We start from the raw sequence: 115,343 nt of genomic DNA on the forward strand, positions 1-115,343 counted from the left end.
GCAGCTTATAGATGGAGTGCTGCCTTTAGTGGTCTTGCTGGTTTTCAAGTTTCTGATAGTATGCTTATAGGTATTGCTTATGATAGAGAGACTACAGATTTAGGAGATACCACATTTAATGATGGAAGTTTTGAAGTTTTCCTTAGATTTGAACTCTTTAACGAATATGATAGATTATTAACCCCTAGATTCTTCTAAAAGAAAATAGCGTATAATTATTATTAAAAATATAGATAATGAAGCTTCACATTTATATACTAACGACTTTATTTTTACTAGCTGGGTCACTTACTTTTGCTCAAGAAGGAAAAGTTTCTAGAGCAGATAAAAAGTTTGATCAATATGCTTATGTAGATGCACGTAAGATTTACCTTGATGTAGTAGAAAAAGGATATGAATCTGCAGATTTATTTCAAAAACTTGCTGATTCTTATTATTTTAATGGAGAATACACAAATGCAGAAGTATGGTATAAAAGGCTCGTAGATACTTACGGAGAAGAAGTTCAGCCGGAATACTATTTTAGATATGCACAAACATTAAGAGCATTAAAAAACTATGATCTGGCAGATACCATGATGACTAGATTTAATGACCTTAATGGAACAGATACAAGAGCAACTCTTTTTAAAGAATCTCCAGATTATTTGAGAGAAATATCCGAATATAAGAAAAGCAAATATGTTCTTGAAGACATTAGAAGTATTAACTCAAGATATTCTGATTTTGCTCCTACAGAATTTGAAGGAAAATTAATTTTTGCATCTTCTAGAGATTCAGGAGCAGGAATTAAGCGTATTCATAAATGGAATAATCAACCTTTCCTTGATTTATATGAATCAAAAATAGGAGAAGAAAGTGGTTCTTTTTCAAAACCATCAAAATTCAGTAAAGTATTAAATTCAAAGTTTCACGAAAGTACAACTGCGTATTCAAAAGATGGTAGTACGGTATATTTTACACGTAACAACTATACAAAAGGGAGTTATAAAAAAGATAAGAACGGAACCAATAAACTTAAGATTTATAAATCAACTAGAGAAGAAGGTAAAGGGTGGACAGAAGCCGTAGAGATGCCATTTAATAGTGATGAGTATTCTACAGCACACCCTGCATTAAATGCAGATAACACAAAATTATACTTTGCATCAGATATGGAAGGAACTTTTGGATTGTCTGATATATGGGTTGTAGATATTAATGAAGACGGAACTTATGGAACTCCTGTTAATTTAGGAAAACCTATTAATACAGAAGGAAGAGAAACCTTTCCATTTATGAGTAAAAATGGAAATTTATATTTTGCTTCAGACGGACATCCAGGACTAGGAGGACTTGATGTGTATGTAACAAGCCCGCAGTTAGGAAGTGATGAACAAGAAATTGTTAATATAGGAAAGCCTGTAAATAGCTCTTTTGACGATTTTACATTTATAGTAAATGATGAAACCAAACTCGGTTATTTTGCATCCAACCGTAAAAGAGGAATGGGAAGCGATGATATTTATCGCTTTGTGCAAGAAATAATTCCTTGCGAAATCGTGTTAGATGGAAGAGTACTAGATAAAGAAACAGGTACACCTATTAGTGGAGCTATGGTTCAGTTGATGGACAGTTCAAATGAAATTATAAGCTCTACAGTTACAGCAACCGACGGGGCATATAATTTTGATACAGCAACCTGTGAAGAACAATATATTGTTCGTGCAACTAAAGAAAAATTTACTGGAGATGAAGTTCTTTTTTCTACACCAGATATTTCAGAAACAATCACAAACGATTTAAGAATTGAACTTATAGAAAAGCCTATCGAAGTAGGAGATGATTTAACTCTTTTATTAGACCTTAATCCTATTTACTTTGATTTTGATAGATTTAATATTCGTCCAGACGCGGCATTAGAACTTGAAAAAGTAATTTCTGTGATGAAACAATACCCTAATATGGTAATAGACGCGAGATCTCATACCGATAGTCGCGGTATAGATAGCTATAACTTAAGTCTATCTGATAAGAGAGCTAAGTCTACAGTAGAGTACATTATAAATCAAGGAATTGATAGCAACAGGATCTCTGGCGCTGGATATGGAGAAACACAACTGGTAAATGATTGTGGTAATGATTCAAAATGTTCAGAAGAAGATCACCAACTTAACAGAAGATCAGAATTTATTGTGATTAAAAAATAATACCATAACACTAATAGCAGAAGAGCCTTTCAGAAATGAAGGGCTTTTTTTTTGGTACGCTTTCGCGAAAGCGTATACAACATTACGACCACGTAAAAAGAACATCCCCAAATTCGAAAAGCTTATAAATAAATAAGAAGAGAAATACCATCGTAACAATAAACTTCATAAAGGTAGAGGCTATAAACCCAAGAAAAGAGCCTATAGCAGCCTTAAAAGCTGTTTTAGAGTCACTCTGATTAAAGACAAGCTCCCCAATAAGTGCTCCGACAAATGGACCTATGAGAATTCCAAAAGGGATAGGAGAAAAAATCCCTACAAATAAACCAATCATCGTCCCTATTGCACCTGCTCTACTACCACCAAAACGCTTTGTACCTATAGATGGAATGATGTAATCAAGCACAAAAATAAGAATGGCTACAAATAAAGTGATGCCTAAAAAAACATAATTCATTGGCACTGCTTTTGTGAGATGTAATACTAAAAGCCCTAACCAACTAACAGGAGGACCTGGTAAAACAGGAATAAAGCTTCCTACAACCCCTAAAAGAATGAGCAGTAAACCTACAAAAACAAGCAATAAATCCATTTTTAAAATATGTGATTACAGCACATATGACGATAAAAATAGTGCTTTGTTACAAAGTTTTAAACTAAAAAATTAGTTTAAACTAAGAATTTAGTTATATTTGTAACGTACTCATTTATAAAAAAAGGATAGAACACGAGTTCTTGTACTAATTAATTGATATTCAAAAATCATGAAACAACTCACAAAAGCCGAAGAAGATATTATGCAAATCCTCTGGAATCTTGAAGAAGGAAACGTTGCTGCAATTATAGAAGAGTTGCCAGAACCAAAACCAGCGTATAATACAGTTTCTACGATTGTTAGAATTCTTGAAAATAAAGAGTTTGTCGACTACCGTAAAGAGGGTAGAGGACATATATATTTTCCTAAGGTTAAGAAAACAGACTACAGTAATCAGACACTTAATAAACTGATGAATGGCTATTTTCAAGGATCATTTAAAAGTATGGTGTCTTTTTTTATGAAGAATAATGATATCAATATGTCAGAGATGGAAGAGATTATGAAGGAGATAAATAAAGAAGATAAAAAATGATACACTATATAGTACAAATGGTCGTGTTTCAATTACTATTCTTAGTAATTTATGATGTGTTCTTAAAGAAAGAGACGTTCTTTAATTGGAATAGAGCTTACCTTTTAATAACACCTATTATAAGTTTTGTACTTCCGTTTATTAAAATAAATGCAATACGAGAAACCATTCCTTCAGAATATATAATCGCATTACCAGAAGTTCTTATAGGAAATACAATCTCAGAATCAGTACTAGAACAGAGGGCTCTTCGAGAGGTTGTTATTTCTGGAGCAGAAATAGCCCCTGCAATACCTTGGATGACCATTATATGGCTTTCGGGAGTTGGGATAAGTATAGCGTTATTTGTGTATAAAATAGTAAAAATACAACGCTTAAAACGTGCAGGTAACAGCCATCATAAAGATGGAGTTAGTCTAGTTACATTGCCAAACACAGATACTGCATTCTCTTTTTTTAATACTATTTTTTTAGGAGAAACCCTCTCAGAAAGACAAAGGGAAAATATCTTATTGCATGAGAGCATTCATGTAAAAGAACGACATTCTTTGGATATGCTCTTTTTTGAAATACTCCGCATTGTATGTTGGTTTAATCCACTGGTGTATGTATATCAAAATAAAATGATGATGCTTCAAGAATACACAGCAGATGCAAAAGTGGTTTCCCAAAAAGATAAAAAAGAATACTATCAAGGATTGCTTTCGCATGTATTTCAAATAGAAAATATCTCATTTGTCAATCCATTTTTCAATCATTCAATAATTAAAAAACGAATCGTTATGTTACAAAAAACAAAATCAAAACAAATTTTAAAAGTAAAATACTTATTTCTTTTACCAGCGCTTTTTTCAATATTGGTATACACAGCATGTACAGATGCAAGTGCAAAAGGAACGGGATATAATACTTCTGATAGCGAAATAATTCAGAATATAGAAATCCTCAAGAATTCTATAGCAAAACAAGGAGAGTTGTCTGAAGAAGAAGAACGAGCTCTTAAGGTGTTAACCGCTGTGACTAGCAACGATAAGGACATTTTAAAAGATGGTACATATGATGATGTGTTAAATGATCTAGATATTCCGTTTGGTGTGGTAGATCAAGTACCAACTTTTAAAGAATGCTCTGGCTCTAAAGAAGAAATAAAGAAATGTACAACACAAAAGATGTCGGAGTATGTAGGCAAAGAATTTAATGCGAACCTTCCTAAAGAACTAGGACTTACTGGTGTAAAGAGAGTTGTTGCGGTCTTTAAAATAGATGTTACAGGAAATATTGTAGATGTTCGTGCTCGTGGAGGTCACCCAAAACTAGAGGAAGAAGCCATTAGAGTTATGAAGACATTGCCGCAAATGATCCCAGGAAAACACGAAGGAAAACTAGTAAGTGTATTATATAACCTCCCTATAACTTTCAAAGTAGAGAAATAGTAAATAGTTCAAGAGCAGAAAAAAGATAATAAAGAGAAATGAAGATCATACTATTCATTACAGCATTTTTGAGCATACATTTTTATGCCACGGCTCAGTTTTCTCAAAATGAGGAGAAACAAATAGTCGTAGGTGCTGTAGACTCTCTATTTTCAGAAATACTCAATGAGCAACGAGAGCTTTGGGTGCATCTACCAGAAAAAATAGAAGATGGTAAAAAGTATCCTGTGATATATGTGCTAGACGCACCCGATCATTTTTATGCAGTAACAGGTATTTTAAAACTCCTAGAACGATGGAACTTACCTAAATCTATTGTTGTAGGGATTCCAAATACAGACAGAAATAGAGATTTCACGCCTACAAACGTTCCATTTCAACGGGGGCATAAGTCAGAAACCTCTGGAGGCGCGCCTAATTTTATAAAATTTATTGAGAATGAATTAAAACCTTATGTAAAAAGCAAGTACCCTACTGACACGATGAGTACAGTGATAGGGCATTCTACTGGAGGTCTTTTTGTTCTGTACGCATATATGCATCACCCAGAAGTATTTGATAATTATTTAGCGATTGATCCAAGCCTTTGGTGGGATAAAGAAAAACTGGTAAATCAGTCTAAAGAGATATTCAATAGATCAACTCGTCAAAACAAATCGCTGTATGTTGCGGTAGCTAATAGCACGGGTATAGATACAACTAAGGTGCGAAGACTCAAATCTGAACCAACAGAAATGCTAAGAGCAAACCTTCATTTCCATGATATATTGGTAAAAAATAAGGGGCAGTTAGATTTTACTTGGGATTATCAAGGGGATGAAGACCATGGAAGTGTAGTGCTTCCTGGAATGTATAATGGTTTGAGATCTTTGTTTTTATGGTATCCGTTCCCAGAAAGGTGGAGATTTAATACACCAAAAGCATACTCAGCAAAACAATTAACAGAACCTTTTTATGTTCATTTTGAAGAGTTGAGTAAACGTTTTAAACGAGAAGTAAAACCCGAATGGCAATTTATAAATGATGTTGGCTTTTTTATACTAACGTCACATAAATTACCTAAGAAAGCACAAGCTTATTTAGAAATGAATCTGAAGTACTATCCTGACGAATCAAGAAGTTATGTTGCGATGGGAGATTACTACACAAAGCAAAAGAAGAAGGATGAAGCTATTGAATATTTTGAAAAGGCAATTAAAATAGATGGCAATAAAGAGGCTCAAACAAAATTGAATGTATTAAAAGAAGGTAAATAAAAATGAACGGATACACATTTTAAAAAAAAGAATGTTATGGAAAGATATGTTATAGAAGTGCTATGCTTTCAAGCTATATTCTTAGTAGGGTATATCTTGTTTTTGAAAAAGGAAACCTTTTTTCTTTACAATCGGTTGTATTTAATTAGTACACCATTACTAGCAATAGGACTTCCGTTTTTAAAAATAGAAGTGTTACAAACAATACTTCCAGTACAAAGTTTTGTAGAATTACTTCCAGAAGTTGTTTTAGGAACACCATTAGAAAATACTATAGAAACTGCTGGAGTTGCTTCTAGCGGGTTTACACTAAGTTGGCAATTGATCTATTTTATAGGAATAGGAATAAGCCTTCTTGTTTTTGGGTATAAAATCATTCAATTTATTCGCTTATTTAAATATAGAAAACAAGGAGAACGAGTGATCACACTTCCAGATACAAACGTAGCGTTCACTTTTTTGAGATATATTTTTTTAGGAGATAAATTAGATACGCTTTCGCGAAAGCAAATCCTGACACACGAATATGTTCACGTAAAACAGAAACATACTTGGGATCTATTACTTTTTGAAGTACTACGCGTCGTTTTGTGGTTTAACCCATTTATCTACCTATATCAAAGAGAAGTAAGCTTAATACACGAATATCTTGCCGATGAATATGCCGTAGGACATACTTCAAAACAACAATATTATGAAGAATTGTTGAATACCGCTTTTGGCACCAAACAGTTTTCATTCATCAATACATTTTTCAATCATTCCATCATTAAAAAACGAATCGTTATGTTACAAAAAACAAAATCAAAACAAATTTCAAAAATCAAATATGCAATCATTCTTCCGCTCGTATTATCGATGCTTATCTATGTATCTTGTAGCGAAGATACTGGTATTAAGGCCGATGAATCAAGTGAAATACCGCTTAGCGAACTTTTAATAGAAGTTCCAAAAGATCAAATTACAGAAGAAGAGTATACTAAATACGTAGATGCTTTAAAAGAACATTATCTTCAAAAAGGAGATGATTTAAGCTCTGAAGATTTAGAAGAATTTGCAGAAAAAGTACAATCTTTGAGAAGTAAACTTGTCTCTAATGCTTTTAATAGAAACTCAGAAAAAACAGAGATAGAAAGCTTAGACGGAGCAGATATTCCTTTTTCTGTGATAGATCAAGTCCCTACGTTTCCAGAATGTTCTGGTACAAATCAACAACTTAAGGAATGTATGACTTTAAATGTGTCAAAACACGTAAATAGAGAATTTGATGTATCCTTAGCAGGGAAGTTAGGACTTACAGGAATCAACAGGATTTTTGTAGCTTTCAAAATAGATAAACAAGGAAATGTTGTAAATATTAGAACTCGCGCACCACATCCAGATTTAGAAACAGAAGCAACTAGAGTGATACAGGCATTACCTAAAATGCAACCAGGAGAACAAAACGGAAAGCCTGTAGGTGTACTATATAGTCTACCTATTACTTTTAAAATCGAAAGTTAATATATGAGAAAATACCTTATACTTATTTTTTTAAATAGCATCATTTTTAAAGCCGAAGCTCAGTCTTCGGCTTTGACTGTTGCAGACAGTTTATACGCTGTTGGTAACTATACAAAAGCAATCCAACAATATCAATTAGTACCTGATCAAAATGCAAAAATAGCATTACAAATTGCACGTTCTTATAAAGGTTTAGGTAATAAAAAAGCTGCGCTAGAAGCATATAAGAATTCGTTAATCCAAGATTCAGAACAAGCTGTTGCAGCTACAGAATATGGAAGACTCCTTATTACAAGGAGAGAATTTGCCATAGCCGATTCTATTTTTGAAACATTGACAAATAAATACGCAGATAACCCAGAGTATTTCTATCAGCGCGGTCGTGCTTTAAAACAGTTAGAAAAAAAGAAAGATACCGCTAGAGAAAAGAAAGAAATGTTCAAAAGCGAGGAAGCTTTTTCAAAAGCGGTGCAACTGGACTCTACACATATAAAAGCATTATATCAATTAGGATTGCATCACTTAACTCATAGAGATTATCCTATTGTAGAGAAAATCTGTCTTAAAGCTTTTGAGAGTGACCCAGATAATGCAGAAATGGTGAATATTCATGCGCAAAACTATTATCTAAGAGGATACTATTTTGAAGCGATTATTTGGTTTGAAAAATTAATAGATTTAGGACAGTCTACCCCACATATTCATAACAGTTTAGGTGCTAGTTATCGTAAAAAAAACATGCACCAAAAAGCCATTGATCAATATGAAATCTTATTAGGACTAGATGATGAAGATTATGGAATTCATCATATACTCGCCGAGCTATATGGAAAAATAGGAGATATAGAAAAAGCAGAGTACCACGCAAAACAAGCATTATACTTTAAAGATTTACCGCTAGATGATATATACTATACATTAGGAAAAGCATATCAGTTTAATAAAAAATTTGAAAAAGCAATTAAGCAATATAATCTCGTTCTTAAAGTAGATCCTAAAAACATAGAATTAAATCATAAAATCGCCGTATGTGCTGATAATTATTATGAGGATAAGAAAGAAGTCGTTAAGCTATATGAACGTTTTATTGAAAAATTTAAAGAAGGAAAAGACTATAGAACTAAATTTTATATCTCTATAGCAGAAAAACGTTTAAAAATTCTAAAAGAAGAACTGTTTTTAAAAGAAGGAGAAGATTAATAAACAGATATAATACCATCTTGATTATAGTGTCAAAACAGTATCATAGATACCTTTAGGAGAACAACATATAAAATTGTAAATTTCATCCAAGAAATTAAACTGTATGAACCTCCGTGTTATTCTTGTAGCTTGTTGTATACTACTAGCATCTTGCTCAGGATGGGAGACTAAAAAAATAACGACAGAAGATTTTTTTAATGAGCAATGGAATACCATAGATATTACAGAAGTAGATGTCTATCCTAGCTTTACGCAATGTGATTCTTTATCAGAAAGAATGGCCTTAAAACGCTGTTTTGAAGAACATATAACAAACGCTCTGTATACAGAACTCAGTCATCATTCTATTATCGTCCAAGAAGCGGTAGATGATACTGTATGGATAGATTATATTGTAAACGAGAAAGGAAAGTTTTGCTTAGATAGTATTCATATCACACCATTAGTGCGCAAAGAAATTCCAAAATTACCCTTATGGATTCATGATGCAACACAAGCATTACCGATCTCTTATCCTGCTACAAAAAGAGGAATACCTGTAAAGACAAAATGTAAGATCCCTGTGATTTTAAAGGTGAGCGAGTAGAATTCAATTACAATACAAACTTATACCCTATACTAAGATCTACAGGAAACTCTCCATTGTCATCTATGACAAAAGAAAATGCATCATTATAATTTAGAGAGAGGTACCCTTTTCCTATCTTAATATCTGCTCCTAGACCAAAAATAAGTGGTCCTTGAAAACTAGATCCTGAATCTTCTTCAAACGCAATAAAATCACTACCTATAACTTCTTCTGTTCTTTTTGAGATTGTATAGGTTGCGAGTTTTGTATTGAGATATATTTGATACGCAGGAGATTTTATAAATTTAAAACGATGATTGATAGAAAACTGTGATGCGCTATAATCAAAATCATCACTAGATAGTGTCTGTTTATACTGAAGAACAATGGCATGACTAGGCAATGCCGTTGGATCGTAGAGTTCAAAATCAACCCCAAATTGACCATTAGAAGTATTATCAGGATTATCTACAAATACACTATTTGTAATGCCTCCAAAAACGCCTAATCGATACTCTATTTCTGTAAGGAAGCTATTTTCTTTATAATTAGGGTCGGTCTTTTTATTATAGGCGTTAAAGAAGCGGCGCAAGCTAGATAATGTTAGTTTGACCTTCTCTGTGTTTACATCGCTATCAGAGGTGAGTTCTTGTAATTGTTTTTTGTATTCTTCTTGATATTGATTGCTTTCTTTGGTATTGGTAAGCTCAATAATCGTATTTCCCTTTTTAGCAAAATAGCGATATTCTTGATTAAAAACATTCCATAATAAAGTCATAGGTCCTTGTACATCGGTACGTAGTTCGTATGAGTTATTATTAATAGTATAAGTATCTGTTTGCGCGATAGCCGTTGTGAGACATAGGAAAAGTCCACAAAAGAGTGTAATGAGGGGTTTCATAAAAAAAGATTTGGATTTTAAAGGTAACAAAAAAACTTATCTCTTAAAATAGCCATCTTTCTATATATACCGCTTTCTTAATAAAACTAAAACAGTGATAGTGCTTGTAAAAGAGCCTTAGAAAACAAATCGATAGCCTACGGTTGCATCAACAGGGAATTCGTCTCTATTGTTTATAATGAAAGAATAAACATCATTATAATTTAATGATACATACCCTTTCCCGAGTTTAATATCTGTCCCAAAACCAAAAATAAAAGGACTTTGTAGATTAGTAATTGTTTCTAGTCCAAAATCAATAAAACCAGGTTCTATAAATGTTCTAGTAAAAATAGTATAGGTTACAAGTTTTGTGTTTAAATATACCTGAAACTTAGATTTCTTTATAAATTTAAAACGATGATTAATAGATAATTGATAATCATCCTCGCCAAAACCATTACTACGGAATGTTTGTTTATACTGCAAAGCAATTCCATGACTTGGTAATGCTATTTTATCATAAAGTTCGAAGTCAATAACCAATTGAGGTTTTATCCTATTTTGTAAATCTGTCCTAAAAATGCTGTTTGTAATTCCTCCAAAAATTCCTAAACGATATTCTATATTACTTCGCAGTTTTTTTTCTATATACTGAGGGTCTACCTGTTTATTATAGGCATTAAAGAATCTTCTAAGGTTTGACAATGTTAATCGTACTCTGTCAATACGATCTTTATCCATATTTGCATTAGCAGTAAGCGCTAGTAGTTGTGCCTTGTATTCTTCTTGATATTGATTATTTGTTTTTGTATTTGTAAGTGCTATAATAGTAGTTCCTTTTTTTGCAAAATAATAGTATTCTTGATCAATGATATTCCACAGTAAAGTGATTGTTCCTTCTACTGCTATTTTTAATTCATAAGATTGGTTATTTATAACATATGAGTTAGTCTGAGCAAGTATACTTTTAAAGCAAAATAAGAATAGAAATAATGATAAAGTAATGTGTTTCATATAAATATTGTCGCATTTAATTATATAAGATCATTACTATAACGAAAAATGGAATGCAATAGTCTTTCTAAATAAAATAGAAGACATAATCTTGTAGACTATTTTTATCTCTTAAAATACCTTCCTTTCCAAATAAACCCTCCCTTTAAAGAAGCGATGGCAATATAAGTGCTTATAAAAGGATAACAGATAGCACATATAGGGTACCATACGAGAAGTTTCAGTTTATTAAAAAATTGAGCAGATTGAGCTATTAAAACGCCATCTACTAGAACTTTGATAAGAAGGATTATGATGTATAATGGAAATGTTTCTGAGTCCGCTTTCGCGAAAGCAAAAACAACCCCAACCATCATAGCAAGATTTGTAAGTAATACTAGAAGTCCAATCCCTTTTGTAAATACATCTGTATACCCCGTAGCTTTTGAAGCCCAACGTTTCCGTTGTCTTATAAAAGAGCCCCAATCTTTATGAAGTGTAGTCGTAATGATTGCTTCTTGAGATTTGAGATAGTGTACTTGATCTGGATAAGCTGCATTGAATTTTTCTAATATAAAATGATCATCTCCACTAGCAATATGTGCGTTTCCATCAAATCCCCCTAGCTCTGTAAATGTAGTTTTATCATATACAAGATGCGCTCCGTTACATAAGAAAGGATGTCGTATTCCATAACTTCCTATGGTTGCTCCCATAAGACTAAGTGTGTCAATATGCTCAAATGCGTTTAAAAAAGAAGAAGCATGTTGAGGTAAAGTCACTGGACCTGCAATAAATTTGGTATCGTTTGTTTGTATAAAAACATCAAGAGTAGTAAGCCACAAAGTTGGAACACTACAATCTGCATCTGTGGTTACAATCCATGCATGTTTTGCAAGACCAATAGCTGTCTGAATAGCATCCTTTTTGGGGGATGTAGAAATGCGTATACTATCTATGATTTTGATATTCTGAAGTTGATGTTTTTTTATAAAAGATGTAATAACCGTAACCGAATCATCTTGAGAACTATCGTTTATAAGGAGTACTTCATACAATGTTGTAGGATATGAGCAATGACGTAAACTCTCTAATAATACAGGAAGATGTGCTTCTTCATTTCTAAAAGGAATGATAATAGAAAACTCGTTTTTGTGTGTAACCTTTGTAGCTGTAAAAGACGATACTTTTTTAAAACCATGGGAGAGGATAAGAATGAAGATCACATAACTTATAATGGTGCTATAAAGTAGAATGAGCAAGATCATGAGGATATTGGTTTTTGAGAAGAAACCGAAGTATCTGTCATAATAAAATAACTTCCAGGAAGAATTGGAAGGGCTACATTAAAAAACCACATAAGAGCAGTAATGGTTACCATTGTTAATTCTGGCACTTCTACCCATGAAAATAAAGCAACAGCAACACCAGTTTTAATAACTACATCAAAAAGTTGTAGCATAGGAACTAATGAACTCACAAAGTACATGGTCGCGATAAGACTCATTCCTAAGAGATATGAGATTTCAACATCAAATAATAAGAGTAAAAAATAAAACTGATGTGCAAATAGAAAATATCTCACAAATGAATAGATAAATGCCTTTCGTTTTATGAGTGTATGAATGGTCTTTGTAAATGCCTTAATACGTTGCCAAGAATATCCTTTTATTTTCCATGATATTTTTTGAAACATCTTTTGAAGTAACCATAACACGATAATGCATACCGTAGTAATTGTAAAATAATATCCTACGTAGGTAGGGAATAGAAATGCAATTCCGATCCCAATCCCAATGATTCCAAATAGTGTGGTAGCTACCATTTGGTACAAGTTGCCTAATAGATTTAAGAAAAGAATATGTTTGCGTTGATGTGGTGGGAAGAATAATGCTTTGGCTCCATATTCTCCGATTTTTGCAGGTGTAATGAGAGACATTACATGTGCTTTAAGAACTTGTTTTGTGCTTTCTTTTAATGTAATCAGGTCACAATGGCTAGAAAGTGTTTTCCATTTTAAGATTTCAAATATCCAATTTAAAATAGATAATAATAGTAATATTGCAATATTGATATATGACGATAATGATATATTATATGATTTAAAATTTTCAAAGAATATATCTATATCTGATGCAATCCGTTTCCAAATAAAAAAGAAAACCCCTGCCAAAATCAAAATTTTAGCACCAAAGACTAAGAATTGTGTAGCTTTGTGAGATACGGTTTGCATAACAAACAAAGTAACGAATAAAAGATAAAATTCCTTTTGAAAGAAGAAAGAATCATATTAGGTATTGATCCCGGAACAACCATTATGGGATTTGGTCTTATTAAAGTAGTAGGAAAGAAGATGGAATTTTTACAACTCAATGAGTTGTTACTTATGAAGTATAAAGATCCGTACATTAAACTCAAACTCATTTTTGAACGTACCGTCGAACTGATAGATACCTATCATCCCGATGAAATTGCTATTGAGGCACCTTTCTTTGGAAAAAACGTGCAAAGTATGCTCAAACTAGGAAGAGCACAAGGGGTAGCGATGGCTGCTGGATTAAGTAGAGAAGTTCCTATTACAGAATATCTTCCTAAAAAAATTAAAATGGCAATTACAGGAAATGGTAATGCCTCAAAAGAGCAAGTAGCAAAAATGCTACAATCCTTATTAAAGATTAAAGAACTTCCTAAAAACTTAGATAGTACTGATGGACTTGCCGCAGCAGTCTGTCATTTTTATAACTCTGGAAAGATAACATCTGGAAAAAGCTATACAGGGTGGGAAGCCTTTGTAAAGCAAAATGAGAAGCGAGTGAAGAAGTGATACTATTATGAGGATTATATATATACTAATTACCGTATTTTTTTTTATTTCTTGTGATAGTTTTCTAAAAGAGAAAGTTCTATATGAAAAGTATGACAATGCAATTTATATAGAGGATTGGGATGAAGCTATTCGTATACTTGATATTGTAATTGATAGAGAAACTAGTGATGCAAACACTTATTTTTTAAGAGCACAAGCAAGAATAAACCAACAATCAAAAGATTTTTCAGATATTATAAAAGATCTTACTTTTTATCTAGAAAAAGTAGATGACAGGCGCGCTTTACTTATTAGAGCACAATCCTATTTTCAAAATAGTCAATATAAAGAAGCAATACAGGATATAGATACATTGATTGCGTCTCAAGGTGAAAAATCATTGTTATTACGATGGAAAGCAAATAGCGCTTATGCGGCTAAAAATTTTCAAGTAGCTGAGGAGTATTATAGAGTTCTCTTAAGAAAACCTGCGACTCATATAGAGTTGAGAGAAATATATAAAAGAGTTGTTCTGTGTGAATATTTTAATGATAATTTTGAAGGGGCCTCTTGGGATGTGGCATTTATGGAATCTAGAGGCTATGAAAGAGATTCTGTTTTTGAAAGACAAGTAATAAAAAAGGAATTGTCTTTTGATGAAACTACTACTTTTAATGTGCCTAATTTAAGTCTTGATGAGATAGAAAATGAATTAAGTATTTATTGCCCAGAAATTGATATGAAGTGGCATAGTGGATTTTTCCATACACAATTAGAATCTGAATTATTTAGAGAAAACCCAATAAAAGATTTAACAAGTTTACTTTCAAAACGTTTGGACGTAAAACGATTAAGTTTACGAGACACTGGTATAAAAGAATTACCAAAAGAAATTCATCAATTTATACACTTAGAAGAACTTGATTTATCTAGAAATCGATTTTCAAATGTTGAAAGTTTAATAACTGATTTGAGTAGACTTCCTAATTTAAAGATGCTTATTTTAGATTATACAAATCTTCGGAAGTTTCCTCAAAATATAGCACTATTACAAAATCTAGAGGTATTATCTGTTGAAGCTAGTGGTATAAAAGAATTGCCAGAATCTTTAGGAGGATTAATACATCTCAAATATTTAAGTGTTAGGCACAATAGTAGATTAATAGATCTACCAGCAACTATTGGTAATCTTAAATGTATGGAAATAATAGATGTTTCAGGTAGTGGGATATCTAGACTCCGTAATGAATTAGCAGATTGTACTTCCTTAAAAAGTATTGTAGGTAATGCTTCTAGAATAAAATCATTACCAGAAGATATTGGTAAACTACAAAATCTAGTATATATAAATTTAGGAGCAAACGAAATAATAGAAGTTCCAGAATCTATAGGGGAGCTATTAAATCTGAAGAGCTTATCTTTAGGGAGTAATGATATTTCTCAGTTACCACCGTCATTTAAAAAACTTGAAAATTTGACTTTTTGTAGTTTAGAGTATAATAGATTTAAAGAATTCCCAGAAGAAGTTTTAAGTCTCCGTAAATTACAGACATTATGGTTACACAATAATAGTTTTAAAAACATACCTGCCGAGGTAGCTTCTATAAAATCATTAACACATTTATTAGTAGATCACCAAGTGATTACAGACGAGAATATAGAAAAAATAAAGAACGTCAATCCAAATCTTTATGTTATAAAGGAAGATACGCGTAAGTATGTAAAAGGAAGGAAAAGAAAGCAATAATATATGTCTAACGTCTATATTTATATCCTAGTTTTGTAAATAAACAAGTCATTTTTACAACTCTGGAAAGAGCTATACAGAATGGGAGGCCTTTGTAAAGCAAAATGAGAAGCGAGTGAAGAAGTAATCTTATGGCACAAGACGCTAAAAGTATCGTATGTAAAAACTGTAAAACTCAAATTTCAGGTAATTTCTGTATGCATTGCGGACAAAGCATAAAGGTTACAAAAATTACAGTGAGAGATACGCTTCAGGATTTTGTAAATAGTATCTTTTCTGTAAATGCCCCATTGCTAATTACTTTCAAGTTATTATTTCTCAATCCAGGAAAACTTTTTCGTGAGTTTTTAGATGGAAAGCGAAAAACATATTATAAACCTGTTCCTTTTTTTATACTAGCAACCATTTTATTGGTACTTATACGATCGGTTATAAACTATGATCCATTTCAAGAAGTAACGAGTAATGGTATTGACAACCCTAGTTTTGAACGTATCATTACTACGGCTAAGTTTATGTCAAAAAACATCAATAATTTTTTATTGTTGTTTGTCTTGACGTTGAGCTTAACATTAAAGTTGTTTTTTAGAAAATCATATACTCTTGCAGAATATCTAGCTATCTCCTTTTATATTGTAGGAATCTATACTTTATTTGCAACCATAAGTCTTTTTTTGACCAAGTTTATATCAAACAAATTGCAGTATTTTTCATTTATAATCATGGTCATTTATTTGATATATGCGTGTAATTCTCTCTTTCTAAAAAAGAGAGTAATCGTGACTCTAAAGACATTAATTATGTACTCTCTAGCGATGTTTCTATATATAATCTTAGGATTTGGGTTATCATTTTTAATCCTCTCACTTAAAAACTAAATGTCTAGTATTTACATTCATATCCCATTTTGCAAGCAAGCATGTCATTACTGCGATTTTCATTTTTCTACGTCTATGGGGAAGAAAGATGCTATGATACAGTCGCTCATACATGAGATGACACTCCGTAAAGAGGAGTTTAAAAACCAAACAGTAGATTGTATTTATTTTGGAGGCGGAACCCCTTCGGTATTAGAGTCTGATGAGATCAACCTTCTTATAAAAACGGTATATGAACATTATGATGTGAGTTCTGATCCAGAAATCACCTTAGAAGCAAATCCAGATGACCTCTCCGAAGCAAAAATTAAAGCACTAAGTGAGTCGGCTATAAATAGATTAAGTATTGGAGTACAATCTTTTTTTGAAGAAGATTTAAAACTGATGAATCGAGCACATAATGCGCAGGAGGCGGTAGATTGTATTACGCTTTCGCGAAAGCGTTTTCCTAACAGTTCCCTAGATCTCATATACGGAATCCCAGGAATGAGTAACGATAGGTGGATGGAGAATATAGAAAAAGCACTTGCATTAAACGTGCCTCATATCTCTGCTTATGCCCTGACCGTAGAGCCAAAAACAGCATTGGAAAACTTCATTAAAAAAGGAATCATCCCTCCCGTAAAAGATGAGGTTGCTCAAGAACATCATGCCATCCTTATTGATAAAATGGAAGCTACTGGATATGATAATTATGAGTTTAGTAATTTTGGGAAACCTGGTTTTTATTCTAGAAATAATACCGCTTATTGGGAAGGCAAAACCTATATAGGTATCGGCCCTGGTGCACATAGTTATAACGGAAAGCGACGAGCTTGGAATGTGAGTAATAATCCAAAGTACATAAAAGCCATTGCAGATAATCAATTACCTCAAGAGGAAGAAGAACTTACGCATACAGATCGCTACAATGAGCATGTGATGACACGTTTACGTACCCAACAAGGGATCTCACTTAAAAAAGTAGAAACCCTTTTTGGACAAAAGATGTGTATCTATTTATTACAACAAGCACAAATCCATATAGACAATCATTTCTTATTTAAAGATAGAGACCGATTGTATATTACAAAAAAAGGAAAGTTCTTAAGTGATGGTATTGCAAGTGACCTCTTTCTATTAAATTTGACGTAGTTGTAATTTAAGAATAGAAAGTATCATCAAAACAAATGTAACTTTCTTTATCTTTAAAGACATATAGACGGACATACACAAAACCAACACTGTGAAAGCAACCATCACTCATAAGAATCAGACATTCTCTGTAGATTTATTACGACCTATTGACATCTCTATTCCGTTAAAAGATGGAGAAAACCCACTAGCTTGGTATATAGATAAACCCACAATATCGCCTGTGCGATCAGAAGATTGGGTAGGCAAAGTAAGTGAAGGAGGAGATGTGAATTTTAATACCATTACCTTTAATCCCCATGCACATGGTACACACACAGAATGTGCAGGACATATCACAGAAAAGGTGCATAGTATCAATGAGCATCTTACACAATTCTTTTTTATGACTGAGATCGTTACAGTAGCTTCAGAAAGAAGAGGAGAAGACAGTGTCATCTCCAAAAAACAATTGCAATATGACTTAAACGGGAAAACTCCTGAAGCATTAGTGATCCGTACACTTCCAAATACTCAAGATAAAAAAACAAAAAATTGGTCCCATACCAATTGGACCTATATAGAAGAAAGTGCAATGGTATTTTTGCGTAATTGTGGTGTAAAACATCTTTTGATAGATCTGCCAAGTGTAGATAGAGAAAAAGATGAAGGAGAATTAAAAGCCCATAAAGCTTTTTGGGATGTAGACGGTACCATCCGAATGGACGCCACTATTACAGAAATGATTTATGTGCCTCATCAAATAGAAGATGGAACCTATTTACTTAATCTACAGATTGCATCTTTTGATAATGATGCCACACCGAGTAAACCAGTATTATATAAAATAGAATCTTAAAAAAGAAATTTGACATACATAGATACCAAGCCATATATAGGAAGACGTATAGCTGCAGGGGTTATAGACTATACTATTATTTATGCATTTACTTCAGTAATATCTCTATTACTACTTGCGAATTTTAGGCAAAGCATTCCTTATATCCTAGAGGAGGCACCCATTATTATTCTCGTGATTGTTTGGCTACTTATAACGGTCGGTATAGAAATAAGCGTAGGAGCAACTATAGGTAATCTTATTCTTGGTCTTAAGGCAATCCCGATGAATGGACAGTATAGGAAATTAACTTTTATAGAATCGTTAAAGAGACATATAATGGACCCTGTAGATATGATTTTCTTTGGGTTAGTAGGAGTTATCGTGATTAAAAATACCGAGAAGAATCAGAGAATAGGAGATTTATGGGCAAAAACTATTGTGATAAAATAAAAAACAAACTGTCATGAAAATACCAATCATAACAGGAATCATTGATAGAAGAATTCTTATAAACTATCAAGTAGAAAAAGAAGCACTAGAACGATATCTCCCAGAACCCTTTATGCCTAAATTAATACACGGAAAAGGAATGGCAGGTATTTGTCTTATCAGACTTAAAGAAATTAGACCCAAAGGATTTCCAAAAATGCTAGGAATATCTTCAGAAAATGGAGCACACAGGATCGCAGTACAATGGTATGAAGATGGTGTGTTAAAAGAAGGAGTATATATTCCAAGAAGAGACACTTCATCAAAACTTAATGCAATGGTAGGAGGGCGCGTTTTTCCTGGAGTACATCACTTAGCAGATTTTACCATAAAAGAAGAAAGCGATACGTACGAAGTTGCATTTGTAAGCGATGATCATACATCTTTATCTATAAAAGCAAATGAAACAAATCATTGGAATGATGAGAGTGTTTTTGAAAACCTCCAAGAAGCTTCAGATTTTTTTGAAAAAGGAGCTGTAGGATATTCTCCAGATGGTAATTTTTATGACGGACTAGAACTAAAGACCTACCATTGGAAAGTATCCCCTCTTAATGTAATAGCTGTTAACTCAAGTTTTTTTGGTAATACCGATATTTTCCCAAAAGGATCAGTCACTTTTGATAACGCATTATTAATGAAAGATATTGATCATGAATGGATAGGTTTACAGAGAATTAAACCCTCTTAGAGTTGATACTCTTTTCATAGACTGCACATTAGATTATGGCTTAAAATCACTCATCTAGGAGATTTATAAAAGAGTGGTGCCAGTACTTTTTTTAATTCTCTCTCTTTGGGGGGGATGTCCAAAGGACAGAGGGGGAATTTAGTATATTTACAGTATGGAGTTTTTATTTTTAGGACTTGCGATAGGAGCCGTAATCGCTTATTTCTTATATGGACGTTTTGCTAGAAGAGGAAGCAAAGCAAATGCGCATTCGCAATCTATGGTACTTATGGAACGCATACGGTCTGTGTGTAAGTTTATTACCGTCGAAGGTGATTTTGCAGAGATATATCATTATGAAAGTTTAAAAGATAAGTGGATTAAAAAATTACTTGGTACTAAGAAAGCATTGATCCTCATTGATGCAAAAGCGCACATAGGTTTTGATCTTACCAAAGTGAAAATGGAAGCAAATGTAGAAACTAAGACGATTAAACTCTATGATTTTCCGCAACCAGAATTACTTTCTATAGAAACCGATTTCAAGTTTTATGATAAGAAAGAAGGATGGGCAAACCCTTTAACAAGTACTGATCTTACTGATATTAATAAAGAAGCAAAGCAACATATCGTCGATAAAATCCCAAATAGTGGTTTGTATAAAACGGCATCTCAACAAGCATTAGATACCATTATACTTATTCAAAAATTGGTAGAAACCATCGGATGGCAACTAGATTATGATGCCTTAAAAATAGGGGAGGCAGAAGAACCCAAAAAACTCAATCTCTAGTGATACATATTATCCTTGGAAATACAGGCGCAGGCAAAACAACCTATGGGCTTTCTTTAAAAGAGAAAAAACAAGGCGTTATTTTCTCTATTGATCATTGGAACAAAATGCTTTTTCTAGATGATAAAACCCCAGAAGATGGGGTAGATTGGTTTTTGGAACGTATTGAGCGGTCGGATAAGATGATTCAGTCGTTGGTTATACAGCTTGCCGAGGTCGGTACTCCTGCGATTCTAGATTTGGGATTTGCAAAAAAGGAACGGAGGGAACGTTTTTACGCTTTCGCGAAAGCGCATAATATACCTTTACAATTACATTTCTTAGATATCCCATCCGAGATACGTAAGCAACGTGTTGTACAACGCAATCAGGAACAAGGAGTGACCTTCCAGTTTGAAGTATCCGAAACGGACTTTGATTTTATGGAAACTTGGTTTGAAAAACCCACCCTAAACGAATTAGAGTATGCAACAATTATCACTCAATAAAATAAAGCAATACCTACTTGGTATAGCATTGTGTTATGCAACTGTTGTGACAAGTCAGGATTTTGAGAAAGTAGATGCAACGGTGTCATTTTATCCAAATAGCTTTATAACAGATCAAGCCCTAGCAACACAAATTAAAAAAGACTTTACAGACCCTAAAGAACAATTGAGAGCAGGATATTCTTGGCTTATTAATAATGTAGCCTATGATCCACAAGAATATTACACCTATAAGTTTCAATATCGTATTCTTGAAGAACGCAATGAGAAAATGGCCGAAACTCGAGAAGGCATTATAAATAGAACCGTACAAAATGGTATTGCTGTATGTGAAGGATATGCGCTCACCTTAGAACGAGTTTGTGAATTATTAGGTATTAATGCCTATGTAGTACGTGGAGATACAAAAACACAACCTTCTGATATAGGACGTCCTTTTGATAAAAATCATATGTGGCTGGTGGCGATCATTGATAAGAAACCCATGTTGTTAGACCCTACTTGGGGAGCAGGACGTTATAATGGTACGTTTATTAAATCCCCTTCTTATGCATATTTTGACACCCCAGCATCTCAGTTTTTAAAAAGTCACTATCCAGAAATATTTGATGATGCTTATGTGTTTTTTGATCTTTCAAAAGAAGAATTTAGTAAACAACCCTTGCTTATAAGCGAGCAACTTACCATAGATGCCATACATCCGAAACAAGGAATCTTAAAATCAAAAATGTTGTCTAAAGGAATTGTATTTTCGCTTCCTGGAATAAAGGCAGAAAAAATAACGTATACTCTTGATACACCTGAGAAAATCTCAGCAGATTTTCAAAAAGAGGGACATGGAATTCAGTGTACGATAACTGCAAAAACAAAAGCGCAATCGCTTGTTATTTATGCAGATGATATACCCATAATTGCTTATAAAATTAAGAAGTAATAAGATGCACATAGAAGAATTTAGAAACTACTGTATTGCAAAAAAAGGAGTGACCGAAGAGTTTCCTTTTGATGAAAAAACCCTTGTGTTTAAAGTAATGGGAAAGATGTTTGCATTAAGTGGCTTAGAACGCATCCCCGCACAAGTTAATTTAAAGTGTGATCCAGAACGTTCTGCTACTTTACGAGAAGAATATGACGGGACTATTACCGGAGCTTTTCATATGAGTAAATTACATTGGAATTCAGTGATTTTACAGGAAGTACCTCCTCAATTAATTACCGAACTTATAGATCATTCTTATGATCTTGTTGTGAGTAAAATGACAAAAAAATTGCGTACAGAACTAGAAAATCTTTAATACAAACCTCTTAGCTTGTCAAAAGAGTATTATATAAATGCCTATCCTTTAATGAACAACCCATCTCAATTTTATAAAGATCAAAAATCAAAACATCAAGAAGCACTTGCCATAATTAAAAGGCAACTTAATGTATCAAGTACCATACGATTACTGTTGTTTTTTGGAATAGTAGGAAGTGTATATGTTACGTTTGGTTTATGGAAGGTAATGACAGGAGTGCTCCTTACAGAGATTGCCGTATTTGTCTTTTTTGTAGTACGTCACGGCAAGCTTGTATATAAAAGAGACCTTCTAAAAGCATTGGTTTCTATAAACGAAACAGAATTAAAAGTACTTGATCGTGATTTTTATGACTTACCTTCTGGCGAAGAATATCATGATCCAATTCATTTTTATAGTCAAGATATAGATCTTTTTGGGAGAGGTTCTTTTTTCCAATATATGAATAGAACAGCTCTAGAAAGCGGTTCGGATGTACTCGCAAATATTGTGAAGGCAAATGAAATTACGGACATCCCAGCAAAACAAAAAGCAATAGAGGAAATAAGCACCTTTCCAGAATGGAGACAACAGTTTTCTGCAATCGCATCTTTAGTAAAAACAGAAATGCCAGCAACCTCTGTAATTCAATGGTTACAAGAATATAAATCTTTTATTCCTAGAGGAACAAAAATGGGGTCATGGATTTTTTCTGGGATATCACTAGCAACATTAGCACTGTATTTTTTGGGATTTATACATGGAGGTATAGTTATAGGATGGTTTGTAATAGGACTTGCGATCGTAGGACGATTTTTAAAAAAAATCAACATGCTTTCTGCACATATAGGAAAGATACAAAGTACTTTTGATCAGTATCATAAGTTATTAGCAAAAATAGAAGAGCAAACATTTGAGAGTGATTTGCTTAAAGAAAAGAGAAATTATATTATCAATACTTCTCAAAAAGCATCTGGAGTATTACATGCGTTTTCAAAACATCTTGATGCGCTAGACCAGCGTAATAATGTATTGGTAGGAATTATAGCCAATGGGTTTTTTATAAGAGATCTAGCAATTGTATCCCAAGTAGAAACCTGGATAAAACAACATAAAGACGATGTTGCTATTTGGTTTGAAGTGATTGCCTTTTTTGATGCATATAATAGTTTAGGGAATTATGACTTTAACCATCCTTTACATCACTATCCAGAAATCACAGATACCCAAGTAACACTTAAGGCAACACAAGCAGCACACCCATTATTAGATCCTGCAAAGGCTATTCTTAATGATATAACGATACATAAAGAACAGTTTTTTATCATTACAGGAGCAAATATGGCAGGGAAAAGTACATTCTTACGTACCGTTGCTTTGCAAATAGTTATGGGAAATATAGGATTACCTGTATATGCAGTAAAAACAGAATACTCACCTATCAAGCTTATTACCAGTATGCGTACAACGGATAGCTTAACAGATGATGAAAGTTACTTTTTTAGCGAACTCAAACGTCTCAAGTTTATCGTAGATGAGATTAAGAATGATCGTTATTTTATTATCCTAGATGAGATTTTAAAAGGAACCAATAGTACAGATAAAGCCATAGGGTCCCGCAAATTTGTAGATAAACTAGTCCACTCAAAATCTACTGGAATTATTGCAACTCATGATTTGAGTTTATGCGAAGCCTCACAGGACTTAACACAAGTACAGAACTATTTCTTTGATGCACGTATAGAGGATGACGAACTCTATTTTGACTACACCTTTAAGGAAGGGATTTGCCAGAATATGAATGCCAGTTTCTTATTAAAGAAAATGGAAATTGTAGATTGATAATGTATTATGTATGGGACTTGATATTGTAGAACTTATTGTTGAGATAGAAAGCACTTTTGATATCTCCATTCCAGATGAAGAAGCAGAGCATATCGCTACTGTAGGACAACTGATAGATTACGTAGATGCACGCCAAAAACCTAATGGTAAAATAGAAAAACAAGAAGTCGAGAAGCATATCATACACCTTATAAGTACATTAATAGATATTCCTGTAGACGAAATAGAATTACACCATTCATTTACAAATGATTTGGGAATGGATTAAAAAACAGATGGATGAGGTGATGTACGCTTTCGCATAAATTGATTCTGCCTCCTCAGTATTAAAACTCCATAACTTTCAGTACTTTTAAAGAACAATCAAAAAACCAATTCATATGAAATTAGGAGCCTTTTCTAGTAGTCTAAGTGTAAAAGATATTAATGCCTCAAAAGCATTTTATGAAAATCTTGGATTTGAAGTGTTTGCAGGAGATATGGAACATAAATATCTCATCATGAAAAATGGCAATGCACTCATTGGACTTTTTGAAGGAATGTTTGAAGATAATATCCTGACCTTTAATCCTGGATGGGATGAAAGTGCAAACCCACTGGATGCTTTTGATGATGTGAGAACGATTCAGAAAGATCTTAAAGAAAAAGGAGTTGCTCTAGAGCGAGAAGCAGATGAGACTACATCGGGTCCAGCAAGTATTGTGCTTATGGATCCAGACGGAAATGCCATACTTATTGATCAACATGTATAAAAAAATAGCATATTGGATAGTTTAACACAAATAGTACTTGGAGCTGCTGTAGGAGAAGCAGTTTTAGGAAAGAAAGTTGGTAATAAAGCCATGCTATGGGGAGCTATTGCAGGAACAATACCTGATTTAGACACGTTTGCTCGTCTTCTTACAGATACAATTACAGCGACAGAAATGCATCGTGGTTTCAGTCATTCTATTATTTTTTCTTTCCTTATGGCGCCTATCTTAGGGAGGTGTGTCCATCAAATTAAAAAGCGACCCGATGTCGGTTGGCAAGGATGGAGCAAGCTTTTTTTCTGGGGACTATTTACACATCCCATTCTAGATGCATTTACCACATGGGGAACACAATTATTTTGGCCATTTGATGTTCGACTTGCGTTTAATAACATTTTTGTGATAGATCCATTATATACAATGCCGTTTTTAATATGCCTTATCATTGCAGCGTTTAAAAAGAAGGGTTCGCTTTCGCGAAAGCGTATAAATAACCTTGGGATCTATCTAAGTACGGGATATATAATACTTACGTTGTTTTTAAAATGGGGAGCACATACAAGAATTACAGAAGCCTTAGAAGAACAGAATATTGCCTATACAAAAATGTCTACACGTCCAGCACCTATGAATAGCATTTTGTGGAATGCAAATGTAGATGCAGGAGACCGGTATCTGGTAGGAGATTATTCTTTTTTTGATTCAAAACCCATCACTTTTACATCCTATCCTAAGAAGAGAGAGCTATCAGAACAACTAGGAGGAACAGATGAGGTACAACGCCTTATTAAGATCTCAGAAGGGTGGTATATTCTAGAGCAAGAAGATGAACAATGGATTTATAACGACTTGCGTTTTGGATTGATTGCTATAGATCCAGAACATCCGCAATTTGTGTTTAGATATGTTCTTGAAGAAAAGAATGGAAAGATAACAGCAACAGAAGATCGTCCGGAAATGGGAAGTCTGCAGGCAATGGTTAAAATTCTTTGGGAACGTATTAAGGGAAATTAATTCTTTAAAAAACAAAAAGAGAGCTGCCTTTTCAGACAGCCCCCTAAAATCAAAAATTAATCTTTGGTTTTTTATAATAAGAGGTTTCTCTTATTAGTTTCTTGGTGATCCAATTTGAGTACCGATGACACTTGCATCTGGTTGTGTAATTACTGGACAGTTAATGATTGCTCCAGTTGCAGTTAATAGATCAGATAATGAATTTGCTAATGGACTTGCGTTTGCATTTCCTCTGAAAGGAATTAAAGTACCATCATCTAAAAGATCATTAATTTGACCAAAACTTGTTAAAATCACACGATCTTCTGCTTGAACTGTAAACTCAGTAATATGTGCATCCCACATTGGTGCATAGCGTGTATCACTTGGATCAATTGGGAATGTATTTGTAGGGTCATTTACTTGACGCTCACTTATAGAAGCTGAATTTAAACCTTGGAATCCTAGAGGATTATTAGCATCTGGTGTAACACCATTTGCAGTAGGGCTGAAAGGTAACATAGAACCTCCTGGGAATAATCCGAATTGAGGTAAGTTATTTAATCTTGGAGCATATACACCTAGTTCGATTGTTGCAGGTCCTGGATCAGAAGTATCTGTTACGATATGGAAGTAGTATGGACTACCATCATGCCATCCGTCTAAAAGTTGCATAACAACTGATGCTTGACTTCTATCTAAGTTTGGATTGTTTTGATCATCTTCATCTGCTTGACTGTTCCCGTTTGGATTAGGAATTCTATCATGTATCCCTGTACTATTTGCTACCAATTGAGCATTAATTACAATGTTAGTACCTGGTAATACAACATATGATGACCAATTGGCATCTGCTACCGCTCCAGGAGTGACTGAGGCAGGAGGGAATCCAAATAATAAATCTTGTCCACCTCCAGGAGTTAAAGATCTTGTTGGAGAAAAATCTACAGATCCTTCAAAAATAAGCCTTCCATCATCAGTCCATTGAGAGTTTTGCTCTCCACCAGAACCAATTGATTCTGCCATTCTAGGAGCATAAATAACACCTAGTTCTCTGGCCAAATCGCTATCAGAAGCTTCGGTAATTACATAGTATCCTTCTCTACGTTCTCCACTAGGTAATGTTTCCCAACCTTGAAACATTGGAAACCTAGCTGTAGGACCAGCTGGCACTACGTTTCTGTCTGTACGGTAATCAATACCTAAAATACTAGGTAAAAATACATTTTGTGCATCTGTAAATGAAAGGATAGGATTGTCTGCATCATATGGAGTACCTCCATCAGCTTCAATACTATTTAATAATAAACTAGCTGCACTTGGAGTTTCGGCTTGAGGGTTGTCGTCTCCTCCTGAAGGGTTATTATCGTCATCAGAATTACAGCTTGCAAATAAAATTGCTCCAGCTGCCATCATGGTATATATTAATTTTTTCATGGGTTTTTTTTTAAATGAGTAGTTTTTGTTTTAATCTTTTTGTTTCATTCAGCTTGTTTGAAAAAAATAAGCGCTTATTTTTTTAGACACTCATTTAGACTTAGAGAGTTCTTGTTACTTTCTGATGTTTTTAAGAATTTGTAAGAAAAAGGAAGTTTTTCACAGTTTTTTTATTCATATTTTTTTAAACAAAAAAATCGATAAACCGAGTGATAGTCTAAGGATTTTAGATGTACTGTTTTCTGTAAAAAAATAAATGTTAAAAAATCAATTAGGGCAATAATGACTATTTTAAAAAAAAAAAAGTGTTATGTTTATGACATAAAACACTCATTTTTAGCGTTATAGTAGTATAAGGAAAATCTATAGTATACGTGACTTTAATAAGGTAATCATATTTATTATAAAATGTAAAATAAAATAGATAGAAGAAATAGAAGAATTTTTATACTATTATAAAGATGATTTGTAAGCTCTCGGACTCATCTTTTTATAGAGTTTAAATTTTCGATTAAAATGTGATAAAGTTTGAAAACCCGAAAGTTCGGCAATGTCTGCAATAGGAAGTGTTGTATTCTCCTTTAATAGTTTACTGGCATGGGAGATACGTAATTCAGTAAGAAACTGAAAATACGTTTTATTAGTTCGTTTTTTAAAATACTTGCAAAAACCATTTGTACTCATCGCTGCAATATGTGCAATTTCTTCTAATTGTATAGGTTTAGAAAAATTCTGTAAGGAGAATTCAAAAATGCGATGCAATTTCTTACCATCTGCTTCAGATATTTTTTTATCATATATAAAAGAGGAAATAGGCGTATAGTTACAGTTTTTGAGCAATGCTATAAGTTGTAAGAAATAGGATAAACGAATAAGCCCTTCGCTTTGAGATATTATTTTAAAAATAGTCGTTAACTCTGTCGTTGTAGTGGTTTTAAAACCCGCTTTCGCGAAAGCATAAAAATCCCCAACTCCTTTACCCTCTTCTAGACCAAGAAAAGAATCGCCAAATGATTGTGGACTAAAAAAAAGGGTGTGCATTAATGCATCTGTATACTCATTACGAAATACATGAGGTTGTTGCCCTCCAATCACAAAAACATCTCCTTTTTGAAAATGATGTATTGTATCTGCTATAAGTAAAGTGCCTTTGCCTTCTTGTATGATACTAATTTGGAGTTCTTCATGCTGGTGTAACTGCCCATAAAATTGCCCAGAATCTACCTGAAAAACAATAGCTGTATTGCTAGGTTTGGGAATTTTAAATGGTAACACTTTCATATTGTAAAGATACTTTATTGTATCTAAAATGCTAATCATAAATAGATATTGGATAAAATAAGCACAGTATTGGATAAAAGAGTCACTATTTGTATAAAAGATGTATCTTAATTTTAACCCTAAAATAGAGCACCTATTTTTAAATTTATAAATGAACGATTAATATTTAATACTCATGTCAATACATTGGGAAGGAGTGATGCCAGCCGTCACTACAAAATTTACAGCAAACGATTCTTTAGATCTAGATATGTTTGGAGTTAATATACATGCACAATTAGAAGCTGGAGTACACGGAATTGTATTAGGAGGTACTTTGGGAGAAGCAAGTACATTAAGCGATGCAGAAAAGAGCACCTTAACGCAAGAAACAGTACAACTAGTAAAAGGTAGCGTTCCTGTGCTTATTAATATTGCAGAGCAAACTACAAAAGGAGCTATTGCAGCAGCGCACAAAGCCGAAGAAGATGGAGCAACAGCATTGATGATGCTACCTCCTATGCGATATAAAGCTGGAGATCAAGAAGTGGTAGAATATTTTGGAGCAGTAGCTCGTAATACGTCTCTACCTATTATGGTATATAATAATCCAGTAGATTATAAGATAGAAGTAACACTAGATATGTTTGACCAGATATTAAAACATGATAATATAGAAGCGGTCAAGGAGTCTACAAGAGATATTTCAAATGTGACACGTATTAAAAATGCTTTTGGAGATCGATTAAAGATTATGACAGGTGTAGATACCCTTGCATTAGAATCTTTATTGATGGGAGCAAATGGATGGATTGCTGGACTTGTAGATGCATTTCCTGCAGAAACAGTTGCTATTTATGAATTACAGAAAGCGGGTCGTATTCAAGAAGCTATTGAAATATATCGTTGGTTTATGCCCTTGCTAGAGTTAGATATAAACCCGAAATTAGTGCAAAATATAAAACTTGCCGAAGTTCATACAGGAATCGGAACAGAACACGTAAGAGCACCACGATTACCATTATCTGGAGAAGAGCGTACTCACGTATTAAGTGTTATTAAAAAAGGACTTGAAACAAGACCGACATTACCTGATTATAAGAATTTATAGGCATATGTTTTTATTCTTTTTGGTAAAAAAGAAAACCCGAAAATGGAAATACAATAATGTATGTTAGAAATTAGACCTTCATGTGAGCATTGTGATAAAGCGCTTCCTTATGATGCGACTGATGCCATGATTTGTACATTTGAATGTACGTATTGTACAGATTGTGTAGAAAACATATTAAAAGAAGTGTGCCCTAATTGCGGAGGTGGTTTTGAAAAAAGACCTATACGCCCTTCGTCATTGCTAGAGAAATATCCAGTATCTACAAAACGAGTTTTTAAACCTGTAGATGTTCAAAAACACCTACAGAAGATTAAAGGGAAAAGTTAAAAAACAGTATGTTAGGATTAAGAACAACTATATATAAAGTAGGAGATTTACAAGTTGCTAAAGATTGGTATGCAAAAGCATTCCAAATAGCTCCTTATTTTGATGAATCATTTTATGTAGGTTTTTCTATAAAAGGATATGAATTAGGATTACAACAAGAAGAACATCCTACTACGGATAAACCAGAAAATGTGGTGAGTTATTGGGGAGTATTAGATATTAAAGACACATACGCTCATTTTATTCAGGTAGGAGCTACAATGCTTGAAGCTCCTTATAATGTAGGAGGCGAACTTATGGTTGCAACGGTAAAGGACCCATGGGGTAATTGTATTGGATTGATATACAATCCAGAATTTAAATTAGAAGAATAAGTAAGAGTATATGATCACAGGAAAAAACTATATAGGAAATACATTAAGTGCAAAAGGAGCAACCACGTATCAAACGTGTAATCCAAAAACAAATCAACCTAACGAAGTACATTTTACAGAGGCAACTTCAGAAGAGATTGATCAAGCAGTACACATGGCTTCGCAAGCCTTTACTCCTTTTCAAAATTGTTCTGGTGCAAAAAGATCTCAATTTTTAAATGCTATTGCAGATGAGATTGAAGCATTGGGAGATACACTAGTTCAAACGTATATATCAGAAACAGGATTGCCAGAAGGAAGAGCAAAAGGTGAACGAGGGCGAACTGTAGGACAACTCCGCATGTTTGCAGAGTATATAACAACCGATGAGTGGCGCAATCCTAAGATCTCTGGAGAAAGTAAGGAATTGAGACAATATTTAATTCCGTTAGGGCCTGTGGTTGTTTTTGGAGCGAGTAACTTCCCATTAGCATATGCTACTGCAGGAGGTGATACCGCAAGTGCACTTGCAGCCGGTTGTCCAGTAATTGTAAAGTCGCATCCTATGCATGCAGGAACAGGAGAATTAGTAGGAAGTGCCATACAGAAAGCAGCTCAGAAAACAGGAATGCCAGAAGGTGTATTTTCAAATTTGAATAGCTCAGGGATTGAAGTAGGAGTGCAACTAGTAAATCATCCTGACGTAAAAGCGGTAGGATTTACAGGAAGTATACGAGGAGGACGTGCCTTATATGATCTTGCAGCACAAAGAAAAGAGCCTATTCCAGTTTTTGCAGAAATGGGAAGTGTAAACCCTGTTATCATTACAAATAATGCACTTAAAGAACAAGGAGAAACTATTGCACAAACGTATGCAGATTCTATTACCTTAGGAGTAGGACAATTTTGTACAAACCCAGGATTAATTTTAGGGATTAAAAGTGAAGAGCTTTCTTCTTTTGTAGAAGATTTAGGAAAGAAAACAGCAGCTATAGATGCATATTGCATGTTACATCCAGCGATTCATAGTGCCTATGAGCAAAAAGGAGAAGCCATTATTAATGAGCCAGAAACGACTGTAGTTGCAGCACACCAAGGAGATAGAGATGAAAATTATGCACAAGCAAAAATTGTAACAGTTTCTGGAGATGCATTTTTAAAGAATTCAAAACTACATCAAGAGGTTTTTGGTCCTTTTTCTATGGTCGTACAATGTGATGATGAAGCACAATTATTACAAATCATAGGAGGATTAGAAGGACAATTAACAGGAACCATCATAGCACAGGAAGAAGACTATAAAGATCTTTCACCCCTTGTAGAAAGACTGCAAAACCGTGTAGGACGCATTGTATTTAATGGTGTTCCTACTGGGGTTGCAGTAGCAGATGCGATGACACATGGAGGTCCATATCCAGCTTCTTCAGATAGTCGCTTTACTGCGGTAGGAAGTCAAGCGATAAAAAGATGGGTACGCCCATTTAGTTATCAAGATTTTCCAGAAGAACTGTTGCCAGAAATATTGAAAAGTTAATGACTCCCAAACTTTCCTCCTAATAAGGAGGATTGAAGGAAGTATTTTAAGATACATTTCTAATGAATTAAAAAATTGTAAGAAGATGAAAAAAGTATACTCCTTTCTATTTGTACTTTATTTTTGCTTTGGCGCCTATGCTCAAGAATCAAATAAGGAACTAGAGCAAATTATCAATGAGGTGGCAGATCATAAAAGTTATGATGGCAAGGAGTATCCTATGGGATTATTTTCTAAAGATTATTTTAAGAAAGAGGCCGCTTTCGCGAAAGCGCAATTAGAAAAACTCGCTACGTTATCCAATGACAAGCTTTCTGAAACCGATGCGATCTCTCTAGCATTATTACGTTTTAAGCTACAAGAAACAGTAGATTATTATGCCTATGAAAGCTACCTAAATCCATTATTGTCGGACTCTGGATTCCATAGTAGTTGGAATTATATGGTACGACCTATCGCAAATTATGCGCAAGCAAAATCATATCTAAATAGGCTTAATGCCTTGCCAGATGTGGTAGATCAATATGTGCCCTTATTAAAAGAAGGATTAAAAAAAGGAGTGTCACAACCTAGAGTTATTTTTAATGGATATGAGAGTACCTATGACTCACAAATCGTAGACACATACGAGGATAGTTTCTATTATAGCCCATTTAAAAACTTGCCAAATTCACTATCCCAAACTCAGAAAGATTCTGTACTCTCTGCAGCTAAGAATGCTATAGAAAAAAACGTAATTCCATCTTTTAAGCGTGTCAAAACATTTTTTGAAGAAGAATATTTTCCTAAAACAAGAACGGCTATTGGTGTTTCAGAAACCCCTAATGGAAAGGCATATTATCAGAATAGAATCAAGTATTATACAACTTTAGATCTCACAGCAGATGAGATTCATCAAACGGGATTGAAAGAAGTAGCTCGTATCAAATCTGAGATGGAGAAGATCATTGCTGAGGTGAATTTTAAAGGATCTTTTGCCGATTTTTTACAATTCCTTCGTACCGATGAACAGTTTTATGCAAAGACACCTAATGAGTTACTGATGATCGCAAGAGATATGGCAAAACGTGCCGATGCGCAATTACCACGCTTTTTTAAAACGCTTCCGCGAAAACCATACGGAGTGGCTCCCGTACCAGATGCGATTGCACCTAAATATACCACAGGACGTTATGTAGGAAGTGCAAAAGGAAGCACAGATCCAGGATATTACTGGGTAAATACGTATGACTTACCAAGTAGGCCTTTATACGTATTACCTTCTTTAACGGTACATGAGGCGGTGCCTGGGCATCATTTACAAGGGAGTTTAAATCAAGAACTGGGAGATGAGATTCCTCAGTTTAGAAAAAATATGTACCTCTCTGCTTTTGGAGAAGGTTGGGGATTATACTGTGAATTTCTAGCCGAAGAAATGGGGATGTATACTACACCTTATGAACGTTTTGGAAAACTTACCTATGAGATGTGGCGCGCATGTAGATTGGTTGTGGATACAGGAATTCATGCTAAAGGATGGACACGAGAACAAGTCGTAACCTATATGTCTGAAAATACAGCACTTTCTATACATGAGATTAATACAGAAACCGATCGGTATATCTCTTGGCCTGGACAAGCACTATCCTATAAAATAGGCGAAATCAAAATAAGAGAACTCCGTACAGAAGCAGAAACTGCTTTAGGAAATACGTTTGATATTCGTGAGTTTCACGAAGTGATTCTTGCACAAGGAACTGTGACATTAGAGATTTTGGAAAAGCGAGTGAAGGAGTGGATTGAGGAATCTAAAAGGTAGGATATGTCTGATTTTAAACGAGGTGTTTTTGGAGATTTTCTATATACATTATCAAATAAAAACTATAAAACATTACGTTTGTCTAGTATGGTATTAGACCATATGATTATGACATTTGTTATACTCATTCCAAGCTTTATTTTAATGTTTTTCTCAATTAAACTAGAGTATAGATTTGAATTTTTTTTATGGCCTATAATATTATTTATATACATGAATAAAGATTTTGTAAAAGGGCAAAGTATCAGCAAAAGAATATTAGGTTACAAAATTGTAAAATTGAATACTCAAAAAGAAGCTTCTATGCTTCAGTGCTATTTTAGAAATATTACTATTCCACTTATATGGCCTGTAGAAGTTGTCATATCATATTTTAGTACCACTCGAAGAATTGGAGATTATATCTCAGGAACAGAGGTTGTCAAATCTGATAAAAGACCTTGGGAATCTATATTTTCAGATATGAAAGAATTAAGGCCTACTATTCATATAATAGTACTTATAGCGGCTGGATTAATTTATGGATATATAATAAATAAATTTGTATGAAACACAAATTCACCTGTATTGACGCACATACTTGTGGGAATCCGGTTCGATTGGTCGCTCATGGAGGGCCTGAACTTATTGGGAAAACGATGAGCGAGAAACGCCAACACTTCCTTAAAGAATATGATTGGATCCGTAAAGGACTTATGTTTGAACCACGAGGTCACGATATGATGAGTGGGAGCATATTATACCCACCACATGATTCAGAAAATGATGTTGCTGTATTATTTATAGAGACTTCAGGATGTTTACCTATGTGTGGTCATGGAACCATTGGGACAATTACTATCGCATTAGAACAAGGATTAATTAAACCTAAAACAACTGGTAAAATTAATATGGAAGCTCCAGCAGGATTAGTTAAGATTGATTACCAGCAAACGGGAAATAAGGTAGACTGGGTAAAACTGACAAATGTTCCTTCTTATTTAGCAGCAGAAAATCTTACCATCGATTGTCCAGAATTAGGAGAGATTACTTTTGATGTTGCTTATGGAGGGAATTATTATGCGATTGTAGACCCGCAAAAAAACTTCTCTGGAGTACATGATTTTACAGCAAGTCAAATCATACAATACAGTCAGGTAGTAAGAGAACGTATCAATGCAAAATATCCAGATCAATTTATTCATCCAGAGAATAATACCATACGTGATGTTACACATATGCTTTGGACAGGAAATCCAATAGATCCAAAATCTTCAGGAAGAAATGCTGTTTTTTATGGAGATAAAGCAATTGATCGTAGTCCATGTGGGACAGGAACATCGGCTAGACTAGCACAACTATATGCAAAAGGAAGATTACAAATAGGAGAGGCGTTTATTCATGAGAGTTTTATAGGATCTACTTTTGTTGGTCGTGTAGAAAAAGAAGTCATGATAGGATCTCACAAAGCTATTATTCCAAGTATTCAAGGATGGGCACGTATTTACGGACATAACACCATTACTATAGATGAAGATGATCCATATGCATTTGGGTTTAGTGTAATCTAATCTTTATTATAATATGTATTTATGAGTACTCCTAATGAAGCAAATCGATGTCCTTGAGAAGTCTTAGGACTCATATTTACACTTCCTATAGTTAGATCATTAAGAACATCTTGTAGTTCAGAATAACCAAGATATTTATACGCCATGAGAATAGACTCCATAGGGAAATTATCTTCATTTAACTTTTCATTACCTAATGATCTAGAATATTTTCCGCCAAGACGTTGCCTTTTAATGATATGATTAATCGCTTTGTACATGGAGTGACGTACTACTTCTTTTTTAGGATGGTCGTCTGGCATGATTCTATATAAATTAACTAGCCCTCGAGTAATGATGCCATGGTAATGTATAAGTTGATTATGTGCATCATCCCACATTCCATTCTCAAGTTGAAATGCATGTATTCTTTCAAAATAGTCTAATGATTTTTTTAGATATTCTTCGTTATATTTTGGTGCTACAGCATTATATTCTGCAAGCGCCCATATAGCAAACCCATTAAAGTTTGCATTTACACTCGGGGATATATTTTTAACTAAATAATCACATAGTTTTTTGGCACTTTCTAAATATTTTTCAGCGTGCTTGTTTTGTAAGCGATATCCTGTTAACAGGGCAACGGCAGCAATGCTTCCTTCATACATAACAGACCCTTGATCAAAGGTAGCAGTATTACAATCGGAAAGACGATGTAATCCAAAACTGCCATTTTCTTCTTGGTCTCTAAGTAAGAAATCTAGTGCTGCTTCTGCTCGTTCTACATATACCTTATTTGGAATTACTTCATTTGCATTTAAGTACCCAATTACTGCATTTGCAGATAATCGTACCCAAGGACATCCATAGGGGTTTTTCCAAGTTCCAGGAGGTAATGTATCCTGACCATTACTGTAGTTTTTTTCCATAATCTTATGGAATGTTTCAAATCTTGATTGAAGACTTTGCAAAGATTTTCTAGATGTTACAGCATATTGTAAAGACGCAAACGAATCAATAGAAACTTCAGGATGGTACCATTCTGAATTGTTTTTTTTTAAGTGCATACTATCAAACCAAGCTTCCCCAGAATTACCAGAATATTCTATAATATACTCCATGTAATTATATCCATCAGGGACTGTTGTTATTATCGTTTTTTTGGACCAAATAGTATCTTTAGACCAGTTAGAGCTACTTTTAGAAGTATTTCCTTCCCCATCATAAAAAAGTAAGGCTATACGTACTCCTTTACCATTAATCTCTTGGGTCTTTATTTGTGCACTTAATTCATACGTCTCTTTTGGAATTACTGGAATACGATTAGATGCACTTCCATCGGCAGTGTATGGACCATAATAATACGCTGTATTTTGAATTCCAGATGTATTCATAAACTTAGCAGATGTTTTTCCATAAGGGAAAACAATACTGGAATCTCTTTCAGTAGTAGATATGGTATATGCATCTCCTAAACGAGGACGCCAAAAATCGGGTTTGTTGTTAGGTTGAACAACATCTGTCTCAAATCCAGAGTTGGTGATTAAATTTTCCTTCTTTATAGATATATTGTCAAACCAAAAACGTCCTTTTCCTTGAAAATCAACACGATATGTCATGTGTGTTGCATTTTCAGGCACGATAATAGCATTAATCCTTACTCTAGACCATTTTGTTTTATTAGCATATCTGGAATTTTTTGTAGATATAAGTGTTCCTTTAGCATCATAAAATAATACAGAAATTCTAGAACCTTTACCTTTAAATCTTTTACTAACTCTTGAATAACCTGAGACTGTATAGGTATCATTAGGATGTACGCTAATCATTTTTTTTTGATCACTTGCACCTGTCTCATTATTAAAATAATAAGCTATGTCGTGTTTTGATGTTCCTTTATAAGTTAGAGCCCCAGATCCGAGATACGTATATTTAGGATCTATTTCTATAGTAGAAAAACTCGGAGTTAGATTATTTTTTTGAAATCTATTTTTAGCTTTATGTATAATTGAAATACTATCTACTTCAAAACTAGATGTTATAAATGTAGAGGCATTTTTTGTTATTAACGTAAGAGAAAAATCATCTACCCAAGCGGTACCATTACCACGATAGAAAATACCTGCAGCGATTTGAGACACATTATGGGTGATTTTTGTGGATAATGTTACTTTTTTCCAACGACCTTCATCAGTAATAATAGATGTTTGAGGTTCATTTTCATCAAAACCCACAGTTTTACCTTTTCTATCTTTAAAAGAAAATTGACCATAAAGCCCTCTATTTAAACCAGATTTAAAATCTTTTGAAGTTTTAAAATAGAAACTTAGTTCATACTCTTGGCCTTCCACTACAGGAATATAATTGAGTGTCTTTCCATCTACCTCTCTATTTCCATAAAAATAGAGTGTCTTTATACCCTTTTTTGTATAATTAAACTTGGCAGATTGTTTGCCAATATAGGCTTCTGTAGTATCTATATGTTGGTATAAAGTGTCTTTATAGACATAGTTAGCAAGCCTTCCCGTACTATTTGTTTTTTCAAAACTACCGTTAGGTAAGAGTTGAGAAAAACAAACTGCAGGTAATATAATGATAATCAGATATATGTATTTTTTAAACACTGCTGCTACTCTTTTAAATTATTAAATGGGTTCTTTTTTTTAAAATGATTACTACCAATTAATACTCATAAAATTCACTTTAAAAATTAAATCTCAAGTTACCTCTATTCTGCTTTATTAATTGTAATAGTTTGATTATTTTTAATAGAGTAAAGTTAAATAAAATTGAAAAGAAATATTATCATCATAGGTGGCGGGGTCATAGGATTATCTTGTGCCTATTTCCTTCACAAGTCAGGACATAAAGTAACAGTAATAGACCAATCTAAAATGGATGGCGGTGCGTCATACGTCAATGCAGGATATCTTGCACCTAGTCATTTAATTCCTTTATCAGCACCTGGTGTGATGAAGCAAGGAATTAAATGGATGCTGGATAGTAAGAGTCCATTATATATTAAACCTCGATTAAATTCGGAGTTGATAAAATGGAGTTGGGCTTTTAATAAATCGTGTACCTCACAACACGTACAACGTGTGATCCCTGCAATGCGAGAAATTGCAGTTATGGGGCGTGATTTATATGGTCAAATTAAACAAGAAGAAGGATTTGATTTTCAGTTAGAGAAGAAAGGGCTATTGATGCTTTGTCAGACAGAGAAAACCCTTCACCACGAAGGAGAATTGGTCGAAATTGCTCAGAAAGAAGGATTAGAAGCTCGTATGCTTTCTATTGATGAGGTAAAAAAAATGATGCCAGATGCTCCTTTGGATATTATAGGAGCCACTTATTTTGAATGTGATCATCATACAACGCCTGGAGCCTTTATGAATGAGTTGAAAACCTATTTGGTTAATGAAGGCGTTGTGATTCGGCAGGAAGAAAAAGTGATTGATTTTGGTGTTGAAAAAAATAATATCACTTTCGTGAAAACTGATAAAGAGAAACTCAAAGCAGATGAATATGTTCTAGCAGCAGGATCTTGGGCGAGTATGCTTTCGCGAAAGCTAAACATTAACCTTTTGCTACAAGCAGGAAAAGGATATAGAGTTCAAACAACAACGCCCACAGGAATTACCTATCCATCTATTCTAGCCGAAGCGAAAATTGCAGTTACCCCTATGAATGGATTTACACGTTTTGCAGGAACTATGGAAATTGCAGGAATTAATAATCACATAAATACACACCGGGTAGATGCAATAGCAAATGGAGTACAACGGTATTTTCCAGAAGTCACCGTTACTCCTGAAGAAAAAGCGCAAGCGGCTAGTGGTCTTCGCCCTGTATCTCCAGATGGGATGCCATACATTGGGAAGAGTTCAAAGTGTAAAAACTTAACGATTGCAACCGGACATGCAATGATGGGATGGACTCTAGGACCTTCTACAGGAAAGCTCGTGCAAGAAGTGATTGATAATGTACAGCCTAGTGTAGAGATGACGTTATTTCATCCTGACAGAAAGTTTTAAAACACCTAATGATCATAATGACAGATATCACTATTCTTACGTGTAAAGCATTTTCCCAACCAGAAGAAATAACCCCTGATATAGCTACAATTCTTTATGAACGTAGTTTGTTGCAAGATGCATTAGAAAGACGAGGATATAAGGTGGCATGTACTTATTGGGATGACTCAAATTATGATTGGTCACAAACAAAGGCAATTATTTTTAGGACTATTTGGGACTATTTTGAACGTTATGATGAATTCTCTGTATGGTTAGATACTGTAAAAGATCAAACAAAACTTATAAACCCAGAGGCATTAATACGTTGGAATGTAGATAAGCATTACCTAGCCGATCTTGAAGCAAAAGGAATTGCAATTGTTCCTACAGCCTATGTAGATACTGGCGTATATCGCTCTATTGATACTGTCTGTAAAGAAAAAGGATGGACAGATGTGGTGATTAAACCTGCTATTGCAGGAACTGCTTTTCACACTCATAAAGTGATGGAGGTAAAGCGAGATTCTTTTGAAACATTATTTAAGAAGTTAGTAAGTGAGCGTGATATGCTCGTGCAACCTTTTCAAGAAACAATTACTAGTTTAGGAGAAGCATCGCTTATGATTCTTAATGGAAAATATACACACTCCATTCTTAAGAAAGCAAAAACAGGCGATTATCGAGTGCAAGGTAATTTTGGAGGAACGGTACACGATTATACACCAACTCCTGAAGAGATCGCTTTTGCAGAAAAAGTGTTTAGCACATGTGATCCTATGCCAGCATACGGACGTGCAGATATTATTTGGGATACAGATGGGGCTATTTTATTGGGCGAATTAGAAATTATAGAACCAGAATTATGGATTCGTAATTGCCCAGAAGCGGCAGAAGATTTTGCAGATGGAGTTATAGAATACTTAAACTAGGGTAATTAATTCTAAGTAAAGTAGTTAAGATTTTAAAGGGGATTAAATTCTTTATGCGAAGCAATAAAGCTTTGTTTGTACAGGCTGACAGCTCAAAATTACCACTCGTCGACACTTAACTACCATCCGTCGACACTAAAGATGTGATTTATCTAAAAAACAACCCTGACCACCTAGTATTATAGATATTTACATGAATATCTAAAAACTACAATTACACTTTGGGGACACAATCACTGCGCATTCTCTTGATAGAAGATGATACTATCGAGGTAATGAAGCTCAAAAGAGCGATCACAAAACTAGAGATGAATCATGACCTTATTGAGGCAGAAGATGGGGAGAAGGCACTAGAGATTTTAAAAACAATAGAGGCATTGCCAGATATTATTTTTTTAGATCTTAATATGCCAAAAATTAACGGCATAGAATTTTTGAAAATTGTAAAGGAAGATGCTGTATTAAGATATCTTCCAACAGTGATTTTAACAACATCAAATAATAGAAAAGATGTGTTAGAGTGCTATAAACATGGAGTTGCTGGATATATTATAAAACCGCTTAGCTATGAAGAGTATACCAAAAAAATTGGAATTGCTTTGTCGTATTGGAGTGAAAACGAATTAATAAAAGCATAATTAATAGTTAATGAAAGGAATTGTTTTTACAGAGTTTTTAGATCTAGTCGAACAAAAGTTCGGGCTAGAAATGGTAGATACTATTATTAATGAGTCAGACTTACCATCAAATGGAATCTATACATCTATAGGAACATATAATTTTTCTGAAATGCTTAGTCTTTTGACAAATCTAAGTAAGCGTACATCCCTTTCTATAGATGACCTACTTTTGGTATATGCCGAGCATTTTTTTGGAGTTGTTGGGAGAAGCTACCCTGGTTTTCTAGAACAATATAATGACCCTATTGAAATGATATCTTCTATAGAGAGTCATATTCATGTAGAAGTTCGCAAAATTTACCCTGATGCAGAGCTTCCTGTGTTTATTGTTGAAGAGAAAACAGAAAATTCTCTTGTTATGATTTATAAATCTAGCAGAGCAATGTATAGTTTTGGTAGAGGATTAATGAATAAAACTTTTGAGCATTTTAATGCAAAAGCAACTATCTTAGTAGAAAAGCTGAAAGAAGACGGTACCGAAGTCAAATTCAGTATTATACGAGATGAGTGAAGATAAGATTAAGATGTACGAGCGTGCCATTGCACGTGAAAAAGCAGCTAGAAAACAAGCTGAAGAAATTCTTGAAGAAAAGTCAAGAGAGTTATACCTACTGACACAGGAATTAAAAACGTCCAATGAAAAACTAGAACAACTTGTTTCAGAAACTACATCTGAATTAAAAGGGGTTTTTGATAATATCCTAGATTCTTATCTAGTGATGGATCTTAGTGGGAATGTTTTAAAGATGAACGATGCTGCTGTAGATTTTTTTGGATACGACATCAAGAAAGAAAGATTAAATGTTGCTTCATTAATCTATTATGAAGACATAAAATATGCTATGAATTCCTTTGCAGAGTTAACTGAAAAAGGATTTTTCACAGATTATAAAGCTCGAATATATACAAAACATAAAGAAGTTAAGTGGGTTCATATAAATGCAAGTATTATTTATAATGCAGATAATAAGCCTATTGCAGCCCAAGGAATCGTAAGAGATATTACAGAAGCCGAAAAAACAGCAGAAACCATACGAGAGCAACAATTTAAACTCGCTGCAATCGTAGATTATTCTAGTCTAGGAATTATCCTTACACAAGAGGGTAAAATTATTCAAACAAATAAAGCGGCACAAGATCTATTACAGTATACAGAAGAAGAATTTTTACAAATGCAAGTTAAAGATGTCTCTTTAAAAGAAGACTATCCTGAATCTGTGCATTTTATGGAACAAATGAATAGCAACAAGATAGATCATTTTATAATTAAAAAAAGATATCTCAAAAAAGACCGTACTACTATTTGGGCAAAAACAAATGTAGCTGCAGTTAGACTTGCAGATAAAACAATACGATATCAAGTAGCATTAATAGAGGATATTACAGAATCATTAAAAAATGAAGAAGATAGAAATAGACTTCTTGTTGAGTTAGAAAAGAGTAATGATGAACTAGAAGAATATGCCCATATTGTTTCCCATGATTTAAAATCTCCGCTTCGAAGTATTAATGCTCTTGTAAACTGGATCAAGGAAGATAATGAAGGTAATTTAAATCAAGATACATTAGAAAATCTAGGAATGATAGACATTACTCTAGAAAAAATGGAGCAATTAATTTCTGATGTTCTTGAATATGCCAGTATTAATAATGGTGATAAAAAGAATGAAAAAGTAAACATAAATGATGTCATTGATGATATAGAAAAATTACTCCATTTTCCAGAGCACATTGCATTAACAGTTAAGAATAAACTTCCAATACTTCATGCCGATCGCGTACGTATACAACAACTTTTTCAAAATCTAATCAGTAATGCTATACGATATATAGATAAAGAAAAAGGATATATAGAAATAGATGTTAAGGAGAAGAATAGTTATTATGAGTTTTCTGTAAAAGATAACGGAATTGGGATTGCCGATGAATTTCACGAGAAGATTTTTAAAATATTCCAGTCACTACATAAAAACAAAGAATCTACAGGTATTGGACTATCCATTGTAAAAAAGATTGTAGATTTATATCACGGTACTATTTGGTTAGAGAGCACAAAAGGAATAGGGACAACGTTTTATTTTACAATCAAAAAGTGAGAAAAGATGGAGCAACCTAATTTGAATTATATAAAAGAACTTGCTGCTGGAGATGTCACTTTTGAACAAAAACTCATACAGATAGTAAAAACAGAACTACCTGATGAAATTGCGACCTATGAGTTAAATATAAGTAATAACGCTTTTGCAAAAGCGGCCGAAAATGTACACAAACTTAAACATAAACTAGGAATCGTAGGTTTAGTCGAGGGATATGATCTTGCCATCTCTTTTGAAGAAGAACTCAAACTTGGAAAAAACGATTTAAAAGAACAATTTGACATCGTACTTTTATCTGTAGTACATTTTATAAATGATTTATAATCTGTAAATTGCCTAAACAAACATAAAAACCTCAAATGTTGAATTGTATAATTGTTGATGATGAAACTGCAGCGAGAACCATTGTGTCACATCTATGTAATCAAGTAGATTCTCTTCAGGTAATGGATGAATTCCCTAATGCGATGCAGGCTATAAAGTTCTTAAATAAGAATGATGTAGATCTTATATTTCTAGATATTCATATGCCTGACTTTACAGGTTTTGATTTTATAGATACTCTTAAAGATCCACCAAAAATAGTACTTACAACATCTGATAAGAATTTTGCGATCGAAGCTTTTGAGTACGATTGCATTATAGATTATCTCGTAAAACCTATAACGTTGCCTCGCTTTTTAAAGGCAGTACAAAAAGTAGAAAACGCTGCTACAGCGCCAACTTCAATAACAGCCGCCGCAACTCCATCAGGACAAGCAGATACCGTTTCTGAAAAAGAAATGTATGTTAATATAGATAGGAGATTGATCAAGATTGAATTTGAAAAAGTATATCTTATAGAAGCAAAGGGAGACTATATACTTATCAAAACAGAAGATAAAAATTATACCGTACATTCTACACTTAAGAAAATAGAAGAGAAACTTCCTGTCTCTCTTTTTCTAAAAGTACACCGTTCTTTTATTATTAATATTACTAAGATTGTAGATATAGAAGATAATAGTGTACTTATAGCACGTGATGTTATTCCAATAAGTAGGTCTAATCGTCCCGAACTTATGAAACGACTCAATCTTCTATAATACGATTCTAACGTTTTTTGCTTTCGCGAAACTACCTCGTCGGCAGACAGGAACATACATCTCTCCATAGACAATTCATCGACTTAGACATACCATAAGTCTACACTTTCTGTTTGTTTATCGAATTATAAAAAATAGAAGCCATAGAGCTTGTAATTTTGATGTATATAATAGATGCATTAGAAGGCGAGCACTACATGCATTATTAGGCCTATAACTTGATGAAAATTATACGAATAGGTTAAACAATTGAACTGGCTTATAGATCGATAGATATTAAGGGAAGCATAAGCACCACTAAGTTTCCTGTCTTGAAGATTAGAGTCAGTTCTTATTTATGTTATTCCCAATAGATTACTTCAACAAAAAATAAAAACCCAATACGGTAGCAAGACAGTAGGGTATGTAGCGCCACAACTTGTTGTAGGGATATATACCTATACTATTGTAGATGATACTCAAAGGCGATTTCATGGGCGCTTTCTGATTAAATAAATGAGATGAATTTTTGAATTTGGGTTTTTATGAAAAGGCTCTCACAGATTTGTGAGGGCTTTTTTTATGATTCTTTTTTTGCTTTCGCGAAAGCGTACCTATCTCAAAATTAACTCGTCGATATTAAAATACCATTCGTCTATAGTTAGTGCCACCTATAACGAATTTTATAAAATAAGGAGCCTCTCCAAACTACATTTGGGGTATACAAAACAGAATAACCATGAAAAAAATATTACTTACAGTCATTGCTTTTGTAACAATGACATTACAAGCACAAGACATCCCTTTTAATTGCGATTATAGTGCATACTTATTTCAATACAATGATGTATATGCGATAGATTTAGCTTCAGGAAACTCATATCTAGCAGCCTCAGATATTACAGAAGGAAATATCAATGCGGCTGGATATAATCCAACAGACGGATATATATGGGGATCATTATCATCACCTTCAAAATCAATAGTACGTATAGGAAAAAACTTTACAACCACTACTTTTTATGTATATGAATTATCAAGCGGGAATAGATATATAGGAGATGTAAGTATAGATGGGGTTTATTATTTAAAATCAGGAGGAACAACCTATTATAAAATAGATGTGCATCCAGAATCTGCAAATTATGGTGGATATATCTCAACCGAAAGTTTGTCTCAAGGAATGAGTATTCATGATTGGGCTTTTAATGCAGTAGATGGTAATTTATACACAGTAGAAAAGAATACGAACATATTATATAGAATTGACCCAACAAATGGAGATGTACAATCTCTTGGCGAAGTGCCTATACTGTCGGGTTTAAATTATACCTATGGGGCTGTGTATTTTGACGCTTCGGGACGTTTTTATGTGTCTGCAAATCAAACAGGAACTATCTATGTAATTCAAAGTGTACAAGATCTTGATGGGACAAATGCTATGGATTCAAACCTATTTGCTTTCGGACCTTCAAGTGCTAGTAATGATGGCGCACGTTGTCCAACGGCTCCTGTATTACAAGAAATTTGTGATAACGGAATAGATGACGATGGAGATGGACTGGTAGATTGTGAAGATCCTTCTTGTTCTGGATATGGTAATTGTGAAGAAATTACAGTTCCTGTTTCAGGAGCTAATGAAGGAGGTCTAGAAAGTAATAACAGACTCTCAGATGCAATTAATAAACGTAATTACAATCGTGCAAAAACAAGTTATAGATTTAATAGAGCACTAGCTCAACGTGTTGAGAAAACAGCAGACTACGGAGAGAGAAATGCAGATAACAATATACAGTTAGAAGATTTTATACCCCTTGAAGTAATTTCTGAAGAGTATGTTGTTGAGTCTACGCCAGCAGATCTTATCAATATCACCAATGCAACAGAGGTATATTCTGTAGACTATATAAAAGATGAAACATCAGTAGCATCTATCCTTGCTTTAAAAACTGAAGATGGTGTATATGAGCATACAAAGTATATCTGTGACCGTTTATTAGGAGCCGAGTTAATCTCTGTCTCTACCATAGATATTAATGAGCAACCATTTATAAAATCACTTATAAAAAATGTAGATGGTACAGTAGAATTTGTCTTAAGCCTTTCGGCGAAAGCTATATCAAATGACACCGAATTTGCAATAGAAAGCCATTGGAACCTAGATCAATATGAAGACAATGCGAGCTATTATAATTTCCAGATCTGGTCAAACTCAATAGATGATTTATATCTGTTAGGAGAAGAAGTATTGAATCTTTTAAATATAGAAAAACCAATTTCATCATATAACAATTCAACACCTCCTACTGTTTTTGTGAGAAAAGGTGCCTATGTGAATGGAGCGTTGGACTTACAAATTATAAATACTAATGTAACAGAAGCAATAACTTTTGATGCTGGAATACGAGTTACAGAAACAAGTGAGATAGAGACGATGACCTCTACGATTAATTTACAAGGAAACTATATTACAGATATTACTGTAGATACTGGAAACTTATTTGATATAGGGTTTAGAATTGGTGATGGTGTAGCGACTCCAGATGATCTATTTATGTCTGATGGACCATGGGGAATAGATGATAGTCAGCCTAGTACTACGATACAAGAATATATAGTTTCTCCTAACGCAGAAGCCTTTGAAACGGATGTACTACCTATAGAAAGAAATGTACATCTAGAAGCAACAACCAGTACATATGTTGCAGCATACAGAGCATTAACCCCTCGATTTAAATCAGTAGATGTAACAGCTTATAACAGCTTTGCACTAGAAGCTAGAGGAACAGGAAGTTTAGAAATCACGTTTGTAAAACAGAGTATAGAAGCTTGGGAAGATCAATATAGAGCAACAATTAGTTTAACAGATGCATTTCAAAATTTTGTAATCCCTGTAAATGATGTTGTACTAGATGATGTAGTAACCATAGTTTTTACAATGATTTCTGAAAATGGACAGGTAGCAACTAAAGAAATGGATATACAGCAAATACGTTTTTCAAATGAAACAACACTAGCTACAGATACTTTTAATACAGAAGTTACAAGTCTTAAAAATTATCCAAACCCTTTTACACAACAAACAACAATACAACTACCGCAAACTTCAAATAGCATACATATTATAGTATATGATATGCTAGGAAGAGTGGTAGATCAACAAGAAATAAATACCCAATCGAGTAGTCAAACAGTAACTTACAATGCACCTCAATTACGTACAGGTATATATATCTATACAATTACGGATGAGGATCAAAAGCAATATAATGGACGATTTATAATAAAATAGTGAATAGTAGTTTTTAAGTTGATTTTTTATGGTGAGAAGTCTCCGCAGAGTAGTGTCTGTGGGGACTTTTTTTATTACTTCTATTCTTTTGTCTGAATTCTTTCTCCATCCCTAAAATTCTAATTTCATGAACAGTTTCATATGCCGCAGTAGTTCGCATAATATCTATTTCTTGTTGGTTAAGTTTTCCTGACATATACACACTGTAAAACATAGTTTTGCAGTGTACTTGCCTTTTAAAAAACATTGTTAGATTTTGCGGGTTTAATAGACAATTCTTCGGTCTTAGTAAAACGAGGGCATTCTTTATTAGATCTAGCTCTTAATAGAGTTGAGTTAATTCCTATGGTAAGATTGATATTTACAGTCTTACCAACTGACATTAATAAAGTAATGATGTCATTTATGTGTGTTGATTGTAAATTAAACTTTATTAATTGATTTATTGCTCTGTTTAAATCTTCCAAACTAGTGATTTGTGAATTCTGTAATCATACACATGTTTTATTATTTACAATAAGCAATTAAGAATAATAAATTACCATGTTCAAAACTTTGAAGTAGGCTTTTGCCAGCTCTTGCATTTGATTGTGCTTTGCTTTTTCCAAGAATAGGGATTACGTCATTAGATAAGTTATATACTAAATGAGTATCCATTATAGCTTTTGAAAAACCTTTGTTCCATATAATATTTTCAATCTTAACAGTTACTTGGATTATTGAATCTGAAGGAAAACTATGACTGTTTTTTAAAATAAGTTTAGTGTTAGTTTTTTTGCTTAATTCTTCTAGCGACTCTTTAAAAATACTTTTGTAGTTAAGTTTTTTTCCTTTTGATAGAGAAAAATAATCATTCTTAAATGTTCCTTCTGATTCAATTCTCACAAAGTTACTTGATTCATCCCAAACAAAATGTATAGCCTTATCACAATTTGACTTAGGAATCAGTGTATTCATTTTTCTATTGGAAGAACATCCAATAATTACAAAACAAGTAAATAGAGATAAAAAAAAAGCATTCTTTTTCATAGATTAAATCATTGGGTTTTTTTAAATATTACATAGTAGTCTTGTGTATGAAACGTAGCGTGTAAAATGCATTATTTTTTTGAATTAACACAGCGTCAATTTTTTATATTTTGTTTTTAACGTTACCACTCTATCATACTTATTCCTTGAATTCCAAATTGCAATGCCATAATCAGAAACGTAAATATAATTCCGATTATTAATGCAAAAATAATTTGTACTATTTTCAATTCAGTTTTTAGAGTTTTGTCATCTGAGATTACTTTGGTTCCTGCAAGATAATCTCCAATTCTACATTCGGGTGAGAAAAGTAAAAAAATCACTTCTATTGGCCAAAACACTAATGTTATATTTCTAATAACTGACTTTATCGGATTTGCTATTTCTCCTGTCTTATTGTTAACTATTACAAGTCCAAGAATTCTTTTGGCTGGACTTTTTCCTTTAATTACATTTTTATTAAAATAGATAGAGAAAATCATTAACCCAAAAAATATTGGGATAATCACAAACCATTCAGGTAAATCAGAATTAGAAGGATTTCCGACTATTAAGTACCCAATTCCTATAAGAATAAACATAATTATTACAATCCCAAAAGTCATAATGAAATGGTCTAAAAGCATTGATGCTATTCTAATTCCTATATTTTTGTTTTTTTCAGGTGTCACTTTTTAGCTTGTTGTCAACTATCGTATAAAGTTACTTTTTCTATTTTAAGTTTTTTAAGAATAGAGGATATTTATACTTAAGTAAAAAGAAATTGTAATAAATCAAAACACGCTATAATTCAAAATTTTTGAATTATAGCGTGTTAAGTACTAAATTGGCAAGTAGTATATCTGGAGTTTTGACTTATTCTCCAATCTTAAACAATGGCTTGTCTAATACTTGCCATCTCAATTTTACACCCACTTCTGTAAATTCGAAACCAGCAGCCGTTTCTGAAGCGATGGTACTATATTTTCCATACCCACCTACTTGGAAACGTTCAGAGATGTTATATGTAAAGGTTGCTTCTGCTCTAAAAAGACTCGTCGCACTATTGTTTTCTATAAACTGATATCCTCCAGCAACATTTGCACTATATGACCAGTTCCCTTTGTTCCCTTGAAGATCTATAAAGGCTTCTAATGCCTGGTATTTAGAAGGACTAAAATATAAGGTAGGAACTTGATTCTTGAATCCTAAATATTGATAATTAATTCCTCCTTTTATCGCTGGACGTTTTGTAAATGTATAGTATAAAGATGTAAATAATAAGTTACGCGTATTTCCATCAGTTTGTGTGGTGTAGGTATATCCGGTATACCAACCCAGATTGATGTTTGTTCCCATATTGTAATTAAGAGAGTAGTTATTCATAAAGATTTTCTCATCAATAAGAGACGCATTAAAGTTTTGTAACTCTCTGCTATATCCTACTTTTAAGTATTGTAATGGTAATGGCCTAGAAGTTAAAAATAAAGATCCATTTACATCGGTATACTCATTTGACGGGGCATTAGCTTTTACAAAACCAAGAGTGCTTTCTAACCAAGTGTTATTGAGTACACGATAGTGAGCACCTATAGCAATATTTGTGTTGTACGCCATTTCTTGACTCACCATATTTTCTGTAGTTCTGTATCCATACTGAAGGATTGTTTTAAAACGTTCAGAAAAAGGAATGGTTGCAGTTGCAGTGACAGTGTATGCTTCGTTATTTCCATTATCTGCCGTATAGGCTGCATTTGTGTTTACGACTGGAGAAAGTGTATTCTCAATAATATTTATTAACCCTTTGGCATCTTTTTGATTCGGATAATACTCTAATGTCTTTTGGGCGTACGTATATGCCTTTGTAAGATTTCCTTGTGCTCTGTATGCATTTGCAATCCCAAGATTCCCATCAAAAGATGTAGCATCTTTTAAAAGAATCGTTTTATAAGCAGCAATACTTTTTTTGAAATTACCTGTATATAGGCCATAGGTGGCAAGTAAGCTTGATACGTTATTGTTTTCTGGATATGCTACTGATAATTTGTTGATCTCTTGTTGTGCTTGTGCGTATTTGCCATTCCATAATAAGGCTTGAATATAACGCTCCTTAGCTATAAATATCTTTGTGCTATCTACAGTGTTTCTAGAAGCAATTACAGCATTTTTTGCTAACTCTAAAGCCTCTTTTTCTTTATGGTTGTTATGAGCAACAAGCGCTTGTCCTGTGTAAGAACCAATCGTGTCTGTCATTGTTTTGTATACCTCTTGTGCTTTTGGGTAGTTCTTCTGTAAAAGGTAATTGTTTGCTAATACGTTTTGAGTGTCTTGGTCTTTAGGGAAATCAACTAGGTTTTCTTCTAGAAGCATTACTGCGGGATCATATACTTCTTCTTGCATTAAGACAGATGCTTTCCCAAGACGCATATATTTACGAGAGACAAGTGCATTACCATTATCTGGTTGTACACTTAATGCCTTATTTACATACTGTAAAGCTTCATCATATGCTTTAAGGTTAGAGAGTGTATTTGCATACCCTAATAAAGCAGCAAAGCTATCCGATTGTTGTGTGATCAATGTTTTGTAAAATGTACGGGCTTCTTGGTAGTCTTTATTCCATAATAAAGATTCGGCATAATTTAAAGCCACTTCAAAATCGGTAGGGTAGTCAGATTTTAAAGTTGTAAATAATGCTTTTGCGGCTGTCGTTTTTCCGTTGAGACCCAAAGCACGACCATAACATAAACGTGCTGTTTTATTAGTAGGATACTCTTTTACAATAACTGTAAAAAAAACTTCAGCTTTTTTGTATTGACCCGTTTCTAAATAGGTAAACCCAGTTTGCATTTCTTGTGCCTGGCTATACATTCCTATAAATAGTAGTGTTATGGTAAGTAATGATCTCATGGTGATTGTTTTACAGTAGCAAGGTACGTGTGAGTAGGGATGATACAATCTATAGATAACTACCATTCATCGAAGGTAAATGGCATCTCACGGCTAGTTACTCGGAGCGCACATCAAGTAGAGCGTGATGTGTCACTATAATGGACAAATTATAAGAGTATTATTGTTGTTTTTTTGATGTTTCTGTTATACGCTTTCGCGAAAGCGCACTCCTTATGAATACAATTTTGGTTATAAAGTTGATTTCTTACCACTGGACTATAGCTAGTGCCCACTCGTCGAAAAACAACAGCATACCCACACTTCATATCCCATATTTGTACCAGAATTAAAACACAGACACTATGGAATTTACAGTAATTACAAACCGAACTCATCTTAAACTTGTACACAAGACAACACATGATAAAGAAAGTCAAGATGTGTTACATATAGTCTATAGACGTACAGAAACACCAGTTTACTACCTATCTAGATAAAATAAATAACGTTTAAACATACACTACTATGACACTTACTATCAAAGAAATTAACAGGGTACATTATATCAAAGGAGTATATCAAAAAGATCAATTAAAAACGATTAAATGTTACATCCTAGATAAATTACAAAACGGAAATTCTGTGATGGTCAATCTAAGCGAACTTCAAGATGAGCGTCACGAGATTGTATATATGTTACAACGACTTAAAATGATATTGACCAATAGAAGACAATTGCAGTATTACACTATTGCTGCTTAAACCTACGCAATTTACACTACCATAAAAACAGCTTCCATGCAAACACTAACCAGACATTTTAAAACTCGTATTACGCCAGAGCAGTTTTTTATGATAAGTGTCTTTCTTGTCAATGGCGGAAACTATTTGTACAACTTAGTACTAGGACGTTTATTAGGTCCCAAGGCTTTTGCAGACGCAGCAATACTTATTACATTATTACTGGTGTTATCTTTTATAGCAATGACGTTTCAGCTTGCAGTAGCAAAATTTACAGTTATTTTTGAATCTGCTATATTACATCGTTTTATCAGAATGTGTTATACATATGCTGTTTCTTTTGGTCTTGCCTTAGGTGCAGGAATCGTAGGGTTTGCAAAAGAATTGCAAACTATTTTTCAAACAGAATCTTATGTGATGTTTGTTATTTTTGGAATAGCAGTTCCTGTTTATTTTATTATGAGTGTGCGTAGAGGAGAGTTGCAAGGAAGTAAAGACTTTACTCGCTTATCTATTACGTATCAATTAGAAATGTTCAGTAGGTTGGCCATTACTTTTTTATTACTTATTACATTTCAAATTACTTCTTCTGTAGCAGTATCTATAGGTATTGGAATTTCATTTCTTGCAGGTGTTTTTCCGTTTAAAAAGAAAGGCAATACGATATATCCAAGGATCCAGTTATCTGCAAAGGATAAAAAAGCAATCTTACATTTCTTTATACTTACCGGATGTTATGAGCTTACTCAGATTATTTGTAATAACAGTGACATTTTACTGGTAAAGCATTATTTCCCATCTAGTGTTGCAGGGCTTTATGCCTCATTAGCTTTAATAGGACGTGTTGTTTACTTTGTGACTTGGATGTTTGTCATGTTATTATTGCCTACTGTGGTAGACAAAAAGAAAAAAGGAGAAGACACAAAACCAGTACTTCTTAAATACACAGGATATATTATTCTTCTAGCAAGTGCCATTGTAGGATTTACATTTTTATTCCCTGTGTTTTCTGTGCAATTATTATTTGGAGAGGCGTATACATCTATAGCTCCTTTACTAGGTTGGTATGCACTGGCAACATCCTTTTTTGCAGTGTCTAATATTTTTGCATACTATTTTCTGTCACTAGATCACTATAAACCTATACTTATAGCTGCTTTTATGGGAATCATGCAAATAGTTCTTATCGTTCTTTTTCACGATACTTTATTTCAAGTTGTGTATATGCAAGTCATAGCAATGGCATTATTACTCGTATTTCAAGTAAGCTATTTCTTCTTAAAAAAGAGTATGCTGTAAGTATTTAGAAGCCTATTATTCTACTACTTGAACACCTTTCCAAAAAGCAACGTGATTTTTGATGCCTTTTGCTAGTTCGCTTACTTCTGGATAGAACCAAGCAGCATTTGCATTTTCTTTTCCGTTTACCTCTAATGTATAGTAATGCGCTTGTCCTTTCCATGGGCATACAGAGTGGAGATCACTAGAGGTGTAAAATTCTTTTTTGATACTATCGTGTGGGAAGTAATGATTCCCTTCGATAACTACGGTATTATTACTTTCGGCAATAACAGTGTCGTTCCAGATTGCTTTCATATTGTTTATATTTTAAGTACGTCTATTTTTTTTCGAATAGATAGTTTTTATAATATCCTTTACTGTCTATAAATTGATCTACAATTTGTAATCCTGCTTCACTTGCTAGCCAACTCACAATAGCATCGTCATATTTCTGACTAATTTCTGTATGTATGGTTTCCCATGCCTTGAAGTTTACTTCTAGTTCAAGCGCATTGATATATACTTGTTGCTCTTTTTTACTTACAAGGTAACTTTTTGCAGTTCCTGTTTCTGGATCGTATACTTCCCAATGTAAAAATTGGTCTACATCAAAGTTAGCGTCCATCTCATGATTAATCCTATGTAATACATTTTTATTAAAAGCAGCTGTGATACCTTCTTTATCATTATAGGCATCTAGAATTGTTTGCGGATTTTTCTTTTGATCAAACCCCATAAATAAAAGGTCGTTGGCGTTCATCCCTTTTCGGATATTTGCTAAAAACTCTATAGCCATAGGATGTAATAAATTACCAATGTTTGATCCTAAGACCATAATCACTTTTTTACGAGTATTATAATGTACTAGATCATCCAATACTTCAAAATATGTTCCTTGTTGAGGTTTGATGTCTATTCCAGGAATTTCTTCTTCTACACTCTTTTTTAAACCATCGAGTACATTCTGACTAATGTCAATAGGAAGATATGTAAAATCAATATTTTCTTGCGTTAGATAGTTTAATAACACCTTTGTTTTCTTCCCATCTCCTGCACCCAACTCAATAAGATCAAATCCATTACTTCCTTTAAAATAATTACTTATAGCTTCTTTTTGAGAAGATATGATCTCGTGTTCACTATTGGTGAGATAATAAGTAGGCATTGCCATTATATCTTGAAAAAGTGCATCTCCTTTTTTATCATAAAAGTATTTTGATGATAACGTTTTAGGAAAAGAAGTTAACCCTTGAGTGACGTCTTTTGCAAAAGTAGATGTAAATGTGATTGTTTTTGTAGTCATAATATAATGGTCGTAATTGGGTGTTTTTTCTTTCAGTTATTTTACAAGGCGTAGCCCTGTAAATTGCCAGCGTAATCCTGTTTGAAAGAAGTTGCGATATGTTGAACGGGTATGATTATTTGAGGTTGCCACAGAACCACCTCGGAGCACTTTTTGATTTACCATAAATTTACCGTTATATTCTCCTAAAGCACCAGGTTCTTTTGCATATCCAGGATAGGGTAGATAGGCACTTTCTGTCCATTCCCATCGTTGTCCCCAATTAAATTGTGTTTGAGCTATTTCCCACTCAAATTCTGTAGGTAATCGCATATTTTTCCATTGAGCATAGGCAAAAGCTTCATAATAGGAAATATGAACTAGAGGCGCTTCTAGATCTATTTTCTGTAAGCCTTTAAAAGAGTAATGATACCAATTATCATTAATAAAATGCCAATATAAAGGTGCCTGTATTTTTTGTGTTTGTACCCAGTCCCAACCTTCGGCATGCCATAATAAGGTTTTCTTATAACCATCTGCTTCTATAAAGGCTATAAATTCTCCATTAGTAACTAGTTTATTTGAAATCTCAAAGTCATGAAGGTACACTTTATGTCTGCCTAGTTCATTATCATAACAAAAATCATTGCCTTGATGTCCTATTTCATAAATACCTTCAGGAATTGCTATCCAATCTTGTGTATGATTTTCGGTAGTACTTTCAGAAAAATTCCCATCATATGCAGGCATTAGAGGATTATTTCCTAAAATGTATTTAATATCTGTAATAAGGAGTTCTTGATGTTGTTTCTCATGATGGATACCTATGGTCATCAATTTTACGATCTCATCATTGGTAGTTTCTTCGAGGAGTTCTATGAGTGCTTGGGTTACATAATTGCGATATGCATATACTTGTGTAACGGTAGGTCTTGATAAATTTCCTCGATCTGTGCGTACTACTCGTTTTCCTATGCTTTCATAATAGCTATTAAAAACAAAGGCAAAATCGTCACTAAAAATAGTGTATCCCGGTTTGTGATGTTTTAAAATAAATTCTTCAAAAAACCAAGTAGTATGTCCTAAGTGCCATTTTGGAGGTGATACGTCTACAATAGGTTGTACAACATAGTCTTCGGTTTGTAATGGAGCGCAGATAGTTTCTGTGTGTGCTCGCGTTTCTTTAAAAAAATCGAGTAGTGTTTTGGTCGTTATCATAGCAAAAAGAGTGACTTTGTGGGTCACTCTCAAAGTTACTAATTTTATACGCTTTCGCGAAAACGGACCCGCGTTAATACATCGTTAAAAGTCTCTTGAGGTAATAATAGAAAATATGAATCTAATCTTTAAATTTTAAAAAAGAAGAGATTATATCTTACAAATATAGATTCACCTCATATTAATTTAGAAGAAATACAATGGGTAATGCATATGCAACACCTACATTTTTACCTTTCTGTTGTCCAGGTATCATTTTAGGAAGTTTTTTAAGCATGTTAATTATTTTCCCTTCTATTTCTTTACTAGAATCGAGTGTTCTAATATTTGTAATACGCCCTTTTTTGTTTATCGTAAAAAACACAGAGATTTTATGTTTTCCTGCACTGAGATTTTTTGATATTCCTGAAGAATCAAAGTTCTCTGCTACAAATGCAGATATATTTTTAGACATGCATTTTCTAAGGACTTCATTATCTTTCCCAGTACATCCAGGATATATAGGGACTTTTTCTATAATTGCAAAAGGAATAGGAGCCTTTTCCAAAACAGTGTCGTCACTTATTTCTATAATCTCTATTTCTTGATCTTGTGCAAATAAAGTACTTGTAGAAAAAAGTAAAAACACAGAAATAAATAAATACTTCATCTTTTAAAAAGTAAAAGGAAGTTTGTATTTACGTACTTCTGGTGTACCTCCAGAATGTCCAGGTTTTACATCTGGCATAGACATAATTTTACGTTTAATTTCTGCCTGTAATGCTTTAGATCCACCTTCCATTTTTTTAACTTCTGGGCGTCCTTTTGTATTAATAACCATATCTACAACGACACGGGTTCCTTTTTTATGTCCTGCAGGAAACTTAAATCCACGTATGACGTGATTGGCAAGTTTCTGTCTAAAACAGTTATTCTTTTTGTTTATAGAACCATCACATCCTGGCCAAGTAGGAGGCACTTCATTAATGGTTAATGTAGTAGATCGTGTCATAGATACACCTTCTTGTGCAAAAGAGACAGTACTTGCTAATACGAAAAGAACTAGAATTAATTTCTTCATTTTTTGGGTTGATTTTTTTAGTTTTTGTATTGTTAAACGGCGACTGCACCTTTGATATGCGGGTGTGGATCGTAGTTTTCTAATATGAAGTCATCAAATTTGAAGCCAAAAATGTCTTTTACCTCAGAATTGATTTTTAAAGTGGGTAAAGTACGGAATTCTCTAGACAATTGTAGCTCTACTTGTTCCAAGTGATTACTATAGATATGAGCGTCTCCAAAAGTGTGTATAAAATCCCCTGCTTCATACCCACAAACTTGTGCCATCATCATCGTAAGTAATGCATAGCTAGCAATATTAAAAGGAACGCCTAAAAAGATATCGGCACTTCTTTGGTACAGTTGGCAACTTAGTTTTCCATCTGCTACATAAAACTGAAAGAAGGCATGACACGGAGGAAGGGCAGCCTTGCCATTAGCGACATTTTCTGAAAATGATTTTGAAGTATCAGGAAGTACGCCAGGATTCCATGCGCTTACGAGCATACGGCGACTATTAGGATTGTTTTTAAGAGTCTCTATAATTTCTGCAATTTGGTCAATTTCTTCACCATTCCAACTACGCCATTGGTGGCCGTATACAGGTCCTAGATCTCCATTTTCATCTGCCCAATCGTTCCAGATGCGTACACCATTTTCTTGCAGGTATTTTATATTGGTATCTCCATTAAGGAACCATAACAGTTCATAAATGATAGATTTTAAATGTAGTTTTTTTGTAGTGACCATAGGAAAACCTTCTGAGAGGTCAAAACGCATTTGATGTCCAAACACACTCTTTGTTCCTGTACCTGTACGGTCTCCTTTTTCATTTCCGTTTTCTAGTACGTGTCGTATAAGGTCGTGATATTGCTTCATGATAATTGCCCGTGTATGCGGGTATCTTTATTCATTCTCGTAAAACGGGAACTTAGTTTATGATTTTATATGCTTATTATACGCTTTCGCGAAAGCAAAAAATAACTTCTTCAAAAAGTGCTCTAAAATAGAAACACCTTCCGAGTTTTACAACGAAAGGTGTCTGTAGTTATTATAGAGTTGTTAACCAGATATGATTAATTATCTTTTATTAATTAACATTCTAAATTAGTTGTAAGTTGGGTACAATCAGTTTGATTGGATTTTTGGCAAGGGCCTCCTTCATCATTACTAATACCAGTACATAAGGGACGAACTTTAGATGCCTCGCCACAATTGAAACTTCCACCCATAATAGAAGTAGGGTTTGCTAGCTTTGATATGACTAATTTGTTTAGGCTAAGGGTTTTTTTAATTTTTTTCATAAGTAATTATATGTTTATTAATCTTGGCGAAATCTACTCTTTATTTTTTTTTAAACAGGAAGGATTTAGTATAAAGTAAGCGGAATTCTTAGAATTTCGACTATATAATTTCTTCTTTTTTGAGGTTTCTAATGTAAAAGGAAGGCCTAATGCCTGTCTTCTTTTTAAAAGCTGTAGCAAATGATTCTGATGTGTTAAAACCTGCTTCCTCACTAATTGTTTTGATTGTATATTTTTGTAACGTGGTATTATCTTTTAATTCTTTTAAAATATAATCAATCCTAAGATTATTAATATAATTAACAAACGATTTGTCTTTATAGGCACTTATAACTCTAGGTAAGTATTTTGTATTTGTCGTGCACTTTTTTGCAAGAACGGCTAGTGTGATATCTTTTTGTAAGAACCCTTTTTTTCCCTCAAATAAATCTAATTTATTTAAAATTGTTGTAATCGTTGTCTCATCGATACCGTCTAGAAGTGGTTTTGGGGTACTAGATATGCTATGATCGAGAATACTTTTTGTTTCTTGATTGTCTAATTCTGAAATAATAGTATTAAATCGTTTTTTATGTTTCCTATGTTTTTTGTGTTGTAGGATAAACAGTAAAATGAGAAGTAAAATAAAGATGATTAAGTAAATGGTTCTTATAGTAAGAACCGTTGTTTTATCCTTTAAGTTTTTAATTATAATTTCTTTGCTTTTTAATAGTTGAGGTGTATCATATTCTGAATGCAGTTTGTTTACTGTGCGGATCTTTCTTAATGATATAATACTATCAAATCGTATTAGTTTATTTAATGTATTAAGTTGTGCCTTAAGATCACCTTGTTTTTTATAATCTGCAATAAGAAATTCATAAGCTTCTCTAGTTTCTGGGAGAATCATATTTGTAGATAACGAATCTACAGTATGAAAATAGTCTCTTGTTTTATCTATATCTTGATTTGATAGTTGATGTATCTTTCCAAGATAAAATTGAGATAGGATATAGTACTTTTGATTGCTAGGATAATTAAGATCAATCTCATTATTTCCTTTGTGTAGTAATTGTTTACTTTCTTTAAAATTACCAATATTATATAAGTTGATTCCTTGATTTATCGTTGCTATATTTATATAATATGGATTTTTTTTATAGCCTTTTTCCTTAGCATAATTATAGTAATATGATGCCGAATCATGCTTTTTAGTATATCGCATTGATTCAGCTAAACCTACTAAAATATCAGTAAAAGTAATGGAGTCTTTAACTTCTTTAGAGTTTTCGTAGTAAAGGCATTTTTTGTATAATTCTTCGGCTTCTTCATGTTTACCAATAGCTCCTTTTAATTCGGCGATATGATATTGAGTAATAAATTCGTGATTTATATACCGAATTTGTCTTGTGATATTTAATACTTTCAGATATTCTTCGAGTGCTTTTTCGTACTCAAAATGAGTGTAGTAATATAGTCCGAGTGTATAGTGAGGCAATATAGTATATGCAGTATCGGCATCTTTACTTTCTACTATAGATCTTTTGATGAGATCGAGTTTGCGATCTTTATCTGCTTCGTAATATGCTAACTGAACTAATATATACGACTTATTTGCTTTATTATCCTCAGTGATGGCTTTTTCTAAAGATGCATTTAAGTAGATTAAGGATGAGATTGTATCTGTGTAATTGGTTCGAAACTTGTCAAATAAGTAACTATATGTTTTGTTTTTAAGAGAGTCAGGAGTCACAAATTCTTCTTGTGCAACGATAGTCTGCGTGATAAATAGAATACATAGAATATGAATATATCTTCGTCTATATCTCAATAAATACATCATTAACACGCTGTTTTTTTGAAAAATAATCAATTTATTTTAAAAGATGGTAAAGGTTTAGTCCGAACATAGGATGATATATGTATTTCCCTTTGTAAATATATAATAAACAGAATTTTATGGTTTATTTTTCTTTTTTCGAATTCTGAGAATGTCGACTTTAAATTCTAAGAATCTCGATTGCCTTCTCTTGTTTTGCCCTTTAAAAAACCCAACTTTTGAACTGTCCAAAACGGATAACATTTAATTAATCTTTTAAAACAATAATCATGAAAAATTTCAAGTATTTAATTTTAACATCAGCGTTTGCTTTCTTTTTAAGTTGTAGTACAGATGAGAACTCTGACGAATCTTCTTTTGAAACAGAAAATATAGAGGTGATCTCTACAACAATAGATAATGACTCTGGAGATAATCAAGCTTCAAAAAACACATTGCGTTATGGTGATATTACGTACCAAAGTAATACAGATGGTACTGTAACAAAAACACAACCTGGACAAAAAACATATACTATCATTAATGAAAGCTCAAAAAAGGCTTCTTTAGAGATTCGAAGAGAGAAAGGAAGTAATGCAATAGAAGAATATGTAATCACAAACCCTACTACCAAAGAGTTTGTAAAGTTAATAAATGTAAAAGAACAGAATGGTTATTACACATTTGATATGGTAAATAACCTAGGAATTACAGCAGAGAACATAACTTTTGATGGAGATTTACAACAATTAGAACAAAGAGCATTCCCTTGCCCTTGGTGTATTGTTTTAGTTATTGTAGATGCAGCGGTAGAGCTTCTTACTGATAGTCCACTTGAAGAGTGTACAGCCGCTATGAATGCGTTAAACTGTGGTGATAATTCAAATCCTTTTATGAACTTCAGCGAAGGAGGATGGTTCTCAGGAGCAACGTGTAGTGTAGGGTGTAATTAAATCACCTTATTAATACCTTGGAAAGGTAAGATGTATAAGAATCTTGCCTTTTCAAGTATACCATTTTAATACTCCTATGATATACTATAACAAGAGTATTGATTAGTAGTTGTTTCACCTTCTCTTTTTGCTTAAATCTCCAAAAGATAAACAGACTTCATTTTTAAAACAAGACTAAAAATTCTTCTTTCTAGCATTGTTAAGTGAGGACTTAAAAAGAAGATACATATTGGTTTATATAACTATAAAATACATCGTTGTGTCTAAAAGAAATAGAAGACAGACAGATGTTGTGAGTGTCTTTAAATGTTCACAATTAATTAATTTATAAAATTTAATTTATGAAAAAACAAATTTTAAAACTAGGAAGAATTCTGAGTAATGCAGAACAAAAATTGGTTATTGGAGGAGGATCTCTGTTTGGTGTTGGAAGTGGAGTAGAGTTTTGCTCAACCGAAGGGACTTTTCAAGTATGCCAAACAAATAGTGACTGTTGCGGATCAGAAATTTGTCAAGCGTCTACTATTTGGCTAGACAATAATGGCAATTATAATGTTAGTGGTCTTGGTGTTAGTCAAGGGACACAATTACGTTGTGTTGCTTAATAAAATTAACGGGCTACATAGTAGCCCGTTTTTATTGTATTCATTTTTTAAAGGTGTATGTATACGCATTCGCAAATTCAACTTTTAATTCTTAAAACCTCAATTCCATTCTCTTTTTTTAGCTTAAAAAAATCAATTTTTTGAAGCCTCCAAGACAAGTGACACTTTATTAATTTATATAAAACAATAATTATGAAAATTTTCAGATATTTATTTTTAGCATCAGCATTTATTTTCTTTTTTAGCTGTAGTACAGATGAGAACTCTAATGAAACTTCTTTTGAAACAGAAAATATAGAAGTAATCTCTACCACAATAGATAACGGTTCTATAGAGAATCAAACTTCAAAAAACACATTGCGTTACGGAGATGTTACATACAAAAATAATACTGATGGTACAGTAACAAGAACACAACCAGGAAAGAAAACATATACAATCATTAATGAAAGTTCAAAAAAATCTTCTTTAGAAATTCGTAGAGAAAAAGGAAATAATGCAATACAAGAGTATGTAATCACAAACGATATTACAAAAGAGTTTGTAAAATTAGTCAATGTAAAAAAATACGATGGGTTCTATACTTTCGATATGGTGAATAATCTAGGAATTACTGCAGAAAATATAGTTTTTGGAGGTGATCTTGCGCAATTAGAACAAAGATGTCCTCCTTGTGTTATACTTATTATTGCAGTTGTTGTAGGAGCAGTAGTAGAGCTTCTTTCTGATAGTCCGCTAGAAGAGTGTACAGCAGCAATGAATTTATTAAACTGCAGTGGTGATTCAAATCCTTTTATGAACTTTGATGAAGGAGGGTGGTTCTCAGGAGCTTCTTGTAGTGTAGGATGTAATTAATTACCTCATTAGTATAGAAAGATAATAAGATGATTTGAAAAGGTAAGGGTCGTACACATCTTGTCTTTTCAATCATATTATTATACATTTTTTATAAAGTAATCGCATAAGATTATTGATTCATAGGAACATTAAGTTTAGATAACTACAAAAAAATAAAGATGGATACTATATTAAAATGCACAAGAGTGATTCCATTAGTTTTATTGTATATATACTATTGTTTTATAAAGGAGACTTCTCTGGCATCTACTTTAAAACTAGGAACTCTGATTTTAATTATACTGATTTCTTTGAATATTTTCGTTTATGTAAAACATCATACTTATAAAAATAAACGATCAAAATATATAGGATTTATTATTGCATTTTTAATTATGTATGTAACATTAATATTCTTTATTAGTATTTTTGAAAACTGGAGTTAACAACTAGATTTTATTCTTTATAAGAATAAAAACATATCTTTTTTATGATTTTATAAAAAGAGTATGAGATAAGCTTAGTAGTCGTGATGCGATACTAAGCTTTTTTTGCTTTCGCGAAAGCGGACAAACACTACAACCCATCTGATTCAAGATTTATAGCAGTAATTGATTTTAAACTCACTGTCAGAGCTTTATATCTTAAAAGGAATCCTTATTTTTAGGTCACCCAACTGATTTTAAAATATATGACGAATTCCTCCTCACGATATAATATATATCTAGTGCGTACTTATATGCTTATTATTTTCTTTTTAAGCACACAATTTCAAATGCTTGCTCAGGAAGGAGAAATTATAGATAACGTACAAGAAAAAACAAGGAATGAGCTCGTTAGTGGCATCATAGAAGTGTCGCCAGACGAGGCAACTATATATGAGGATGAGTTATTAAGGCGTCTCCAAGGTAATATAGAAAAGGCAGACTTGTATTATGAATTAGGGCGTGCTTTTCTAAAACAAGGAGATAATAAAAGATCTACATCTTATATTAAAAAAGGAATCCCATATGCGCAATCTGCAAAGGAGGCAAAAAAACTCATTAATTTATATATTTTATTAGGTAATTCAGAGTTGGGTGCTTGGCATAATCAAGAAGCTCTTGATGCGTATTATAAAGTGTTAGAGATTGCGCAAACTAAAAAAGAAATAGAACATACTGTTATTGCCATTGTAAATCCTAACATTGCTATCGTTAGACGTAGGATGAAGCAATTTGATGAAGCACTAGATGCCTGTAATGAAGCCCTGGCTATTATAGATGACACACGTTATAAAAATAAAAAAGATCATGTTAATCTTTTAACTATTACCTCAGAAGTACACTTAGATTTACAACAATATGATATTGCTTTAAAATATGTAGATCAAGGGCTCTCTATGAGTAATACATTAGACTATAAAGCGGGACTTATAGATTTGTACACAAAAAAAGGAGCTGTTTCTTTTTATAAAGAAAATTATGAAGATGCCTTGCTTTATCTTAGAACTGCGGATAGGATTTATAAAGAGAGTACTGTAAAGAGTAAAACATTTACGATTAATATCAATTACTTTATTGCGAGTTGTTATGCTGCACAAAAAGAATATGAAAAAGCCATTGATCAATTAAAACAGATTACAGGCATAAGCGATAATGATGAACGCAAAAATTATAGACGATTAATAGACGCATACGAATTAATAGGAGCTTCTTATGACACATTGGGAGATGATAAAAATTCTTCCTATTGGTATCGTAAGTATGGAGAGTTATATAAGAAATATCAAAAAGATAAAGATAAAGTAGTAAATAAAATTTATAAGAAGGATACTGGACTCTTAGGAGAGCAAATAGCAAAAGAAAAAAGAAATGCTATCTATTTTTTATCCCTTCTTATTGTTGTTTCTGGAATTTGTGTTCTTATTTTATACACATATAAGAAAAAACAACGTACGAGTAAACAATCTTTTGATAAGTTACTTAAGAAAGTAAATCAATTAGAAATGTCTTCTAAAAAATCTTCAAAACCTAAAGAGAAACCTCGAGAAGTGATTATTGGTGATCAAAAAGTGACAGATGTTCTTAAAGGACTTAAACGTTTAGAACAACAAGAATTCTTTTTAAATACAGATTGTAGTTTACGATCTATGGCCAAGAAAGTAAAAACAAATGCAACCTACCTTTCTAAGATTATAAATACACATAAGGGACTCAGCTATAATGATTACATTAATAGTTTGCGTATTGATTATGCCGTGAATCGATTAAAAAATGATAAGAAATTTCGTTCCTTTTCTATTAAATCTATTGCTACAGAGCTAGGTTATAAGAGTGATTACTCATTTGCTAAGCATTTTAAATCTAAGACAGGAATTAATCCTTCATATTATATCAAAAGAATAGAAGAGATTTAATGTCAGTATATTAGCATTAATTTTTCTACAACTATAGAGCCCTATTTTAAACAATTTAGGGATTGTGTATTATGTTTCTATATAGATTGCGGTTACATTTAAGGAATGCTTAAAATCAATATTTTATAGTTTTTTAGTATTTCTAATTATCAATTTTGTTATAAAAATACATTCACATGAAGAAACAAGTAAAGAAAGGGATAAGCCTTAATAAGCTTACGATTGCAAGAATACAGACAAGCAAAATGCAAATTATTAATGGAGGAGATTGTATCCCTACAGATGGGACCAATTGGTATGAACATAGTGATAATGTGTCAGACATTCACTGTCCTACAAGTGATCTCCCATAGAAAGAACTCCCCCAAGGTTATACATGGAAAAGCTATCAATTCTGATAGCTTTTTTTATACCCTATTTTGTTTAATATGAGGAAGTTTTTTTTGTAAGAACTTGATTTTCAATCTATTTTTAAAAAGAAATCAAGCAATATATTGGTTTTAAGGGAATGCTGAAAACCTTTAATAGAGTAAGCCTTTATTTAACTCATTTATATCATGAAGAAGTCACTAAAAGAATTAACACTTAACAAAGAAGTAATCAGTAACCTAGATTTAGACAAAATTGATGGTGGTGGTGGTACACATTGTTGTCCAACAGATGGAGCTTTGAATAGTTGCCCACCTCCAGGAGTATATTGCTACTAAGAATCTGATAATTTATATATAATGTATATCTAGTTTAGAGGGTCTATACATTATTAATACCAAAGGGCTATCTACATAGATAGCCCTTTATTATTATAAATGTTTAATAATTGAGCACCTTATTTTGTTTGATATGAGGTGGTAGTTATTGTAAGAGCCTGTCTTATAGGCTATTTTTAGAGAGTAAATCATTAATACTATTTATTGATTTTAAGGGGATACCGAAAACCTTTTAATAGAGTAGGTCTTTATTTAACTTATTTATATCATGAAGAAGTCACTAAAAGAATTAACACTTAACAAAGAAGTAATTAGCAACTTAGATCTAGACAAAATTGAAGGTGGTGGTGAATCACACTGTTGTCCAACAGGGCCTGCTATGAGTTGTCCACGTGCAGGAGAGCAATGCTGGTAATAGTATAGTATACATTTAATTGTATATATAGTATAAAAGCTGTCTTACATCGTAAGACAGCTTTTTTATATGTATATTTCCTTTAAAATTATGAATATTATGCGAGAGCAAAAATTAAAAGATAAATTAGATGAGATTAACCTTGAACTTCAAAATAACGGAGAACTTGGTACTACAGATATAGGAGTATTATCAGGAAGTGCAGGTCTAGCACTTTTTCATTTTTATTATAATGAATATAACCCTAATGAGACAAGTGAGGATACTGGAAGCACTATAATAATGTCTATTATAAATAGTATTAATGAAGGATATAATTTTCATACGTTTTGCGGAGGGATTGCAGGAGCAGCTTGGACTATAGAACTCCTTAATGAACTTGATTTTATAGAAGTAGATACCGATGCTCTTTTAGGAGTACTTGATGATTATTTGAGGCACATCGGAAATTTAAATGAAGAAGAAAATTTTTATGACTTTTTACATGGACTTATAGGAGTAGGATATTACTTTTTAAAGAGATATAAGAATACAAGATCAGAAGCGCTTAAAGAAAAGTATAAAGAGATGTTACTCGAGATGATCTCAAAATTAGAAAGAACAGCAAAGAAAAGTGATCGAGGTCTTTATTGGGAATCATATCTTATAAGAGAAGAAGGATTGAGAGGTTGCAATCTAAGTCTCTCACATGGTCAAGCAAGTATTATAAATTTCTTGTCAAGACTAGCAGAAGAAGCTGCTTTTTCAGAAAAGACAACACCACTTTTAAAGCAAACAGTGCAGCATGTCTTAAGCTATAAAAAGGAACAGACAAACACTTCTTTTTTCCCAGATTGGATTACAAACGAAAATAAAGAGAGTCAAGGCAGTAGACTTGCTTGGTGCTATGGAGACTTAGGAGTTGCTATTTCTTTATGGAGAGCTAGTATTGTTACAAAAGATGAGAAGACAAAAAACATGGCGATTCAATTGTTAGAACATACTGCTACACGTAGAGATATAAAGGAAACTAGAATTGTAGATGGAGGATTGTGTCATGGTGCTTTTGGGGTCATGCATGTCTTTGATTATATGTATAAAGAAACTGGTATTCAGGTATTTAAAGAGGCAGCAGATTATTGGATTGATTACGGGCTTACATTAGATCACCATAAAGATGGATCTGCTGGATATATGAAATGGAGAGGAGGAGATACTCCCACCTATGAAAAAGAAAATAGTCTTCTTGAAGGAATTGCTGGCATCGGTCTAGCCATATTATCATATCTCAATCCAGAAAAAACCGATTGGAATCAATGTTTGATGATAGGGTAATTTGTTTTTCGCTTTCGCGAAAATGCATATAGGTATAAAAAAAAGAAGGATTCATTTATAAATGAATCCTTCTTTTTTTTATCAACTTTTGTAAAAGCGAAAAGCAGATGTAAATATATTCCTACCCTTGATTACAAAATGCTGTTACCTGAACAGCCGAAGTTTGTACACAGGTATTTGGGTTTAAAGGATTTTCAGTAGTGAATTTAGGATCTGGATCCGTATTTGGAAGACATTCTGGAATTAATGTATTAGGTTGGCCACCTCCTGTTTCTATCCCACCTGTTTCATCACCAGTACCTCCTCTTAGCATTTTCATAGTAGTAAGGTTTGCAATTTTAAATTTTTTTAAATTTATTTTCTTTTTCATTCTGTATAACTTAAGTTAATATTGTTATCAATGATCTAAAACTAATAAGAGTTATTTGGTTTTAAAAAAAAAGAATATTAATATTCATGAATGTTGGTAAAGATTAGATGTATTACATTGTTTTTCAGGCATCTGATTTTTCTAAGTTTTTTATAAAATAAGATGGTTTGATACCCGTTTCTTTATAAAATGCTTTAGAAAAGGACTCCGTATTATTAAACCCAAACTCAGCTGCGATTGCTTTTAAGGTATATTTTCTATAAATCGTATCACTTTTTAAAGAGCCTACAGAATGTTCAATTCTAAGCATATTAATATATTGAGAAAAAGACATTTTCTTAAAATGATTCACAGTCTTAGATAGATAGTTTGGATTTGTTCCTATCGTTTTTGCAAGAAGACTAATAGATATTTTAGAGTTTAAATAATCTTTCTCTTTTTCAAAATTTTCTAATTCAGATAAGATTTTTGCAATGACTTCTTCAGGGATACTTAATTCCGATTTTTTAAGAAAAATTTCATCTTTAGTTGTTTTTATATCAGTTAAAGCACTTCCTTTTTTATTAATTAATTCCTCAAAACGTTTTTTATAAAGTTTTCGTTTTTTATTAAGGTAAAATAAAATGATAAGAATACTAGCTATGATAATAAGTAGGCAATACGCAAAAATAGTAGTTCGTTTTTTTTTTGCTTCAATGGAGTCAATGTTTTTTTGATTATTTGCTAATATTACAGGGATATCATAATCATATACAATCTTTTTATTAAGATACAACTCATTAGTATGTAACATACTAATGAGATCTATTATTTTCTCTTGATAAATTATTTGTTTTTCTAAATTGTTTTGATTCTTATAATAAGAGATTAAGAGGGCATAACTTTCATGAACTTTTGGTCTTGTATCATTATTCTCTTGAAAAAGAGAATCTATTTTTTCTAATAACTGTATCGCCTTTTCATCTTCCTGTAATCTAAAATAATTTTTTGCTAAGTAATAATAAGTAACAGATAGATTTGCCTGATCATCACTGGACTCATAATAAGGATGTACTTTATGTAAACTATCTAGAGACCTATTGTATTCACCTTTGTTAAAAAGAGTTTCTGCCGTATTTAATACAAAATCATTGTATTTGTCTATGTTTTTTAACCGCAAAGATTCTTTAATACCAAAATCATTATAATAAGAAACAGAATCATATTTGTTTAATTTACTATAAATAGATGCTATAGAAAAAACGACTTCCAGATAATCTATAGGTAATAAAGTGTTTGTGTCTTTAGAGGTAGTATATTTAAAATTTTCTTTATAAAGAATAAGAGCTTGTTCATAATCGCCAATTTCTTTCTTAAGTAATCCTAAACTCTGCTTTGTACGAACAATAATATCTTGGTTATAATTCCTATTTGCATATTCGTTTGCCTTAATAAAATAATCTGTTGCTTTTATAAAATTTCTCTGATTAAAAAAATATACTCCTTTAGCATAATATGAATTTGCAGGGTGTAATATATTACTGAATTGATCTTTTAAGGCAATAATGCTATCGTGATATTGTAGCTTCTTTTCATCTTTTAGCCTTAATCCCATATAGTAATAGGAATCAATAAGAATTTCTAGGTTGTTTTCCTTTTTTGCTTTATGTATAGCTCTTTCAAGGATAGAAACATCAGGGCTTTTAGTAGAGATATCATAAAGCTCCTGTGCTGTTTTGTTTTTTAAGGTATCAATAGGTTTTATTTTATTTTGACTTAAGGCATTATTGCTAATACATAAAAATAGAATACAAGTAAAAAGATGAGTCAATAACTTCATAATAATTAATAGGGAGTTATTTTTTAGTTATAAAAAAGATAAAAGTAAGTATCCTTTGCGAATTTATTAAACCTACAAGATATCTTTTTATGCTATGTGTATTCCGATCAAAATTTACTGAAGGATTAGCTGTATTGTATACATTGATAGTGATTTATAAATCAGAAATCAATGATGAAAAGCAATGTCAAAATTCATGAAAAACGAATTCAAAATTCATGAAAACCGTTATACGTGAATTGTGAAGGTTAAAAATGCAATTCATATTTGTAGTGTTCGAACAATAAAATCAATTTAATTTATAAAATTTTAATTATGAAAAGAATATTTCAAATAGCAATATTAGCTTTAATAGGATTTGTATCCTGTAGTGAAGAACAAGAAGAATTACTTGTAGTAGATGAAACCGCAAATATAGACGTGATTACTAATGAAGAAGCAATAGGAGCCTTAGATAAAGAAAAGTATAAAACTACTATTGTAAGCGATGTAAATGTAATCAATGATTTAAAAAAGAGTTTTGGTACATTTTCTAAAGGAAGAAGTACATCAGATGAATATAATTGGTCAGAAGTTTCTGAAATAACTTCAGAAGATTCAGAAGTTGTTTCATACTCTGTTCCTAGTATTAATGATTCCAATTCGTTTTTAGGGTTATATGAAAATGGAGAGGGTTTTGCAGGTGTGAAATTGATAGTTGAAAATGAAAGTGAAGATGTAGGCGTTATGAACTATTATGATGCTAATGACAACTTAATTATTTCTATAATTGCAGATAATACTACACAACAAGTTAGTTATGAAATTCCAACAGATAAATCAACTTTTGATAATTGTGGTGATGATACAGCTACTTGCGTAACTTCACTATATGAAGATCAAGGCTGGGCTTCTGTAGCATTAATTGTTCTTTCATTTGCAGGACCAGAAATACCACTAGCAGCGATAGCTTCTTGTGCACTCGCTCATTGTATAGTTCATTAATTCATATAAATTTTAAAAAAATATAGATTATGAGATCTTTTTTTAAAATACTACCTCTTTTGATTATGATAACTTTTATTTTCTCTTGTTCTAAAGACGAAAATACAGACGAATTATTGGTTGAACAAAGCGTAGTTACAGAAACCCAAAATGAAGAGTTAACTCAGATTTTAGAAGAAAAGTTTGCGATTTCTATGAAAGATTTAGGAAATGAAAACTTTGAATTACTATACTCAGATGGTAGGAAATTAAAAGTTGAAAAAGTAGAAGAGCAGTATCAAATGTCTGGTAATAGAATTAATAATAAGATAGTAACTATTACTATAAATGTAACTGATTATGGAGAGTTAAAATCTTTAGAGTTTATGGATACAGTGTCTGAAACATCTCTTTCAAAACAAGAATTTGTTCAAATAGTCAATGATTATTCAAATACCATATATGCAGGGCAGAGATTTCCATGCCCAAGCATTGCAAGTGAAGATAGTTTTGAAGATTGTTTTGTTAGCGAGTGGAATGCATTATGTGATACTCTACCTGGATGTATATTCAGAAATACAAACCCAGGTACAGCAGCTGCAGCTATAGCTGCATACTGCGCATTATGTTAATCTTTAAATATATAATACGATGAAAAAAAAAGAAAAATCTATTGATCTAAAAAAGATGACCATTTCAAAAATACAACCTGATCATCTAAAAACACTCCAAGGAGGAGAAATCGCACCTTCAATTGAGCCATTGAAAGATTATTTAATTTCTTGGCTTATAGCTTGTGGTTGATAAGTAATTCTTCTAATTATTAATTGATGAGACCCATTTTCTTTATTATTAAAGGGAATGGGTTTTTTGTTGAATTCTGCAGATAAGTAAAAACGATCTATTAGATAATTGCTTTTGTATACGCTTTCGCGAAAGCGTATATACCATATCCTGATATAATAATTGTATTTAAAAACATGTGATACACATCACCTTAATGGTTTTTTCTAATAAAACCATAACATCATATTGTTTTAATCTATTGATTTTTATATGTTTTATAAACTAGACGTATGGGTAGGAATTAATCCATCTTATCGTATCAAGAATGTAGAAAATTTAAAAGGAAATACTACCTTAAAATTGATGAAAAGGGTACTGTATTTTGTTTAAAATTAGGCACCCTAATTTTGATTGTACTACAGACTTGATGTATATTTCAAATTATATTTACAAGAGGGGCTAAAAAACCTTAAAAAAGGAAGAATAAACAAAAATGAAATGAATAAAGGCGAATTGTAAATAGTTGTGGTTAAATAAAAAAACAATTAGCTTAGATCGATATATTCTAGTATATTGGTAATTAACTTTTTGAAACGAAATTAATATAAAATAATAGCGCATTATAGAATGCAATACACCCATTTTCCTAAATACGTTCTAAGGACTCCATTACTTCCTCTTTCTTTTTTTCTTGAGCTTACCCAAGAGTTAGTATTAACACAAGAAACACTTAAAGAAGCCTGCCAAGAAAATCACATTAAAGAAGCTCTTTTCCTTGCGTCTCCATCATTATATACTGCTTTTGAAAAATGGCTAGACGGAAACCTTACAAATGCTAATGATCGTGAGCGTATGACACACTCCATCCTCAAATATTTGAGTAGGATGTCATCTCGTTGTACTCCTTTTGGATTATTTGCAGGAACAGCCGTAGGTACTTTTGATGATAAAACAACGATCGTATTAAAAAACACAAATCAAAATGGACGTCATACACGTCTTGATATGAACTACTTAGTCGCGTTGTCTCAAGATATTGTAAAAGATGAAAACATAAGAAAACAACTTCATTTTTACCCCAATACTAGTATTTATAGAGCAGGAGAACAGTTAAGATATGTAGAGTACCATTATGAGAATAGTCGTAGGATGCATCATATTGTTGGAGTACAACATTCTGAATACTTACAAAAGGTATTAGATCGTGCAAATACTGGAGCAACGCTAGAAATACTCTCGCAATGCTTAGTAGATGATGAGATTACATTAGAAGTAGCTGCTGGTTTTATAGAAGAACTTGTGAATAGTCAGCTATTGGTGAGTGAACTAGAACCTTCTGTATCGGGACCAGAATTTACAGATCAAATTATCCCAATTCTAAAACAACAAAAAGGAACAAACAAACTTGTAGAAAAGTTAGAAAATACACAAACAAGTATAGAAAAACTAGATACTAAAATAGGAAATCTACCAAGTGATTATATAGATATCAGTACCTCTTTAGAAACCTTAAATACAGGGTTTGAATTAAAGTATTTATTTCAAACAGATATGTCTTTGACACCTCAAGAAAATATCTTGAATAAGCAAGTGATTTTTAAGGTGAGACGTGCGATGCGATTACTCAATAAGATTACACCATTACCACAAGAAACATACTTGTCACAATTTAAATCGGCATTTCAAGAGCGTTATGAAGATAGGGAAGTCCCATTATCACAAGCCTTAGATGTCGAGTTAGGAATAGGATTTATTCAAAATAAAGACTCTGGTGATGTAAGTGCTTTGGTAGATGATATTATACTTCCTGGGAAACGATCAAATTTTGCCTCAAGAGATCTTAAATTGAATACAGTACATGACATTTTACATAAGAAATTATTAAAATCTTTAAAAGAAGACCAGCAAATAATAACGCTTCTTGATGCAGATTTTGAAGATTTTGAAGAAAATTGGAATGATCTCCCAGATACCATATCTACGATGGTTGAGGTGATTAAAGTAGATGGAGAAGAACACGTAATTATGTCAAGCGCTGGCGGATCGAGCGCCGCAAATTTATTAGGACGCTTTTGCCATAGTGACTCAGATATTCATGAATATGTAAAAGAAATTGTAGCAGTAGAAAAACAATGTAATGCAAATAAATTACTAGCAGAAATCGTTCATCTTCCAGAATCACGAGTAGGAAATATACTCATGCGACCAGCATTAAGAGATTATGAAATCCCGTACCTAGCAAAATCTGTATTACCTACAGAAGCACAACTGCCTATAGACGATTTAATGCTATCTGCAAAGAGAGATCGTATGGTCTTACGATCAAAAAAATATGACAAAGAAGTAATCCCTCATTTAAGCAACGCACATAACTATTCTAGCGGCGCATTACCTATTTATCAATTCTTGGCAAATATGCAAAGCCAGAACAAAAGAAGTGGGATGAGTTTTGGTTGGGGACCCTATGAAGGAGATTTTCCTTTTTTACCTAGAGTTGTCTATAAAGGAGTGATTCTTTCTCCCAAAACATGGAATATTTCAAAAGAGGATATAACTATTTTGCAAAATTCTCAAAAAAACATGGGTAACTTTTCGGAGAATTTAGAACTGTTTATAAAGGAGAGACAGCTACCACAATTTGTGTTGCTCAAAGAAAGCGATAATGAGCTGTTAATCAATATGAAAAATAGTACTAGCGTACAGATGTTGCTATCAACAGTTAAAAAACGAATGAGTTTTACATTAAAAGAGTTTTTACATACAGAAGAAAGTTTTGTTTCCGATGGGAATGCTGCTTTTACAAATCAAGTTATTTTGTCTTTTTATAATGAAACCCTTTTAAAACAACAATCAGATGTCTAGTATACAACGCACATTCATACCAGGTGATTCGTGGGTGTATTATAAAATATACACAGGAACTAAGACCTCAGATGCAATACTTACGCAAGGCATAAAACCCATTGTAGAGACGCTCACAGAACAAGGACATATTGATCAATGGTTTTTTATACGATACTCAGATCCTAAGCATCATATTAGAGTGCGTTTTCATTGTAAACATGATGACGCGATAGGGAAGGTTATGAAGATGATGTATAAGGGGTTATCCGCTTTCGCGAAAGCGGACCTAATCTGGAAAATACAGCTAGACACCTATCAAAGAGAGATCGAGCGATATGGAGAAAGTCATATAGAAGAAGCAGAACAATTATTTTCATACGAAAGTGATATGATTGTTCAGTTTTTAGATATGGTAGATGGAGAAGAAGGGGAAGAGCTCAGGTGGCTTTTTGCCATACGAGCATTAGACAAAATGCTAGCTGATTTTGGATACTCAGAAGATCAAAAATTAGCCTTCATGGAACGCTTAAAAACTGGCTTCGGATTAGAATTTGGAATGAATAAGTTTTTGAAGAAACAATTGGATGAAAAATTCCGTGCAAAAAGAGAAAAAATAACTTTCTTTATAGACTTTAAAGCAGAAGATAAACCAGAATATGAACCACTTTTGGAATTACTGGCTTACAAAAGCGAACAAAGTGAAGCAACAATCGCATCGCTTAAAAAAACAGCAGAAAGTGCGATGATAGATAACTATTTGGGTAGTTATGCGCATATGCTTATGAATAGAATGTTTAGATCAAAAAACAGATTGCACGAAATGGTTGTTTACGATCTTCTATACAGGCATTATAAAGTAGCTTGGGGTATTAGAACATTTAAGAATAAGAAGAAATAATAATTAGTAAATAATAGACGTATACATTTTGAAGAAGTTTCCTTTTTATAAACAAGCAGATAGTAAAGATTGTGGCCCCACATGCCTTAAGATTATTGCTAAATATTATAAAAAGCCTATCCCTATTCAATTATTACGTAGCCTTAGTGAGACCACTAGATCGGGTAGTAGCCTATTAGGTATAAGTAATGCTGCCGAAAAAATGGGCTTTCGGACACTAGGCGTAAAAATTACACTAGAACAATTACAGGAAGTACCACTACCTTGTATTTTACACTGGAATAAAAACCACTATGTAGTTCTTTTTAAAATATCAAGAGGTTTGTATCACATATCAGATCCAGCACATGGTATTTTAAAATACACCAAAGAAGAACTTCTTAAATACTGGATAGGAAATAATGCGACAGATGCTACTGCAGAAGGAATTGCACTATTACTAGAAACAACACCAAAGTTTTTTGAAGAACATTTTGGTGAAGAAAAAAAGAACTTTGGGTTTGCATTTATATTTAAATATGTTTTCAGATATAAAAAGTTTATTGTCCAACTTATTATTGGACTTTTAGCAGGAAGTTTATTACAACTTGTCTTTCCTTTTTTAACCCAAAGTATTGTCGATGTAGGTATTAAAACAAGGGATATCAATTTTATTTATTTGATTTTAATAGCGCAAGTCTCCCTGTTCTTTGGAAGAACAGCAGTAGAGGTGATACGGAGCTGGATTTTACTACACTTAAGTACACGGATTAATATTTCCCTGATTTCTGATTTCTTCATTAAGTTAATGAACCTACCTATATCATTTTTTGATGTACGTATGACAGGAGATATTTTACAACGTATTAATGACCATAGACGTATAGAACGTATTTTAACCACATCATCACTTAACGTGTTGTTTTCTATGGTAAACCTTATTGTTTTTGGGTTTGTGCTTGCATTTTATAGCCTTCAGATATTTGGAATTTTCTTGATAGGAAGTGTACTATATTTTCTTTGGATTGTTATTTTTCTTAAAAAAAGAGCAGATCTAGATTACAAACGATTCTCACAAGTAAGTCAAGAACAAAGTAAAGTGATTGAACTTATTAATGGGATGCAGGAAATCAAACTCCATAATGCAGAAAAACAAAAAAGATGGTCTTGGGAATTTATGCAAGCACGTCTTTTTAAAATATCAATAGAAGGACTAGCCTTAGAACAATACCAAAGTGTAGGATCAAGCTTTATTAATGAATTGAAAAATATCTTTATTACAGTTCTTTCTGCAAAACTTGTAATAGATGGAGATATTACTATTGGAATTATGCTTGCTATCACGTATATCGTGGGGCAGCTTAACTCTCCTATATCACAATTAATAAGCTTTATAAGAGAGTTGCAAGATGCTCGTATCTCGTTAGATCGTCTCGGAGAAATTCACAATAAAGAAGACGAAGAAAGTGAAGAGGATACAAAAATCACAGATATTCCTACAGATGCAGATTTTGATATTACCGATGTCTCTTTTAGATATATAGGGTCGGATGTTATGGTTCTCAATGGTCTAAGTTTACATATCCCTGCAAATAAAGTAACAGCTATTGTAGGAGTAAGTGGTAGTGGTAAAACAACGCTTATGAAACTTTTACTCAAATTTTATGAACCTAATGAAGGACAGATAAAAGTAGGCGCTTCAGATTTACAAAACGTATCTCAATATTCTTGGAGAGCAGCTTGTGGAGTAGTAATGCAAGAAGGATATGTCTTTAATGATACGATTGCAAATAATATTGCAGTAGGCGATGATTATGTAGATAAGAAGAAACTAGCCCATGCTGTTGATGTAGCAAATATTAAAGAATTTATAGAGTCTTTGCCTTTATCATATAATACCAAAATTGGTATGGAAGGAGTAGGGTTAAGTACAGGACAAAAACAACGTTTGTTTATTGCAAGAGCGGTATATAAGGACCCTCATTTCTTGTTTTTTGATGAGGCAACAAGTGCCTTAGATGCAAATAACGAAAAAGTAATTATGGAAAAACTAGATGAGTTTTTTAAAAATAGAACAGCTATTGTTATTGCACACCGATTAAGTACTGTAAAAAATGCAGATCAAATTGTAGTACTAGATCAAGGTAAAATTGTAGAAGTAGGGAATCACGCTACATTAACAAAAGAAAAGGGATATTATTATAACTTAGTAAAGAACCAATTAGAACTAGGGAGTTAAAAAAGAATACATAGGTAATGCCAGATCAATTAGAAGACATAGAATTACGTAGTGAAGAGGTACAAGAAATCCTAACACAAGCACCCAACTGGATGATACAGTGGGGAAGCGCGTTGTTTTTAGGTTTGATAATTATGTTACTTGTGATTTCTTGGTTTATAAGATATCCAGACATCATTCCTTCAGAAGCAATTATTACAACCCAGATACCTCCGCAAAAAGAATTTGCTAAGAGTACAGGAAGATTCTCTGCCATATTAGTAGAAGATAATCAAGAAGTGACTAAAGGACAAATACTAGCTGTTATAGAAAACACAGCAAATTATGAAGATATATATAAACTCAAATCAGTATTAGATACGATATCATTACAAAATGAATCTTTCTATTTTCCTTATGAGAAGATGCCAATATTTTCTTTAGGAAATATAGAGGCAGATTATGCACTTTTTGTAAATAGTTATATTGTTTATGAATTGAATAGAGAGTATCGGCCATTTTCTAATCGAGCGATAGCAAATCGTATTTCCATTTCTCAAACTCGTAATCGTTTAGAGAATATGAAAGCGCAACGAGAAATTAATAGAAAAGAATTAGAATTGGCAAGAAAGGATTTAGATCGCGATCAAGATCTTTTTGACAATGGTGTTATCGCTGCAACAACATTAGAAAGTTCAAGGATTGGATTTTTACAATCCGAACGTAACTTTAAGAGCATGGATGCTTCAATATCTCAATTAATAGAAGGTGTAAGTAGTGCTCAAAGTACTGCTAAAGGAACAGAAATTGATGGTGCTAGAGAAGAAAGAACCATGTTAATAGGAGTTATACAATCCCTTAATAGGCTTAAAAAAAGCATTAAAGACTGGGAACTTCAATATGCCTTAACGTCTAATCTTGAAGGGAAAGTTTCTTTTTTAAATTTTTGGAGTGAGAATCAAACGGTAAACACTGGTGATATTGTTTTTACAGTAATTCCTAAAGACGGTGCAGAGTATATAGCAAAATTAAAAACACCTGCCCAAAACTCAGGAAAAATCAAAGTAGGACAAGATGTTATTATACGGCTTTCCAATTATCCTGATGAAGAGTTTGGAACTCTAGAAGGGAAGATTACTAAGATGTCTGTAATTGCAGATGAGGAAGGGATGTATGCTATTGACGTTTCACTTCCAGAGACTTTGATTACAACCTTTAATAAAGAAATAGATTTCCAACAGGAAATGAGAGGTACTGCTGATATCGTGACAGAAGACCTTAGATTAATAGAGCGTTTCTTCTACCAATTACGTAATATCTTTAAGAGGTAATTTACTCTTTTACGCTTTCGCGAAAGCATAAAATTTTTTAAATACTTTTTTCTAGAAACTCTTTTATCCAAGAATCATCCCTGCAATGGTTGCAGAAATTAAGGAAGCTATAGATCCACCTATGAGCGCTTTCATTCCAAATTTAGAAAGATTTTTACGTTGCCCAGGAGCCAGAGAACCGATACCGCCTATTTGGATACCAATAGAGGCAAAGTTTGCAAAACCGCATAACATATAAGTAGCCATAATGATAGATTTCTCATAATTTAAATGAACAGCGTTTGCTGTGTTTTTTAAATCTGCTAGTTGTATATAACCTACAAATTCACTCGCGGCAAGTTTTATACCTAGCAATTGTCCCATCATTGTGATATCTTCTTTAGCGACGCCAATAAGCCACATTAAGGGAGCAAATATGGTTCCTAGAATAGCTTCAAGCGAAAGTGCAGGATAGTTTGTATTTGCAGCCATCCAATCATTTACAGAAGTAACACTCCCAACTAAGCCTAAAATATAGTTTAACATCGCAATAAAAGCGACAAAAACGAGTAGCATCGCTCCTACATTTACGGCTAGTTTTAAACCTTCGGTAGTTCCATTTGCGATAGCATCTAGAACATTTGATCCTATTTTTTCTGAAGATACTTTTACATCTGTATTAATAGATTCTGTTTGTGGGTATAAGATTTTTGAAATCACAATCGCTCCAGGAGCAGCCATCACAGAAGCTGCGAGTAAATGCTTTGCAAATACTAATCGCAATGCGGGGTCGTCTCCACCTAAAAAACCTATGTAAGCTGCAAGAACAGCTCCAGCAACCGTTGCCATTCCTCCGATCATCACAAGAAGAATCTCGGACTTATTCATTTTTTCTAAATATGCTTTTATAAGAAGTGGCGCTTCCGTTTGCCCTAAGAATATATTTCCAGCAACACTTAAACTCTCAGCTCCAGAAATGCCTAGAAATTTTGAGAGTAACCATCCAAAAGCTTTCACGACCCATTGGATAATCCCGAGATAAAATAAAAGCGATGTTAATGCAGAGAAGAAAATGATGGTAGGAAGCACTTGAAATGCAAAAATGAACCCAAAAGTGTCCATGTCTACCACTAATCCTTCAAAAAGGAATTTACTTCCTGCCCTTGTAAAATCAAGAATCTGTATAAATACTTTCCCTATAGTTTCAAAGATACTTTGTATAAAAGGTACTTTTAAAACGCCCACAGCTATAATGAGTTGAAGCGCAAGTCCAAGACCAACCGTTTTCCAGTTAATGGCTTTTCTGTTATTACTAAAAAGAAACGCAATAAATAACAAAGTAACCATCCCTAAAATCCCTCTAAGCAAGCTGTTTACGGAAAAACCTTGAGAAGGAATTACCTTAGGAGCTGTAGCTTCAGCAGTTGTTATTTCTGCCTGAGCTATACCTTGTGGAGATGTTTTTCCATTAAAACGATACGTCACTCCTTGCTCAGAAAATGCAAGTGTTGAGTCAGTTAATGTTTGTATTCTGTAACGTCTTATGGTATCATTAGGTGTATTGTAAAAAAAGACCAGAAGATTGTTTTGCTTTATATAATCTCCCGAAGCCTGTAAATTATCTTTCGCCGAAAGGCTATATGAAAAATGACCTTCTTGTAGAGAAAGCGAATCTTTAGTTGAGTCAATGGCAAAAAGATCCGTGCCTGTAGCATCTGTGATTTGTTGAAAAGACCACGTTTTTTCTTCGGTTTGACTCCAAAGGGAACAGGTAGAAAACACAATGGCTACTACTGCCAGGATAAAGTTGCGCATAGATAGATTTTAATTACGTTTTGAAATTTCGTCTCTTATTTTAGCAGCAAGCTCGTAATCTTCATTGTTTACAGCTTGTTCAAGTTGAATGTTTAATTCTTTAAGCGGCATTTTTTGGAAATCATTGTCGCCAGTAAGTAATTCTTCTTCTTCAAGAATGATTTCATCCATAAGAACTTCATCATCATCTGTAAACTCTTCTGGATCGGTATTGCCTTTTAAGAAGATACCTGCTTTGTCTAGAATGTTTTTGTAAGTAAATATAGGCGCCTGAAAACGTAAAGCTAATGAGATAGCATCACTTGTACGTGCATCAATAATTTCTTCTATTTTATCTCGCTCACAAATAATACTAGAGTAAAAGACACCATCTACAAGTTTATGAATAATCACTTGTTTTATAACAATGTCAAAACGATCTGCAAAATTTTTAAAAAGATCATGAGTAAGAGGTCTTGGCGGGCGTATTTCTTTTTCTAAAGCAATAGCTATAGATTGAGCTTCAAAAGCACCAATAACAATGGGTAATTTGCGATCTCCATCTACTTCGCTCAAGATAAGGGCATAGGCTCCATTTTGTGTTTGACTATAGGAAATCCCTTTTATGTTTAAACGTACTAAACTCATAGTTGGTAAAAGTAATAAAAGTTAATTGAGTTTTGAAGCTTATATAACAACGAGTTCGTGTTTTTTAAAGGAAATAGATTGAATTTCTGTAGAAATATGCAATCTGCTTAATGATAAAGCCTTGAACTCACTATATAGCTGTTAATTAAAAATAGGTGAAGATTGTGCAACCTTCACCTATTTTAATGTGTTTATATCAAGAATGACTTAACTATTAGCTGCTTTAAAAGCTTTTAATTTTTCATTAAGTTGAGGTACAATTTCAAAAGCATCACCTACAATACCATAATCTGCAGCTTTAAAGAAAGGAGCTTCTGGATCGCTATTGATTACTACTTTTATTTTTGATGAGTTAATACCTGCAAGATGTTGTATTGCTCCAGAAATACCGATAGCAATATAAAGATTTGATGCTACTGGTTTTCCAGTTTGTCCTACGTGTTCTCCGTGAGGTCTCCATCCTAAATCAGATACTGGTTTAGAACATGCAGTTGCAGCTCCAAGAATTTCTGCCATTTCTTCTATCATTCCCCAATTTTCAGGACCTTTAAGACCACGACCTGCAGAGACAACAATCTCAGCATCGGCGATAGATACTTTGTCAGAAGCTTTGTCTATAGACTGTACTTTTACTCCAAAATCTGCATCGTCAAAGTTTACAGCAAAATCTTCTGTTGCAGCTGCGCCACTATTTTCTTTAAGACCATATGCATTCTTACCAAGGCCTACTATTTTTGTAGCAGTAGCAATCTCAGTTTGATTAAAAGCTTTGTTTGTAAAAGCAGTACGTTTTACTTTAAATGGAGCTGTACTTTCTGGAAGTGCAACAACATTAGAAGCATATCCTGCTTCTAGTTGTGTAGCAAGTAAAGGAGCTACATATTTTGCATCTGCTGTTTGACTTACAACAACAACAGAAGATCCTTCTGCTTTTGCAGCTTGTGCAATCGCTTTTGCATACGCCGCCGCATTAAATCCTTCTAGATTTGCATCGTTTATATTTAATACTTTATCTACCCCATAAGCTCCTAGAGCTCCAGCATCACCTCCGTGTATAGAAACGGCAGTAACTGTAGTTCCCATCATATCTGCAACACCTTTTGCATAACTAGCTACTTCAAAAGCTGTTTTTTTAAAAGTACCGTTTTCTGATTCTGTATATACTAAAACTGACATAATTTGTATATTTTTTAAAGATTGCTTTTTTATGACAAGCATAGATTTTAAATAGCAACCTTGTATTTGTTTTTTAATTATGAGTACGCTTTCGCGAAAGCGTATACCTCTTGAAATTAATTATTTTAGATTGCTTTTGCTTCGTTATGTAATAAATCAATAAGCGCATCTACATTATCTACAAGCTTTACAGCGCCTTTAGGAGCTGGTTTTTCAAAAGAAACAGTCGTTGTATCTGCCGAAACACCTGTAGGTTCAAGAACATTAAGTGGCTTTTTACGAGCCATCATAATCCCTCTCATATTTGGAATACGGAGATCACTTTCTTCTACAAGTCCTTTTTGTCCTCCAATCACTAGAGGAAGTGTTGTAGCAACAGTTTCTTTACCTCCATCAATCTCACGTATTGCCGTTGCATTATTTCCATCTACTTCTAGACTGATACAGGTGTTTACAAAGTTTGCACCTATAAGTCCAGCAAGCATTCCAGGAACCATACCTCCATTATAATCTATAGATTCACGACCTGCAATAACAAGGTCATATGCACCATTCTTTACAACAGTAGCAAGCTCTTTAGAAACTTGAAGACCATCTTTTGCTTCGGTATTTATACGAATAGCGGTGTCTGCTCCTATGGCAAGTGCTTTACGTAATGTAGGTTCTGTTTCTGATCCTCCTACATTTATAACGTCTACAGAAGCACCTTGCTTTTCTTTAAACCACATCGCACGGGTAAGTCCGAACTCATCATTTGGGTTTATAACAAATTGAACACCATTGGTGTCAAACTGAGTATCATTATCTGTAAAATTAATCTTAGAAGTAGTATCTGGTACGTGACTTATACACACTAATATTTTCATAAGAATTTAGAATTTAATATTTAAGTATTCTGTGGTTTTAAAATATCTGTCGAAAGTAATAAAAGAACATCACATACTTTTTGTAAAAAAAACATAAAAGAATATCTTTACTATTTCGTTTTCGTAGCAAAAGTACGGTAAAAAACTTAATTTTACTATGCGCGCATAGTAAAATTTTATAAAAAAGCAATTTATAGAGCAATGATAAATGCTTACTTTTGTTACCCTATTTTAAAGTACAATATTTGATGAGAACAATCCAATTTAGAGAAGCGGTATGTGAAGCGATGAGCGAAGAAATGCGTCGTGATGAATCTGTATACTTAATGGGTGAGGAAGTCGCCGAATATAATGGAGCTTATAAAGCTTCAAAAGGAATGCTAGATGAGTTTGGTGAAGACCGCGTTATAGATACTCCTATTGCCGAACTTGGCTTTGGAGGTATAGGCGTAGGAAGTACAATGACTGGATGTCGTCCTATCGTTGAGTATATGACTTTTAACTTTTCGCTCGTTGGAATAGATCAAATTATAAATAATGCAGCAAAGATCAGACAAATGTCTGGAGGACAGTTTCCTTGTCCTATTGTTTTTAGAGGACCTACAGCATCTGCCGGTCAGTTAGGAGCGACACATTCTCAAGCTTTTGAAAATTGGTTTGCAAATACACCAGGACTTAAAGTGATTGTGCCTTCAAACCCTTATGATGCAAAAGGACTTTTAAAAGCAGCAATACGTGATAATGACCCTGTGATTTTTATGGAGTCAGAACAAATGTATGGAGATAAGGGAGAAGTGCCTGATGGAGAATATGTATTACCTATTGGAGTTGCAGATATCAAAAGAGAAGGAACAGATGTAACTATCGTATCTTTTGGTAAAATCATAAAAGAAGCATACAAAGCAGCAGATGAGCTAGCAAAAGAAGATATTTCTTGTGAGATTATAGATTTACGAACCGTGCGTCCTATGGATCATAAAGCCATTATGGACTCGGTAAAGAAAACAAATCGCCTCGTAATTCTTGAAGAAGCATGGCCATTTGGTAATGTTTCGACAGAAATTACGTACCAAGTACAAGAACAAGTTTTTGATTATTTAGATGCACCTATTATAAAAATTAACACAGCAGATACGCCAGCACCATATTCTCCAGTATTACTGAAAGAATGGTTACCTAACAGTGAAGATGTAATAAAAGCTGTTAAAAAAGTACTATATAGGTAATCGCTACGTTAACGTTATTATATTGAGCTTCATTAATCTTATTAATGAGGCTTTTATTTTATTTATGAATACATATAGAATACTACTACTCGTACTACTTTTCCCATTTGTAATGGTCGCTCAGACCAAAGTAAGTGGCGTTGTTTATGATGAACAAGATAATCCCGTTCCATTTGCAAATGTGATTTATGTGGGATCTAATGAAGGAACGATTACAAATGAGAATGGTCGTTTTTATCTAGAATCAGAAACTACTTGGGAAAAAATCCGTATTTCTTTTATAGGTTTTACAGAAAAAGAAATAACACTTACATCTCGTGTAAATTATGATATGAAGATTGTGCTTCCCCAAGAAGCAGCGGCGATGGATGAAGTGGTTATTTACTCAGGAAAGACTTCAAAAAAGAATAATCCAGCGATTGATATCCTTCGTAAAATCTGGTCTCGAAAAAAACAAAACGGTCTTAGACAGTTTAAACAATACGAGTATGATAAGTATGAGAAGATAGAATTTGACCTTAATACCATAGATAGTGCATTAATAAATAGTCGTCTCTTTAGAGGGATGGAGTTTATTTTTGATCAAACTGATACATCTAGAGTTACTGGAAAAACCTATTTACCAATTTTTGTAAATGAAGCAGTCTCAAAAGTATATGGGGACAACGAATCTAAAAAGGAAAAAGAAGACTTACTTGGTAATAAGAATAGTGGATTTAATGAAAATCAAACCATTATTGGTTTTGTAAAAGATCTTTATAATGACTATGATGTGTATCAAAATTACCTTAAGTTTTTTGATAAAACATTTACAAGCCCTATAAGTAGGACAGGAATACAAACCTATAATTATGTCTTGGCAGACAGTGCTTATATAGATAAAAAATGGTGTTATAATATTATTTATTACCCTAGACGTTCTAATGAACTTACATTTAAAGGAGATTTTTGGGTAAATGATTCTACCTGGGCAATTAAAGAAATCAATATGCAACTCTCAAAGAGTGCAAACATTAACTGGGTCAAGGAAATCTACTTAGAGCAAGAATTTGATATTGTAAATGATACTACCTTCTTATTAAAGCGTGATTATTTCTTGTCTGACTTTGCTTTTAGAAAAAAAGAAGAGTCGAGAGGTCTTTACGGTAAGCGTACAACGCTATATGATAATTATATTTTTAACGAGAAGAAAGACAAAGAATTTTATGAGAAGGAAGTCTATTATTATGACAAGGATGTCTATAATAGAGATGATGCTTTTTGGGAAGAGAATAGAAAAGAAGCATTAAGTGCAGATGAGAAAGGAGTGTATAAAATGCTCGATACGCTTAAAACAGTAAAGAAATTTAGAAATTTATATAACCTTGGATCTGTCTTAGCATCAGGGTATTGGGAGTTTCCTAGTCTTAACTTAGATTATGGACCTATCTTTTCTACATTTGGATTTAACGAAGTAGAAGGTTTACGAATACGTACAGGAGCTCGTACATACTTTGGGCAAAATGACTTATGGAGAGCCGAGGGATTTGTTGCATATGGATTTAAAGATCAGAAATTCAAATTTGGTGCCTCTTCAAAATGGCTTGTCGATAAGAAAAGCCGATTGATTTTTTCTGGAGGATATCGACAAGATGTAGAGCAAATAGGAGCAAGTCTTACAACGTCTAGAGATGTTTTAGGAAGAAACCTTGCCTCGTCATCACTTGTAAATACAGCAAGTAATGACAAGTTAACCTCTATTAAATTGGCCAATGTCGCAGTTGAAATTGAACCCATACGCAATCTAAAATTTCGATCTGATTTCTCGTTAAGAAGTCTTGAGTCTGCATCTGAGACATTCAATCTTGAGTATTTTATAGATGAAACACAAACAACAACCAAAGCAGATCTTAATCAAGCAGAGATTGTATTTACAACCATATGGGAGCCTGGTAAAAAAACATCTGGTTTTGGGGTAGAGAGACGTGTGGTTAATGAATGGTTTCCTAGTTTTTTCTTAAGTTATACAAGAGGCCTTGAAGGAACATTAAATAGTGATTTTGAATATGACAGACTTCAATTCTCCTTTAAAAAAGGAATTAGAGTAGGAGGCTTTGGAACGTTAAATGTTTCGACAGAAGTGGGTAAAACTTTTGGAGAAGTACCACTTGCATTATTAAGTCCAGTGCCGGGAAATCAATCCCTATTCTCTATTTTTAATACCTATAGTCAACTTAATTTCTACGAATTTGTAACAGACGAGTATGCCTCTGTTCAACTAGAACATAATTTTGGGGGACGTATCTTTTCTCGGATCCCTTTCTTAAAGAAATTAAACCTTAGAGAAATTGTAGGAATACGCGGTGTAATAGGTAATATCTCTCAAGAAAATATTGATTTAAATAGACCGGCCTTTGAAAATTTACGCTTTATCCAAAACGATGTGCCTATCTCGACACTAACTCCCCAAGATATAGCACCAACCTCAGAACCTTATTTTGAATATAGTTTTGGAGTTGGTAACATTTTTAAGGTTTTCCGTATAGATGTGAACTTTAGAGGAAATTATAACGACCTTCCAGATGCTCGTAGTTTTGGTGTCACAGGATCGTTTGGATTCTTTTTCTAATTGCGTGTTTGACGCTTACAAAAGAACGTCTTAGAGTTACTAATTTAATTTGAATCAAGTCAAATATGAAATAGGTGACTACGCTTTAGTGATCGCTATTGTGGTTGTCTGATATAAATAGGATTTTTAAACTATAGGAGACATACGTGTCTTCATACATTTAATGATTTATACTATTTATGTTATGAAAAAAACACTACTTAATTTCTTTTTTATTGTATTTACACTCACCTCTCTGGCTCAAAATCATTCATTGGATTTTGATGGAACGGATGATTTTGTGGATTTACAACAAAACTTTGCTTTTGAAGCAACAGACCGTTTTACCATAGAAGCTTGGATAAATATTAGTTCTATTGGCTCTTTTCAACAAATCATTGCAAAGCTTGGCAATGGCGTATTATCATTTAGAGGTTGGGGATTTCAAGTGACCGATGATGGAATTTTAAGTGCCTTTATTTCTACAGAATTTTTTACACAAACGCGATATGTAGAAGGGGAGCAAATATTACAAACTAATACGTGGTATCATGTAGCCATGAGTTTTGATGGCGAAGACGAAATATTATTATATGTAAACGGAGCACCAGAAACACTAGGTGTTGTAAATCCTGATGGAGAACTTACTACAATAGCGACAAGTGCGCCAACTCATATCGGAAACTTTGATAATGGAACAGCTCAAGAACATTTTAATGGTAAAATAGATGAACTTCGTGTTTGGAGTGGTGTAAGAAGTACTGAAGAAATTGCAACTGCGTATATGACAGAGTTATCTGGTAATGAAACCAATTTACTAGGATACTATAAAATGGATGTGACAAATTCTTCTTGTGATGTTCAAGATTGTCATGTAAATGAAAATCATGGAGATAGAGAAGGATCAAATGGAGCTAATGATTTACCACAATTTTCTGATGATGTTCCAGAAATAGATGATGTAGCTTGTGGTGTAGATTTGGATTGTACACTTTCTGTAGATGAAGTTGTGCAGTTAGAATTTTCAGTATATCCAAACCCTGCAGAGAGCATTATTTCATTTTCTGGAGTTCATTTAGAAGAAACAAATGTTACATTATATAATGTCTTAGGGAGTGCTATAAAAGAAACACGTGTTGTAAACAATTCGATTGATATCTCAGAGATTCCAACGGGGATATACTTTATGGTAGCTACTGTAAATAACGTCAGAATTTCAAAAAAGATTATTAAGAAATAAACATATTCAAAATGTAGTTTTTAGCCCTGACGACCGATCAAAAGGTTGCCAGGGCTTTTGTTATGAAGAATATTACTGTTTTATTACGCTTTCGCGAAAGCGTAAACACATCCATTCCCTCACTTAAAAGGTGTATTCCCTAATTGCCATTTGAATCTATAAGAGCGTTATCTTTACTTTGGACCAAAATCCAACCCATGAGAATAATTATTGCTTTCTTGCTTTTTATATGTAGTGTTCAAGGTGCTATAGCCCAAGAATCTCCATTTCAAAAAGAATGGATCAAAATAGACACGCTAGAACTTAGAAGTCAAGTAAAAACTGCATTAAAAATTGTAGACAGTATTCGATTAGAGAGCCGTAATCAAAACCACTTAAATGACTATGTAAAGGCTTCTATATACAGGTGGAAATTTCTTAAAATTACAGAAGAAGATGTTGAGAGCTCCATTATTAAAGAGATAGAAGTGGCTTCTGCAAAAATGCCCATTACTCAAAAAGCAATTTTTAAGTTACTTAAAGCACGATTACTCACTGATTATTATACCAATAATCGGTATAGAATAAATCAACGCACCCAAGTAGTCGAAAAATCTGAAGATATAAGCATGTGGAATGGGGTAAAGTTTATAAATGAGATTATAAAAACGTATAAAGAAGCCCTAACTTATAAAGAACAGCTTATAAAAATTCCAATTTCAGATGTTGAAGAACTTGTTTTAAAAGGACTTGTAAATAGACAGTATAAGCCTACACTCTATGATTTTATAGCGCAAGAAGCGATGGCTTTTTATAAAACTCCATGGTATGGAATTGATAGACCTGCAATACTTTTTGAAATAAAACATCCTTCTTTTTTTGATTCTTCAGAGAATTTTAGAGCGGAAGTATTTGAGACAAAAGATACTCTAGTTTCAAGTTTTAATGCTGTTAAGCTTTTACAAGAGATTGAAAAGATTCATGCGGAGGATTCTGATCCCACAGCGTATGTCTATGCACAGTTAGAGCGTTTAAAGTTTGCACAGCAATATTATATAAAGAACGATAAAGATGAATTATATGAAAAAGGGTTGAGTGCGCTTTCGCGAAAGCATAACACACACTTTATTCAAAGTATATTACAATATGAACTAGCAAGTTATTATGTAGATAAAGCAAGGACTAATCTAACTCAAGGGTATTATCTAAAGGCAAAAGAAATTTGTGAAACTCTTATTGATAAATACCCAACCTCTGAAGCGGCTGCACGCGCAAAACAATTACTTAATGAAATAAATCAAGTACAACTTTCAATAAAAGTTAAAGCACAAGTGTTGCCTAATAAGGCAAACAGAATGCTAATCACCTATAAAAATCTAGATACATTAAAAGTAAAAATTGTTAGAATCCCACCTTCATTTGATTCACAGCAACGATATCAATTAGGAGCCAATTTTTGGAGCATTATAAAAGGGGATGAGCATCAAAGTGCTATTGTAGACTCACTAGTATATGTATTGCCAGGTGCAGAAGATGTGAATCAACACACTACAGAAGTGCTCCTACCTAAATTGCCACACGGAAAATATCTTATATATGCAGATAATAAAAGGTTGGAATCTTCCAGAAGTTATGCTTTTGGGTATACAGAAGTCACAAAAATAGGGTATACGATCACGGATTATAATAAGAGAAAAACCTTTCGATTTTATGATCGGGAATCTGGTGCGCCTCTAGAAAATGTCGAAGTGTCATCTACGTCTACTTCGGAAGTATATACTACCTCTGGAGTGACAGATGCCTATGGAGAGTATAGTGTAGAAAAAAGTAATGATGGAAAAAATAACTATCGTAACAATAGAGTAAGTTTTACTGCAGTATATAATAAAGATACGTTACGATTTAATAATAATGTGTACCCTTCTTATAGAATAGATGCAGATAATAAAAAGAGATCTAAAGTTGAGATATTTCTAGATAGAGGAATTTATAGACCAGGGCAAACTTTATATTTTAAAGGAATCTTATTGCAAAGAGAACATAAGAAATCTACAATTGTGCCTCAACAAAAAGCAATACTCTATATTAAAAGTAGTAATGGAGATGAATTGTTAGAAAAAGAAGTGATCACTAATGAGTATGGATCCTTTTCTGGAGAATTCACTATTCCAGAAGATGTGCTTGCAGGACGTTTTAGTATTTATCTAGAAGAGCCTGATGAAGACTCAGCGTTTTGGGATGGTAACTTTGATATCGATAGGGGTTATAAGAGTTTTAGGGTAGAAGCCTATAAACGCCCAACATTTGAAATAACCTTTGATGATATTTCAAAAACATATACGCCTAATGACACTGTAACCATTACTGGAAATGCAAAAGCTTTTTTAGGATCTAATATTACTCAAGCTACAGGAGTCTATAAAATCACTAGAAAAAAAGTATTTCGTAATTGGTACTATTATTCAAATAGCGGAGGAGAACGTCAGCTAGCAACAGATTATTTTAAAACAGATGATAAAGGGAATTTTGAAATTAAATTTATTGCAGATTATGAAGAGCAATCTATAGATGGGATTTTTGAATTTCTAATAGAAGTTGATATCACAGATATTAATGGAGAAACACGTAGTGCTGTAAAAAGAATTAAAGTAGGTAAGAAGAACCTTCTCACAACAATTACAGTTTCTGAGCAGGTTGATGGAGGAGAATCGATTGAAATTGATGTAGAGAATAAGAACTTAAACGATGTTCAGGTTGCATGTGATAACACTATTAAGATTTTTAAACTTGATACACCTAATAGAATTCTTTTTGATAGACTTTGGGAGACCCCAGAGTATCAGCAAATTTCTAAAAAAGCATTTCAAGAAGCATTTCCTAATGAATTGTATGATCTAGATACTATTCCAAAATCAAGAGGCGCTTTGGTGTATGAAGGTGTTTTTAAAGAAGTATCTCAATATAAAGAGGCAATACGTACAAGTGTGGCTTGGGAAGCGGGAACATACGTGATAGAACATACAGCCCAAAGTAAAGAAGGTGTCTCTGTCGTGACAGAACAACCTCTTACAGTATACCAACCTACTCAAAAATACCTTCCTAAAAATGAGTTGTTAAATTATAAAGTGATTAACAAAGACCCTCGTAAAGATGGATATGTAGAAGTGGCTATTAAAACGTCCTTGCAGGATTTGTCAGTGTCTATTGATGGTTTTTATAAAGACAGTCGATTTTATAAAAATAAGGCAGTCATTGACGGGAAGAAAATAATCAAAATTCAACTAGATAAAAGCTACGAGGAAAAAATCACCCTTCGTTTGAAATATGCACGGTTTGGGAGATTTTTTCATAAAGACATTCCTGTTGATCTCTCGGTACCCGAAGACTTTCTTGAGATAGAGACGCAAACATTTAGAAGTAAGTTATATCCAGATTCAAAAGAGAGATGGAGTTTTAAAATCAAAAACTCAGAAGGAAAGAAAGTCGCTGCAGAAGTACTTGCGTCTATGTACGATGCATCGTTAGATGTCTTTGCAAAGAGTTACTGGAATACTGATTTTAATATTAAAGACTATGTAAATAGGCATGTACCTTCTATAGATCAGGGTTCTGAAAATTTTGTAAATAACTTTAGAGTTATAAATAGAGAAAAACGTTTTGGTAGATTTGGAACTGCTTTTGATAAAATAAACTTCTTTGGATTAGATTTAAATAACAGAAACTACCTCTATAATAATTACTTACGAAGAAGACGAAGCATACAGAAACTAAAACATAAGACACATACTATTCAAGTAGGCAATACGATAGGGATCGTATTAGATGTAAACGGTTTACCAATATCTGATGCGACTATAACTGTTAAAGGAACTAAAGACGTTGTACAGACAGGTTTTAACGGAGAGTTCTCTATAACAACGGTTCCGTCGGATATTTTGGTAATCTCCTCTATAGGATTTATAACGCAGGAATATAAAGTAACAGGAGAAGTCATGTACACGACTCTTGAAGTAGATACTAGTCTAGAAGGAATTGTTATCACTGCACAAGGAATACGAAGAGAGAAGAAGGCATTAGGCTATGCAGTAAGTGAAGTTTCTTCAGATGATATCGAATACGTTACAGAGGATGAGTTGGCAGTCACAATTTCTGGTAATGCGTCTGGTGTTGCTATACAAGATAGTATCGCTTTTAATTTTTCTGCTGATAAAGCACTTATTACAAGCGAAATTTCAAAAGGTCCAAAAAAAGTTATTGATTTTAAAGGTGTTACCATTCGTAAAAACCTGAATGAGACTGCCTTTTTCTATCCACATTTGACTACAAACCGTAGAGGGGAAATCAAATTTACTTTTGATGCTCCGCAATTATTAACACAGTGGCGTTTCCGATTACTTGCTCATACTAAAAATGTAACCAGTGGAGGGTTAGAAAAAGATGTCATTACTCAGAAAGATTTGAGCTTGGTTCCCAATACCCCTCGTTTTTTAAGAGAAGGTGATGTGGTTGAATTAAGTGCAAAAATCGCAAACCTTACTGATGAAGAAATGGATGGTGCTGTGCAATTACAGCTTTTTGATGCAATCACCATGAAACCTGTTGATGTAGCACTTAATAATATAAAAGCAACTCAAGAGATTATGGTTGCGCCGTATGGGAATGCAAGTGTATTCTGGAGATTAGAGATTCCGTCTGGAGTTCAAGCAGTGACATACCGTATGGTAGCAAAAGCAGGTTCATTTTCTGATGGGGAAGAAAATATCTTACCTATTTTATCAAATAGAATGATGGTGACAGAAACGGTTCCTTTTCTTGTTAGAGCTGGCGAAGAACGTGAAGTAACCATGGATCATCTTATAAACACAACATCTAAGACGCTAACACATCAGAAATTTGCATTAGAATATACTTCTAATCCGTCTTGGTATGCACTACAGGCCTTACCGTATTTAATGGAGTTTCCTCATGAATGTTCAGAGCAGACATTTTCTAGAATGTATGCAAATAGCCTTTCGGCGAAAGTCCTTAATAGCAATCCTAAGATTAAAGAAATCTTCGAGTCTTGGAAGGGAGATGGGGTGTTAAAAAGTGCCTTAGAAAAAAATGAAGCATTAAAATCTATTCTTATTTCTGAAACTCCATGGTTACGAGATGCACAGTCTGAAACCGAAAAGAAAAAACGCTTAGGGTTATTATTTGATATAGAAAAAAATGCAGCAGCTCAAGAAAAAACACTTGCCAAACTAATAGAAAAACAAAACGGAGATGGAGGATTTCCTTGGTTTTCGGGAGGTCAAAGCAATTATTATATTACAAGACATATTGTCTCAGGGATAGGTCATTTACAAAAACTTGGAGTTGAAGTGCAAGCTCCAGAAATGCTTGAAGAGGCTATTGATTATCTAGATATAGAACTGGAAGATCAGTTAGAAAGGTATGCAAAACGCTATGAAGATACCTCTGCGTTTTATAAACGTATAGATCATTTGCACTTTTTATATGCGAGATCTTTTTTCCTAAAAGAATACCCGTTACCATCCAATATTCAATCTATTATAGATAAATCACTAGCGTATTATAATGAAGAATGGCTAGCAAAATCTACCTATCAAAAAGGATTGCTTGCGATTATAAATGATCGATTGGGTAATAGAGAAATGGCAACTAAGATTCTTATCGGTTTAAAAGAATCTGCCGTGCAATCTAAGGTAAACGGGATGTACTGGAAAGATAATCGTTCTGGATGGTTCTGGCATGAAGCTCCTATAGAAACACAAGCATTACTTATAGAGGCTTTTCATGAGGTCTTAGATGATCAAGAAACTGTAGAAGAGCTTAAAATCTGGCTATTACAACAAAAACGAGCAGGAGATTGGAAAACAACAAAGGCAACAGCTGCTGCGGTATATGCACTTCTAATGACTGGAAATTCATTTGTAACACTAGATGATACTACTCAAATAGAAATGCAGACTCCAGAAAATCAAAAACAGATGGATCAAGCACCGAGAGAGGATGGAACAGGGTACGTGAAGGCTGTATGGAATGGTGATGAGGTGACAACATCATTGGGAAAAACAATGATTAAAAATAAAGGGACTTCGGTAGGATATGGCGGCATGTACTGGCAATATTTTGAAGATTTAGATAAGATTGAAGAAATAGAAGGCACTGTATTAAACCTCTCAAAATCTTTGTTTTTAGTAAACAAAAATGATGCGACACTACCACTAGAGCAAATTTCTGACACGACTACTCTGGCATTAGGACAAACAGTAAAGGTGAGATTGACCATTAAAGTAAAAAGTAATATGGAGTTTGTGCATCTTAAAGATATGCGTGCTAGTGGACTGGAACCTATAGATGTTTTGTCTCAGCATAAATATCAAGATGGAGTTTCTTATTATCAAAGTACACGAGATACAGCGACACATTTCTTTTTTGATAATTTACCTATGGGAACCTATGTGTTAGAGTATGATGTAAGAGTAAATAATAAAGGACAATTTTCTAATGGAATAAGTACAATACAGAGTATGTATGCTCCAGAATTTTCTAATCATACCTCTGGGATGAAGATTATTATAGAATAATAGTATTAAGTAACCTAAACTTAACATAGTATTCTTTGGCTATAATGCTATTTCAGCGTATTTTTGCACCCCGAAAACGAAGAATACACATACGTATTGATTTTATTTAACTGGTTATCAATTATTTAAATATGTGTTTTAAGTTTTAGGGTACGCTTTCGTGAAAGCGTAAAAAAACAAAAGACCTTCGTGTCTCTTAAATATGAATATGACAATAGATAAAATAAAAACATTTGACGTACTTATCGAGATTCCTAAAGGGAGTCGTAATAAGTATGAGTACGATTTTGAACTTAAAAAGATACGTTACGATCGTATGATCTTTTCGTCTATGATGTATCCTGCAGATTATGGTTTTGTGCCAGAAACATTAGCACTAGATGGAGATCCTCTAGATGTGCTGGTATTGGTAACCGAGCCTACATTTCCAGGTTGTGTGATTGAAGTGAAGCCTATAGGAGTTTTTCATATGGCAGATGAGAAAGGACCAGACGAAAAAATAATTTGTGTTCCAGTAAGTGATCCTATTGCAAGTCGTGTAAATGATCTTTCTGAGGTTAATGGACACTTGGTTAAAGAAATAGAACATTTCTTCCAGGTATATAAGGATCTTGAAGAAAAGAGAGTAGATGTAGGAGGATGGGGAGATGTACATGAAGCAAAAGAAATTGTTGCAAAATGTATAGAACGTTATCAAGATAGTGACGTGCCACGTAGTGAAGTAAGTATCTACTAAATCACCTATTTTTAAAGAATTAGCTATTAGCCACAATCCTTTGGATTGAGGCTTTTTTTGTTCGCTCTGATTTTCCTACATTAGCGTCGCTAAAAAAATAATTAAACCAAAAATATATTATATGGAATCAATGATGATTTATATGCCTATTGCAATGGCAGTATTAGGGCTAATTTATATGGGAGTAAAGCGCTCTTGGGTAATGAAGCAAGATGCAGGAGATGGTAAAATGAAAGAGATTTCTGATCACATTTATGAAGGAGCCTTGGCTTTTTTAAGTGCAGAATATAGATTGCTTGCTATTTTTGTTGTTATTGTAAGTGTTTTATTAGCGATTGTTTCGTTTGTAGTGCCTACAACACATTGGCTTATTGTGATTGCATTTATTTTTGGAGCTATATTTTCTGCTTTTGCAGGAAATGTAGGAATGAAGATAGCTACTAAAACAAACGTAAGAACGACACAAGCTGCTCGTACAAGTTTACCAAATGCTCTTAAGATATCTTTTGGAGGTGGTACTGTAATGGGACTTGGTGTTGCTGGTCTTGCTGTTTTAGGACTTACAGCTTTCTTTATCTTTTTCTTCCACTTCTTTATGGGAGGTGAATGGACAAATACAATGGATATGACTATTGTTCTTGAGACCCTTGCTGGATTCTCATTAGGAGCTGAGTCTATTGCGCTCTTTGCACGTGTAGGAGGAGGTATTTATACAAAGGCAGCTGATGTAGGAGCAGATCTTGTAGGTAAAGTAGAAGCAGGAATTCCAGAAGATGATCCTCGTAACCCTGCAACAATTGCAGATAATGTAGGAGATAATGTAGGTGATGTGGCAGGTATGGGAGCCGATTTATTTGGTTCATACGTAGCAACAGTACTTGCAGCAATGGTACTTGGTAATTATGTGATTAAAGATATGGGAGGTAATATTTCTGATGCTTTTGGAGGTATCGGCCCAATATTATTGCCTATGGCAATTGCAGGAATAGGAATTATAATTTCTATTATAGGAACTATGCTTGTAAAAATAGGCAGTAATGAAGCCAAAGAGTCTCAAGTAATGGGTGCTCTTAATAAAGGAAACTGGACGTCTATCATCTTGGTAGCTGCAGCTTGTTTTGGATTATGTAAATGGATGCTTCCGGAAACTATGAATATGGAATTCTTTGGAGAGGGATTACAAGAGATTTCTTCTATGCGTGTGTTTTATGCAACACTTGTAGGATTAATAGTAGGAGCTGTGATTTCTTCAGTAACAGAATACTATACAGGATTAGGGAAGAGTCCAATTTTAAAAATTGTACAACAGTCTAGTACTGGAGCAGGGACCAACATTATTGCAGGTCTTGCAACGGGTATGATTTCTACATTCCCTTCTGTATTATTATTTGCTGGTGCTATTTGGGCATCGTATGCATTTGCAGGGTTTTATGGAGTGGCACTTGCCGCTTCTGCAATGATGGCGACAACAGCAATGCAACTTGCTATTGATGCTTTTGGACCTATATCTGATAATGCAGGTGGAATTGCTGAAATGAGTGAGCAAGAGCCTATTGTACGTGAGCGTACTGATATTCTTGATTCTGTTGGAAATACAACAGCAGCAACAGGAAAAGGATTTGCAATTGCTTCGGCAGCATTAACGTCTCTAGCATTATTTGCAGCATATGTAACCTTTACAGGAATAGATGGGATTAATATATTTAAAGCACCCGTACTTGCGATGCTTTTTGTAGGAGGAATGGTACCTGTAGTGTTTTCTGCACTAGCAATGAATGCTGTAGGAAAAGCAGCTATGGAAATGGTTCAAGAAGTACGTCGTCAGTTTAAGGAGATTCCAGGAATTATGGAAGGTACTGGGAAACCAGAATATGATAAATGTGTGGCTATCTCAACACAGGCGTCTCTTAAAGAAATGATGTTGCCTGGATTATTAACGATAGGTTTTCCTTTGGTGATTGCTTTTGTACCATTACTTTTTGGAATGGATAATTTAGCGATTGCAGAGATGTTAGGAGGATATATGGCTGGGGTTACTGTAAGTGGTGTTCTTTGGGCAATTTTTCAAAACAATGCTGGAGGTGCTTGGGATAATGCTAAGAAATCTTTTGAAGCTGGAGTAGAAATTAATGGAGAAATGACGTATAAAGGATCTGATGCACATAAAGCAGCAGTAACTGGAGATACGGTAGGAGATCCTTTTAAGGATACATCTGGACCATCTATGAATATTCTTATTAAACTTACGTGTTTAATAGGACTTGTAATTGCACCAATTTTAGGTGGACATATAGAGGATGGTGTAGCATTAACAGAAGTTGAAGAAATAGAAGTTGTGGCTAATATTACTTCTGATAAAGAAGTAGAAAAGCAAGTTCAAGTAGAAATGAATGCTGGAAATGATGGACAAGCAAAAGCTACAGTGACAACTACAATTACTAAAGACGGTCAAACTACTACAGAAGAAAAAATATATGAAGGTAGTGTAGAAGAAGTAAAAGCAGCTGTTGAGTCTTCAAAAGAAAACGTTACTATCAAAGTGAAAACAGGAAAGTAACTGATTGTTTAAAAAATATGTTTTATAAAAAACGCGAGCCATCTGGCTCGCGTTTTGCGTTCAAGTAACTTAGGTGTTTAGCTAGTAAACACAAATGTAGCGTTCTTATTTTCTACTGTTGTCGTACTATAAAATAGTACTTGTACTGTTTTTTATAATTGTTAATGCAAGAGAACTATTTGTGAGTTCTGAAATTGTAGTAACATTTATTTTGGCGTTAAGATCTATTGTTTATTGATCGTTAACTAGGGCTTGATTTTTTAACGAATGTATTAAATTTAAATTATCTATAATGATAATTGAATTACTTCGCTAGTTATCAGCGACTTCCTTATCTATAGAATAATGATTTCCTCAATTATAGTAAGATTTTCTGAAAGAGTACATAGGGATATCTTAAAAAAAATCATAATTGTAATTTGGGTTTATCAGTGAGCAAAGCTAATAAAATTTAAAAACTTCATATAAGTAAAATTAACACTTTACTTAAAAACACCGACAAAAGGTAATTTTAATGGCTAAAATACACAATGGTTGTTATTGTTAAATGATCAATATGTTTTGGCGCAAAAAAAATGCGAGCTTTTTAGCTCGCATTTTTTTATACTAAAAACAGTATAGTATCTACTTATCTTGTGAATGTCAATACAGCGTCTATCATGGTTGATGCAGTTACGCCTTGTTGATTGATTTCTTGTGTATCTGATATTACAAGAACCAATAAATTATCGGTAAGTGTTTCAATTGTTGCTTCAGATGCTTCTCCATCTACTATAAAAGTCAATGTATTACCATCTAACTCCCAACTTCCAGAGTTTAAAAAATCAATTCCAGGTACCGTCTGAGTTGTTGTTTGTCCTTCTAAAGTTGTCGTTAAAATAACATCATAAGATCCATCGGCAATAACTTCATTTGGATTTTCTGAAAAAGTAAGCGTGTAGTTGATATTTTCTGTTTCTCCCACAAAACTGGTTGTAATAGATTCTCCTAAAATTTCAGTAGTAGATGTTCCTGTATAATCAAAAGATTCTCCCTGCCATATTCCAGAAATATTTGCAGAACTAGGATTTGAGCTATCATCATCAGAACTACAAGAAGCAACTGAAATTGTAAATAATATAATTAATGTTAGTTTTAAAAATTTCATAAAATTAATTTGGATTAAAAAAAATAAGTTGCGAATGTAATAAAATCTTATTGACTTGTTCTTTTATAAAAAAATAAAATGGAAGAATTTTTTTTGTAAAAATGAACTACCTATAGTGATTTAATGGATATAATAGTATCCTAGAAAAATATAAGTTATTACCCATATACTTAGTCAGTAATAGGTGAATAGTATAAAGATAAATGAAGCCCTAAGATGATGTAGCGTTTGTTGTATCTATTTGTAAAGTAAATGATATAGAAGTCTAAAACAATCCGTGCAATTGGGCATCTATTTTATTAATAATCTCTCCTAAATCTTCAGGATTGTCTACAAAATTAATATTATCGACATCAATAATAAGAAGTTTTCCTTTGTTGTAGTCGTGTATCCAAGCTTCGTATCGTTCATTAAGACGACTTAAATAGTCTATACTAATAGAATTCTCATAATCACGGCCACGTTTGTGTATTTGCGAAACCAGATTAGGAATAGAGCTACGTAAATAGATCATTAAATCTGGAGCGTCTACCACACTTTCCATTAAGTCAAATAGAGAACGGTAATTATTAAAATCACGATTAGTCAAAAGACCCATTGCATGTAAATTGGGAGCAAAAATAAAAGCATCCTCATATATAGTGCGATCCTGTATAATACTTTTCTTACTGTTACGTATTTCTAGCAATTGTCTAAAACGACTATTTAAAAAATATACTTGCAGATTAAAAGACCAACGCTCCATGGCATTATAAAAGTCGTCGAGATAAGGGTTATCTACCACATCTTCAAACTGTGGAGTCCATTTGTAATGTTTGGCAAGAAGTCTTGTAAGGGTCGTTTTTCCTGCGCCTATATTCCCGGCGATTGCAATGTGCATTAGATTATTCTTTTGATTTGTTGAGTCTGAAAGAGGTCAAATTTTGACCATTGTAAATATAAAGGATTTCATCCTTGATCGAAAACTGTTTTAATGTAATTTCTGGAATTTCAATTTTTAAAAATTCATTTTCTCCTAAGCTCCTATAATACAACTGTTCTTCTATAATAGCAAAGATAGTATCTTGATACTCCATAATAGATGTAATCTCATCTTTGATGGGATATGAATTGATAAAACTCCCGTATATGGTATATGAATCAATAGCTGATGCTGTTTTTATCCAAGACACATTAAAATTACTAATGAGCTCTTTTATAGGTTGAGAAGTAGGCGGAAATTCTGTCACTACTTTATTTTGATTATAATTAAATATTTCTAACCGTTGTGTGTCTGTATTATAAATCCATAATCGTCTATCTCCAGCAGTCGTAGCGTGACTTACATTTCTAAACTCTTCAATATCACTAAAATTAATACGTCTAATCTCAGCAAGGGTATTGTCTAGAATAACAGCGGTATTAGCATCTTTATAGAAAACAGTTATTTTAAGAGGATTAATCAAGTCTACGCTTGTAATTTCTCCAAGATTAAGTGCTGTAAACTCAATAGTGTTTGAATCACTTTTTTTGTAAAAGGTATTATTTGAAATGTAATAGCTATTCTGGAAGTTGTCTACTCCTACAAAACGTTCTGTTTGTAAAGGAACACTATTTAATTTTGTAGCGGTATAGGTTTGACCACACATAAAAGTATGTGTACAGAATAATAGGAAAAACACTAAGAATCTCATAGGAGAGGCAAAGTACAAAAATCTAGCCGTTTTAGAGATACGCTTTCGCGAAAGCAAAAAAAACTTTTATCCCTTTTTAAATCTTGTTTGTATTAGCAAATTAATTTATATCCAAACCCTCTTACGTTTACAATAGAGATGGTAGGGTCTTCTTTCAGTTTTTTACGAAGTTTGGTGATAAAAACATCCATTGATCTACCATTAAAAAAGTCATCATCACCCCATAATTTTTTGAGAATAAGAGATCGGTCTAGAACTTGATTTTTGTTCTTATATAGATGAAATAAAAGATGTGCTTCTCGGTGGGTTAGGTTTTGTGTGTTTTCGCGAAAGCGTAATACCTGTTTTGGAAATTCAAATATATATTCGCCTATTTTTAGAGTATCAGCGTTTTTTTGTTCTAAACTTCTATTGAGTAAATTATTAATACGCACAATAAGTTCTTCGATACTAAAAGGTTTTTTAAGGTAGTCATTTCCTCCTATACTAAAACCCTCAACAACATCTGCAGTTTGAGACTTTGCAGTAAGAAATATAATAGGAATGGTGTCATCTAGTTTGCGTATTTCTTTTGCAACTGTAAAGCCATCCATTTTTGGCATCATCACATCGAGTACGATGATAGCAGGGTTGCGATTTGTATATGATTGTAATGCTTGAAGTCCATCTGTACAAAGAGTTACATCAAAATCACGCGTTTCTAAACTCTCTTTTACAATTTGACCTAGTGCTGGCTCATCTTCGGCTAGAAGTAATGGAATCTTAGACATATGGTAGAAGAATTTTAAAATTGGTTGGATTGGTATCTACAGAAATAGACCCTTCGTGTTTTTCTATAATTACTTTTGTGTAATAAAGCCCGATACCAAATCCTTTTACATCGTGAGTGTTTCCTTTAGGAACACGATAGAACTTTTCAAAAATTTGAGAAACTTGCATTTTTGTAAGTTCATTTCCAGAATCAGATATAGCTATTTGTATATTTGATTTTAGCTTTTGTACAGTGATTTTTATGGTATTACCGCCATATTTTATAGCATTATCTACGATATTATCAAGTGCATTTTCTAAATGGAATGCATCTATAGGAATCCATATATTATCATCTTTTGGATCAAAAATAATTTCTTTTTCAGGTTGTGTAGCTGTGTATTTTTGTTGGATACTTTCAAGCAACTCCACCATATTTGTTTCCTGCTTATTAAGTGCTAGTGCCTCACTGTTTATAGTTGCTGTCTCTAAGAGTTTCTCGACCATTTCGTTTAGTTTACCTACTTGTTGAGAAGACATCTCTACATATTTCTTTGTCTTCTCAGCATCATCAGTCTGGTTAAAATGTTGGATACTCTCCATAGCAACACCTATAGTTGCAATAGGTGTTTTAAACTCGTGGGTCATATTACTTATAAAGTCATTCTTGATTTCTGCTAGTTGTTTTTGTTGTCGTATAATATATAGTAGGTATAATAAACTGCCTATAACAGCACTTAGTAATAATACTGAAAGTAATACCCCTAGAAGATTCCTTTTTAAAACAACACTGGCAATATTTTGGACTCCAGCTTTTAAAATACCATCATCTGGAAGTAATAAAGATGAAGAAGTGACAATAAGATCATCGGTTAATGCTTCTTTTTTATTTGTAGGGCAATCTTCAATATGACAATTCTTAAAAACGAGATTATGTTCTGTGTCTATATTCTTTCTAGCTAATTCATCAGCAAATAAAGAATCTATAGAAGAGGTGTCTATTGTATCATCGCTAAAAGAAAGTACAATTTGAGTTGTTAAATCTGAAAGTGCTTTAAAGCGAAAGGAATCTTTCTCTTGAATATGAAAAGGTTCTAATAAAGGAGATGTTTCTATATGTGCATTATTGCTCCATCTTGTATATAATGTATCAACAGCTTGACCATCTAATCCTCTAATGGTAAAAGACCTTTTACGTTTAAGGGAATCTGACGTATATGTGTTTTTTTGGAAAGAAGTTATTTTCTTTTGTTGAATACCTATGATAGAATCTATTTCATCACGTGTTGCTCCTTGAATAGTTAGATAATCCCCAGAAATTAAAGAGTCTTGAATAATAATAGAAGCAATATCTGAGATATTTGCTTCTCCAGCTCGGTCTGTAAATGTTTTAAAACGTTCTGATTTAAAAAAATCTTTGGGATGTGTATTATTACTAAAAAATCCCATTGTGTTTTGAGCAGCCTTATTCTCATAGTATATACTTACAGCATTATCTAGGCTTGTTTGTACATCATTAATGAGTTGTTGTTTTCCTGCCTGATAATTTTTGTAATTCCAATATACCTGTATTGCTAGTGTAATGAGGATCACACTACTTATAAAGTATAAAATGGTTTTATAATTTCTTTCTTGCATACTCCAAAAGTAGGAGGATAATCCCTTGTAAAAAAATCGGTTAACACACGTTAACACTGGTTAACGTAAATATAGATTGAAGATATGCAAATTTGTACTGTTCAAAAATGTATAACCATAAACTCAAACAATATGAAAACAGTACTCACTATTATGATTGCTTTATTTACAGTAATAACCGCTTTAGGGCAAACTGTTGTAAAAAAAGAAACGATTATCTTAACAGACACTCAGGAAGATGACTTCAAGCAAACTATTGTTGATCTTTCAAAAAAATTACAAGCTTCTCTTAATGATGACGAATCATTAAATAAAGGAGATATTAAAGACCTAAAACAATTATTAACAGCGATTGCTGATAATCTTGATGAAAATGAAAATCATCATAAAGTCATTATAAGAAAAGGAGATTCTTCAGAAAACACATCTATTTCATATGCGATATCTATAGATTCTGATGGGGAGATAAAAACAGGAGAGAGTATAAAGGAGATAGATATCACTGAGCTAAAAGAAAAATTAAAAGAAGTTTCAGAAGTGGTACATGAAAGTGAAAACTTAAAAGTGATCATTAAAAAACTAGGCGATAGTGATATTATCATTAAAGAAGAAGAAAAAGAGAAAACCAAAAAACAATAATAATATATAATTAAGGGATAGATATGAAAAATATAATCTTAGCAATACTTGTTACTGTATTCGCTTTCGCGAAAGCAAACTCACAAAATATTCAAGGTGTAGCCACGTACAAAACACAACGACATGTAGATTTTAAAATGGATAGTACCTCTGGAATGGGGGACGAAATGCAAAAAATGTTACAAGAACAATTACGTAAGCAATTCCAAAAAGAGTTTAAACTTACTTTTAATAGTGCAGAAGCTATTTGGAAAGAAGATGTATCGTTAGATAAACCGCAAGGCCCATCTAGTTCTGGAGTTCAAATTGTTATGAGTGGTATGGGTGGAGATGATTATGCTTTATACCAAAATGTAGCAGAGCAGAAGTATACAGAGCAAAATGATTTGATGGGAAAACAGTTTCTTGTTCAAGATATCCTTGAAAAGCCTGAATGGAAATTAGAGAAGGAAACCAAGAATATAGGACAGTATACTTGTTATAAAGCGACACTTACAGAAGAGATAGAAGAACGATCTTTTAGCAGTATAAATGGAGAAGGAGAAGAAGAGGTAAAGAAAGTAACAAAAGTGACAACAGCATGGTATACATTAGATATTCCTGTACAACATGGTCCTGAAGATTTTTGGGGATTACCGGGACTTATCCTAGAAGTAAATGATGGTAAAATGGCTATGATGTGTACACAAGTAGTTATAAATCCTAAAGATGGAATCTCGATAGAAATACCAACAAAAGGGAAAAAAGTAAATGAAAAAGAATTTGAAAAAATCTCTGAAGAAAAATCTAAAGAAATGATGGAGCGTTATAATGGAGGGGGTAGAAAAGGAGATCACAACTCATTTGAGATTAGAATAGGAGGTTAAACAGAATTGCTGTAAATCATAAAGTATTCTTAAAAAAAGGAGGACACTTAAACTTTGATTTAACTTTATAGTCTAAGGTACCAAACATAACTAGACTATGATTATTAAATACGTACGAAGTATCGCAATGCTCTTAATAGGGTTATTTGCAATGACCGCTTATTCTCAAGAAATTAAAGGAGTTGTTACTTACAAGACCAAAACGTCAATAGATCTTTCTCGTTTTTCTCGTGATGGACAACAAATGACAGAACAGCGTAAGAAGCAAATTATGGAGCGTATGAAAAACTTCTTAGAAAAGGAGTACACATTAAGTTTCACAAAGGATGAATCTTTTTACAAAGAAGAGGCAAGACTTGAGACTCCAGGACAAGGAGGTGGTGGTCGTTTTGGAGGAGGCTTTACACAAGGCGGAATCTATAAAAGTGTATCTAATAATACCTATGCACAAGAGAACAACATGTTTGGTAAAGTCTTTTTGATTAAGGATACCATTAATAATCTTACTTGGGAACTGGTAAAAGAAAGCAAGATGATAGGGCAATACCCAGTTTTTAAGGCAGTTGCCACTAGAGATATAGAGCAAAATCTTTTTAGTAGACTTGGCCGTCGAGGAAGAAATAATCAACAAGAAAAGAAAAATGATTCTTTAGATACGGCAAGTACCGAAGATAAAGTAGCCGAAGAGCCAAAAACAGAAACAATCACTGCTTGGTATACGCCTATGATTCCTGCGAGTCACGGCCCAGCCGAATTTGGAGGATTACCTGGTCTTATCTTAGAGTTAAATACAGGAAATACAACCATGTTGTGTACCAAAGTAGTATTAAACCCCCAAGAAGAAATAGCAATTGAAGTACCTGAAAAAGGGAAGAAAGTAACTCGAGAAGAGTATAGGAAAATTGTAGATGAGAAAGCAAAAGAAATGTCTGAGCGTTTTGGAGGAGGTAACCGTCGAGGTAATGGTAGAGGAAGAGGCAGATTTGGAGGTAATTAATAAGTACTTCAAGATGAAGGTAGTATTATAGATAAAACAAACACACACCAAGAAGTATAATATCTTGGGAAACTAAATCAATACAATCAAAATGCGTTTAAAAACTACATTTTTGGTGTTGCTTTTTGCAATGCCCATGGGTCTCTTTGCCCAAAGTATAGAGCTTAGAGGTACTGTAAAAGACAGTATAGGTAATCCACTAGAACTAGCAAATATTATTGCAACAAACAAAGCCGAAGGTACCCTAGAATCTTATGGTATTACAGATGCGCAAGGGCGATATAAATTAGAGCTCTCTGTAAACACAACCTATGAGCTTAAAGTGAGTTATCTAGGACTAAAATCAGAGGTTCAAGATTTTACAGTGGCAGAAGAAGCATCTGATGCTATAAAAGATTTTGTGCTGGTATCAGACCCCAACTTATTAGACAATGTAGAGTTGGTTTACGAGATTCCAGTAACAGTAAAAGGAGATACCATCGTCTATAATACAGATAGTTTTACAAACGGAAATGAGAAAAAACTAGGAGATGTTCTTAAGAAGCTTCCAGGTGTTGAGGTGACTGATGATGGTGAGATAGAAGTCGATGGACAGACAGTTTCTAAAGTAATGATCGAAGGAAAAGATTTCTTTGATGGAGATAGCAAACTCGCTACACAAAACATTCCTGCAGATGCTCTTAAAAAAGTAGAGGTTTTAAAAAACTATAACGAAGTATCCCAAATGCGAGGACTCGGAAATGATCAAAATAATATTGCTATTAATCTTAAACTTAAAGATGGAAAGAAGAACTTTTGGTTTGGTGATATTACAGCTGGTTTAGGAGAAGGAGGTGATGAGTTACGATATACTGCAAAACCAAAACTCTTTTACTACAGCCCAAAAGGAAGTATAAATGTTATAGGGAATTTTAATAATACAGGAGAAGTTCCATTTACCTTTAGAGATTACTTCAACTTTACGGGAGGATTTAGAGGATTTAATAGGCGAGGAGGTACTTCATTTAATGTGTCAGATGGAGGTCTTGGATTCCTGACAACTCAGAATAACCGCGCAAATGAAATTGAATCTGATTTTGTAGGAGCAAACTTTACCTATAGCCCATCTCAAACTTGGGATCTTAGTGGGTTTACAATTCTTAATGATGGTCGAACTAATTTTATAAATAACTCCTTAAATACGTTTATTAATCAAGGTGTATCTCAACAATTTGATGAGGTAAGTGATCAACGTAATCAATTAGGAATGGTGAAGTTTAGTGCTGTTCACAAACCAAGCACAAATCTTCAAGTAGATTATGATATCCTTGCAAAATTATCTAAACAAACAGAATTCTCTGATGGAATTTCTACGGAGCGAGCTACAACGCCAGATGGTACTCTTCTAGAGAGTATTGACGATACAGATCAATCTAAAGAAAACAGTCCGTTTTCTGTAAATCAAAACTTAAATGTATACTATACATTAGACGAGAATAACATCTTTGCAGGGACAGCACAACACCTTTTTCAAGAAGAAGATCCTTTTTATAATGCCTTGGTGAGTCAGCAGCCATTTGAGTCGGTATTACCATTAACCACAGATGGACAAACGCTATTTGATATTAATCAGAATAAAACAATACGAACTAATAAACTAGATGCAAAACTGGATTATTACCATGTAATTAATAAGAAGAGCAATATCAACCTTACATTAGGAAGTACACAAAGTAGACAAGACTTTAATTCAAATATTTTTCAGTTATTAGAAAATAACGGAATTAATAATCTTGAAAATTCTCAACCAGATCCAGATACTGGAGACATATCCTCTCTTGGAAATAATGTGCAGTTTAATTTTAGTGATTGGTTTTTAGGAGCACACTATAAGTTTAAGACAGGCATATTCACATTTACACCAGGAGTAACGTTACATAGATATGGTATACGAAGTGATCAAGGAGGAAGTGTGACAGATGAAGTCGAGTGGAAAGTCCTTCCAGATGTATTTGCGATTGCTCAATTTGCTCAAAGCAAAAGATTACAACTTAACTACCAAGTAACGGCACAATATTCTGATGTGACTAGTTATGCAGAAGGCCTTGTCTTTAATAACTTTAACCGTTTGTTTAGAGGAAATCGTAATCTGGAGAATGCATTATTCCATAATATAAACCTGAACTATTTTAGTTTTAGTATGTTTAATTTCACCAGTGTTTTTGGAGGAATTAATTATAGTAGACGTATAGATCCTATCAAAACAGCAGGAGTTTTTCAAGGAATTGACCAGATCTCATCACCTATTAATAATACCAATTTTGCCGATGAAACCTTTGGAGGGAATGCACGTTTTTCTAAAACGTTTAAGAAGTTTAAATGGAATATACGAGGAAATGTTTCTTGGAGTGACGTAAATAATGTCATTAATAATCAAGATCGTAACACTAAGAACTTTACTCAGAATTATCAGTCAAGCTTTGAAACAAACTTTAAAGACGCTCCTAATTTTGAAATAGGATACAATTATACAAGTACTCGATCTGATAATGGAACTACAGACCGTACATTTTTAACCAATAGACCCTTTGCAAACTTTGAAGTAAATTTCTTAAAAGGATTTACTTTTGGAGCAGATTGGAGCTATTATGATTATGATGACAATGATGATAGTACAGATTTAAGTAATACGTATCAATTCTTAGAAGCCAACTTATATTACCAAAAACCAGAAAGTAAATGGGAGTTTAGAGTACAGGCCACAAACTTATTGGATGTAGATGTAATCAGTAATAATAATGTAAGTGATATTAGCATCTCAAATACAGAATATTTTGTACAGCCTAGATATGTTATCTTTACTGTGAAGTATAATTTATAATATACTTTTATACGCTTTCGCGAAAGCGTACACAGAAAACTAACTATTTAATAAACTACATCATGAAATTTAAGACAATCCTATACACACTATCCTTGTGCTTTTTATTAGCATTGGTATCGTGTAAAAATGGCGAAACAGAAAAAACAGCATCATTTCTAGAGGGCCTCACAGAAATCCCCGAAGCTGAATTTGGGAAGTATGCAGCAGAGCTAGATAAGGTTGTATTTTACTCAACAGATGGAGCTACCCTTGAAGAAGAAGAACTAAATGATTATTTTTCTGAAGGAGCACGACCTGTATTGTATAAGGATGCAAATGATAAATTAATACTTGGTGTTGTTGCGCCTCCTACAGATGAGCAAAAAAAATCTATGGAAGCTATGATGGCTCAGTTTGAAGCTGAAGAAGCAAAACTTCAAGAAGCTATAGGAACTCCTGCAAAATCATTTGATCTGGTAGATTATGAAGGAAATCAAGTAACTTCTAATGAATTAAAAGGAAAGATCACAGTAGTTAATTTCTGGTTTAAGGAATGTAAACCTTGTATTCAAGAAATGCCAGAACTTAATGAGCTAGTAGAAACATATAAAGACAATGCCAATGTGCAATTTATGGGATTCTCTACCACAGCAAAAGACCGCTTACCTTCCTTTTTTGAAAAGCACAATTTTGATTATCGTATCATTCCAGATAGTCAGTCATATGCTATGCAAAATGGTATTACAGGATATCCTACAAATATGATTATTGATCAAGAAGGAAATATTGCATTCTTAAAAACAGGTTTTATTCCTGGGATTGCAGAAAATATAAAAGCAGAAATAGAAAATCTTTTGTAATAAAATAAAAAGAATAGTATAAGAAAGGCATCTATTATTTAGATGCCTTTCTTATTTTGTTTTCCTATTTTTAAGGAGACAAAAAATATTAAAATTATATGATTATAGATACACTCCAACAACTTTATAAAAAAGACCTGACAAGACTTAAAACAGAGATAGCTTCTTATGGTAAAGAAGAAAACCTTTGGGTGGTTAATGGAGAGATTTCTAATACAGCAGGAAATCTTTGTTTACATCTTATAGGCAATCTTAATGCATTTATTGGAGCGCAAATAGGAGGAACAGGATATGTGCGTGATCGTACGTTTGAATTTTCAGGTAAAGATGTATCTAGAGAAGAATTAATACGCCAGATAGATGATACGATAACTGTGGTGCAAAATTCGTTAGCTGGTGTTGATGAGAACCTCTTACAATCGGACTATCCATTAGTCGTTTTTAAAGAGAAAATGACGCACGAGTTTTTTCTAATACATTTAGCATCTCATCTTAACTATCACTTAGGACAGATCAATTATCATAGACGCTTATTAGATATTTAATGTATAAAGAATAAAAAGGGTTTGTCTATCCCTTAAATTTTTAAGATTACGGCTTGATCTTTACAGGAACAGGACCTCCACTACTTATCCATCCTCCACCTATCTCATCTAGATTCACATCTAGCTCATCACTGGTATTTATACTATATATATCTACTCTTAATTCATCATACGTATCAATGTTTTTGATGTTTACATCCAGTTGTTCTGAAGCAGTTAATCGTACATTAATAGATCCATCTTCATTCACAGGGATCAACCCATAATTTGTATAAGGTGCGTTTACAGTGTCTGATGTAGCGTGTGCTTTAGGAAATATATCGGCATCTTTTAATGCAATAATAGAAAGTGCAATAGCAATTACAGTAAGAACAGATTTTGTGTAACGATCAGTTTTCATAATTTCTTGTTTTAGTTATCCTTGAGAATATATCAAAAATAAAGCCATATCTTTTGCTTTAAAATAAACTTTTATGGAGGATATTACTTATGACAAGAGTCGAGTAATTAATTTTAGTGATGCCGTTTTTTCTATTGCGATGACATTACTTGTATTAGAAGTTGCTGTGCCTAGTTTTTCTGAGATAAAATCTCAAAGCCTTGGTCAAGTCTTGGCAAATAGAATCCCTGACTTTATAGGCCTCTTCGTAAGTTTCTTGGTGAGTGGACTTTATTGGGTCGCACATCTTAGAATTATAAGATTTGTGAGTACTGTAAATGGGAAATTACTATGGATTAATATATTTCTATTACTATCTATTGTGTTACTGCCTTTCTCTACAGCATTATTTGTAAAAGGGTTCGATTATTCGGGACCTTTTATGTTTTATTGTTTTAACCTTGCCGTTATTGGTATTTTGAATAATTGGATGTTATGGTATGTGTATCGTAAAGAAAAAGGAGGAACAGGGTTTACAAGACTTTATTATTTATGGTATCGTAATCGAGGATTAAATGTGATCATTGTATGGTTGTTAGGAGTTTTATTAGTTACAGCGGCACCTAGTATAGCACGCATAATTTTTATCTTCATTTTTGTGAATCAGTTTTTTATTGATCGCTATTTTAAAAGAAAAATTCAAAAGGCATCAGAAGAATAAAAACCAGTGTGTTTTCTGCAATTCGGTTAGATGTAATATGTACATATTCTAAAACAGTATTTCTTAAAAATAAAAGAGGCAAGTCATTTCATACTTGCCCCTTCGTATATGTTGTAAAGTATTCTTGAAAAAGAAGTTTTACTCTATTTTTTTACCTTTCATTTTTTGTCCATTCTGGTGTAATGTGACGCTAGTAACAGCATCTGTAGTATCTCGAGTAAAAGCAAGCTTTGCAGGAACTACTTTTAAAAAGAAAAGATCTTTGTCTTCTCCAAAAACTTCGACTTTAGATTGTCCAGTAGCTTCTGCAAAAAGACGATTTCCTTCGGTGGTGATTGTAATATGAAAATTAGGATTCAATTCATATGTACCAACATACTGTTTTATGACATTTGGATTGAGTGTCATTTCTTCTTTTTCTGCAGAAGATTTTTTATCAATTTCAATCCCTATTTCTTCTTGAATACGGTTTTTAAAGAGCACTTTCTTTTTCCCATTTTCGTTTGAAAAGATATAAGTAACAAAACTATCGTCAAAAGAAAAAACATGATCATTTATAGCGTGAATAGCAATTTTACTGCTTCCATCTCGCTGACTATAGAGTTGTCCGTCTTCAAGCGTCACAAATCGTAATACATCATTAGAAAAGGCATACGTGCCTGTCCATTGTTGTAATTGTTCTTGTGTGAGTTTTATAGTGTGTTCTTTGGTAAACATAGGTGTGTCCATCACCATACCAGCAAGCCGTATTGCTACATCTTGTGGAGAATTCCCGTTTGCATTAGTAAGGATAATTACATAAATATCTTCATCTGGAATATATACTCCTTGAGAGACAAAACCAAAGATACCACCTCCATGTTCTATACTTCCTTTGTTATTAAGTTCGTTAATTTGCCATCCATATCCATAATTGGTCAATGCTCCATTATTTAAAGATGTATTAGTGTGTGCTTTTGCTTTGCTGCTAGCTTTTATAAGTGTGTTGTTATGAATGGCATTGTTCCATAATAACATATCATCTACACAAGACATCAGGGATCCGGCTGCATAAGGTATCGTCATGCTTATTTGGGTTGCATTTCTAAAGCCATTCTCAGTAGGTTGATATCCATAAGCTCTGTTTTTTATGATTCTTGATTTACTCCCATAATATGAGTTTTTCATCCCAAGTTTGTCAAAAATGCGCTCTTGTATGAAGTCTTCATAAGACATATCTGTAATCTTTTCGATGATATGACCTAGGATGATATACCCAGAATTATTATAACGCCATTCTTCTCCTGGGGCAAAGTCGACAGGTTGTGATTGGAAAAACTCTATGATTTCCAAAGGCGTTTTATCGTCTTTGGCAAAACTCTGAAGATCGGGTATGTCTGTATAGCTCTTGATGCCCGATGTATGATTAAGTAAATGAAGGATGGTGATATTCTCTCCATTAGGATAAGTAGGAATATATTTTGTAATGTTATCGTTAATGTTGAGTTTTCCTTCTTCTTCGAGCATTAAAATAGAAACCGCCGTAAATTGTTTTGTAATAGACCCTATTTCAAGAACGTGTTCGGGCTGCATTGCTATATTGTTTTCTAGATTAGCTTTCCCAAATGCATTGCGATAGATGATATTTCCTTTTTTTGCAACAAGAACTGTGGCGCCAGGACCGTTTTCTGGATATTTCTCTGTAAAAATTTTGTCAAATGTAGTCGTTACATTTTGTGCGCTGACTAAGGCGACAAAGAATATGGCAAGTAGCGTGTTGAAGATTTTCATGTGGTTTCGTTTGATTGATTACCAGTATGACGACTTATTTGTGGTATTAGTTACAAGAAAGAATATATAATTTTAGAATTATGATCTTGAGAAGGAGGAAGGTGTCTTATATACGCTTTCGCGAAAGCGAACTAAACCAAACAAAAAAGAGGCAACCAATAATGATTACCTCTTTATTATATTATATAATGATTCTTTTTCTAGAATCCGAAAGCCGTTTTTACCTTAGCTACATAATCAAGTTTTTCCCACGTAAATAACTCAACCTCTATATCTTTTGTAGTCCCATCTAGACGCTCAAATGTTTTGGTAACCGTTTCGTTCTTACGTCCCATATGTCCGTATGCCGCTGTCTCGCTATACATAGGAGAACGTAGTTTTAAACGTGACTCAATAGACGCTGGTCGCATATCAAAAACTTCAGTGACTTTTTGTGCGATTTCACCATCGGTCATATTTAAGTTAGATGTTCCATAGGTGTCTACAAAAATACCCATAGGCTCTACAACACCAATAGCATATGATACTTGTACAAGAACTTCATCTGCTACACCAGCAGCGACAAGATTTTTTGCAATATGGCGTGTAGCATACGCTGCACTACGATCTACTTTTGAAGGGTCTTTTCCAGAAAAAGCACCGCCTCCGTGAGCTCCTTTTCCTCCATATGTATCTACAATAATCTTACGTCCAGTAAGTCCTGTGTCTCCGTGAGGTCCTCCTATCACAAACTTGCCAGTAGGGTTGATGTGATATTTAATATCGTCGTTAAACAATGCACCTACTTGAGTAGGTAATTTTGCTACAAGTCTTGGGATTAATATCTCAACGATATCTTTTCTGATTTTGGCAAGCATGATTTCATCCTCATCAAAATCATCATGCTGTGTAGACACTACAATAGCATCAATACGTTGAGGTACATTATCATCACTATACTCTATTGTTACTTGACTTTTTGAGTCAGGACGTAAATAAGTGATTTCTTTTTCTTCACGACGAAGTGCTGCAAGCTCAATAAGGATTTTATGAGAAAGGTCTAATGCAAGTGGCATTAGGTTTTCTGTTTCCTTAGTAGCGTACCCAAACATCATTCCTTGATCTCCCGCACCTTGTTCTTCTTTTGAATCGCGATCTACACCACGATTAATATCATCAGATTGTTCGTGTATGGCAGAAAGCACCCCACATGAATTACCATCAAACATATACTCTCCTTTGGTATATCCTATCTTATTAATGGTGTTACGCGCAATCTTTTGTACATCGAGGTAAGTATTACTTTTTACCTCTCCTGCAAGTACTACTTGTCCAGTAGTTACAAGGGTTTCACACGCTACTTTTGAATCTGGATCAAAAGCAAGAAAATTATCTATAAGTGCATCAGAAATTTGATCTGCTACTTTATCTGGATGTCCTTCAGATACACTTTCTGAAGTAAATAAATATGCCATTATTTGTTTGTTTGATAGTTTGAAGTCGATTTGACGAAAGCATCCTAGGAAAATTACACCGAGATTGAAGTTTCAATCGTACTACAGTAATTATTTTAGGCATTTTTTTAAGAGGTTGCAAGCGGTCAAATCTATCCTCAATAATTATGATGGCAAATGTACATAAACTTTTAAAATTGACAAGACTATTAGCAATCTCTTAACGAGATGATGAGCAAAGTGTGTTTTTGTTTCAAAAAATACACTTTATGATTCTATTTTTTTATAATAACTCCTGTTTTTCAGCATACTAAATAGTTCAAACTCTTTTTTTACCTTTCCTTTTACGCTTTCGCGAAAAACAATACAATCTCTGTATAGATGAACATAAAAATGAAATGCCAAAAAGCTATCAAATTTGTATTGAAAATTTGCAATAGCACAGGATTAAGAAAATATTTCCTTAATAAAAGTAAAATCCAATAATGTCTTTATTAGGAAGAAAATTGCTTGTTTTTTCAAAGAAAACACTGTAAAACACCTGAAAAACGCATAAAATTGGTTATTTTTGTAAAATTGAAACGACGTAAGAAATCTGACCAAGTTATTTAATCAGATTTAAGGATTACCCTTGAATTTGTAGATTAAATAAATAATAAAAAGAAGCAATTATTTGAATTCTAACCAAAATACCCCTGTAGCGCTTCAATCCCTAGATGAATTAATTACGGCTCTTTCTGAAGAGGACAGTAGGAAGTACAATTACATAATACATTCAATAAAATTTTCGGCAGACGATTTTGAGGACTATTGCTCATGGTCTAATGACTGTTATACTAGAAATTGTATTGTTGACAACGAAAAATTTGAATTAATCTTAATCTGTTGGTGCGAAGGGCATAGTACGCCAATTCATGATCATGGAGGAGAAGAATGTTGGGTAAAAGTCATTGATGGCGAGTTCAAAGAAACAATTTATAAAAAAGAAGATGATGGTGAATTAAAAGCTGTTAGATCTTCGATTTCAAAACAGAACGATGTTACCTATATGAAAGATTTTATGGGATTTCATCGATTAGAAAACCTATCTAATAACAGAAGTATGTCGCTTCATTTGTATGCAAAACCCATTCGTGCTTGCAATGTTTTTGATGAAAACTCAAAAACATTTGTAAACAAAAACTTGGGATATGATACCATTGCATAATTTAGTACTAAACTTAAAAAGAGTAAAACAAAATGTCTGATATAAGTAAAGACTTAGCTTTATTTAATGAACTCGTTGAGGCTTTAATTAATGAAGAGGAGAAAAATCCAGTGGCAGAAAGAATAGAAGCGAGTACATTGTATGACGCGATTGATCTTTCACTCAATGAATCTCCAATGATTGATGATGCATTTAAAACAGTGCTTCAAAATGT

Annotated in this window: 103 protein-coding genes and 2 pseudogenes (1 of these 105 running past the window's edge); 72 read left to right on the forward strand and 33 right to left on the reverse strand. The window is 33.3% G+C overall.

The features are described 5' to 3' along the window. A partial coding sequence (locus ABJD27_RS22125) for a type IX secretion system membrane protein PorP/SprF (protein ID WP_348169572.1) occupies positions 1-198 on the forward strand: 198 nt, incomplete at its 5' end. A gap of 38 nt (positions 199-236) precedes the next feature. Next, positions 237-2,189: an OmpA family protein gene (locus ABJD27_RS22130; RefSeq protein WP_348169569.1), complete on the forward strand. Its 1,953-nt coding sequence runs from the start codon at positions 237-239 to the stop codon at positions 2,187-2,189. An 82-nt stretch (positions 2,190-2,271) separates the two neighbouring features. Here ABJD27_RS22130 and ABJD27_RS22135 read toward each other — a convergent pair whose 3' ends face one another. Further along, entirely contained in the window at positions 2,272-2,781 is a 510-nt protein-coding gene (locus tag ABJD27_RS22135) for a DUF456 domain-containing protein (RefSeq protein ID WP_348169566.1), read from the reverse strand. 172 nt (positions 2,782-2,953) lie between these two features. Between ABJD27_RS22135 and ABJD27_RS22140 the strand changes: the two genes are divergently transcribed. From ABJD27_RS22140 to ABJD27_RS22165, 6 genes are all read left to right on the forward strand, one after another. Beyond that, complete coding sequence (locus ABJD27_RS22140) at positions 2,954-3,319, forward strand: BlaI/MecI/CopY family transcriptional regulator (RefSeq protein ID WP_348169563.1); 366 nt, start codon at positions 2,954-2,956, stop codon at positions 3,317-3,319. Beyond that, a complete protein-coding gene (locus ABJD27_RS22145) occupies positions 3,316-4,752 on the forward strand; it encodes a M56 family metallopeptidase (protein WP_348169560.1) in 1,437 nt (478 codons plus the stop codon). Before ABJD27_RS22140 ends, ABJD27_RS22145 begins: the two co-directional genes overlap by 4 nt. Positions 4,753-4,790: 38 nt before the next feature. Next, entirely contained in the window at positions 4,791-6,008 is a 1,218-nt protein-coding gene (locus ABJD27_RS22150; RefSeq protein WP_348169557.1) for an alpha/beta hydrolase-fold protein, read from the forward strand. A gap of 36 nt (positions 6,009-6,044) precedes the next feature. Then, complete coding sequence (locus ABJD27_RS22155) at positions 6,045-7,511, forward strand: M56 family metallopeptidase (RefSeq protein WP_348169554.1); 1,467 nt, start codon at positions 6,045-6,047, stop codon at positions 7,509-7,511. A 3-nt stretch (positions 7,512-7,514) separates the two neighbouring features. Beyond that, positions 7,515-8,711, forward strand: a complete 1,197-nt coding sequence (locus ABJD27_RS22160; protein ID WP_348169551.1) for a tetratricopeptide repeat protein — start codon at positions 7,515-7,517, stop codon at positions 8,709-8,711. 106 nt (positions 8,712-8,817) lie between these two features. Then, a complete protein-coding gene (locus ABJD27_RS22165) occupies positions 8,818-9,300 on the forward strand; it encodes a hypothetical protein (protein ID WP_348169548.1) in 483 nt (160 codons plus the stop codon). 7 nt (positions 9,301-9,307) lie between these two features. Here the strand turns inward: ABJD27_RS22165 and ABJD27_RS22170 are convergent, their stop codons facing one another. The 4 genes from ABJD27_RS22170 to ABJD27_RS22185 form a co-directional block, all read right to left on the reverse strand. Further along, on the reverse strand, positions 9,308-10,183 hold the full coding sequence (locus ABJD27_RS22170) for a hypothetical protein (RefSeq protein ID WP_348169546.1): 876 nt from the start codon (positions 10,181-10,183) through the stop codon (positions 9,308-9,310). 117 nt (positions 10,184-10,300) lie between these two features. Further along, the gene (locus ABJD27_RS22175; protein ID WP_348169543.1) at positions 10,301-11,179 is read right to left on the reverse strand and encodes a hypothetical protein; all 879 of its coding nucleotides are present in this window, start codon (positions 11,177-11,179) and stop codon (positions 10,301-10,303) included. Between the two features lie 104 nt (positions 11,180-11,283). After that, positions 11,284-12,426 (reverse strand): glycosyltransferase, encoded by a 1,143-nt coding sequence (locus ABJD27_RS22180; protein WP_348169540.1) that lies wholly within the window; start codon positions 12,424-12,426, stop codon positions 11,284-11,286. Beyond that, on the reverse strand, positions 12,423-13,391 hold the full coding sequence (locus tag ABJD27_RS22185) for a hypothetical protein (RefSeq protein WP_348169538.1): 969 nt from the start codon (positions 13,389-13,391) through the stop codon (positions 12,423-12,425). Before ABJD27_RS22185 ends, ABJD27_RS22180 begins: the two co-directional genes overlap by 4 nt. Before the next feature lie 36 nt (positions 13,392-13,427). On the opposite strand from ABJD27_RS22185, the gene ruvC reads away from it, so the two are divergent. From ruvC to ABJD27_RS22265, 16 genes and pseudogenes are all read left to right on the forward strand, one after another. Next, on the forward strand, positions 13,428-13,982 hold the full coding sequence (gene ruvC, locus ABJD27_RS22190) for a crossover junction endodeoxyribonuclease RuvC (RefSeq protein WP_348169535.1): 555 nt from the start codon (positions 13,428-13,430) through the stop codon (positions 13,980-13,982). Between the two features lie 7 nt (positions 13,983-13,989). Continuing rightward, complete coding sequence (locus tag ABJD27_RS22195; RefSeq protein WP_348202097.1) at positions 13,990-15,711, forward strand: tetratricopeptide repeat protein; 1,722 nt, start codon at positions 13,990-13,992, stop codon at positions 15,709-15,711. A gap of 49 nt (positions 15,712-15,760) precedes the next feature. Continuing rightward, positions 15,761-15,838, forward strand: a pseudogene (locus ABJD27_RS22200) (crossover junction endodeoxyribonuclease RuvC); the annotation flags it as partial. Positions 15,839-15,842: 4 nt separating this feature from the next. After that, positions 15,843-16,589 (forward strand): DUF3667 domain-containing protein, encoded by a 747-nt coding sequence (locus tag ABJD27_RS22205; protein ID WP_348169521.1) that lies wholly within the window; start codon positions 15,843-15,845, stop codon positions 16,587-16,589. Continuing rightward, a complete protein-coding gene (gene hemW, locus ABJD27_RS22210) occupies positions 16,590-17,723 on the forward strand; it encodes a radical SAM family heme chaperone HemW (protein ID WP_348169518.1) in 1,134 nt (377 codons plus the stop codon). 91 nt (positions 17,724-17,814) lie between these two features. Beyond that, positions 17,815-18,561 carry a cyclase family protein gene (locus ABJD27_RS22215; protein WP_348169515.1) on the forward strand — a complete coding sequence of 249 codons (747 nt, stop codon included), beginning with the start codon at positions 17,815-17,817 and terminating at the stop codon, positions 18,559-18,561. Positions 18,562-18,570: 9 nt separating this feature from the next. Next, entirely contained in the window at positions 18,571-18,993 is a 423-nt protein-coding gene (locus tag ABJD27_RS22220) for an RDD family protein (RefSeq protein ID WP_348169512.1), read from the forward strand. Between the two features lie 13 nt (positions 18,994-19,006). Then, on the forward strand, positions 19,007-19,723 hold the full coding sequence (locus ABJD27_RS22225) for a DUF2071 domain-containing protein (RefSeq protein WP_348169509.1): 717 nt from the start codon (positions 19,007-19,009) through the stop codon (positions 19,721-19,723). A 154-nt stretch (positions 19,724-19,877) separates the two neighbouring features. Further along, on the forward strand, positions 19,878-20,495 hold the full coding sequence (locus ABJD27_RS22230; protein ID WP_348169506.1) for a DUF4230 domain-containing protein: 618 nt from the start codon (positions 19,878-19,880) through the stop codon (positions 20,493-20,495). Further along, positions 20,495-20,983: an ATP-binding protein gene (locus ABJD27_RS22235; RefSeq protein WP_348169503.1), complete on the forward strand. Its 489-nt coding sequence runs from the start codon at positions 20,495-20,497 to the stop codon at positions 20,981-20,983. Before ABJD27_RS22230 ends, ABJD27_RS22235 begins: the two co-directional genes overlap by 1 nt. Next, positions 20,961-21,917: a transglutaminase domain-containing protein gene (locus tag ABJD27_RS22240; RefSeq protein ID WP_348169500.1), complete on the forward strand. Its 957-nt coding sequence runs from the start codon at positions 20,961-20,963 to the stop codon at positions 21,915-21,917. Before ABJD27_RS22235 ends, ABJD27_RS22240 begins: the two co-directional genes overlap by 23 nt. A gap of 4 nt (positions 21,918-21,921) precedes the next feature. Continuing rightward, positions 21,922-22,278: an MmcQ/YjbR family DNA-binding protein gene (locus tag ABJD27_RS22245; protein ID WP_348169497.1), complete on the forward strand. Its 357-nt coding sequence runs from the start codon at positions 21,922-21,924 to the stop codon at positions 22,276-22,278. 15 nt (positions 22,279-22,293) lie between these two features. Then, positions 22,294-24,102 (forward strand): DNA mismatch repair protein MutS, encoded by a 1,809-nt coding sequence (locus ABJD27_RS22250; protein ID WP_348169494.1) that lies wholly within the window; start codon positions 22,294-22,296, stop codon positions 24,100-24,102. 19 nt (positions 24,103-24,121) lie between these two features. Beyond that, positions 24,122-24,241 (forward strand): annotated as a pseudogene (locus ABJD27_RS22255) (phosphopantetheine-binding protein); the annotation flags it as partial. 244 nt (positions 24,242-24,485) lie between these two features. Next, positions 24,486-24,857: a VOC family protein gene (locus ABJD27_RS22260; protein WP_348169491.1), complete on the forward strand. Its 372-nt coding sequence runs from the start codon at positions 24,486-24,488 to the stop codon at positions 24,855-24,857. A 12-nt stretch (positions 24,858-24,869) separates the two neighbouring features. Next, on the forward strand, positions 24,870-25,871 hold the full coding sequence (locus ABJD27_RS22265; protein WP_348169488.1) for a metal-dependent hydrolase: 1,002 nt from the start codon (positions 24,870-24,872) through the stop codon (positions 25,869-25,871). Positions 25,872-25,964: 93 nt separating this feature from the next. On the opposite strand, the gene ABJD27_RS22270 is transcribed toward ABJD27_RS22265, so the two are convergent. After that, complete coding sequence (locus ABJD27_RS22270; protein ID WP_348169485.1) at positions 25,965-27,287, reverse strand: hypothetical protein; 1,323 nt, start codon at positions 27,285-27,287, stop codon at positions 25,965-25,967. A 453-nt stretch (positions 27,288-27,740) separates the two neighbouring features. Continuing rightward, positions 27,741-28,568, reverse strand: a complete 828-nt coding sequence (locus ABJD27_RS22275; protein WP_348169483.1) for an AraC family transcriptional regulator — start codon at positions 28,566-28,568, stop codon at positions 27,741-27,743. Between the two features lie 175 nt (positions 28,569-28,743). On the opposite strand from ABJD27_RS22275, the gene ABJD27_RS22280 reads away from it, so the two are divergent. From ABJD27_RS22280 to ABJD27_RS22310, 7 genes are all read left to right on the forward strand, one after another. Beyond that, entirely contained in the window at positions 28,744-29,658 is a 915-nt protein-coding gene (locus ABJD27_RS22280) for a dihydrodipicolinate synthase family protein (RefSeq protein WP_348169481.1), read from the forward strand. A gap of 60 nt (positions 29,659-29,718) precedes the next feature. Next, complete coding sequence (locus ABJD27_RS22285) at positions 29,719-29,988, forward strand: DUF1272 domain-containing protein (protein WP_348169479.1); 270 nt, start codon at positions 29,719-29,721, stop codon at positions 29,986-29,988. Positions 29,989-29,996: 8 nt separating this feature from the next. After that, positions 29,997-30,362 (forward strand): VOC family protein, encoded by a 366-nt coding sequence (locus tag ABJD27_RS22290; RefSeq protein WP_348169476.1) that lies wholly within the window; start codon positions 29,997-29,999, stop codon positions 30,360-30,362. Between the two features lie 10 nt (positions 30,363-30,372). Further along, a complete protein-coding gene (locus ABJD27_RS22295; protein WP_348169473.1) occupies positions 30,373-31,875 on the forward strand; it encodes an aldehyde dehydrogenase (NADP(+)) in 1,503 nt (500 codons plus the stop codon). A gap of 85 nt (positions 31,876-31,960) precedes the next feature. Then, entirely contained in the window at positions 31,961-33,673 is a 1,713-nt protein-coding gene (locus tag ABJD27_RS22300; RefSeq protein WP_348169470.1) for a DUF885 domain-containing protein, read from the forward strand. A gap of 3 nt (positions 33,674-33,676) precedes the next feature. Further along, entirely contained in the window at positions 33,677-34,222 is a 546-nt protein-coding gene (locus tag ABJD27_RS22305; protein ID WP_348169468.1) for an RDD family protein, read from the forward strand. After that, positions 34,219-35,223: a 4-hydroxyproline epimerase gene (locus tag ABJD27_RS22310; RefSeq protein WP_348169465.1), complete on the forward strand. Its 1,005-nt coding sequence runs from the start codon at positions 34,219-34,221 to the stop codon at positions 35,221-35,223. The genes ABJD27_RS22305 and ABJD27_RS22310 overlap by 4 nt, the downstream gene beginning before the upstream one ends. On the opposite strand, the gene ABJD27_RS22315 is transcribed toward ABJD27_RS22310, so the two are convergent. Beyond that, positions 35,220-37,826: a hypothetical protein gene (locus tag ABJD27_RS22315; protein ID WP_348169462.1), complete on the reverse strand. Its 2,607-nt coding sequence runs from the start codon at positions 37,824-37,826 to the stop codon at positions 35,220-35,222. The genes ABJD27_RS22310 and ABJD27_RS22315 overlap by 4 nt on opposite strands. Positions 37,827-37,991: 165 nt before the next feature. Here ABJD27_RS22315 and ABJD27_RS22320 point away from each other — a divergent pair, with 165 nt between their 5' ends. From ABJD27_RS22320 to ABJD27_RS22355, 8 genes are all read left to right on the forward strand, one after another. Further along, positions 37,992-39,239, forward strand: a complete 1,248-nt coding sequence (locus ABJD27_RS22320) for an FAD-dependent oxidoreductase (protein WP_348169459.1) — start codon at positions 37,992-37,994, stop codon at positions 39,237-39,239. Between the two features lie 17 nt (positions 39,240-39,256). After that, entirely contained in the window at positions 39,257-40,150 is an 894-nt protein-coding gene (locus ABJD27_RS22325) for a hypothetical protein (protein WP_348169456.1), read from the forward strand. A 221-nt stretch (positions 40,151-40,371) separates the two neighbouring features. After that, positions 40,372-40,788, forward strand: coding sequence for a response regulator (locus ABJD27_RS22330; RefSeq protein WP_348169453.1), 417 nt, complete (start codon positions 40,372-40,374; stop codon positions 40,786-40,788). Positions 40,789-40,798: 10 nt separating this feature from the next. Beyond that, entirely contained in the window at positions 40,799-41,341 is a 543-nt protein-coding gene (locus tag ABJD27_RS22335; RefSeq protein ID WP_348169450.1) for a heme NO-binding domain-containing protein, read from the forward strand. Beyond that, the gene (locus ABJD27_RS22340; RefSeq protein ID WP_348169447.1) at positions 41,334-42,926 is read left to right on the forward strand and encodes a PAS domain S-box protein; all 1,593 of its coding nucleotides are present in this window, start codon (positions 41,334-41,336) and stop codon (positions 42,924-42,926) included. The genes ABJD27_RS22335 and ABJD27_RS22340 overlap by 8 nt, the downstream gene beginning before the upstream one ends. 6 nt (positions 42,927-42,932) lie before the next feature. Beyond that, on the forward strand, positions 42,933-43,250 hold the full coding sequence (locus tag ABJD27_RS22345) for an Hpt domain-containing protein (RefSeq protein ID WP_348169444.1): 318 nt from the start codon (positions 42,933-42,935) through the stop codon (positions 43,248-43,250). A 38-nt stretch (positions 43,251-43,288) separates the two neighbouring features. After that, the gene (locus tag ABJD27_RS22350; protein ID WP_348169524.1) at positions 43,289-44,011 is read left to right on the forward strand and encodes a LytTR family DNA-binding domain-containing protein; all 723 of its coding nucleotides are present in this window, start codon (positions 43,289-43,291) and stop codon (positions 44,009-44,011) included. A gap of 718 nt (positions 44,012-44,729) precedes the next feature. Then, on the forward strand, positions 44,730-47,282 hold the full coding sequence (locus ABJD27_RS22355) for a T9SS type A sorting domain-containing protein (RefSeq protein WP_348169441.1): 2,553 nt from the start codon (positions 44,730-44,732) through the stop codon (positions 47,280-47,282). A 507-nt stretch (positions 47,283-47,789) separates the two neighbouring features. On the opposite strand, the gene ABJD27_RS22360 is transcribed toward ABJD27_RS22355, so the two are convergent. From ABJD27_RS22360 to ABJD27_RS22370, 3 genes are all read right to left on the reverse strand, one after another. After that, the gene (locus ABJD27_RS22360; RefSeq protein WP_348169438.1) at positions 47,790-48,311 is read right to left on the reverse strand and encodes a hypothetical protein; all 522 of its coding nucleotides are present in this window, start codon (positions 48,309-48,311) and stop codon (positions 47,790-47,792) included. Positions 48,312-48,433: 122 nt separating this feature from the next. Next, positions 48,434-48,982 (reverse strand): RDD family protein, encoded by a 549-nt coding sequence (locus tag ABJD27_RS22365; RefSeq protein ID WP_348169435.1) that lies wholly within the window; start codon positions 48,980-48,982, stop codon positions 48,434-48,436. Positions 48,983-49,166: 184 nt separating this feature from the next. Next, positions 49,167-51,200 (reverse strand): tetratricopeptide repeat protein, encoded by a 2,034-nt coding sequence (locus tag ABJD27_RS22370; protein WP_348169432.1) that lies wholly within the window; start codon positions 51,198-51,200, stop codon positions 49,167-49,169. Between the two features lie 344 nt (positions 51,201-51,544). On the opposite strand from ABJD27_RS22370, the gene ABJD27_RS22375 reads away from it, so the two are divergent. The 3 genes from ABJD27_RS22375 to ABJD27_RS22385 are packed head-to-tail and all read left to right on the forward strand — an operon-like array spanning position 51,545 to position 53,222. Then, on the forward strand, positions 51,545-51,679 hold the full coding sequence (locus tag ABJD27_RS22375; RefSeq protein WP_348169429.1) for a hypothetical protein: 135 nt from the start codon (positions 51,545-51,547) through the stop codon (positions 51,677-51,679). A gap of 28 nt (positions 51,680-51,707) precedes the next feature. After that, positions 51,708-51,944: a hypothetical protein gene (locus ABJD27_RS22380; RefSeq protein WP_348169426.1), complete on the forward strand. Its 237-nt coding sequence runs from the start codon at positions 51,708-51,710 to the stop codon at positions 51,942-51,944. 36 nt (positions 51,945-51,980) lie between these two features. Then, positions 51,981-53,222, forward strand: a complete 1,242-nt coding sequence (locus ABJD27_RS22385; protein WP_348169423.1) for a sugar isomerase — start codon at positions 51,981-51,983, stop codon at positions 53,220-53,222. A gap of 15 nt (positions 53,223-53,237) precedes the next feature. Here ABJD27_RS22385 and ABJD27_RS22390 read toward each other — a convergent pair whose 3' ends face one another. From ABJD27_RS22390 to ABJD27_RS22425, 8 genes are all read right to left on the reverse strand, one after another. After that, the gene (locus tag ABJD27_RS22390) at positions 53,238-53,519 is read right to left on the reverse strand and encodes a DUF427 domain-containing protein (RefSeq protein ID WP_348169420.1); all 282 of its coding nucleotides are present in this window, start codon (positions 53,517-53,519) and stop codon (positions 53,238-53,240) included. A gap of 22 nt (positions 53,520-53,541) precedes the next feature. Next, a complete protein-coding gene (locus ABJD27_RS22395) occupies positions 53,542-54,507 on the reverse strand; it encodes an L-histidine N(alpha)-methyltransferase (RefSeq protein ID WP_348169417.1) in 966 nt (321 codons plus the stop codon). A 36-nt stretch (positions 54,508-54,543) separates the two neighbouring features. Further along, entirely contained in the window at positions 54,544-55,704 is a 1,161-nt protein-coding gene (gene egtB / locus ABJD27_RS22400; protein ID WP_348169414.1) for an ergothioneine biosynthesis protein EgtB, read from the reverse strand. A gap of 181 nt (positions 55,705-55,885) precedes the next feature. Next, a complete protein-coding gene (locus ABJD27_RS22405) occupies positions 55,886-56,353 on the reverse strand; it encodes an energy transducer TonB (protein WP_348169411.1) in 468 nt (155 codons plus the stop codon). A gap of 3 nt (positions 56,354-56,356) precedes the next feature. Further along, positions 56,357-56,764 (reverse strand): energy transducer TonB, encoded by a 408-nt coding sequence (locus ABJD27_RS22410; protein ID WP_348169409.1) that lies wholly within the window; start codon positions 56,762-56,764, stop codon positions 56,357-56,359. A gap of 32 nt (positions 56,765-56,796) precedes the next feature. Further along, on the reverse strand, positions 56,797-57,621 hold the full coding sequence (locus ABJD27_RS22415; protein WP_348169406.1) for a thymidylate synthase: 825 nt from the start codon (positions 57,619-57,621) through the stop codon (positions 56,797-56,799). Between the two features lie 215 nt (positions 57,622-57,836). Further along, on the reverse strand, positions 57,837-58,046 hold the full coding sequence (locus ABJD27_RS22420; protein WP_348202098.1) for a hypothetical protein: 210 nt from the start codon (positions 58,044-58,046) through the stop codon (positions 57,837-57,839). 100 nt (positions 58,047-58,146) lie between these two features. After that, the gene (locus tag ABJD27_RS22425; RefSeq protein ID WP_348169401.1) at positions 58,147-59,868 is read right to left on the reverse strand and encodes a helix-turn-helix domain-containing protein; all 1,722 of its coding nucleotides are present in this window, start codon (positions 59,866-59,868) and stop codon (positions 58,147-58,149) included. Positions 59,869-60,134: 266 nt separating this feature from the next. Here ABJD27_RS22425 and ABJD27_RS22430 point away from each other — a divergent pair, with 266 nt between their 5' ends. The 8 genes from ABJD27_RS22430 (at position 60,135) to ABJD27_RS22465 (ending at position 67,073) form a co-directional block, all read left to right on the forward strand. Next, positions 60,135-60,797, forward strand: a complete 663-nt coding sequence (locus ABJD27_RS22430; RefSeq protein WP_348169400.1) for a hypothetical protein — start codon at positions 60,135-60,137, stop codon at positions 60,795-60,797. A 341-nt stretch (positions 60,798-61,138) separates the two neighbouring features. Next, the gene (locus ABJD27_RS22435; protein ID WP_348169398.1) at positions 61,139-61,402 is read left to right on the forward strand and encodes a hypothetical protein; all 264 of its coding nucleotides are present in this window, start codon (positions 61,139-61,141) and stop codon (positions 61,400-61,402) included. 192 nt (positions 61,403-61,594) lie between these two features. After that, entirely contained in the window at positions 61,595-62,257 is a 663-nt protein-coding gene (locus ABJD27_RS22440) for a hypothetical protein (protein WP_348169396.1), read from the forward strand. 673 nt (positions 62,258-62,930) lie between these two features. Next, on the forward strand, positions 62,931-64,637 hold the full coding sequence (locus ABJD27_RS22445) for a helix-turn-helix domain-containing protein (protein WP_348169394.1): 1,707 nt from the start codon (positions 62,931-62,933) through the stop codon (positions 64,635-64,637). Positions 64,638-64,813: 176 nt separating this feature from the next. Next, on the forward strand, positions 64,814-64,990 hold the full coding sequence (locus ABJD27_RS22450) for a class I lanthipeptide (protein WP_348169392.1): 177 nt from the start codon (positions 64,814-64,816) through the stop codon (positions 64,988-64,990). 204 nt (positions 64,991-65,194) lie between these two features. Beyond that, on the forward strand, positions 65,195-65,344 hold the full coding sequence (locus tag ABJD27_RS22455; protein WP_348169389.1) for a hypothetical protein: 150 nt from the start codon (positions 65,195-65,197) through the stop codon (positions 65,342-65,344). A gap of 268 nt (positions 65,345-65,612) precedes the next feature. Beyond that, entirely contained in the window at positions 65,613-65,759 is a 147-nt protein-coding gene (locus ABJD27_RS22460) for a hypothetical protein (protein ID WP_348169386.1), read from the forward strand. A 99-nt stretch (positions 65,760-65,858) separates the two neighbouring features. After that, positions 65,859-67,073, forward strand: a complete 1,215-nt coding sequence (locus ABJD27_RS22465; protein WP_348169383.1) for a lanthionine synthetase C family protein — start codon at positions 65,859-65,861, stop codon at positions 67,071-67,073. 121 nt (positions 67,074-67,194) lie between these two features. Here ABJD27_RS22465 and ABJD27_RS22470 read toward each other — a convergent pair whose 3' ends face one another. Together ABJD27_RS22470 and ABJD27_RS22475 are read right to left on the reverse strand one after the other, a co-directional pair. Further along, entirely contained in the window at positions 67,195-67,443 is a 249-nt protein-coding gene (locus ABJD27_RS22470) for a hypothetical protein (RefSeq protein ID WP_348169380.1), read from the reverse strand. 124 nt (positions 67,444-67,567) lie between these two features. Then, positions 67,568-69,262 carry a helix-turn-helix domain-containing protein gene (locus ABJD27_RS22475; protein WP_348169378.1) on the reverse strand — a complete coding sequence of 565 codons (1,695 nt, stop codon included), beginning with the start codon at positions 69,260-69,262 and terminating at the stop codon, positions 67,568-67,570. Positions 69,263-69,577: 315 nt separating this feature from the next. On the opposite strand from ABJD27_RS22475, the gene ABJD27_RS22480 reads away from it, so the two are divergent. The 7 genes from ABJD27_RS22480 to ABJD27_RS22510 all read left to right on the forward strand — a co-directional run bounded on the left by ABJD27_RS22480 (position 69,578) and on the right by ABJD27_RS22510 (position 78,281). Next, positions 69,578-70,246: a hypothetical protein gene (locus tag ABJD27_RS22480; protein WP_348169375.1), complete on the forward strand. Its 669-nt coding sequence runs from the start codon at positions 69,578-69,580 to the stop codon at positions 70,244-70,246. Positions 70,247-70,311: 65 nt separating this feature from the next. Continuing rightward, the gene (locus ABJD27_RS22485; protein ID WP_348169372.1) at positions 70,312-70,857 is read left to right on the forward strand and encodes a hypothetical protein; all 546 of its coding nucleotides are present in this window, start codon (positions 70,312-70,314) and stop codon (positions 70,855-70,857) included. 19 nt (positions 70,858-70,876) lie between these two features. After that, complete coding sequence (locus tag ABJD27_RS22490) at positions 70,877-71,029, forward strand: hypothetical protein (RefSeq protein WP_348169370.1); 153 nt, start codon at positions 70,877-70,879, stop codon at positions 71,027-71,029. Between the two features lie 609 nt (positions 71,030-71,638). Then, positions 71,639-73,873: a lantibiotic dehydratase family protein gene (locus tag ABJD27_RS22495; RefSeq protein WP_348169367.1), complete on the forward strand. Its 2,235-nt coding sequence runs from the start codon at positions 71,639-71,641 to the stop codon at positions 73,871-73,873. Next, positions 73,866-74,753, forward strand: a complete 888-nt coding sequence (locus ABJD27_RS22500; RefSeq protein WP_348169364.1) for a thiopeptide-type bacteriocin biosynthesis protein — start codon at positions 73,866-73,868, stop codon at positions 74,751-74,753. The genes ABJD27_RS22495 and ABJD27_RS22500 overlap by 8 nt, the downstream gene beginning before the upstream one ends. A gap of 28 nt (positions 74,754-74,781) precedes the next feature. Next, on the forward strand, positions 74,782-76,971 hold the full coding sequence (locus ABJD27_RS22505) for a peptidase domain-containing ABC transporter (protein ID WP_348169361.1): 2,190 nt from the start codon (positions 74,782-74,784) through the stop codon (positions 76,969-76,971). A 17-nt stretch (positions 76,972-76,988) separates the two neighbouring features. After that, positions 76,989-78,281, forward strand: coding sequence for an HlyD family efflux transporter periplasmic adaptor subunit (locus ABJD27_RS22510; RefSeq protein WP_348169358.1), 1,293 nt, complete (start codon positions 76,989-76,991; stop codon positions 78,279-78,281). A gap of 63 nt (positions 78,282-78,344) precedes the next feature. On the opposite strand, the gene ABJD27_RS22515 is transcribed toward ABJD27_RS22510, so the two are convergent. The 4 genes from ABJD27_RS22515 to ABJD27_RS22530 form a co-directional block, all read right to left on the reverse strand. Next, entirely contained in the window at positions 78,345-80,075 is a 1,731-nt protein-coding gene (locus ABJD27_RS22515; RefSeq protein ID WP_348169355.1) for a nucleoside transporter C-terminal domain-containing protein, read from the reverse strand. Between the two features lie 9 nt (positions 80,076-80,084). Continuing rightward, complete coding sequence (locus tag ABJD27_RS22520) at positions 80,085-80,702, reverse strand: bifunctional nuclease family protein (protein ID WP_348169352.1); 618 nt, start codon at positions 80,700-80,702, stop codon at positions 80,085-80,087. Between the two features lie 207 nt (positions 80,703-80,909). After that, positions 80,910-81,878, reverse strand: a complete 969-nt coding sequence (locus ABJD27_RS22525) for an electron transfer flavoprotein subunit alpha/FixB family protein (protein WP_348169349.1) — start codon at positions 81,876-81,878, stop codon at positions 80,910-80,912. A 125-nt stretch (positions 81,879-82,003) separates the two neighbouring features. Next, positions 82,004-82,744, reverse strand: a complete 741-nt coding sequence (locus tag ABJD27_RS22530) for an electron transfer flavoprotein subunit beta/FixA family protein (protein ID WP_348169347.1) — start codon at positions 82,742-82,744, stop codon at positions 82,004-82,006. Positions 82,745-82,992: 248 nt separating this feature from the next. Here ABJD27_RS22530 and ABJD27_RS22535 point away from each other — a divergent pair, with 248 nt between their 5' ends. The 6 genes from ABJD27_RS22535 (at position 82,993) to ABJD27_RS22560 (ending at position 97,662) form a co-directional block, all read left to right on the forward strand. Then, the gene (locus tag ABJD27_RS22535) at positions 82,993-83,970 is read left to right on the forward strand and encodes a pyruvate dehydrogenase complex E1 component subunit beta (protein ID WP_348169344.1); all 978 of its coding nucleotides are present in this window, start codon (positions 82,993-82,995) and stop codon (positions 83,968-83,970) included. Between the two features lie 64 nt (positions 83,971-84,034). Then, positions 84,035-86,578, forward strand: a complete 2,544-nt coding sequence (locus ABJD27_RS22540) for a DUF5686 family protein (protein ID WP_348169342.1) — start codon at positions 84,035-84,037, stop codon at positions 86,576-86,578. 184 nt (positions 86,579-86,762) lie between these two features. After that, positions 86,763-87,797, forward strand: a complete 1,035-nt coding sequence (locus ABJD27_RS22545; protein ID WP_348169339.1) for a LamG-like jellyroll fold domain-containing protein — start codon at positions 86,763-86,765, stop codon at positions 87,795-87,797. Between the two features lie 197 nt (positions 87,798-87,994). After that, positions 87,995-94,369, forward strand: coding sequence for an alpha-2-macroglobulin family protein (locus tag ABJD27_RS22550; protein WP_348169336.1), 6,375 nt, complete (start codon positions 87,995-87,997; stop codon positions 94,367-94,369). A 208-nt stretch (positions 94,370-94,577) separates the two neighbouring features. Next, on the forward strand, positions 94,578-95,105 hold the full coding sequence (locus tag ABJD27_RS22555; RefSeq protein ID WP_348169333.1) for an inorganic diphosphatase: 528 nt from the start codon (positions 94,578-94,580) through the stop codon (positions 95,103-95,105). A gap of 121 nt (positions 95,106-95,226) precedes the next feature. Beyond that, positions 95,227-97,662, forward strand: coding sequence for a sodium-translocating pyrophosphatase (locus ABJD27_RS22560; protein WP_348169330.1), 2,436 nt, complete (start codon positions 95,227-95,229; stop codon positions 97,660-97,662). Between the two features lie 628 nt (positions 97,663-98,290). Here the strand turns inward: ABJD27_RS22560 and ABJD27_RS22565 are convergent. The 5 genes from ABJD27_RS22565 to ABJD27_RS22585 all read right to left on the reverse strand — a co-directional run bounded on the left by ABJD27_RS22565 (position 98,291) and on the right by ABJD27_RS22585 (position 102,870). Next, entirely contained in the window at positions 98,291-98,809 is a 519-nt protein-coding gene (locus ABJD27_RS22565; protein WP_348169327.1) for a lipocalin family protein, read from the reverse strand. A 265-nt stretch (positions 98,810-99,074) separates the two neighbouring features. Beyond that, the gene (locus tag ABJD27_RS22570) at positions 99,075-99,689 is read right to left on the reverse strand and encodes a deoxynucleoside kinase (RefSeq protein ID WP_348169324.1); all 615 of its coding nucleotides are present in this window, start codon (positions 99,687-99,689) and stop codon (positions 99,075-99,077) included. A 4-nt stretch (positions 99,690-99,693) separates the two neighbouring features. Continuing rightward, entirely contained in the window at positions 99,694-100,437 is a 744-nt protein-coding gene (locus ABJD27_RS22575) for a hypothetical protein (RefSeq protein ID WP_348169321.1), read from the reverse strand. A 137-nt stretch (positions 100,438-100,574) separates the two neighbouring features. Further along, entirely contained in the window at positions 100,575-101,252 is a 678-nt protein-coding gene (locus ABJD27_RS22580) for a response regulator transcription factor (protein WP_348169318.1), read from the reverse strand. Further along, entirely contained in the window at positions 101,245-102,870 is a 1,626-nt protein-coding gene (locus ABJD27_RS22585; protein ID WP_348169315.1) for a HAMP domain-containing sensor histidine kinase, read from the reverse strand. Before ABJD27_RS22585 ends, ABJD27_RS22580 begins: the two co-directional genes overlap by 8 nt. A gap of 132 nt (positions 102,871-103,002) precedes the next feature. On the opposite strand from ABJD27_RS22585, the gene ABJD27_RS22590 reads away from it, so the two are divergent. The 6 genes from ABJD27_RS22590 to ABJD27_RS22615 all read left to right on the forward strand — a co-directional run bounded on the left by ABJD27_RS22590 (position 103,003) and on the right by ABJD27_RS22615 (position 109,619). After that, positions 103,003-103,509: a hypothetical protein gene (locus ABJD27_RS22590; protein ID WP_348169312.1), complete on the forward strand. Its 507-nt coding sequence runs from the start codon at positions 103,003-103,005 to the stop codon at positions 103,507-103,509. Positions 103,510-103,532: 23 nt separating this feature from the next. After that, on the forward strand, positions 103,533-104,375 hold the full coding sequence (locus tag ABJD27_RS22595) for a GLPGLI family protein (RefSeq protein ID WP_348169309.1): 843 nt from the start codon (positions 103,533-103,535) through the stop codon (positions 104,373-104,375). A 97-nt stretch (positions 104,376-104,472) separates the two neighbouring features. Then, positions 104,473-105,372: a GLPGLI family protein gene (locus ABJD27_RS22600; protein WP_348169306.1), complete on the forward strand. Its 900-nt coding sequence runs from the start codon at positions 104,473-104,475 to the stop codon at positions 105,370-105,372. 91 nt (positions 105,373-105,463) lie between these two features. After that, positions 105,464-108,232, forward strand: a complete 2,769-nt coding sequence (locus tag ABJD27_RS22605) for a TonB-dependent receptor (protein WP_348169303.1) — start codon at positions 105,464-105,466, stop codon at positions 108,230-108,232. Positions 108,233-108,294: 62 nt separating this feature from the next. Beyond that, complete coding sequence (locus tag ABJD27_RS22610; RefSeq protein WP_348169300.1) at positions 108,295-109,074, forward strand: TlpA disulfide reductase family protein; 780 nt, start codon at positions 108,295-108,297, stop codon at positions 109,072-109,074. A gap of 98 nt (positions 109,075-109,172) precedes the next feature. Then, complete coding sequence (locus ABJD27_RS22615) at positions 109,173-109,619, forward strand: DUF1572 family protein (protein ID WP_348169297.1); 447 nt, start codon at positions 109,173-109,175, stop codon at positions 109,617-109,619. Between the two features lie 46 nt (positions 109,620-109,665). Here ABJD27_RS22615 and ABJD27_RS22620 read toward each other — a convergent pair whose 3' ends face one another. Then, a complete protein-coding gene (locus ABJD27_RS22620; protein WP_348169294.1) occupies positions 109,666-110,019 on the reverse strand; it encodes a hypothetical protein in 354 nt (117 codons plus the stop codon). Positions 110,020-110,092: 73 nt separating this feature from the next. Here ABJD27_RS22620 and ABJD27_RS22625 point away from each other — a divergent pair, with 73 nt between their 5' ends. Continuing rightward, complete coding sequence (locus tag ABJD27_RS22625; protein ID WP_348169291.1) at positions 110,093-110,719, forward strand: TMEM175 family protein; 627 nt, start codon at positions 110,093-110,095, stop codon at positions 110,717-110,719. 138 nt (positions 110,720-110,857) lie between these two features. Here the strand turns inward: ABJD27_RS22625 and ABJD27_RS22630 are convergent, their stop codons facing one another. Together ABJD27_RS22630 and metK are read right to left on the reverse strand one after the other, a co-directional pair. Continuing rightward, on the reverse strand, positions 110,858-112,489 hold the full coding sequence (locus ABJD27_RS22630; RefSeq protein ID WP_348169288.1) for a serine hydrolase: 1,632 nt from the start codon (positions 112,487-112,489) through the stop codon (positions 110,858-110,860). A 200-nt stretch (positions 112,490-112,689) separates the two neighbouring features. Further along, positions 112,690-113,943 carry a methionine adenosyltransferase gene (gene metK, locus ABJD27_RS22635; RefSeq protein ID WP_348169285.1) on the reverse strand — a complete coding sequence of 418 codons (1,254 nt, stop codon included), beginning with the start codon at positions 113,941-113,943 and terminating at the stop codon, positions 112,690-112,692. A 652-nt stretch (positions 113,944-114,595) separates the two neighbouring features. Between metK and ABJD27_RS22640 the strand changes: the two genes are divergently transcribed. Together ABJD27_RS22640 and ABJD27_RS22645 are read left to right on the forward strand one after the other, a co-directional pair. Beyond that, the gene (locus ABJD27_RS22640; protein ID WP_348169282.1) at positions 114,596-115,129 is read left to right on the forward strand and encodes a cysteine dioxygenase family protein; all 534 of its coding nucleotides are present in this window, start codon (positions 114,596-114,598) and stop codon (positions 115,127-115,129) included. A 32-nt stretch (positions 115,130-115,161) separates the two neighbouring features. Next, positions 115,162-115,343: the 5' portion of a pyridoxal-dependent decarboxylase gene (locus ABJD27_RS22645; protein ID WP_348169279.1), read on the forward strand. The gene runs 1,216 nt beyond the window's last position; the window shows 182 of its 1,398 coding nt (coding positions 1-182); it begins with the start codon at positions 115,162-115,164; its stop codon lies off the right edge, out of view.

Source organism: Dokdonia sp. (assembly GCF_039945015.1).
Taxonomy (GTDB): domain Bacteria; phylum Bacteroidota; class Bacteroidia; order Flavobacteriales; family Flavobacteriaceae; genus Dokdonia.

Bases quoted from the DNA above. Each gene is read 5' to 3' on its own strand.
- ABJD27_RS22245 (WP_348169497.1), top strand. From the start codon at position 21,922: ATGCACATAGAAGAATTTAGAAACTACTGTATTGCAAAAAAAGGAGTG.
- ABJD27_RS22450 (WP_348169392.1), top strand. From the start codon at position 64,814: ATGAAGAAACAAGTAAAGAAAGGGATAAGCCTTAATAAGCTTACGATT.
- ABJD27_RS22360 (WP_348169438.1), bottom strand. From the start codon at position 48,311: ATGAAAAAGAATGCTTTTTTTTTATCTCTATTTACTTGTTTTGTAATT.
- ABJD27_RS22355 (WP_348169441.1), top strand. From the start codon at position 44,730: ATGAAAAAAATATTACTTACAGTCATTGCTTTTGTAACAATGACATTA.
- ABJD27_RS22180 (WP_348169540.1), bottom strand. From the start codon at position 12,426: ATGATCTTGCTCATTCTACTTTATAGCACCATTATAAGTTATGTGATC.
- ABJD27_RS22325 (WP_348169456.1), top strand. From the start codon at position 39,257: ATGACAGATATCACTATTCTTACGTGTAAAGCATTTTCCCAACCAGAA.
- ABJD27_RS22160 (WP_348169551.1), top strand. From the start codon at position 7,515: ATGAGAAAATACCTTATACTTATTTTTTTAAATAGCATCATTTTTAAA.
- ABJD27_RS22405 (WP_348169411.1), bottom strand. From the start codon at position 56,353: ATGAAGTATTTATTTATTTCTGTGTTTTTACTTTTTTCTACAAGTACT.
- ABJD27_RS22520 (WP_348169352.1), bottom strand. From the start codon at position 80,702: ATGAGTTTAGTACGTTTAAACATAAAAGGGATTTCCTATAGTCAAACA.
- ABJD27_RS22285 (WP_348169479.1), top strand. From the start codon at position 29,719: ATGTTAGAAATTAGACCTTCATGTGAGCATTGTGATAAAGCGCTTCCT.
- ABJD27_RS22270 (WP_348169485.1), bottom strand. From the start codon at position 27,287: ATGAAAAAATTAATATATACCATGATGGCAGCTGGAGCAATTTTATTT.
- ABJD27_RS22455 (WP_348169389.1), top strand. From the start codon at position 65,195: ATGAAGAAGTCACTAAAAGAATTAACACTTAACAAAGAAGTAATCAGT.
- ABJD27_RS22590 (WP_348169312.1), top strand. From the start codon at position 103,003: ATGAAAACAGTACTCACTATTATGATTGCTTTATTTACAGTAATAACC.
- ABJD27_RS22280 (WP_348169481.1), top strand. From the start codon at position 28,744: ATGTCAATACATTGGGAAGGAGTGATGCCAGCCGTCACTACAAAATTT.
- ABJD27_RS22530 (WP_348169347.1), bottom strand. From the start codon at position 82,744: ATGAAAATATTAGTGTGTATAAGTCACGTACCAGATACTACTTCTAAG.
- ABJD27_RS22555 (WP_348169333.1), top strand. From the start codon at position 94,578: ATGACAATAGATAAAATAAAAACATTTGACGTACTTATCGAGATTCCT.
- ABJD27_RS22225 (WP_348169509.1), top strand. From the start codon at position 19,007: ATGAAAATACCAATCATAACAGGAATCATTGATAGAAGAATTCTTATA.
- ABJD27_RS22620 (WP_348169294.1), bottom strand. From the start codon at position 110,019: ATGAAAACTGATCGTTACACAAAATCTGTTCTTACTGTAATTGCTATT.
- ABJD27_RS22150 (WP_348169557.1), top strand. From the start codon at position 4,791: ATGAAGATCATACTATTCATTACAGCATTTTTGAGCATACATTTTTAT.
- ABJD27_RS22565 (WP_348169327.1), bottom strand. From the start codon at position 98,809: ATGAAATTTTTAAAACTAACATTAATTATATTATTTACAATTTCAGTT.
- ABJD27_RS22395 (WP_348169417.1), bottom strand. From the start codon at position 54,507: ATGACTACAAAAACAATCACATTTACATCTACTTTTGCAAAAGACGTC.
- ABJD27_RS22540 (WP_348169342.1), top strand. From the start codon at position 84,035: ATGAATACATATAGAATACTACTACTCGTACTACTTTTCCCATTTGTA.
- ABJD27_RS22610 (WP_348169300.1), top strand. From the start codon at position 108,295: ATGAAATTTAAGACAATCCTATACACACTATCCTTGTGCTTTTTATTA.
- ABJD27_RS22300 (WP_348169470.1), top strand. From the start codon at position 31,961: ATGAAAAAAGTATACTCCTTTCTATTTGTACTTTATTTTTGCTTTGGC.
- ABJD27_RS22470 (WP_348169380.1), bottom strand. From the start codon at position 67,443: ATGAAAAAGAAAATAAATTTAAAAAAATTTAAAATTGCAAACCTTACT.
- ABJD27_RS22600 (WP_348169306.1), top strand. From the start codon at position 104,473: ATGATTATTAAATACGTACGAAGTATCGCAATGCTCTTAATAGGGTTA.
- ABJD27_RS22440 (WP_348169396.1), top strand. From the start codon at position 61,595: ATGAAAATTTTCAGATATTTATTTTTAGCATCAGCATTTATTTTCTTT.
- ABJD27_RS22165 (WP_348169548.1), top strand. From the start codon at position 8,818: ATGAACCTCCGTGTTATTCTTGTAGCTTGTTGTATACTACTAGCATCT.
- ABJD27_RS22290 (WP_348169476.1), top strand. From the start codon at position 29,997: ATGTTAGGATTAAGAACAACTATATATAAAGTAGGAGATTTACAAGTT.
- ABJD27_RS22240 (WP_348169500.1), top strand. From the start codon at position 20,961: ATGCAACAATTATCACTCAATAAAATAAAGCAATACCTACTTGGTATA.
- ABJD27_RS22550 (WP_348169336.1), top strand. From the start codon at position 87,995: ATGAGAATAATTATTGCTTTCTTGCTTTTTATATGTAGTGTTCAAGGT.
- ABJD27_RS22305 (WP_348169468.1), top strand. From the start codon at position 33,677: ATGTCTGATTTTAAACGAGGTGTTTTTGGAGATTTTCTATATACATTA.
- ABJD27_RS22415 (WP_348169406.1), bottom strand. From the start codon at position 57,621: ATGAAGCAATATCACGACCTTATACGACACGTACTAGAAAACGGAAAT.
- ABJD27_RS22465 (WP_348169383.1), top strand. From the start codon at position 65,859: ATGCGAGAGCAAAAATTAAAAGATAAATTAGATGAGATTAACCTTGAA.
- ABJD27_RS22625 (WP_348169291.1), top strand. From the start codon at position 110,093: ATGGAGGATATTACTTATGACAAGAGTCGAGTAATTAATTTTAGTGAT.
- ABJD27_RS22375 (WP_348169429.1), top strand. From the start codon at position 51,545: ATGGAATTTACAGTAATTACAAACCGAACTCATCTTAAACTTGTACAC.
- ABJD27_RS22515 (WP_348169355.1), bottom strand. From the start codon at position 80,075: ATGCGCAACTTTATCCTGGCAGTAGTAGCCATTGTGTTTTCTACCTGT.
- egtB (WP_348169414.1), bottom strand. From the start codon at position 55,704: ATGATAACGACCAAAACACTACTCGATTTTTTTAAAGAAACGCGAGCA.
- ABJD27_RS22205 (WP_348169521.1), top strand. From the start codon at position 15,843: ATGGCACAAGACGCTAAAAGTATCGTATGTAAAAACTGTAAAACTCAA.
- ABJD27_RS22295 (WP_348169473.1), top strand. From the start codon at position 30,373: ATGATCACAGGAAAAAACTATATAGGAAATACATTAAGTGCAAAAGGA.
- ABJD27_RS22345 (WP_348169444.1), top strand. From the start codon at position 42,933: ATGGAGCAACCTAATTTGAATTATATAAAAGAACTTGCTGCTGGAGAT.
- ABJD27_RS22510 (WP_348169358.1), top strand. From the start codon at position 76,989: ATGCCAGATCAATTAGAAGACATAGAATTACGTAGTGAAGAGGTACAA.
- ABJD27_RS22135 (WP_348169566.1), bottom strand. From the start codon at position 2,781: ATGGATTTATTGCTTGTTTTTGTAGGTTTACTGCTCATTCTTTTAGGG.
- ABJD27_RS22195 (WP_348202097.1), top strand. From the start codon at position 13,990: ATGAGGATTATATATATACTAATTACCGTATTTTTTTTTATTTCTTGT.
- ABJD27_RS22425 (WP_348169401.1), bottom strand. From the start codon at position 59,868: ATGATGTATTTATTGAGATATAGACGAAGATATATTCATATTCTATGT.
- ABJD27_RS22260 (WP_348169491.1), top strand. From the start codon at position 24,486: ATGAAATTAGGAGCCTTTTCTAGTAGTCTAAGTGTAAAAGATATTAAT.
- ABJD27_RS22495 (WP_348169367.1), top strand. From the start codon at position 71,639: ATGCAATACACCCATTTTCCTAAATACGTTCTAAGGACTCCATTACTT.
- hemW (WP_348169518.1), top strand. From the start codon at position 16,590: ATGTCTAGTATTTACATTCATATCCCATTTTGCAAGCAAGCATGTCAT.
- ABJD27_RS22580 (WP_348169318.1), bottom strand. From the start codon at position 101,252: ATGTCTAAGATTCCATTACTTCTAGCCGAAGATGAGCCAGCACTAGGT.
- ABJD27_RS22130 (WP_348169569.1), top strand. From the start codon at position 237: ATGAAGCTTCACATTTATATACTAACGACTTTATTTTTACTAGCTGGG.
- ABJD27_RS22155 (WP_348169554.1), top strand. From the start codon at position 6,045: ATGGAAAGATATGTTATAGAAGTGCTATGCTTTCAAGCTATATTCTTA.
- ABJD27_RS22175 (WP_348169543.1), bottom strand. From the start codon at position 11,179: ATGAAACACATTACTTTATCATTATTTCTATTCTTATTTTGCTTTAAA.
- ABJD27_RS22535 (WP_348169344.1), top strand. From the start codon at position 82,993: ATGAGAACAATCCAATTTAGAGAAGCGGTATGTGAAGCGATGAGCGAA.
- ABJD27_RS22430 (WP_348169400.1), top strand. From the start codon at position 60,135: ATGAAAAATTTCAAGTATTTAATTTTAACATCAGCGTTTGCTTTCTTT.
- ABJD27_RS22460 (WP_348169386.1), top strand. From the start codon at position 65,613: ATGAAGAAGTCACTAAAAGAATTAACACTTAACAAAGAAGTAATTAGC.
- ABJD27_RS22485 (WP_348169372.1), top strand. From the start codon at position 70,312: ATGATAACTTTTATTTTCTCTTGTTCTAAAGACGAAAATACAGACGAA.
- ABJD27_RS22275 (WP_348169483.1), bottom strand. From the start codon at position 28,568: ATGAAAGTGTTACCATTTAAAATTCCCAAACCTAGCAATACAGCTATT.
- ABJD27_RS22595 (WP_348169309.1), top strand. From the start codon at position 103,533: ATGAAAAATATAATCTTAGCAATACTTGTTACTGTATTCGCTTTCGCG.
- ABJD27_RS22545 (WP_348169339.1), top strand. From the start codon at position 86,763: ATGAAAAAAACACTACTTAATTTCTTTTTTATTGTATTTACACTCACC.
- ABJD27_RS22435 (WP_348169398.1), top strand. From the start codon at position 61,139: ATGAAAAAACAAATTTTAAAACTAGGAAGAATTCTGAGTAATGCAGAA.
- ABJD27_RS22420 (WP_348202098.1), bottom strand. From the start codon at position 58,046: ATGAAAAAAATTAAAAAAACCCTTAGCCTAAACAAATTAGTCATATCA.
- ABJD27_RS22575 (WP_348169321.1), bottom strand. From the start codon at position 100,437: ATGTGTGGTCAAACCTATACCGCTACAAAATTAAATAGTGTTCCTTTA.
- ABJD27_RS22140 (WP_348169563.1), top strand. From the start codon at position 2,954: ATGAAACAACTCACAAAAGCCGAAGAAGATATTATGCAAATCCTCTGG.
- ABJD27_RS22370 (WP_348169432.1), bottom strand. From the start codon at position 51,200: ATGAGATCATTACTTACCATAACACTACTATTTATAGGAATGTATAGC.
- ABJD27_RS22310 (WP_348169465.1), top strand. From the start codon at position 34,219: ATGAAACACAAATTCACCTGTATTGACGCACATACTTGTGGGAATCCG.
- ABJD27_RS22380 (WP_348169426.1), top strand. From the start codon at position 51,708: ATGACACTTACTATCAAAGAAATTAACAGGGTACATTATATCAAAGGA.
- ABJD27_RS22230 (WP_348169506.1), top strand. From the start codon at position 19,878: ATGGAGTTTTTATTTTTAGGACTTGCGATAGGAGCCGTAATCGCTTAT.
- ABJD27_RS22445 (WP_348169394.1), top strand. From the start codon at position 62,931: ATGACGAATTCCTCCTCACGATATAATATATATCTAGTGCGTACTTAT.
- ABJD27_RS22630 (WP_348169288.1), bottom strand. From the start codon at position 112,489: ATGAAAATCTTCAACACGCTACTTGCCATATTCTTTGTCGCCTTAGTC.
- ABJD27_RS22490 (WP_348169370.1), top strand. From the start codon at position 70,877: ATGAAAAAAAAAGAAAAATCTATTGATCTAAAAAAGATGACCATTTCA.
- ABJD27_RS22570 (WP_348169324.1), bottom strand. From the start codon at position 99,689: ATGCACATTGCAATCGCCGGGAATATAGGCGCAGGAAAAACGACCCTT.
- ABJD27_RS22410 (WP_348169409.1), bottom strand. From the start codon at position 56,764: ATGAAGAAATTAATTCTAGTTCTTTTCGTATTAGCAAGTACTGTCTCT.
- ABJD27_RS22480 (WP_348169375.1), top strand. From the start codon at position 69,578: ATGAAAAGAATATTTCAAATAGCAATATTAGCTTTAATAGGATTTGTA.
- ABJD27_RS22560 (WP_348169330.1), top strand. From the start codon at position 95,227: ATGGAATCAATGATGATTTATATGCCTATTGCAATGGCAGTATTAGGG.
- metK (WP_348169285.1), bottom strand. From the start codon at position 113,943: ATGGCATATTTATTTACTTCAGAAAGTGTATCTGAAGGACATCCAGAT.
- ABJD27_RS22185 (WP_348169538.1), bottom strand. From the start codon at position 13,391: ATGCAAACCGTATCTCACAAAGCTACACAATTCTTAGTCTTTGGTGCT.
- ABJD27_RS22385 (WP_348169423.1), top strand. From the start codon at position 51,981: ATGCAAACACTAACCAGACATTTTAAAACTCGTATTACGCCAGAGCAG.
- ABJD27_RS22500 (WP_348169364.1), top strand. From the start codon at position 73,866: ATGTCTAGTATACAACGCACATTCATACCAGGTGATTCGTGGGTGTAT.
- ABJD27_RS22340 (WP_348169447.1), top strand. From the start codon at position 41,334: ATGAGTGAAGATAAGATTAAGATGTACGAGCGTGCCATTGCACGTGAA.
- ABJD27_RS22390 (WP_348169420.1), bottom strand. From the start codon at position 53,519: ATGAAAGCAATCTGGAACGACACTGTTATTGCCGAAAGTAATAATACC.
- ABJD27_RS22525 (WP_348169349.1), bottom strand. From the start codon at position 81,878: ATGTCAGTTTTAGTATATACAGAATCAGAAAACGGTACTTTTAAAAAA.
- ABJD27_RS22585 (WP_348169315.1), bottom strand. From the start codon at position 102,870: ATGCAAGAAAGAAATTATAAAACCATTTTATACTTTATAAGTAGTGTG.
- ABJD27_RS22145 (WP_348169560.1), top strand. From the start codon at position 3,316: ATGATACACTATATAGTACAAATGGTCGTGTTTCAATTACTATTCTTA.
- ABJD27_RS22475 (WP_348169378.1), bottom strand. From the start codon at position 69,262: ATGAAGTTATTGACTCATCTTTTTACTTGTATTCTATTTTTATGTATT.
- ABJD27_RS22170 (WP_348169546.1), bottom strand. From the start codon at position 10,183: ATGAAACCCCTCATTACACTCTTTTGTGGACTTTTCCTATGTCTCACA.
- ABJD27_RS22335 (WP_348169450.1), top strand. From the start codon at position 40,799: ATGAAAGGAATTGTTTTTACAGAGTTTTTAGATCTAGTCGAACAAAAG.
- ABJD27_RS22605 (WP_348169303.1), top strand. From the start codon at position 105,464: ATGCGTTTAAAAACTACATTTTTGGTGTTGCTTTTTGCAATGCCCATG.
- ABJD27_RS22615 (WP_348169297.1), top strand. From the start codon at position 109,173: ATGATTATAGATACACTCCAACAACTTTATAAAAAAGACCTGACAAGA.